Origin of the sequence: Streptomyces sp. 147326, from assembly GCF_045000215.1 — a bacterium.
In the GTDB taxonomy this organism is placed as follows: domain Bacteria; phylum Actinomycetota; class Actinomycetes; order Streptomycetales; family Streptomycetaceae; genus Streptomyces.
The window spans coordinates 6,994,816-7,107,897 of the sequence record NZ_CP134201.1 but is presented as its reverse complement, the minus strand read 5'-3'; the positions used below and the strand labels follow the sequence as shown (position 1 = coordinate 7,107,897).

109 protein-coding genes (2 of these 109 cut by a window edge) are annotated in these 113,082 nt (G+C 71.2%); 16 read left to right on the top strand and 93 right to left on the bottom strand.

Going from position 1 to position 113,082, the window contains the following annotated elements; translation table 11 throughout:
- On the top strand, window positions 1-1,291 hold the end of the coding sequence (locus RIU97_RS32690; protein ID WP_404961130.1) for a LuxR C-terminal-related transcriptional regulator. 1,520 nt of this gene lie to the left of the window's left edge; the window shows 1,291 of its 2,811 coding nt (coding positions 1,521-2,811); its start codon lies off the left edge, out of view; its stop codon occupies window positions 1,289-1,291.
- Here RIU97_RS32690 and RIU97_RS32685 read toward each other — a convergent pair.
- From RIU97_RS32685 to RIU97_RS32545, 29 genes are all read right to left on the bottom strand, one after another.
- Entirely contained in the window at window positions 1,240-1,788 is a 549-nt protein-coding gene (locus tag RIU97_RS32685) for a sigma-70 family RNA polymerase sigma factor (protein ID WP_404961129.1), read from the bottom strand. The genes RIU97_RS32690 and RIU97_RS32685 overlap by 52 nt on opposite strands.
- A gap of 230 nt (window positions 1,789-2,018) precedes the next feature.
- On the bottom strand, window positions 2,019-3,482 hold the full coding sequence (locus RIU97_RS32680) for a GuaB1 family IMP dehydrogenase-related protein (RefSeq protein ID WP_404963028.1): 1,464 nt from the start codon (window positions 3,480-3,482) through the stop codon (window positions 2,019-2,021).
- Window positions 3,483-3,597: 115 nt separating this feature from the next.
- Window positions 3,598-4,758, bottom strand: a complete 1,161-nt coding sequence (locus RIU97_RS32675; RefSeq protein ID WP_404961128.1) for an XdhC family protein — start codon at window positions 4,756-4,758, stop codon at window positions 3,598-3,600.
- Window positions 4,758-6,074, bottom strand: coding sequence for an IS701 family transposase (locus tag RIU97_RS32670; protein ID WP_404961127.1), 1,317 nt, complete (start codon window positions 6,072-6,074; stop codon window positions 4,758-4,760). The genes RIU97_RS32675 and RIU97_RS32670 overlap by 1 nt, the downstream gene beginning before the upstream one ends.
- 72 nt (window positions 6,075-6,146) lie before the next feature.
- The gene (locus RIU97_RS32665) at window positions 6,147-6,794 is read right to left on the bottom strand and encodes a TMEM175 family protein (RefSeq protein ID WP_404961126.1); all 648 of its coding nucleotides are present in this window, start codon (window positions 6,792-6,794) and stop codon (window positions 6,147-6,149) included.
- Between the two features lie 116 nt (window positions 6,795-6,910).
- Window positions 6,911-7,252 (bottom strand): nuclear transport factor 2 family protein, encoded by a 342-nt coding sequence (locus RIU97_RS32660; RefSeq protein WP_404961125.1) that lies wholly within the window; start codon window positions 7,250-7,252, stop codon window positions 6,911-6,913.
- Window positions 7,253-7,263: 11 nt separating this feature from the next.
- Window positions 7,264-8,775 (bottom strand): ATP-binding protein, encoded by a 1,512-nt coding sequence (locus RIU97_RS32655; RefSeq protein WP_404961124.1) that lies wholly within the window; start codon window positions 8,773-8,775, stop codon window positions 7,264-7,266.
- On the bottom strand, window positions 8,772-10,028 hold the full coding sequence (locus RIU97_RS32650) for an MFS transporter (protein ID WP_404961123.1): 1,257 nt from the start codon (window positions 10,026-10,028) through the stop codon (window positions 8,772-8,774). The genes RIU97_RS32655 and RIU97_RS32650 overlap by 4 nt, the downstream gene beginning before the upstream one ends.
- A 54-nt stretch (window positions 10,029-10,082) precedes the next feature.
- The gene (locus RIU97_RS32645; protein WP_404961122.1) at window positions 10,083-10,913 is read right to left on the bottom strand and encodes an FAD binding domain-containing protein; all 831 of its coding nucleotides are present in this window, start codon (window positions 10,911-10,913) and stop codon (window positions 10,083-10,085) included.
- The gene (locus RIU97_RS32640) at window positions 10,910-13,315 is read right to left on the bottom strand and encodes a xanthine dehydrogenase family protein molybdopterin-binding subunit (RefSeq protein WP_404961121.1); all 2,406 of its coding nucleotides are present in this window, start codon (window positions 13,313-13,315) and stop codon (window positions 10,910-10,912) included. The genes RIU97_RS32645 and RIU97_RS32640 overlap by 4 nt, the downstream gene beginning before the upstream one ends.
- Before the next feature lie 5 nt (window positions 13,316-13,320).
- Window positions 13,321-13,863 (bottom strand): (2Fe-2S)-binding protein, encoded by a 543-nt coding sequence (locus tag RIU97_RS32635; protein ID WP_404961120.1) that lies wholly within the window; start codon window positions 13,861-13,863, stop codon window positions 13,321-13,323.
- Complete coding sequence (locus tag RIU97_RS32630; RefSeq protein ID WP_404961119.1) at window positions 13,848-14,465, bottom strand: NADPH-dependent F420 reductase; 618 nt, start codon at window positions 14,463-14,465, stop codon at window positions 13,848-13,850. The genes RIU97_RS32635 and RIU97_RS32630 overlap by 16 nt, the downstream gene beginning before the upstream one ends.
- 23 nt (window positions 14,466-14,488) lie before the next feature.
- Complete coding sequence (locus tag RIU97_RS32625) at window positions 14,489-15,973, bottom strand: aldehyde dehydrogenase family protein (RefSeq protein WP_404961118.1); 1,485 nt, start codon at window positions 15,971-15,973, stop codon at window positions 14,489-14,491.
- 32 nt (window positions 15,974-16,005) lie between these two features.
- The gene (locus tag RIU97_RS32620; RefSeq protein WP_404961117.1) at window positions 16,006-16,746 is read right to left on the bottom strand and encodes a type 1 glutamine amidotransferase domain-containing protein; all 741 of its coding nucleotides are present in this window, start codon (window positions 16,744-16,746) and stop codon (window positions 16,006-16,008) included.
- 69 nt (window positions 16,747-16,815) lie between these two features.
- Complete coding sequence (locus tag RIU97_RS32615) at window positions 16,816-17,577, bottom strand: P-loop NTPase (RefSeq protein WP_404961116.1); 762 nt, start codon at window positions 17,575-17,577, stop codon at window positions 16,816-16,818.
- Window positions 17,578-18,837, bottom strand: a complete 1,260-nt coding sequence (locus tag RIU97_RS32610) for a PP2C family protein-serine/threonine phosphatase (RefSeq protein WP_404961115.1) — start codon at window positions 18,835-18,837, stop codon at window positions 17,578-17,580.
- Entirely contained in the window at window positions 18,819-19,292 is a 474-nt protein-coding gene (locus tag RIU97_RS32605) for an ATP-binding protein (RefSeq protein WP_404961114.1), read from the bottom strand. The genes RIU97_RS32610 and RIU97_RS32605 overlap by 19 nt, the downstream gene beginning before the upstream one ends.
- Window positions 19,289-19,600 carry an STAS domain-containing protein gene (locus RIU97_RS32600; protein WP_215147958.1) on the bottom strand — a complete coding sequence of 104 codons (312 nt, stop codon included), beginning with the start codon at window positions 19,598-19,600 and terminating at the stop codon, window positions 19,289-19,291. The genes RIU97_RS32605 and RIU97_RS32600 overlap by 4 nt, the downstream gene beginning before the upstream one ends.
- Before the next feature lie 16 nt (window positions 19,601-19,616).
- The gene (gene glgX / locus RIU97_RS32595) at window positions 19,617-21,755 is read right to left on the bottom strand and encodes a glycogen debranching protein GlgX (RefSeq protein WP_404961113.1); all 2,139 of its coding nucleotides are present in this window, start codon (window positions 21,753-21,755) and stop codon (window positions 19,617-19,619) included.
- Window positions 21,752-22,102, bottom strand: a complete 351-nt coding sequence (locus RIU97_RS32590) for an STAS domain-containing protein (protein ID WP_030008823.1) — start codon at window positions 22,100-22,102, stop codon at window positions 21,752-21,754. The genes glgX and RIU97_RS32590 overlap by 4 nt, the downstream gene beginning before the upstream one ends.
- Window positions 22,103-22,139: 37 nt before the next feature.
- On the bottom strand, window positions 22,140-23,963 hold the full coding sequence (locus tag RIU97_RS32585; protein WP_404961112.1) for an AGE family epimerase/isomerase: 1,824 nt from the start codon (window positions 23,961-23,963) through the stop codon (window positions 22,140-22,142).
- Window position 23,964: 1 nt separating this feature from the next.
- Window positions 23,965-24,408 carry a VOC family protein gene (locus RIU97_RS32580; RefSeq protein ID WP_404961111.1) on the bottom strand — a complete coding sequence of 148 codons (444 nt, stop codon included), beginning with the start codon at window positions 24,406-24,408 and terminating at the stop codon, window positions 23,965-23,967.
- Window positions 24,408-25,019 (bottom strand): DJ-1/PfpI family protein, encoded by a 612-nt coding sequence (locus RIU97_RS32575; RefSeq protein WP_404961110.1) that lies wholly within the window; start codon window positions 25,017-25,019, stop codon window positions 24,408-24,410. Before RIU97_RS32575 ends, RIU97_RS32580 begins: the two co-directional genes overlap by 1 nt.
- Window positions 25,012-26,616 carry a GMC family oxidoreductase gene (locus RIU97_RS32570; protein WP_404961109.1) on the bottom strand — a complete coding sequence of 535 codons (1,605 nt, stop codon included), beginning with the start codon at window positions 26,614-26,616 and terminating at the stop codon, window positions 25,012-25,014. The genes RIU97_RS32575 and RIU97_RS32570 overlap by 8 nt, the downstream gene beginning before the upstream one ends.
- A gap of 9 nt (window positions 26,617-26,625) precedes the next feature.
- Window positions 26,626-26,997, bottom strand: coding sequence for a nuclear transport factor 2 family protein (locus RIU97_RS32565; protein WP_351297093.1), 372 nt, complete (start codon window positions 26,995-26,997; stop codon window positions 26,626-26,628).
- A 13-nt stretch (window positions 26,998-27,010) separates the two neighbouring features.
- Window positions 27,011-27,466, bottom strand: coding sequence for a nuclear transport factor 2 family protein (locus RIU97_RS32560; protein WP_404961108.1), 456 nt, complete (start codon window positions 27,464-27,466; stop codon window positions 27,011-27,013).
- Between the two features lie 23 nt (window positions 27,467-27,489).
- The gene (locus RIU97_RS32555) at window positions 27,490-27,924 is read right to left on the bottom strand and encodes a nuclear transport factor 2 family protein (protein ID WP_404961107.1); all 435 of its coding nucleotides are present in this window, start codon (window positions 27,922-27,924) and stop codon (window positions 27,490-27,492) included.
- Between the two features lie 42 nt (window positions 27,925-27,966).
- Window positions 27,967-29,604 (bottom strand): thiamine pyrophosphate-binding protein, encoded by a 1,638-nt coding sequence (locus RIU97_RS32550; RefSeq protein ID WP_404961106.1) that lies wholly within the window; start codon window positions 29,602-29,604, stop codon window positions 27,967-27,969.
- A gap of 42 nt (window positions 29,605-29,646) precedes the next feature.
- Window positions 29,647-30,471, bottom strand: coding sequence for a type 1 glutamine amidotransferase domain-containing protein (locus tag RIU97_RS32545; RefSeq protein ID WP_404961105.1), 825 nt, complete (start codon window positions 30,469-30,471; stop codon window positions 29,647-29,649).
- 282 nt (window positions 30,472-30,753) lie between these two features.
- Here RIU97_RS32545 and RIU97_RS32540 point away from each other — a divergent pair, with 282 nt between their 5' ends.
- The 5 genes from RIU97_RS32540 (at window position 30,754) to RIU97_RS32520 (ending at window position 34,220) form a co-directional block, all read left to right on the top strand.
- Complete coding sequence (locus tag RIU97_RS32540; protein WP_404961104.1) at window positions 30,754-31,026, top strand: UBP-type zinc finger domain-containing protein; 273 nt, start codon at window positions 30,754-30,756, stop codon at window positions 31,024-31,026.
- The gene (locus RIU97_RS32535; RefSeq protein WP_404961103.1) at window positions 31,023-32,771 is read left to right on the top strand and encodes an FAD-dependent oxidoreductase; all 1,749 of its coding nucleotides are present in this window, start codon (window positions 31,023-31,025) and stop codon (window positions 32,769-32,771) included. The genes RIU97_RS32540 and RIU97_RS32535 overlap by 4 nt, the downstream gene beginning before the upstream one ends.
- Before the next feature lie 69 nt (window positions 32,772-32,840).
- Window positions 32,841-33,350, top strand: coding sequence for a hypothetical protein (locus tag RIU97_RS32530; RefSeq protein WP_404961102.1), 510 nt, complete (start codon window positions 32,841-32,843; stop codon window positions 33,348-33,350).
- Between the two features lie 73 nt (window positions 33,351-33,423).
- Window positions 33,424-33,744, top strand: a complete 321-nt coding sequence (locus RIU97_RS32525) for a putative quinol monooxygenase (RefSeq protein ID WP_404961101.1) — start codon at window positions 33,424-33,426, stop codon at window positions 33,742-33,744.
- A 5-nt stretch (window positions 33,745-33,749) separates the two neighbouring features.
- Window positions 33,750-34,220, top strand: a complete 471-nt coding sequence (locus RIU97_RS32520; RefSeq protein WP_404961100.1) for a group II truncated hemoglobin — start codon at window positions 33,750-33,752, stop codon at window positions 34,218-34,220.
- Between the two features lie 170 nt (window positions 34,221-34,390).
- Here the strand turns inward: RIU97_RS32520 and RIU97_RS32515 are convergent, their stop codons facing one another.
- From RIU97_RS32515 to fmt, 9 genes are all read right to left on the bottom strand, one after another.
- Window positions 34,391-34,819 carry a barstar family protein gene (locus RIU97_RS32515; RefSeq protein WP_404961099.1) on the bottom strand — a complete coding sequence of 143 codons (429 nt, stop codon included), beginning with the start codon at window positions 34,817-34,819 and terminating at the stop codon, window positions 34,391-34,393.
- Window positions 34,816-35,286, bottom strand: coding sequence for a ribonuclease domain-containing protein (locus tag RIU97_RS32510; protein WP_404961098.1), 471 nt, complete (start codon window positions 35,284-35,286; stop codon window positions 34,816-34,818). Before RIU97_RS32510 ends, RIU97_RS32515 begins: the two co-directional genes overlap by 4 nt.
- Before the next feature lie 49 nt (window positions 35,287-35,335).
- Window positions 35,336-35,557 (bottom strand): CarD family transcriptional regulator, encoded by a 222-nt coding sequence (locus tag RIU97_RS32505; protein WP_189740325.1) that lies wholly within the window; start codon window positions 35,555-35,557, stop codon window positions 35,336-35,338.
- 102 nt (window positions 35,558-35,659) lie between these two features.
- Entirely contained in the window at window positions 35,660-36,709 is a 1,050-nt protein-coding gene (locus tag RIU97_RS32500; protein ID WP_404961097.1) for a sugar-binding transcriptional regulator, read from the bottom strand.
- Between the two features lie 105 nt (window positions 36,710-36,814).
- Window positions 36,815-37,501, bottom strand: a complete 687-nt coding sequence (rpe, locus tag RIU97_RS32495; protein WP_404961096.1) for a ribulose-phosphate 3-epimerase — start codon at window positions 37,499-37,501, stop codon at window positions 36,815-36,817.
- 96 nt (window positions 37,502-37,597) lie between these two features.
- A complete protein-coding gene (locus RIU97_RS32490; RefSeq protein ID WP_404961095.1) occupies window positions 37,598-38,593 on the bottom strand; it encodes a transcriptional regulator TrmB in 996 nt (331 codons plus the stop codon).
- A gap of 137 nt (window positions 38,594-38,730) precedes the next feature.
- Complete coding sequence (locus RIU97_RS32485) at window positions 38,731-42,462, bottom strand: S8 family peptidase (protein ID WP_404961094.1); 3,732 nt, start codon at window positions 42,460-42,462, stop codon at window positions 38,731-38,733.
- A 196-nt stretch (window positions 42,463-42,658) separates the two neighbouring features.
- A complete protein-coding gene (locus RIU97_RS32480; RefSeq protein WP_404961093.1) occupies window positions 42,659-44,119 on the bottom strand; it encodes an RsmB/NOP family class I SAM-dependent RNA methyltransferase in 1,461 nt (486 codons plus the stop codon).
- 140 nt (window positions 44,120-44,259) lie between these two features.
- Complete coding sequence (gene fmt, locus RIU97_RS32475; protein WP_404961092.1) at window positions 44,260-45,204, bottom strand: methionyl-tRNA formyltransferase; 945 nt, start codon at window positions 45,202-45,204, stop codon at window positions 44,260-44,262.
- A gap of 308 nt (window positions 45,205-45,512) precedes the next feature.
- Here fmt and RIU97_RS32470 point away from each other — a divergent pair, with 308 nt between their 5' ends.
- Complete coding sequence (locus RIU97_RS32470) at window positions 45,513-46,061, top strand: hypothetical protein (protein WP_404961091.1); 549 nt, start codon at window positions 45,513-45,515, stop codon at window positions 46,059-46,061.
- A gap of 171 nt (window positions 46,062-46,232) precedes the next feature.
- Here the strand turns inward: RIU97_RS32470 and RIU97_RS32465 are convergent, their stop codons facing one another.
- The 14 genes from RIU97_RS32465 to pyrR all read right to left on the bottom strand — a co-directional run bounded on the left by RIU97_RS32465 (window position 46,233) and on the right by pyrR (window position 62,822).
- A complete protein-coding gene (locus tag RIU97_RS32465) occupies window positions 46,233-48,365 on the bottom strand; it encodes a primosomal protein N' (protein WP_404961090.1) in 2,133 nt (710 codons plus the stop codon).
- Between the two features lie 95 nt (window positions 48,366-48,460).
- Window positions 48,461-49,669 carry a methionine adenosyltransferase gene (gene metK, locus RIU97_RS32460; RefSeq protein WP_079404387.1) on the bottom strand — a complete coding sequence of 403 codons (1,209 nt, stop codon included), beginning with the start codon at window positions 49,667-49,669 and terminating at the stop codon, window positions 48,461-48,463.
- 196 nt (window positions 49,670-49,865) lie between these two features.
- On the bottom strand, window positions 49,866-51,080 hold the full coding sequence (gene coaBC, locus RIU97_RS32455) for a bifunctional phosphopantothenoylcysteine decarboxylase/phosphopantothenate--cysteine ligase CoaBC (RefSeq protein WP_404961089.1): 1,215 nt from the start codon (window positions 51,078-51,080) through the stop codon (window positions 49,866-49,868).
- Between the two features lie 107 nt (window positions 51,081-51,187).
- The gene (gene rpoZ / locus RIU97_RS32450; RefSeq protein WP_030879741.1) at window positions 51,188-51,460 is read right to left on the bottom strand and encodes a DNA-directed RNA polymerase subunit omega; all 273 of its coding nucleotides are present in this window, start codon (window positions 51,458-51,460) and stop codon (window positions 51,188-51,190) included.
- A gap of 75 nt (window positions 51,461-51,535) precedes the next feature.
- Complete coding sequence (gmk, locus tag RIU97_RS32445; protein WP_404961088.1) at window positions 51,536-52,099, bottom strand: guanylate kinase; 564 nt, start codon at window positions 52,097-52,099, stop codon at window positions 51,536-51,538.
- A gap of 61 nt (window positions 52,100-52,160) precedes the next feature.
- Window positions 52,161-52,484: an integration host factor gene (locus RIU97_RS32440; RefSeq protein ID WP_030008746.1), complete on the bottom strand. Its 324-nt coding sequence runs from the start codon at window positions 52,482-52,484 to the stop codon at window positions 52,161-52,163.
- 304 nt (window positions 52,485-52,788) lie between these two features.
- Window positions 52,789-53,631, bottom strand: coding sequence for an orotidine-5'-phosphate decarboxylase (pyrF, locus tag RIU97_RS32435; protein WP_319721161.1), 843 nt, complete (start codon window positions 53,629-53,631; stop codon window positions 52,789-52,791).
- Window positions 53,628-54,737, bottom strand: coding sequence for a quinone-dependent dihydroorotate dehydrogenase (locus RIU97_RS32430; protein ID WP_404961087.1), 1,110 nt, complete (start codon window positions 54,735-54,737; stop codon window positions 53,628-53,630). Before RIU97_RS32430 ends, pyrF begins: the two co-directional genes overlap by 4 nt.
- A gap of 99 nt (window positions 54,738-54,836) precedes the next feature.
- The gene (gene carB, locus RIU97_RS32425; RefSeq protein ID WP_404961086.1) at window positions 54,837-58,145 is read right to left on the bottom strand and encodes a carbamoyl-phosphate synthase large subunit; all 3,309 of its coding nucleotides are present in this window, start codon (window positions 58,143-58,145) and stop codon (window positions 54,837-54,839) included.
- Window positions 58,138-59,286: a glutamine-hydrolyzing carbamoyl-phosphate synthase small subunit gene (carA, locus tag RIU97_RS32420; RefSeq protein WP_404961085.1), complete on the bottom strand. Its 1,149-nt coding sequence runs from the start codon at window positions 59,284-59,286 to the stop codon at window positions 58,138-58,140. The genes carB and carA overlap by 8 nt, the downstream gene beginning before the upstream one ends.
- The gene (locus RIU97_RS32415; protein WP_404961084.1) at window positions 59,283-59,864 is read right to left on the bottom strand and encodes a hypothetical protein; all 582 of its coding nucleotides are present in this window, start codon (window positions 59,862-59,864) and stop codon (window positions 59,283-59,285) included. Before RIU97_RS32415 ends, carA begins: the two co-directional genes overlap by 4 nt.
- Window positions 59,861-61,147, bottom strand: a complete 1,287-nt coding sequence (locus RIU97_RS32410; RefSeq protein ID WP_404961083.1) for a dihydroorotase — start codon at window positions 61,145-61,147, stop codon at window positions 59,861-59,863. The genes RIU97_RS32415 and RIU97_RS32410 overlap by 4 nt, the downstream gene beginning before the upstream one ends.
- Window positions 61,148-61,149: 2 nt before the next feature.
- The gene (locus RIU97_RS32405; RefSeq protein WP_404961082.1) at window positions 61,150-62,139 is read right to left on the bottom strand and encodes an aspartate carbamoyltransferase catalytic subunit; all 990 of its coding nucleotides are present in this window, start codon (window positions 62,137-62,139) and stop codon (window positions 61,150-61,152) included.
- 107 nt (window positions 62,140-62,246) lie between these two features.
- Window positions 62,247-62,822 (bottom strand): bifunctional pyr operon transcriptional regulator/uracil phosphoribosyltransferase PyrR, encoded by a 576-nt coding sequence (pyrR, locus tag RIU97_RS32400; protein ID WP_404961081.1) that lies wholly within the window; start codon window positions 62,820-62,822, stop codon window positions 62,247-62,249.
- 288 nt (window positions 62,823-63,110) lie between these two features.
- Here pyrR and bldD point away from each other — a divergent pair, with 288 nt between their 5' ends.
- Window positions 63,111-63,611, top strand: coding sequence for a transcriptional regulator BldD (gene bldD / locus RIU97_RS32395; protein WP_007263032.1), 501 nt, complete (start codon window positions 63,111-63,113; stop codon window positions 63,609-63,611).
- A gap of 150 nt (window positions 63,612-63,761) precedes the next feature.
- Here the strand turns inward: bldD and nusB are convergent, their stop codons facing one another.
- The 15 genes from nusB to RIU97_RS32320 form a co-directional block, all read right to left on the bottom strand.
- Window positions 63,762-64,190, bottom strand: coding sequence for a transcription antitermination factor NusB (gene nusB, locus RIU97_RS32390; RefSeq protein ID WP_319721152.1), 429 nt, complete (start codon window positions 64,188-64,190; stop codon window positions 63,762-63,764).
- Window positions 64,191-64,193: 3 nt separating this feature from the next.
- A complete protein-coding gene (gene efp / locus RIU97_RS32385; RefSeq protein WP_327412890.1) occupies window positions 64,194-64,760 on the bottom strand; it encodes an elongation factor P in 567 nt (188 codons plus the stop codon).
- Window positions 64,761-64,819: 59 nt separating this feature from the next.
- Window positions 64,820-65,926 carry an aminopeptidase P family protein gene (locus RIU97_RS32380; RefSeq protein ID WP_404961080.1) on the bottom strand — a complete coding sequence of 369 codons (1,107 nt, stop codon included), beginning with the start codon at window positions 65,924-65,926 and terminating at the stop codon, window positions 64,820-64,822.
- Between the two features lie 71 nt (window positions 65,927-65,997).
- Window positions 65,998-66,762 carry an AAA family ATPase gene (locus tag RIU97_RS32375; RefSeq protein ID WP_404961079.1) on the bottom strand — a complete coding sequence of 255 codons (765 nt, stop codon included), beginning with the start codon at window positions 66,760-66,762 and terminating at the stop codon, window positions 65,998-66,000.
- Window positions 66,763-66,854: 92 nt separating this feature from the next.
- Window positions 66,855-67,295, bottom strand: coding sequence for a type II 3-dehydroquinate dehydratase (gene aroQ, locus RIU97_RS32370; protein ID WP_404961078.1), 441 nt, complete (start codon window positions 67,293-67,295; stop codon window positions 66,855-66,857).
- Window positions 67,292-68,383 (bottom strand): 3-dehydroquinate synthase, encoded by a 1,092-nt coding sequence (gene aroB / locus RIU97_RS32365; RefSeq protein WP_404961077.1) that lies wholly within the window; start codon window positions 68,381-68,383, stop codon window positions 67,292-67,294. The genes aroQ and aroB overlap by 4 nt, the downstream gene beginning before the upstream one ends.
- A complete protein-coding gene (locus tag RIU97_RS32360; protein WP_404961076.1) occupies window positions 68,380-68,898 on the bottom strand; it encodes a shikimate kinase in 519 nt (172 codons plus the stop codon). The genes aroB and RIU97_RS32360 overlap by 4 nt, the downstream gene beginning before the upstream one ends.
- The gene (gene aroC / locus RIU97_RS32355) at window positions 68,895-70,079 is read right to left on the bottom strand and encodes a chorismate synthase (RefSeq protein ID WP_404961075.1); all 1,185 of its coding nucleotides are present in this window, start codon (window positions 70,077-70,079) and stop codon (window positions 68,895-68,897) included. The genes RIU97_RS32360 and aroC overlap by 4 nt, the downstream gene beginning before the upstream one ends.
- A 134-nt stretch (window positions 70,080-70,213) precedes the next feature.
- Window positions 70,214-70,405: a hypothetical protein gene (locus RIU97_RS32350; protein ID WP_404961074.1), complete on the bottom strand. Its 192-nt coding sequence runs from the start codon at window positions 70,403-70,405 to the stop codon at window positions 70,214-70,216.
- Between the two features lie 115 nt (window positions 70,406-70,520).
- A complete protein-coding gene (locus RIU97_RS32345; RefSeq protein WP_404961073.1) occupies window positions 70,521-71,348 on the bottom strand; it encodes a shikimate dehydrogenase in 828 nt (275 codons plus the stop codon).
- A 6-nt stretch (window positions 71,349-71,354) separates the two neighbouring features.
- On the bottom strand, window positions 71,355-73,109 hold the full coding sequence (mltG, locus tag RIU97_RS32340) for an endolytic transglycosylase MltG (RefSeq protein ID WP_404961072.1): 1,755 nt from the start codon (window positions 73,107-73,109) through the stop codon (window positions 71,355-71,357).
- A gap of 128 nt (window positions 73,110-73,237) precedes the next feature.
- The gene (ruvX, locus tag RIU97_RS32335) at window positions 73,238-73,708 is read right to left on the bottom strand and encodes a Holliday junction resolvase RuvX (protein ID WP_351821045.1); all 471 of its coding nucleotides are present in this window, start codon (window positions 73,706-73,708) and stop codon (window positions 73,238-73,240) included.
- 2 nt (window positions 73,709-73,710) lie between these two features.
- Window positions 73,711-76,380 carry an alanine--tRNA ligase gene (gene alaS / locus RIU97_RS32330; RefSeq protein ID WP_404961071.1) on the bottom strand — a complete coding sequence of 890 codons (2,670 nt, stop codon included), beginning with the start codon at window positions 76,378-76,380 and terminating at the stop codon, window positions 73,711-73,713.
- Complete coding sequence (locus tag RIU97_RS32325) at window positions 76,380-76,724, bottom strand: DUF6167 family protein (RefSeq protein WP_404961070.1); 345 nt, start codon at window positions 76,722-76,724, stop codon at window positions 76,380-76,382. Before RIU97_RS32325 ends, alaS begins: the two co-directional genes overlap by 1 nt.
- A gap of 8 nt (window positions 76,725-76,732) precedes the next feature.
- Window positions 76,733-77,176 carry a DUF948 domain-containing protein gene (locus RIU97_RS32320; RefSeq protein ID WP_404961069.1) on the bottom strand — a complete coding sequence of 148 codons (444 nt, stop codon included), beginning with the start codon at window positions 77,174-77,176 and terminating at the stop codon, window positions 76,733-76,735.
- 159 nt (window positions 77,177-77,335) lie between these two features.
- Between RIU97_RS32320 and RIU97_RS32315 the strand changes: the two genes are divergently transcribed.
- Window positions 77,336-79,582 (top strand): ATP-binding protein, encoded by a 2,247-nt coding sequence (locus tag RIU97_RS32315; RefSeq protein ID WP_404961068.1) that lies wholly within the window; start codon window positions 77,336-77,338, stop codon window positions 79,580-79,582.
- A gap of 91 nt (window positions 79,583-79,673) precedes the next feature.
- Here the strand turns inward: RIU97_RS32315 and rpsD are convergent, their stop codons facing one another.
- Window positions 79,674-80,285: a 30S ribosomal protein S4 gene (rpsD, locus tag RIU97_RS32310; RefSeq protein ID WP_008740451.1), complete on the bottom strand. Its 612-nt coding sequence runs from the start codon at window positions 80,283-80,285 to the stop codon at window positions 79,674-79,676.
- A 55-nt stretch (window positions 80,286-80,340) separates the two neighbouring features.
- Between rpsD and RIU97_RS32305 the strand changes: the two genes are divergently transcribed.
- The gene (locus RIU97_RS32305; protein ID WP_404961067.1) at window positions 80,341-81,249 is read left to right on the top strand and encodes a DUF2470 domain-containing protein; all 909 of its coding nucleotides are present in this window, start codon (window positions 80,341-80,343) and stop codon (window positions 81,247-81,249) included.
- Here the strand turns inward: RIU97_RS32305 and RIU97_RS32300 are convergent.
- The 5 genes from RIU97_RS32300 to RIU97_RS32280 form a co-directional block, all read right to left on the bottom strand.
- Window positions 81,243-81,638 (bottom strand): hypothetical protein, encoded by a 396-nt coding sequence (locus RIU97_RS32300; RefSeq protein WP_404961066.1) that lies wholly within the window; start codon window positions 81,636-81,638, stop codon window positions 81,243-81,245. The two genes, RIU97_RS32305 and RIU97_RS32300, sit on opposite strands and share 7 nt — an antisense overlap.
- 115 nt (window positions 81,639-81,753) lie before the next feature.
- The gene (locus RIU97_RS32295; protein WP_404961065.1) at window positions 81,754-83,103 is read right to left on the bottom strand and encodes a replication-associated recombination protein A; all 1,350 of its coding nucleotides are present in this window, start codon (window positions 83,101-83,103) and stop codon (window positions 81,754-81,756) included.
- 68 nt (window positions 83,104-83,171) lie between these two features.
- Window positions 83,172-83,789 carry a vitamin K epoxide reductase family protein gene (locus tag RIU97_RS32290; RefSeq protein ID WP_404961064.1) on the bottom strand — a complete coding sequence of 206 codons (618 nt, stop codon included), beginning with the start codon at window positions 83,787-83,789 and terminating at the stop codon, window positions 83,172-83,174.
- A gap of 127 nt (window positions 83,790-83,916) precedes the next feature.
- Complete coding sequence (gene hisS, locus RIU97_RS32285; protein ID WP_404961063.1) at window positions 83,917-85,176, bottom strand: histidine--tRNA ligase; 1,260 nt, start codon at window positions 85,174-85,176, stop codon at window positions 83,917-83,919.
- 10 nt (window positions 85,177-85,186) lie between these two features.
- A complete protein-coding gene (locus RIU97_RS32280) occupies window positions 85,187-85,900 on the bottom strand; it encodes an MBL fold metallo-hydrolase (protein WP_404961062.1) in 714 nt (237 codons plus the stop codon).
- A gap of 153 nt (window positions 85,901-86,053) precedes the next feature.
- On the opposite strand from RIU97_RS32280, the gene RIU97_RS32275 reads away from it, so the two are divergent.
- Window positions 86,054-86,845: a peptidylprolyl isomerase gene (locus RIU97_RS32275; RefSeq protein WP_404961061.1), complete on the top strand. Its 792-nt coding sequence runs from the start codon at window positions 86,054-86,056 to the stop codon at window positions 86,843-86,845.
- Between the two features lie 190 nt (window positions 86,846-87,035).
- Window positions 87,036-88,265 carry a DUF349 domain-containing protein gene (locus RIU97_RS32270; RefSeq protein WP_404961060.1) on the top strand — a complete coding sequence of 410 codons (1,230 nt, stop codon included), beginning with the start codon at window positions 87,036-87,038 and terminating at the stop codon, window positions 88,263-88,265.
- 66 nt (window positions 88,266-88,331) lie between these two features.
- On the opposite strand, the gene RIU97_RS32265 is transcribed toward RIU97_RS32270, so the two are convergent.
- From RIU97_RS32265 to RIU97_RS32195, 15 genes are all read right to left on the bottom strand, one after another.
- Entirely contained in the window at window positions 88,332-89,474 is a 1,143-nt protein-coding gene (locus tag RIU97_RS32265; protein WP_404961059.1) for a caspase family protein, read from the bottom strand.
- A complete protein-coding gene (locus RIU97_RS32260; protein ID WP_404961058.1) occupies window positions 89,458-89,889 on the bottom strand; it encodes a hypothetical protein in 432 nt (143 codons plus the stop codon). Before RIU97_RS32260 ends, RIU97_RS32265 begins: the two co-directional genes overlap by 17 nt.
- Window positions 89,882-91,228, bottom strand: a complete 1,347-nt coding sequence (locus tag RIU97_RS32255) for a protein kinase domain-containing protein (RefSeq protein ID WP_404961057.1) — start codon at window positions 91,226-91,228, stop codon at window positions 89,882-89,884. The genes RIU97_RS32260 and RIU97_RS32255 overlap by 8 nt, the downstream gene beginning before the upstream one ends.
- 43 nt (window positions 91,229-91,271) lie before the next feature.
- Complete coding sequence (locus RIU97_RS32250; RefSeq protein ID WP_404963027.1) at window positions 91,272-93,584, bottom strand: RelA/SpoT family protein; 2,313 nt, start codon at window positions 93,582-93,584, stop codon at window positions 91,272-91,274.
- 356 nt (window positions 93,585-93,940) lie between these two features.
- Window positions 93,941-94,495: an adenine phosphoribosyltransferase gene (locus RIU97_RS32245; protein ID WP_404961056.1), complete on the bottom strand. Its 555-nt coding sequence runs from the start codon at window positions 94,493-94,495 to the stop codon at window positions 93,941-93,943.
- Window positions 94,492-95,547 carry a protein translocase subunit SecF gene (gene secF / locus RIU97_RS32240; protein ID WP_404961055.1) on the bottom strand — a complete coding sequence of 352 codons (1,056 nt, stop codon included), beginning with the start codon at window positions 95,545-95,547 and terminating at the stop codon, window positions 94,492-94,494. Before secF ends, RIU97_RS32245 begins: the two co-directional genes overlap by 4 nt.
- A 3-nt stretch (window positions 95,548-95,550) precedes the next feature.
- Window positions 95,551-97,344, bottom strand: coding sequence for a protein translocase subunit SecD (gene secD, locus RIU97_RS32235; protein ID WP_404961054.1), 1,794 nt, complete (start codon window positions 97,342-97,344; stop codon window positions 95,551-95,553).
- 153 nt (window positions 97,345-97,497) lie between these two features.
- The gene (yajC, locus tag RIU97_RS32230; RefSeq protein WP_404961053.1) at window positions 97,498-97,974 is read right to left on the bottom strand and encodes a preprotein translocase subunit YajC; all 477 of its coding nucleotides are present in this window, start codon (window positions 97,972-97,974) and stop codon (window positions 97,498-97,500) included.
- Between the two features lie 166 nt (window positions 97,975-98,140).
- A complete protein-coding gene (gene ruvB / locus RIU97_RS32225; protein ID WP_404961052.1) occupies window positions 98,141-99,214 on the bottom strand; it encodes a Holliday junction branch migration DNA helicase RuvB in 1,074 nt (357 codons plus the stop codon).
- 101 nt (window positions 99,215-99,315) lie between these two features.
- Window positions 99,316-99,948, bottom strand: a complete 633-nt coding sequence (gene ruvA / locus RIU97_RS32220; RefSeq protein ID WP_404961051.1) for a Holliday junction branch migration protein RuvA — start codon at window positions 99,946-99,948, stop codon at window positions 99,316-99,318.
- Window positions 99,945-100,481, bottom strand: a complete 537-nt coding sequence (gene ruvC, locus RIU97_RS32215; protein WP_361767727.1) for a crossover junction endodeoxyribonuclease RuvC — start codon at window positions 100,479-100,481, stop codon at window positions 99,945-99,947. The genes ruvA and ruvC overlap by 4 nt, the downstream gene beginning before the upstream one ends.
- Before the next feature lie 118 nt (window positions 100,482-100,599).
- Window positions 100,600-101,352 (bottom strand): YebC/PmpR family DNA-binding transcriptional regulator, encoded by a 753-nt coding sequence (locus tag RIU97_RS32210; protein ID WP_008740481.1) that lies wholly within the window; start codon window positions 101,350-101,352, stop codon window positions 100,600-100,602.
- A 57-nt stretch (window positions 101,353-101,409) separates the two neighbouring features.
- Window positions 101,410-102,003, bottom strand: a complete 594-nt coding sequence (pdxT, locus tag RIU97_RS32205; RefSeq protein ID WP_404961050.1) for a pyridoxal 5'-phosphate synthase glutaminase subunit PdxT — start codon at window positions 102,001-102,003, stop codon at window positions 101,410-101,412.
- Window positions 102,004-102,010: 7 nt separating this feature from the next.
- Window positions 102,011-102,928: a pyridoxal 5'-phosphate synthase lyase subunit PdxS gene (gene pdxS, locus RIU97_RS32200; RefSeq protein ID WP_030706266.1), complete on the bottom strand. Its 918-nt coding sequence runs from the start codon at window positions 102,926-102,928 to the stop codon at window positions 102,011-102,013.
- 126 nt (window positions 102,929-103,054) lie between these two features.
- The gene (locus tag RIU97_RS32195; RefSeq protein ID WP_404961049.1) at window positions 103,055-103,597 is read right to left on the bottom strand and encodes a hypothetical protein; all 543 of its coding nucleotides are present in this window, start codon (window positions 103,595-103,597) and stop codon (window positions 103,055-103,057) included.
- A 103-nt stretch (window positions 103,598-103,700) separates the two neighbouring features.
- Between RIU97_RS32195 and RIU97_RS32190 the strand changes: the two genes are divergently transcribed.
- Entirely contained in the window at window positions 103,701-104,372 is a 672-nt protein-coding gene (locus RIU97_RS32190) for a hypothetical protein (RefSeq protein WP_404961048.1), read from the top strand.
- On the opposite strand, the gene RIU97_RS32185 is transcribed toward RIU97_RS32190, so the two are convergent.
- The 3 genes from RIU97_RS32185 to pgsA are packed head-to-tail and all read right to left on the bottom strand — an operon-like array spanning window position 104,273 to window position 107,012.
- Window positions 104,273-105,445 carry a glycosyltransferase family 4 protein gene (locus RIU97_RS32185; protein ID WP_404961047.1) on the bottom strand — a complete coding sequence of 391 codons (1,173 nt, stop codon included), beginning with the start codon at window positions 105,443-105,445 and terminating at the stop codon, window positions 104,273-104,275. The two genes, RIU97_RS32190 and RIU97_RS32185, sit on opposite strands and share 100 nt — an antisense overlap.
- Complete coding sequence (locus RIU97_RS32180; RefSeq protein ID WP_404961046.1) at window positions 105,445-106,347, bottom strand: phosphatidylinositol mannoside acyltransferase; 903 nt, start codon at window positions 106,345-106,347, stop codon at window positions 105,445-105,447. Before RIU97_RS32180 ends, RIU97_RS32185 begins: the two co-directional genes overlap by 1 nt.
- Window positions 106,347-107,012, bottom strand: a complete 666-nt coding sequence (gene pgsA, locus RIU97_RS32175) for a phosphatidylinositol phosphate synthase (protein WP_401609331.1) — start codon at window positions 107,010-107,012, stop codon at window positions 106,347-106,349. Before pgsA ends, RIU97_RS32180 begins: the two co-directional genes overlap by 1 nt.
- Window positions 107,013-107,309: 297 nt before the next feature.
- Between pgsA and RIU97_RS32170 the strand changes: the two genes are divergently transcribed.
- The 3 genes from RIU97_RS32170 (at window position 107,310) to RIU97_RS32160 (ending at window position 111,795) form a co-directional block, all read left to right on the top strand.
- Window positions 107,310-109,505, top strand: coding sequence for an elongation factor G-like protein EF-G2 (locus tag RIU97_RS32170; protein WP_404961045.1), 2,196 nt, complete (start codon window positions 107,310-107,312; stop codon window positions 109,503-109,505).
- Between the two features lie 142 nt (window positions 109,506-109,647).
- Window positions 109,648-111,315 carry a hypothetical protein gene (locus RIU97_RS32165; protein ID WP_404961044.1) on the top strand — a complete coding sequence of 556 codons (1,668 nt, stop codon included), beginning with the start codon at window positions 109,648-109,650 and terminating at the stop codon, window positions 111,313-111,315.
- A 66-nt stretch (window positions 111,316-111,381) separates the two neighbouring features.
- Window positions 111,382-111,795, top strand: a complete 414-nt coding sequence (locus tag RIU97_RS32160; RefSeq protein ID WP_404961043.1) for a DUF1992 domain-containing protein — start codon at window positions 111,382-111,384, stop codon at window positions 111,793-111,795.
- On the opposite strand, the gene RIU97_RS32155 is transcribed toward RIU97_RS32160, so the two are convergent.
- Both RIU97_RS32155 and thrS read right to left on the bottom strand, forming a co-directional pair.
- The gene (locus RIU97_RS32155; protein WP_404961042.1) at window positions 111,796-112,356 is read right to left on the bottom strand and encodes an HIT family protein; all 561 of its coding nucleotides are present in this window, start codon (window positions 112,354-112,356) and stop codon (window positions 111,796-111,798) included.
- A gap of 94 nt (window positions 112,357-112,450) precedes the next feature.
- Window positions 112,451-113,082: the final stretch of a threonine--tRNA ligase gene (thrS, locus tag RIU97_RS32150; protein ID WP_404961041.1), read on the bottom strand. 1,345 nt of this gene lie beyond the right edge of the window; only the last 632 of its 1,977 coding nucleotides appear in the window; its start codon lies off the right edge, out of view — the gene reads right to left on this strand; it ends in the stop codon at window positions 112,451-112,453.

Below are 113,082 nucleotides of genomic sequence, written 5' to 3'. Positions count from 1 at the left end.
GGCCGGGCCGGTGGTGGAGCGGGCGCGCCGGCTGCGCGATCCGCTGTGCGGGGCGGAGGCCCACCACGCCGCCTCCTACGCGCTGTTCCACCTGGGCCGCGGCCGGGACTCGCTGCGCCATGTCGCGGAGGGGATCGCGTGCGCGCGGCGCAGCCCCGAGGCCAATGACATGCGGTTGCTGCTGCTGGCGAACCAGGCGGAGGGCCACATGCGGTTCGACGAGCCGGGGACGGTGGCGGCGGCGCTGCGGGAGGCGCGGGAGCTGGCGGCGGCGACCCGTTCGACGGGACGGCTGGTGGTGACCGAGGCGCGGCTCGCCGAGTTCCACTACCGGCTCGGCGACTGGGACGAAGCCCTCGGCGGGGTGGCCCGGGCGTGCGCACTGCCCGTCTCGGACGGCTGGCTGCCGGTGGTGGTGCACGGGCTGCGGGCGCTGGTCCTGGGCCACCGCGACGAGCGGGAGGCCGCGGGGGCCGAGCTCGAAGGCCTGCCGGCCGATGCCTTCGCCACGCCCGCGGCCCGCCGCTACGCCTCCCACGTGCTGCTGGCCCGGGCGCTGCTGGCGGAGCGGGACGGCAGGCCGGCCGACGCCCTGGAGGCGCTGGCGCCCGCGCTGGAGGAGGGGGTCGAGGAGTCGGTGGCGTACGACCGTCCCTGGGTGCTGTCGGAGATCGTCCGGCTGGCCCTGGAGTGCGGGGAGACGGCCACGGCCCGGACGGCGGTGGAGTGCTGCGGGCGCGCGGCGCGGACGCTGGCCGAGTACCCGGGGCCGGCGCTGGCCCTGCTGCGCTGCCAGGGCCTGTTCGCGCAGGATCCCGAACTGCTGGCGCAGGCGGTGGCTCGGGGCGAGCGCGGCGGGTGGCCGCTGGTGCTGGGCCACACCCTGGAGGACCTGGCGGTGGCGCGGGCCTGGCACGGCGATCTCGCCGGGGCGCGGTCGGCGCTGACCCGCGCGGCGGCCGCGTACGAGGACCTGGGCGCCCGGTGGGACATCGCCCGGGCCGATGCCCGGCTGCGCAGCCTGGGTGTGCGCCGGGGCAGCAGATCGGCGCGGCGGCGGCCGGCGAACGGCTGGGAGGCGCTGACCCCGGCCGAGCTGAAGGTGGCGCTTCTGGTGGCGCAGGGCCGCTCGAACCCGGAGATCGCGAGCGTGCTCTTCCTCTCGCCGAGGACCGTGCAGACGCACGTGTCGCACATCCTGGCCAAGCTGCAGGTCCGCTCGCGGGCGGCGGTGGCGGCTCAGGCGGCGGCGCGGCCGGGCCGGCCGGAGGCGGGGGCGCCGGGTCCGTAGCCGGGCATGGCGGCGCGCAGTGCCCGCAGGGCGTAGTGGGTACGGGACTTCACGGTCCCCGCGGGCACCCCGAGCGCTTCGGCGGCCTCGCAGACGGAGGCCCCGCGGTAGTAGATCTGCACGAGCACGGCGCGGTGCTCGGGGCTCAGTGATCGCAGGGCCCGGCGGACGTCGAGGGCGGCGACGGCCTGCTCGGTGCGGTCGTCGGCGGCCGGGGAGTGCGCGAGGGCCTCCGGGCCGACCTCGGTGGGCCGCACCAGGCGGGCGCGGCGGGCGTCGATGGCGAGGCGCCGGGCGACGGTGTAGAGCCAGGGCCGCATGGAGGCGTGGCCGCTCTCCAGCGCCTCCGGGTGCTTCCAGGCCCGGAAGAGGGTCTCCTGCAGGAGGTCCTCGGCGCGGTGCCGGTCGCCGAGGGTCAGGCCGAGGAGGAAGCCGTAGAGGGCCTTGCCGTGCTCGCCGTGCAGCCGGGCGAGGGCGTGCGGGTCGGTTCTGGCCACGGGGTGCCCCTTCCTGGTCGGGTCACCTCAGCGTGACGGACCGACGCCCGGGAGTTATCCGCCGCTTGGCGTATCCGGCCCCCGCCTGCGCCGAACGGTCACCCGCCACGCCGAACGGTCCCGGGGCTCCGCCCCGGACCGCGCATAAACGCCGGCGAGGCTGGATTGCCCGGGAACGGCCGTGGCCCCGGCCGTCCCTCGAAGGGACGGCCGGGGCCACGGGGAAAGAGCTAGCTCCAGCTGGCGTGCAGCGGCTTGCCCTCGGCGTAGCCGGCCGCGGACTGGATGCCGACGACCGCCTTCTCCTCGAACTCCGCCAAGGAGCCCGCACCGGCGTACGTGCACGAGGACCGCACACCCGCGATGATCGAGTCGATCAGGTCCTCGACGCCCGGACGCGCCGGGTCGAGGAACATGCGCGAGGTGGAGATGCCCTCCTCGAACAGGCCCTTGCGGGCGCGGTCGTAGGCCGACTCCTCGCTCGTGCGGTTCTGCACCGCGCGCGCCGAGGCCATGCCGAAGGACTCCTTGTAGAGGCGGCCGTCGGCCGACTGCTGGAGGTCGCCCGGGGACTCGTACGTACCGGCGAACCAGGAGCCGATCATCACGTTGGACGCGCCGGCGGCCAGCGCCATCGCCACGTCGCGCGGGTGACGGACGCCGCCGTCGGCCCACACGTGCTTGCCGTGCTTCTTCGCCTCGGCCGCGCACTCCAGCACCGCGGAGAACTGCGGGCGGCCCACGCCGGTCATCATGCGGGTGGTGCACATGGCGCCGGGACCCACACCGACCTTGATGATGTCCGCGCCGGCGTCGATGAGGTCCTTGACGCCCTCGGCGGCGACGATGTTGCCGGCCACGATCGGGACCTGCGGGTCCAGCGCGCGGACGGCCTTGATCGCGTTGATCATCGATTCCTGGTGGCCGTGCGCCGTGTCGATGACGAGCGTGTCCACGCCCGCGTCGAGCAGCTGCTTGGCCTTGGCCACGAAGTCGCCGTTGATGCCGACGGCGGCCGCGATGCGCAGCTTGCCGTTGGCGTCGGTCGCCGGGGTGTAGAGGGTCGCGCGCAGGGCGCCCTTCCGGGTGAGGATGCCGACGAGCTTGCCGTCCTTGTCGACGGCCGGGGCCAGCTTGCGGTGGCCGGCGTCGAGCTTGTTGAAGGCCTCGCGGGGGTCGATGTCGGCGTCGAGGAGCAGGAGCTCCTTCGACATGACCTCGGAGAGCTGGGTGAAGCGGTCGACACCGCTCAGGTCGTGCTCGGTGACGACGCCGACCGGGCGCCCCTCGCCGTCGACGACGACTCCGGCGCCGTGGGCGCGCTTGGGCAGCAGGGACAGCGCGTCGGCGACCGTCTGGGTGGGCGCCAGCGTGATCGGGGTGTCGAGCACGTGGTGGCGGGTCTTCACCCAGGAGATGACGTCGGTGACGATCTCGATCGGGATGTCCTGCGGGATGACGACGATGCCGCCGCGGCGGGCGACGGTCTCGGCCATCCGGCGGCCCGCGATGGCGGTCATGTTCGCCACGACCAGCGGAATGGTGGTGCCGGTGCCGTCGGGCGCGGAGAGGTCGACGCCCTGGCGGGAACCGACCGCGGAGCGGCTCGGAACCATGAACACATCGTCGTACGTCAGGTCGTACGGCGGCTTCGAGTCATTGAGGAAACGCACGTGCTGAACATCCCAGTCGATCGGAGGTACCCCGACGGGTCAGCCGAGGAAACGCACGTACTTCATTCTCCCACGACCTGGCGTTTGCACAGTCCGGGCCGATCGTCCAGGACATACCGGGCCCCGTGGTTCTTTCCTACGGGACCTTGGTCACGAACGGCCGGGCCGACCCTTCCCTCCGGTGCACCGGGCCGCGGCGCCGCGCCAGCGGGAGCACCGTTCCTCCGTGCCGGAGCGCCGTGAACTCGGCGGCGATGGCCAGGGCCGTCTCCTCCGGGGTGGCGCCGCCGAGGTCCAGCCCGATGGGAGAGCGCAACCGGGCGAGCGCGGAGTCCGTCACCCCTTCCTCCCGCAGCCGTCCCTCGCGTTCGGCGTGGGTGCGCCGCGATCCCATGGCTCCCACGTAGCCCACGGGCAGCCGCAGGGCCAGTTCCAGCAGCGGTACGTCGAATTTGGCGTCGTGGGTGAGGACGCACACGGCGGTACGGGAGTCCAGGCGGCCCGCCTCCCATTCCGCGGCCAGGTGCCGGTGCGGCCAGTCGACGACGACCTCGTCGGCGTCGGGGAAGCGCTCCGGGGTCGCGAAGACGGGCCGGGCGTCGCACACGATGACCCGGTGGCCGAGGAAGGCGCCGATCCGGGCGAGGGCCGCGGCGAAGTCGATGGCTCCGTAGACGAGGAGCCGGGGCGGCTCGGCGGCCGATTCGACGAGCAGGGTGAGGGGCTCCCCGCAGAGTCCGCCGGCGGTGCCGAGCTCGGCGGTGCCGGTGCGCCCGGCCAGCAGCAGGGCCCGTACCTGCCGGGCGGCGGCCCGGTCCAGGGCGGGGCCGCCTGCGAGCCCGCCCTCGTAGGAGCCGTCGGCGTGGACGGCGAGCGCCCGGCCGAGTTGGCGGGGCGGGCCGGAGACCACCCGGGCGAGCGCGGCGCGGGTCCCGCCGGCGGCGGCGTCGAGCACGGAGCCGAGCACGGGCCGTACCGGATCGGGTCCGCGCACCGGGGTGACCAGTACGTCCAGGACTCCCCCGCAGGTCAGACCCACGGCGAAGGCGTCGTCGTCGCTGTAGCCGAAGCGGTGCAGGCCGCCTTGGCCGGAGGCGATCGCCTCGAGGCACAGCTCGTGCACGGCGGATTCCACGCAGCCCCCGGAGATGGAGCCGAGCGCGGTGCCCCGGGCGTCGACGGCGAGGGAGGCGCCGGGCCCGCGCGGGGCGCTCCCGCTGACGGCCACCACGGTGGCCAGCGCGAACTCCCGCTGCGCGGCGCACCACGCGCGTAGCTCGCCGGCTATGTCGAGCATCAGCGGATGTACTCGCGGCGCGGGGTCTGGCCGGGGAGGTACGGGCGCGGCGGCAGCGCGGCCGGGGTCGCCGGCCGGGCTGCGGCGGGCCGGGCCGCCGTGGCGGCCGGCCGGGTGACGGCGGCGCGGGCGGGCCCGGGGTATCCGTCGGGCAGGTGCGGCCGGGTGCCGAGCAGTTTGGCGGCGTGGGCCACGCTCGCGAGGGTGGCGTGGTGGTGCCAGCCGCGGAAGGAACGGCCCTCGAAGTCGCGGATGCCCACCGGCTCGCAGGTCTCGGCGAAGTCCAGGGAGACCCTGTCGGTGAGTTTGGCGAGCAGGAAGAGCTGGGCGAGGGGCCGGTCACCGATGTTGGTGATCCAGAACTCGGAGGGCAGCAGGGCGGCTTCGGTCCAGGCTCCGACCAGCAGCAGCGGGGTGGGCGGCGCGGGTACGGGCCGGTCCTCGCAGGGGGTGGCGAGGACCGGGGCCGAGGTCAGCAGGGTCACCGCGCCTTCGGCGCGGCCGTGCCGGGTCCATTCGACGACGCGGCGCTGGGACCGAAGGGAGTCGATGAGTTCGCGGGCGGGAGCGGTGTGCGGTCCGGGTTTGTGGCGGCCGGCGCCGCCGAAGGAGACGGGCAGGGAGCCGTCGACCTTGAAGACGAAGGGGATGTCCTGCAGCGTGAAGGACTCGATGCTCTGCGGCAGATCGCCGTTGGCGACCTCCATCACCACGGGCCGGCGCTGGAGTTGCCAGGTCGCGGCCATCCGCTGGACGGCGTGTACGGCGTCCTGGGCGGGGGTGAGGGAGCGGGCGGTGTCGGGGATGCCGGCCCGTCGGCGGCGCAGGAGTTCACTGGTCCAGGGCCCGGGGAGGGTGAGGGTCCATTCGACCGGGAAGCTGGCCTCGCTGGAGGCCAGCCAGATCCCGCTGGCCTGCTGGCAGTTGGCGGTGCGGCCGAGCTGGGGGACGAACTGCCGGCCGACGCCGACCGAGCGGTCGCCGGCCTTCTCTATGACCATGGGCTGGAGCACCCAGGCCAGGGGCCGCTGGGCGGTGCGTTCGAGGTGCTGGGCGAGGGAGCGCCGGACCGGGGTCCAGTCCCAGGGGGACTTGCTGATGAACTGCTGGAGGCTCTGCTCGACGGAACTGGCCCCTGTTCCGGCGATGTTACGGATTGTTTTCTTCCCGGTGGTCCGCACCAACCCGTTCAGATAAACGCGGGCCCAGTTTCGCTGGTCCCGCCGGGGTAACGACTCGAAGAGCAGAGAGATCAGGACGTCGATCAATTCGGAGATTTCCTTCGTGGAATCCTCCGGCAGGACTACGCGAGCCATCTGGGCCTCCCCCGCGACCAGCTAGATCCAATACCCTACTTGACCGCGGAGAACGGCCGTAGGCCCCGGCGGCTACTTCCTGAGGTCGCTGGCAGTTTCGAGCCGCTCTTCCTCTACCACGAGGGGGATGGGGATCTGGTTCGCCGCATAGTAGATCGCGATCAGGAAATGTGCGACAAGTGTGAGTGTCGCGGAGTAGAAGGCCAGCGCGACGGTGAGGGGGTAGGCGATGGCACCGAGGCCGAAGCGCACCCGTGTGGCTCGTGCGCCCTCCCGGTCCACCTCTTCGTGGAAGAGGTGGCCGACCCGGGTGACGTACCACCAGAAAGCCAGGAACGCCGTGGCGTAGGCCACGGTGACGGCGCTGTAGAGGACCGCGGCCGCGTTGGCGGAGCCGCCTTCCTCCATGAGGTGTTCGGCGAGGACGTTGGTCGTGTACGGAACGACCGATACCACCATCAGCACCAGGAGATTCAGGAACAACAATGGACGGTCGACCTTCTTCAGGTGACTGAAGATGGTGTGGTGGTTCACCCACATCACGCCGATGATGAGGAAACTCACGACGTAGGCGGCGTAATGGGGCCACTGTTCCCGGACTCCGTGCCAGAACTCCGAGCCCGTTTCTTCCGGAACCTTCAATTCCAGAACAAGGATGGTGATGATGACGGCGAATACTCCGTCACTGAATGCCTCGATCCGCCCGGTTTCGTTTTCCATTGCCTCCCCTTTGCCACTGCTCGCATATATGCGCAGTCTGCAAACGCACGGTATGCCACACATACGGGGAGGGCGTTCTCCCGCCCTCCCCGCACACGCTACCCAGATTTCGGCCGTCAGCCGCCGAACCCGGCAGTCTGCCGCCAGATTCGGCCATCGCGGACGACAAGTGTCCCGAACGCGTGCTCCGGTTCGCCGTTCAGGTTCATGATCGCCCGGTAGAAGATGGTGTCTTCGGTCTCGATGTACTCCTGGAGTTCGACGAGGATGGGCTTCACCGTGAGATAGCCGGTGAACGTCTCGCGAACGGCTTCGATGCCCACCGAGACCCCCTCGAAGCGCAGCAGCACGGCGTCGTCGGTGTAGTTCTTCATCACCGCCTCGATGTCCAGGGCGGCCAGCGCCTCCATCTGGCGGACGAACACCGGGTGCAGCTTGGAGATGTCGTACTTGGCCATGTCGACTCCGTTCAACTGGGTGGGGCGCCCTCGACGGGTGTCGTATCGGGCGTTGTGGCAGGTGAGGCGCAGGACTGGGCGCTGCCGGCGAAGGGCAGCCGGACCACCATCCGGGTCTCGCCGGGACGCGAGCGCGCGGTGATCGAGCCGTGGTGGCGCTGGGTCACGATGCGGTAGCTGAGGTGCAGGCCCAGGCCCGTGCCCTTGCCCACGTCCTTGGTGGTGTAAAAGGGTTCGAAGATCCGCGGCAGGGATTCCGCGGGGATGCCGCGGCCGGTGTCGCAGATCTCGACGACCATGCAGACGCCCTCGGCCCGGGCGCGCAGGGTCAGTACGCCCGCGCCCTCCATGGCCTCGGCGGCGTTGTCGACCAGGTTGGTCCACACCTGGTTCAACTCGCTCGGATAGCCCGTCAGTTCGGGCAGGACCGCTTCGTACTCACGCACGATGCTGATGCCGGTGAGCTTGGCACGCAGCACGACCAGCGTGTTCTCCAGTCCCTCGGTCACCGAGAAGCGCTGTTCGGGCGCCCGGTCGAGATTGGCGTAATCGCGGGTGGCGGAGACGAGTTGGGAGATCCTGGGACCCGCCGCCCGCAGCTCCGCGGCGAGCGAGCGGATCTCCAGGAGCGCCGCCAGGTGGTCCAGGGCGCAGGCGAGGGCCGGCTCGCCGACCCCCTCCAGCCGTTCCAGCAGCCAGCCCAGTTCCAGTCCGAGGTCCGAGATCCCGGAACCGAGCAGGCCGGGCCGTTCGGTGCCCGCCTCCTCGGCCCAGTCGGCGATCTCCTCCTCGGCGTCGGCCTGGGCGAACGGGTCGGTGGTCGCCGGCGGCGGCAGCTTGTCCAGTTCCTCGGCGAGCCGGTCGAAGACGGCCCGCTCCGCGCCGGAGGCGGCCGCGCCCCAGGCCTGGGCGGTCCGGGTGAGCCGGTCCAGGGCCGGGGCCAGCTCCTGCGCGGCCCGGGCCACGGCGGCGGCCGGATTGTTCAGCTCGTGCGCGAGCCCGGCCGCGAGGGTGCCGAGGGCCTCCACGGTGGCCCGTTTGCGGGCCTGCACCTCGGAGGACTTGATCCGCCAGGCCAGTACGGGGATCAGTACGGCGGCCACTCCGTGGCAGCGGGTCAGCATTTCGAAGAACACCGGCTTGGGGTACGCCACGACGGTGGTCGACGGTCCGCTCGCGGCCGCCGTGGCCACGTACGAGCCCTCGGTCAGCAGGGGCAGTTCGCCGGTGAACCGGTGGGCGGCGGACGGTTTGCCGTCGTGCTCCTCGGCGGAAGCGCTCTCTTCCTCCGTGGAGTGGCGGGTGAGCACCTCCTCCCGGCCGTCGACGACCTTGGTGACGACCAGCCCGCCCGAGAGCAGGACGTGGAAGCCGGCGGCCTCCTCACCGTCCCGGAAGAGCACCTCCCCGTCGGCGAGGACCCTGGGTTCGGACACCGAGACCAGCCAGTCCAGCTGGTCCTCGGTCAGCCCCTCGAAGATCTCCAGCGAGCGCAGGGCGGACCGCAGATCTGCCGGGTTCATACCGTGCCCTCCTCTGCCCTGGTGCGGGCGGCCAGTCGCAGGGTGGCCAGCAGGGCCAGCGCGCACACCCCGGCGACGGCGGCCATGAAGCCGACGGAGGTGCGGTGCAGCCCGTGGATGTTGGTGAGCATCCCGGCGAGGACCGCCGGCACGCTCATCGCGAGGTACGCGAAGACGTATACGGCGGCGGTCAGTTCACCGCGGTGCGCCGGTTCGGCGAGCGCGCTCAGCGCCCGGAAGGAGCCGAGGAAGGCGGCGCCCCAGCCGCTGCCGAGGACCGCGGTGGCCGCCAGGAACACCGCGGCCGAGCCGAGGCCCAGCGCGAGCAGGACCAGGCCGAGCCCGGCGAGCAGGCCGAACAGCCCGAGCACGGCGGTGCGCAGCGCCGGGGTGCCGCCGAGCATCAGCTGGGCGACGGTGGCGGCGCCCGCGAGCAGTGCCACCGTGGCGCCGCCGACGAGGTAGTTGGTGGACTCCAGCAGCGAGAGCGCCAGGTGCGGGCCGAGCGAGAGGTAGAAGCCGCCCACCGACCAGACGGCGACGATGGTCAGCACGAGGACGGCGAACCGGCCGCGGGCGCCCTCCGGTACGCGGATCCGGTGCGGGACCACCCGGAAGCGGCCCCCGGCGCCGGGCGCGCTCTCCCGCATCCTGACCACGCCCACCAGGGTCACGGCGAAGGCTCCGACCAGCAGCAGGTAGCTCAGGACGGTCGGTGCGGGTGCGTACTGGACGAGCAGTCCGGCCCCGATCCCGCCGAGCCCGATGCCCACGGTCGGGCCCGCGCTGTTGACCTGGGCACCGAGCGCGGGCTTCGAGGCGGGGCTGAGTTCCAGCAGGGCCGCGCCCATCGCCCCGGTGGCCAGGCCCACGGCCAGGCCCTGTACGGCGCGGGCGGCGAGGAGCAGACCGAGCCCGTCGGCCCCGGCGAACAGGGCCATCGAGACGATCGCCAGCACCAGTCCGGCGCCCAGGACCGGGCGCCGGCCCAGGGTGTCGGAGAGGGATCCGAACAGCAGGAGCCCGGCGAGCACGGTGACGGCGTACAGGGCGAAGACCACCGTGATCATGCCGGAGGACAGGCCCCATTCCTGCTGGTAGAGCACGTAGAGGGCGGAGGGCACGGAGGAGGAGAGCATCAGCAGGACGAGGACCGCTCCCACCAACCAGAAGCCGGAGCCTCTGGGCGCACCGGCCGCGGATGCGGCCGGGTGCACGGTGATCCCCGTGGTCGTCTTCGGTGATTCGGCCACTGCTTCACTCAACTCCCCCGTGACGGGGCCCTTTCCGGGCCCCTTGATGGGCGATCAGGCGAGTGCCTGCTCGGCCCTCTGCAAGGCTCGGGCCGTCAGTACCCCCGCGAGGTGGCCGAGGTACTCGGCCGAGGTGCCGCGCCCGGGGACGAAGAGCTCCCGGGGTTCGGCGCGGAAGGCCGCGAGCACGGCGTCGGTGCCGTACGGGCCGCCGCGCAGGCGGTCTTCGACCCCGCGCAGGCGCAGCGCGCGGGAGGTGGCCCCGGTGACGGCGATGCGCGGCCCGTCGGGAGTGATCCGTACGGCGGCGGCGCACACCGGGTAGCGGGTGGCCCGGTCGGCGGTCTTCTCGAAGGCGGCGGCCCGGCCGGCGGCGGGCACCAGCAGGGCGGTGAGCACCGCGCCGGCGGGTGCGCTGCCGGCCGCGAACTCCTCGGCCGGCAGGGCCGACCGTCCGTCGGGGCCGGCCAGTTCGACGACGGCGTCCGCGGCGATCGCGGCGACCGGCAGGTCGGTGGCACGCCCGGCTGCGGCGAGGTTGCCGCCGGCGGTGCCGAGGTTGCGGACCTGCGGGTCGCCGTTGGAGCGGGCCGCCGCGGCCAGTTCGGGGGCCTCGGCGAGCACCAGCGGATCCGTGGCGAGCTCGGCGAGCGTGGTGAGGGCCCCGATCCGCAGCCGCCCCCCGCCCGGGTCGCGCCGGACGCCCCGCAGTTCCTCCAGCCGCCGGATGTCGACCAGCAGGCGGGCCCGGTCGGCTCCCGTGCGCAGGTCGGGCAGCAGGCTCTGCCCGCCGGCCAGGATCCGGGCGCCGCGCACCCCGGTGAGCAGGGCCAGCGCCTCGTCGAGGCCGGCCGGCCGGACGTAGTCGAATTCGGTGAGGATCACTGGGATTCCCCTCTCAGACGGCGCCAGACCTTCTCGGGGGTGAGCGGCATGTCGATGTGCTGGACGCCCAGGTCGGAGAGGGCGTCGACGACGGCGTTGACGACGGCCGCCGCGGGCGGGACGGTGGCGATCTCGCCGGCGCCCTTGGCGCCGAGCGGGTTGTGCGGGCTGGGCGTGACGGTCTTGTCGAGCGCGAAGAACGGCACGTCGGCGGCGCGCGGCAGGGCGTAGTGGTTGAGGTCGCAGCTGACGAGCAGCCCGTTCTCGTCGTACTCGGCGGCTTCCATGAGGGCCTGGCCGAGGCCGTGCACGATGCTGCCCTCGATCTGCCCGTGGACGATCTTCGGGTTGCCGATGTTCCCGGCGTCGTCGACGGCCGTGTAGGCCACGACCTCGGTCTCGCCGGTCAGTTCGTCGATCTCGACGACCGCGACGTGCGTCCCGAAGGGGTAGTTGAAGTCCGGCGGGTCGAAGTGGGTGGTCTCGTCGAGGGCCGGCTCGATCTCCGGGGGCAGCCCCCAGCCGTACCACATGGCCATGGCCAGTTCGGCGAAGGTCTTGGTGTTCTCCGGGTTGCCCTCTTCGTATGCCTTGCCGCCCTCGTAGACGACCTTGTCCTCGGGGACGCCCAGGAACACCGCGCCGGCCTTCACCAGCTTGGCCTTGATCTTCCGTGCGGTGAGCGCGACTGCGGGCGCGGCCATGCTGTAGGAGCGCGAGCCGTAGGTGCCCTGCCCGTACGGGGCCTTCTGGGTGTCGCCTTCGAGGACCTGGATCGTGTCCGGGTCGATGCCGAGCTCGTCGGCGGCGACCATCGCGAAGACGGTGCCGTGGCTCTGGCCGGTGGAGGCGGAGCCCACCGTGACGGTGACCTCTCCGGTCGGGTGGACGCGGATGTTCGCGCTCTCCCAGGTGCCGCCGAGCATGCCCTCCTGGGACATCCGGGTGGAGGGGCCGACCCCGCAGATCGCGACGTAGGTGGCGAGGCCGACGCCCAGGCGCTTGCCGCGGGTGCGGGCCTCGGCCTTGCGGGCGGGCATGTCGGCGTAGCCCGACAGCTCGATCGCCCGGTCGAAGTTCAGCTCGTAGTTCCCGGAGTCGTAGGTCCAGCCCAGACCGTTGTCGTACGGGAACTTCTCCTTCGGCACCAGGTTCTTGCGCCGTACGGCCGCCGGGTCCATGCCGATCTCGGAGGCGTACCGGTCGACCAGGCGCTCCATGAGGAAGGCGGCCTCGGCGCGCCCGCTGCCGCGCTGGGCGCCGAGCGAGACGGTGTTGGTGAAGGCGGCGTAGACCTCGCAGAAGGCCGCGCCGATGTCGTACATGCCGCTGATGGAGCGGCCCATCAGGGCGGTGGCGACACCGGGGCCGATGGTGGAGGGGTAGGCGCCGAGGTTGGCGTAGCTGGTCGCGCGCACGGCGGTGATGCGGCCGTCGCGGGTGCCGGCGAGGGTGACGTGCTGGCGGTGGTCGCGGCCCTGGACGGTGGAGTTCATCAGCCCGGTGCGGGTGTCCACCCACTTCACGGGCCGGCCGAGCGCCTTGGAGAGCAGCAGGACCAGCGCCATGTCGGGGTACAGGTACCCCTTGGTGCCGAAGCTGCCGCCGACCGTCGGGGCGATCACCCGGAGTTTGTTGAAGGGGATGCCGAGGACCAGCGCTGCGAGCAGGAAGCGGTGGTTGTGCGGGCCCTGGGTGGAGGCGTAGAGCGTGTACTCGCCGGTGGCGGCGTTGAAGTCGCCGACCGCGCCGCGGGGCTCGATGGGGCTGTTGATGGTGCGCTGGTTGACCAGGTCGAGCTCGACGGTGACCTCGGCCTCGGCGATGGCCGCGTCGGTGCGGTCCTTGTCGCCACAGGTCCAGTACGCGTTCAGGTTGCCCGGGACCGCCTCGTGCAGCTGGGGCGCGCCCTCGGCGAGCGCCTCGTCGGCCCGGGTGACCACGGGCAGCGGCTCGTACTCGACGGCGATGGCGGCGAGCGCCGCGGTGGCCTGGCGCGGGGTCTCGGCGACGACCACGGCGATCGGGTCGCCGACGTGCCGGACGGTGTCGCCGGTGAGGACCGGGCGGGCGCCGGGGAGTCCGTAGGGGTGGGGCGGGAAGTGGCTCTCGACCCCGCCGGGTATCCAGATGCAGGGCAGCGGCATCACGTCGGTGAAGTCGGCGGCGGTGGCCACCTTCAGCACGCCGGGCAGCTGCTCCGCGGCCTTGGTCTCGATGGAGAGGATCTTCGCGTGGGCGACCGGGCTGCCCAGGATGGCCATGTGGGCGGTGCCCGGCAGGTCGATGTCCGCCACGTACGTCGCCTCGCCGCGCAGCAGCTGCGGGTCCTCGCGGCTGTCCAGCGGCTGCCCGAGTACTCCGCCTCCCACGGCAGGGGCGTCCCCCGTCACTGCGGTCATGTCCCTCACACCTCCTGTCGGGCAGCGGTGGACGCGGCGACGGCGCCGGATTCGGCGAGGGCCGCGGGCTCCTCGGCCCGGGCGGCGGCGCAGGCGCGCTGCACGCCCCGTACGACGCTGTGGTAGCCGGTGCAGCGGCACAGGTTCCCGGTGAGCCATTCGCGGATCTCGGGCTCGGTGGGAGCCTCGCCGCCGGCGGTGGTGTCGACGAGTTCGCCGAGCGCCATGACCATGCCGGGGGTGCAGAAGCCGCACTGGGTGCCGTGCTCCTGGCGCAGTGCCTCCTGGAGTCCGGTCAGTTCGCCGCCCGGGGTGGTGACGCCCTCGATGGTGGCCACCTCGCTGCCGGCGGCCGAGGCGGTGAGGACCAGGCAGCTCTTGACGGACCTGCCGTCGAGCCGGACGACGCAGGAGCCGCACTGGCCGGTGTCGCAGCCGACCTTGGTGCCGGTCAGTCCGAGGCCGTCGCGGAGCCGTTCCACGAGCAGTTCGTTCGGCGGTGCCGAGAACTGCTCCGGTCTTCCGTTCACCTTCAGTGTGATATCCATGCCAGCGCCTGCGCTTCCGTGAGCGGCCGGTTGAAGAGGGGCCCGCCGGGCTGCTGGAGAATTCCTCCGGAGTGCAACGGGCCGGTGTCTACGGGGGCGAATCCCAGATCCGTGATGATTCCCGCGACGATTTCCTTCGCTTTCGCGTCGTCGCCCGCCGTGTAATGCGCCAGGCGTTCTCCGGATGCGGTGCCGGCGACGGCGAGGGTTTCGAAATGCATGGTGTTCAGGGATTTCACGACCTGGGCGCCCGGGTACCACTCGGCGACCAAGTCGCTGGAGCCGCGCCCGCCTCCCGCGGCGGGGGTGCCGGGGCCGCCGAACGCGTTGGTGGCGTCCACCAGCACCTTGTCCTGCACGACGCGCGGCGGGAGCAGCCCCCGGACGCCGTCGAAGGGCACCATCAGCACCAGGAGTTCGGCCTGGGCGGCGGCCTCGGCGGGGTGCGCCGCCGAGGCCGCCGCCCGTCCCAGCTCGGCCACGAGCGGGCCGAGGGTCTGCGGGCCCCGGGCGTTGGCGAGGACGACCTGGTGGCCCGCCGCCACCAGGATCCTGGCCAGGGTCGAGCCGATCCGCCCGGTGCCGATGATGCCTGTGCGCATTGCCGCTCCTTCGGGAGGGGACCTCAGTCCATGCCGATCCAGACCGACTTGGTCTGGGTGTAGCTCTCCAGCGACTCGGGTCCGCATTCGCGGCCGTAGCCGGAGGCCTTGTAGCCGCCGTAGGGCACGGAGGGGTCGTACTGGTTGTAGCAGTTGACCCAGACCGTGCCGGCCTTGATCTGCGAGGCGACCCGGTGGGCGCGCCGCAGGTCCTTGGTGTGGACGCCGGCGGCGAGGCCGTACGCGCTGTCGTTGGCGATGCGTACGGCGTCCTCCTCGGTGTCGAAGGGGATGATCGACAGGACCGGCCCGAAGATCTCCTCCTGGGCGATCCGCATCCCGTTGTCGACGCCGGTGAAGACGGTCGGCAGGAAGTACAGGCCCTGGCTGGAGGCCCCGTCGGGGGTCCAGCCGGTGCCGCCGGTGCGCAGCACCGCGCCTTCCTTCTCGCCGACCTCGATGTAGGAGCTGACCTTGTCGAACTGGCCGCGGTGGGCCAGCGGCCCGAAGAGGGTGGCCGGGTCGCGCGGGTCGCCGGGCTTGAGGGCGGCGGCCCGGCGGACGAGGCGTTCGACCATCTCGTCGTGGATGGGCCGGTGCAGGAGCAGCCGGGAGCCGGCCGTGCAGATCTCGCCCTTGTTGTAGTAGATGCCGAAGAAGGCGAGTTCCTCGGCGGCGTCGAGGTCGGCGTCGGCGAAGACGATGTTGGCGGACTTGCCGCCGAGCTCCATCGTCACCTTCTTCAGGGTGCCGGCCGCCTTGCGGATGATGGACTGGCCGACCGAGGTGGAGCCGGTGAAGGCGATCTTGTCGATGTCCGGGTGGTCGGTGAGGGTCTCCCCCAGTTCCACGCCGGGACCGGTGATCACGTTCAGTACGCCGTCCGGGATCTCCGCCTCCTGGAAGAGCTCGGCGATCTTCAGGGCAGTGAGCGGGGTGGCCGGGGAGGGCTTGTGGACCACCGTGTTGCCCGCCGCGAGGGCCGGCGCGATCTTCGTCATCGACAGCAGCAGCGGGAAGTTGAACGGGGTGATGGCGCAGACCACGCCCAGCGGTTCGCGCAGGGTGTAGGCGAGCTGTCCGCCGGCCGGGGCCCGCGAGGAGCCGTCGACGCGGGTCACGGCGCCGGCGTAGTAGTGCATGAGCTGAGCGGCCATGGGGGCGTCGACCGTGCTGGAGAAGGCGAACGGCTTGCCCATGTCCACGGTCTCCAGCAGGGCGATCTCCTCCAGGTCGCGCTCGATGAGCTCACCGACCCGGTTCAGCCGCAGCGCGCGTTCCTGGGCGGACAGTCTGCTCCACGGGCCTTCCTCGTACGCCTTGCGGGCGGCGGCGACGGCCGCGTCCGCGTCGGCGGCGGCGGCCTGGGCCACCGGCACGATCTCCTGCCCGTCCACGGGGCTGACGTCCGGTTCGGTACGGCCGTCCCGGGCGGGGACCCATCTGCCGCCGATGAACAGTTTCCCGGGGTTCGCGAGGGGCTGGCCGCTCAGCTCACGCTTGGTCATGGCTGCCTTCCGGTGTCGGGTGCGGGGCGGTACTAGCCCTTCGCGAGCTGCCGTAAGAAGGTCTCGGCGAGGGCCTTGGAGGAGTAGGGGTTCTGGCCGGTCGTCAGCTTGCGGTCCACGACCACGTGCGAGTCCCAGATCGCTTCGGCCTTCTCGTAGCGGGCGCCGAGCCGGGTGAGCTCCGCCTCCAGGATCAGCGGGAGCCGGCCCGCCATGTTGGTGACCAGTTCCTCGCTGTGCGAGAAGGCCGTCATCCGGTAGCCCTCGAACGGCCAGCGGCCTTCGCCGTCGCGCAGTGCGAGCAGCGAGGTGTGGCCGTGGCAGACGGTGGCGAGCGGCTTGTCCTGGGCGATGACCCAGCGCAGGATCTGCGTGAGCTCGTCGGACTTGGGCAGGTCGCCGATGGCGCCGTGGCCGCCGCTGACGTACACGCCGTCGTAGTCGGCGATGTCCTTCTCGGTGAGGTCCTCCAGCGCGAGGGGAGCTCTCAGCTGGGGGGTGTCCCCGATGACCCGGACGTACTCGGCGGCGTTGGCTGCGTCCTCGTCCGGCGAACCCTGGGGGCGGACCCACTGGAGGAACTGCGGGTCGATGCTCGTCTGGTCGACGGTGGGTGCCTGGCCACCGATCGTCGCCACGTCCACGGCGTGGCCGGCGGCCTTGAAGAGCTGATAGGGGACGACGAATTCCTCGGCCCAGAATCCCGAGGGATGCTGTTCGCCGTCCAGCAGGTGCAGTGTGGCCTTGGCCGTCATGACGACGAGAATCTTCATGATTCTCTCCTTGTTCTGGATTCGCTGCCGATTCAACACGCCCCCCGCAAGGGGCGTAAGGGGGAGGCGTCAGGCCCGCGATACTTCGTCACGTGCGTCCAACGCCGAGATGATGGTGCGGAATTCACCGACCAGGGGGTGGCCGGGGTGGGCGTCCGCGAAAATGCGTTCCCCGTACAGAGCCGCCATTTCCGGCGAGTACGGAAGGATTCCGGCCAGCGGTGCTCCGTAGACCTCCTCGGCGCGCCGCCGGGCCTTCTCCCGGTCGATGCCCTCGGGGGCCATGCTCAGCACCAGGATCCGCCGGCAGGTGAGGCGGCCGGCGAGGGCGATGGTCTCCTCGACCCCGGAGAGGTCGATGCGGTCCGCCCGGGCCATGATCATCAGTACGTCGGCGCTCGCCATGGCGGTCACCGACTCGTTGTTGAGTCCGGCGTGGGTGTCGAGCAGCAGCACGTCGAGCGCGTAGTGCTCGGCCAGCCGGTCGAAGCCCTCCGGCAGCAGCCCCACGTCGTAGCCGCTGGTCATGATCTCGCGCAGGGCGGCCGTCCCGGTCCGGGCCGGTACGACGTACAGCCCCCCCGGCCCCGATCCGAAACCGCCGCCCGCCTGCTGGGCGGTGGCCTCGATCTCGCAGCGGCCGAGGAGGTAGTCGGCGAGGGAGGCACCGGGTCCGAGCCGGAAGAGCAGGTCCAGGGTGGGTGACTGGATGTCGGTGTCCACCAGCCCCACCCGGCGTCCCCCGGCCGCGATCAGCAGCGCGAGGTTCGCCAGGACCGAGGACTTCCCGGTGCCACCGCGGTGCGAGTGCACCACGATGGTGCGGGCCACCTAGGCCACCACCTGGTGCCCGGCGCCGTCCGCGTGCGGCCCCCGCGCCGCGCGTGGCCGGTGCAGGGCCAGCATGGTGACGTCGTCGTGCTGTTCGGCGGTGCCGGTGTGCTCGCGCACCGCCAGGTCCATCCGGTCGACCACGTCCTTGCCGCTCACCAGAGGGCCGGCGAGCAGTTCCAGCATCCGTTCGTCGCCGAGGAAGCTGCCGTTCGGGCAGCGGGCCTCGGGCACTCCGTCGGTGAAGGCGAAGAGGGTGTCGCCCGGGTTCAGCTGGGCGTATCCGAGGGTGTAGACGCAGTCGGGCAGGACCCCGACGGCCGGGCCGGTGACGTCCAGGGTCCGGGGCGGGCTGCCGTCGGCGGGCAGCAGCAGGGGCGGGTTGTGGCCGCCGTTGATGTAGACGAGGCTGCCGGTGAGCGGGTCCAGCACCCCGAAGAACAGGGTGGCGAAGTAGCCCTGCCGCAGGTGGTTGCGGGTGAGGTAGCCGTTGGTGGCGGTGACCGCGTTGAGCAGCGGCGTGGCGCCGACGACCGGGATGCGCCGGCTGCCGCCGGCGCGTCCGGCGGCGACCAGGTGCTGCAGGCCGCTGTTCTGTGCGGTGTGCCGGAGCAGGGAGCGGATGAGCGCCATGAAGAGCGCGGCGCCGACCCCCTTGTCGCAGACGTCGGCGACGACGAACGCCAGCCGGCGGCCGCGGGATATCTCGAAGACGTCGTAGAAGTCCCCGGCGACCTGCCGGGCGGGCCGGAAGCGCACGTCGATCTCCCAGCCCGCCGGGACGGGCAGCGATTCGGGCAGGAAGCCCGCCTGGATCTCCCGGCCGATCTCCAGTTCCTTCTCGTAGCCCATGAGTTCGGCGCGGGCGTCGGCCTCCCGCAGGGTGCGGCCGAGTCCGGCGCGCTCCGAGCAGCTGTGCAGCCGGGCCCCGACGAGGGCGGGCAGGAAGGGCGGTACGAGGTAGTCGTGCCCGATCCGGACGTGTGCCTCCAGGGCGGCGAACTCCGTAACGGTCCAGACGACGACGATGGGGGCCCCGGCCCAGCGGCGCAGCCGGCGTACGGCCGTGCGGACGGACTCCCCGTCGGACTCGGCCGGGGCCAGCAGCACGTCGGCGACGGGCAGCAGTTCCAACGGGCCCGCGAGCAGCTCCGTCAGCGTACGGGTGACGAGTTCCGCGTCCATGATCCGCAGCGCCTGCAGGAGCTCGGGCGGCGGTGGCGGGTACGCGTCGAGGATGATCACGGTCGTGGAGGGCATCGGTCCGTCTCCTCAGCCTTCACAGTCAGCGTGCTGATGTTGCGGCCGGCCCGGTGCGCGTAGCTGAACTCGTCCACGCTGGTCAGCGCCAGGTGGATGCCGAGGCCACCGATCCGCCGGTCCTCCGGGGGGACCCCGGGGGCGGGCGGAAGGCGGCCTTCGACGGGGTCGAAGGCGGGTGCGGCGTCTTCGATGGTGATCTGCACCCCGCCCGGGCCGGAGCGGCCGCGGACGGTGATCCGTCCGTCGCCGCCCCGGTACCCGTGCATCACGATGTTCGTGGCCAGTTCGTCCACGGCCAGCCGGATGCGGTACGTGGCGCCCTTGCCCAGGCCCGCCCGGCCGGCCAGCCGCAGGACGAACGCGGCGATGTCGCCCAGTGCCCCCACCGTCGCGGGCACCTCCAGCAGGGAGGACGTCCTCGCCAGTTCGGCCATGTCAGTCACGGTGGTCACTCATCGGAGAGCACGATGCTGCGGTCGAGTCCGGCCGTCCGGATGGTCCGGGACACGGGCTCGATGGCACCGACCACCTTGATGGTGACGTTGTTCGCAACCTTCTGCTGGGCGAAGACCAGGGAGCGCAGTCCGGCGCTGGCCATGTAGCCGACGCCGGCCATCCTGATCTCGACGGTGCTGGTGCCGTGCCCGGCGGCCTTCTCGATGGTCTGGTGGAAGTCCGGCGCGGTCTTGGCGTCCAGCTCGCCCGTCAGCTCGATGACGGTGGTGTCGCCCTCGATGCTCAGGGACACGGAAAGCGGCATGTCAGGTCTCCTTCGGTCACAGCATCTCGGGATCATTGGTACGGCCCACCAGGATCACGACCGAGCGCGGGCCGATCAGGTACTTCCCGGCGTTGTCCAGTTCCTGCTCGCCGCCGGGGGTGCGGATGTCGTGCGGTGCCTCGGCCCCGGTGTCGGCGAACAGGTGCCAGCTCCGGCCTCCCGGCAGGGCGGGCAGTTCCAGGTCGTGCGACTCCCAGTGCGAGTTCATGGCCACGTACACCACGTCGTCGTCCCCGGTGCCGCAGCGGGCCACGGCGATCAGCCGGCTCTCGTCGGACCAGTCGGGCTGCCAGGCCCGCTCCCCGTGCCAGCTGATGTCCGGCAGGCCCAGGTTCTCGCGGACCTGGCCGGTGGGGTGGGCGGTGGAGCGCAGCTCGCGGTGGTGCTTGCGGAAGGCGATCATCTCCCGCGTGAACCGGAGCAGTTCGGCGTTCTGGTCGACCTGGTCCCAGTCGAACCAGGAGAGTTCGTTGTCCTGGCAGTACGTGTTGTTGTTGCCCTGCTGGCTGCGCGCGACCTCGTCCCCGGACAGCAGCATCGGGATGCCCTGGCTGGTGAAGAGGATGGCGATCGCGTTCTTCATCTGGCGCGTGCGCAGCGCGTTGATGCCGGGGTCGTCGGTGGGCCCCTCGGCGCCGCAGTTCCAGCTGTTGTTGTCGTTGGCGCCGTCGTTGTTGTTCTCGCCGTTGGCGTCGTTGTGCTTGTCGTTGTAGGAGACCAGGTCGGCGAGGGTGAAGCCGTCGTGCGCGGTCAGGAAGTTGACCGAGGCCGCGGTGCCGCGGCTGGAGTACAGGTCGGGCGAGCCGGCGATCCGGGTGGCCAGTTCTCCGGTGACCCCGGCGTCGCCCTTGAGGAAGCGGCGCACGGTGTCGCGGTACTTGCCGTTCCACTCCGCCCAGCGGCCGTACGCCGGGAAGTTGCCGACCTCGTAGAGGCCGCCGGCGTCCCAGGCCTCGGCGATGAGCTTGGTGTGCCGCAGGACCGGGTCGTAGGCGAGCAGTTCCAGCAGCGGCGGGTTGGGCAGCGGGGTGCCGTCCAGAGCCCGGCCGAGGATGGCCGCGAGGTCGAATCGGAAGCCGTCGATGTGGTAGTCGGCGACCCAGTGGCGCAGGCAGTCGAGCACGTAGTTGCGCACGACGGGGTGGTTGCAGTTGACGGTGTTGCCGGTGCCGCTGAAGTTGAAGTAGTACCCCTCGGGCGTGAGCATGTAGTACGTGGCGTTGTCGAGCCCCTTGAAGGAGATCGTCGGGCCCTGCTCGTTGCCCTCGGCGGTGTGGTTGAAAACGACGTCGAGGATGACCTCGATGCCGGCCGCGTGCAGGTCCTTGATCAGGGTGCGGAACTCGTCCCCCTGCATCCCGTACCGCCCGGTGGCCGCGTAGCCGGCCTTGGGCGCGAAGAAGGAGACGGTGTTGTAGCCCCAGTAGTCGAAGAGCCGCTCGCCCGTCTCCGGGTTGGAGCGCGGGTTGTCGCTCTCGTCGAACTCGAACACCGGCAGGAGCTCGATGCAGTTGATCCCGAGTTCCTTGAGGTACGGGATCTTCTCGCGCAGTCCGGCGAAGGTGCCGGGCGCGGTGACCTGCGCGTTGGGGTGCCGGGTGAAGCCGCGCACGTGGGCCTCGTAGACGACGAGGTCCTCGGCGGGGATGCCCAGCGGTGTGTCGTCGCCCCAGTCGAAGTCCTGGAGGCAGACGCGGGAGCGGTACTGGTAGCCGCGGCTGCGGTCCGGCTCCACGCCCCACACGTCACGGCCGGCGATCAGCCGGGCGTAGGGGTCGGAGAGGACCTGCCGGGCGTCGAAGCGGTGTCCGGTGACCGGGTCGTAGGGGCCGTCGGCCCGGTACCCGTACTCGATGTTCTCGTGGTCGAGGCCGAAGACGGTCATGGCGAACACGCTGCCGGTGCGGAATTCCTCGGGGAACTCCAGTTCGGCCATCGGTTCGGGCTCTCCGCGCTTGTAGATGACCAGGGTCATGGAGGTGGCCTGGTCGGAGAAGACGGAGAAGCTGACCCCGCCGGGGACCACGTTGGCCCCGAAGGGGAACGGTTTGCCCGCGCGGACGCGGTACCCGCCCACCTCGTGGGTCGGGTACGCGTCGACGCGCAGGACCTGCTCGGACCGGGTGTCGCTCATCGCGCGGCCTTGGCCTTGGCCTTGGCGGCCGCAGCGACGGCCTCGCCGGTCTCGAAGAAGTCGAGGAAGCCGGTGGCCGACATGACGAACCGGACTTCCTCGCTCACCCCGTAGAGGGTGACGGCGACGCCGGCGTGCTGCGCCTCGCGGTAGACGACGAGCAGGGTGCGCAGGCCCGCGCTGGAGACGTAGGTGACGGCCGTGAGGTCGATCTTCAGCGGCTTGCCCTCGCGGACGAGCGGCAGCAGGGCCTGGAGCAGCGAACCGGATGTCTCGCTGTTGATCTCGCCGGTGGCGACGAGCACGGTGCCCGTCTTGTTCCGGCGTTCCTTGACGTTGAGAGTCATTGCATTCCCCTCTGGTTGGGGCGCCCCCCGTTGAGCGCTACTTCTTGGCCACTGGACGCAGCCGCACCTTGACCTTCACCCGCCCCTGGACGTCGGGCAGCCGCACGGTGAGGGCGTCCGCGTCGAAGTCCGTGTAGGGCTTCTCGTCGATCTCCACGGACGCGATCCGCACCGAGCCGGCCGGGAGCAGGTCGGGCGAGACGCGCAGGACGCGGTCGGGCAGGTTGGTCGGGTCGGGCTGGAAGTGGAAGTCCATCTCCCGGCCGTTGATGAGCAGGTTGTTGTAGACGGCGGAGAGGTAGCAGAGCTCCGCCGAGTGGTACATGGACATCGAGTGGCTGCCCTTGAGGCGCTCGGTGCCGAGCAGGTACGGCGTACCGCTGGCGAGCACGTTGAAGTAGACGGCGCCCTCGTCGTGGTCGAGGAAGAAGGTGTTGTAGAAGGACTGCGCCTGCCGGGCCTCGCGCAGGTTCGCCTCGCCGCCGACCGTGCCGTTCAGGATGAGGTAGGCGAGGATCGCCTGCTCCTGCTGCCACCAGGCCTTGCGGTCGTGCCAGGCGAAACGATACGTCTCCTCGTCCCCGGACTTGATCCGCTCGACGACGTCGTACCAGCCGCCGCGCTGCACGTCGCTGCCGACCGCCGGCATGATCTCGCCGATCTTCTTGGCGAGGTCCTCGTACGCCGGCTTGGCCTTCAGCGAGTTCATCCGCATCAGGTTCCAGGCGATCTTCAGGTTGTGGCCGACGACCGCGCGGTTCTGCTGCCAGCTGTGGGCGGTGTCGTGCGACCAGTCGCGGAAGAAGCGCTCCTGGACGAAGGGGCTGTTCTTGTAGTCCGGGAACTTGTCCGCGATGGTGTCGAAGGTGTACTCGAGGAAGTCGGCGTACTTCTGCTCGCCCGTCGCCAGGTAGAGGTTGATCAGGTACGCGGGCGCGTGGTCACCGACCGAGTTCCAGTTCTTGCGCTCGGCGTTCTCGCCGAGGGACTCGTGGTCCGCGCTGAAGAGGATCGGGTCGATGTGCGAGTAGTAGCCGCCCTGCTCCGGGTCGAAGAAGAACTTGTCGAACAGCCGGATGGTGGCGTCCGCGTCGTTCTTGATCCGGACGTCGCCGGTGACCCGGTAGGTCTGGATGGGACCGGCCAGCGCGTAGATCTGCTCGTACATCGGGATCGCGTCGTAGTCGTCGGAGAACTCCGAGGTGAAGAGCTTGCGCTCGCTGTCCCCGTCGACGCTGATGCCGTGGTACCAGAAGACCACGTCCTCCTCGCTGTCCACGACCCGCATGTGCTTGCGCAGGTACTCGGTGCCGCGCTCGGCGACCTCCAGGTACTCGTCCTTGCCGGTCAGCAGGTAGGCCGAGGCCATGCCGTAGACCAGGCGGGAGATCGTGTCGGTCTCCTGGACGTGGCTGGCGGTCTTGTCACCGCCGAGCCGGATCTCGGTGCGGTACTCGGTGAAGTCCACCGGCCCGTCGCCGAACTGCGCCCGCTTGTAGAAGTCGGCCAGCGACTCGATCTGCTTGATCCACCAGCTGGGCTCCTCGAAGCGGTAGTCCTCGGCGCCGCGGCCCAGGAAGACCAGGCGCTTGGCGTCGAACCGCCCGCCGTGCTCCGGGTAGTGGACTCCGTAGACGAAGAGGAACCGGCCCGGCGAGAGCATCTCGTCGATGTGCCCGGAGGCGTCGATGTAGGGCTCGTCCAGGTTGCGGACCAGCTCGGCGCTGGGGTCGCCGGCGAGCGAGACGTCGAACCCGCGCCCGTCGGAGGTCTTCAGACGCAGCACGCGCGACCCGGAGTCGAAGCGTTCGACGTAGCCGGCGATGGTGTCGGAGAAGGAGAAGCTCACGGCATCCGCCATGTCAAGCACCGTCCTTGTCGTGAGAGCCCTCGTGAGAGCGGTCGTCCTCATATCCCTGGCTGACCTCGACGATCACCCCGTCGGGATCGCGGACCCACACGGTCCGCCACCCGCAGATGAAGTCGTCGAAGTCCAGCGGCCCCAGGGTCACTTCGGCCGTGTCGCCGAGCGATGCCAGGAACGCGTCCACGCTGTCGGTCTGGAAGGCCAGGTGGCGCATCCTGCCCGGGGCCTGCGGCCCGTCGTCGTGCGCCGGCCGGGCCGGCTCGGTGCCCGCAGCGAAGAGCTCCAGGTACGCGTCCCCCTTGCGCAGGAAGACGATCTTCGACTCCCCGAGGTCGACCACCCGGGCCCGGGAGAAGCCGAAGTAGCGGGTGTAGAACTCCTCGGTGGTCTTCTGGTCCACGCAGTTGAGGCCCACGTGCGACCAGACCAGGCCGGCCATCAGGCCGCCCCCCGGCCCCGTCCGGCCACGATCAGGTCGATGATCCGGCGGGCGAACAGGTGGTGGTGGGCGCCGGTGCGGCCGGTGACCAGGTCCCCGTCCACCACCACGTCCTCGTCGACGTACTGGCCGCCCATGTTCCGGACGTCCCCGATGAGGTTGTTGTGGCAGACCACCTTGCGGCCCCGCACCTTGTCCGGGATCGAGGCGGCCAGCCACATGCCGTGGCAGATGATCCCCTTGAGGACCGTCGGCTCCTCGAAGGCCCGGCGCAGCAGCTCCGTCGCCGGGGCCAGCTGGTCCACGTCCTCGGTGTAGCGCAGCCGGTCGGCCACCATGCCGGAGGGCACGATGACCGCCGCGTACCGGCGCAGCTCCTCGTCGCTCAGCCCCTCCAGGGACCGGTTCGCCGTGAAGGGCGCCCGGTACTCGTGCCCGGTGAAGGTGATGGAGTCGTTGCCCCACAGCCGGGTCAGGAAGTCGACCTCGGCGCCCTCCTCCGCGAACCGGTGCTGGTAGTAGAAGATCTCCGGCTCGTAGTAGTCGCTCTCGACCAGGACCGCGATCCGGGTCCCGGACAGCGCACCCTCGCGCAGCACGGCGTCAGGCACGGGACACCCCCCTCAGGAAGTCCGCCGCGCGCTCGGCGATCATCGCGATGGCGGTGTGGCAGTTGCCCGACGGGACCGCGGGCATCACGCTGGCGTCGACGACGCGCAGGTTCCGTACGCCGTGCACCCGCAGCTCCGGGTCGACGACGGAGAGGTCGTCGATGCCCATGCGGCAGGAGCCGGCCTGGTGGTGGTAGCTCTCCGACTTCTGCTTCACGAAGGTGCGCAGGTCGTCGTCGCTCACGTAGCCGGGTCCGGGCTGGAGCTCCTGCTTGTACCAGGGGGAGAAGGCGGAGGTCGCGAAGATCTCCCGGGCGGTCTTGACGCCCTGCACCATCCGTTCCAGGTCCCAGCGGTCGCCCAGGTAGTTCGGGTTGATCAGCGGGTGGGCCAGCGGGTCGGCGCTCGCGAGCCTGATCCAGCCGCGGGAGACCGGCCGTACGACACCGGGCAGGATGGACACCGTGTTGGGGTGGTCCTGGCCGACGATCACGTCGAAGGGCACGTGGACGAAGGCGATCTGGAGGTCGGGCGCGGGCAGTCCGGGCTGCGAGGACAGGAACAGAGCGCTCTCCGACAGGTTCTGCGCCGGCGGCGGGAGCTCCTGGGTGACCTCGGCCATCAGTCCGGTCAGGACGTGGTTGTGGAAGTTCTCGCCGACCCCGGGCAGGGCCGCGGTGACGTCGATGCCGTGCTCGCGCAGCTGCTCGGGGTGGCCGATGCCGGAGAGCAGCAGAAGCTTCGGGGACTCGATGGCCCCGGCGGCCACGATCACCTCCCGGCGGGCCCGTACGGTGTGCAGACCGGGCGCCCCGGCACTGCTGTGCGCGTCCCGGACGGTCCGGCCGGCGAACTCGGCGGGGGCCTGGAGCTGGGCGTACTCGACGCCCGTGCAGGTGTCCCCGTCGAAGAGCAGCCGGGTGCTCTGCGCGCTGGTGCGCAGGGTCAGGTTCGGCCGGCCGAGCGCGGGCTCCAGATAGGCGGCGAGGACGCCCTGGCGGCGCCCGTCGGCCACGTCGATGTGGTGCCAGCCGGTGCCGAAGAGGCCGCGCCGGGGCCCGTCGGTGTTGAAGTCGGCGATCTCCTCGTGGCCCAGCTCGACCGCTGCGTCGATGAAGGCGCGCGAGACCGGGTTGGGGCCGTGCCGCCCGGCGTTGGTGATCCGCTGCGGACCCCGGGTGCCGGTGGTGGCGGTGGTGACGTCCTCCTGGCCCTCCAGCAGGGCGAAGTACGGCAGCACGTCCTCGTGTGCCCAGCCCGCCGCGCCCTGGTAGGCCCAGTTGTCGAAGTCCGAGGCGTGGCCGCGGATGTGCATCATGATGTAGAGGTTGCTGCTGCCGCCGGGGGCCTTGCCGCGCGGTTCGTACGTGCGGCGGCCGTCCAGGCCGGGCTGCGGAGTGCTGGTGTAGCCCCAGTCCACGGGGCCGCCGAGGAGCTTGTACCAGGAGGACGGGTCGTCCACCTCGGGCGGGATCCGGGAGCCGCCCGCCTCCAGGACGAGGACGGAGACGTCCGGGTCCTCGGAGAGCCGGTTCGCGAGGACGCTGCCCGCGGTGCCGGATCCCACGACGACGTAGTCGTACTCTTCCACGCTCACGGGTCCCCCTCAGCCCTGGCTCAGCACCTGGAAGGGAACCGTGTCGTGGTAGTTCGCCATGTAGGCGATCTTTCCGTCCACGATCCGGAAGAAGTTCATGACCTCGGCCTCGATGGGCTCGCCCGAGGCGCTGACCGCGGTCAGGTGCGAGACGGCCGCGGCCTTCTCACCGTCGACGAGGAAGTGCACGGGCTCGTTCCGGAAGACCCGGTACATCGTGCCCATGCCCTTCATCATCGAGCGCAGGACTTCGAGTCCCTCGATGTGGCCGGCCAGCTGCTCGTCCATGACCTGGTCGTCGGCGAACAGGTCGCACCAGCGGTCCCAGTCCCCGGCGTTGGCGTACTCGTAGTACTTCTGAAGGATCTGTCGTGCGTCCATCGCGCTCATCCCCCTATCGGTCCCTGCGGGTTCCGTCCGGCGCGAACGGCGCCCAGAACTGGCTGAAGGCGGACGCCGAGTCCCCGAAGAGCCCGTCGCGGCCCTCGACGATCCGGCCGTCCTGCCAGCGCATGTAGTGGAAGACCGGGTAGTCCATCCGCTCGTACGGGGACCCGCTCGTCCCGTCCGCGCCCGCCCGAAGGGCGACGTTGCGGCACACGTCCGCGGAACAGTCCTCGCCGACGAGGACCGCCTCCAGGTCCATCCGGAAGGTGCCGCCCGTGAGCTTGTGGGTCTGCCCCATCAGCTCCAGGAAGGCGTCCAGGCTCTCGTACCAGCCGGCCAGCGGGTGGTTGCCCGGCACGAGCCAGCGCAGGTCCTCGGAGTAGTACTCCGCGATGCGCGCCCGGTCGCCGGAGCCGAGGGCGGCGTAGGCCGCCCGCACCCGCTCCTGCGTCACTTCGGTCATGGTCGCTTCTCCTTCGCCGGCGGTCAGAGGGAGCCGGAACCGGGCATCGGCGCCAGGTCGTTGACGGTGTACTGCTTGATCAGCGGTCCGTTCGGACCGGCGACCACCGTCCACGTCTGATCGGCGTCGAAGCCGAGCCACTCGCTCCGGGCGGCCGGCGGGTTCCAGATCTTGGCCTGCCAGTTGACGAGGACCCGGACGACCGCCCGGTCGCCCTCGATGACGGGCTCCACCTTCGTGACCGTGTGCACCTCGTCGAAGAAGCGGTGGGTGACGGCCTCGTACCAGCGTCCGAAGCCCTCGTGTCCGAGGAAGGTGTCCTCGGGGACCTTGAACTCCAGGTCCTCGGTGATCAGGGCGAGCACGTCGGCCGCCCCCGCGTGCTGGTCCAGCGCCACGTACCACTTCTCGGCGAAACTGCGGATCGCGTCCTCGGTCAGCTGCCGCTCGGCGGGCATGCGGTCTCCTCCTGTCCGTACGGGACTTGCGTCGGATGGCTGTCAGATCTGGATGTCGACGAGGAAGGGGCCGGGGTGGGACAGCATCCGGCCCACGGCGGAGACCGCCTCGTCCGGCTTCTCCACGCGCATCCCGCCGGCGCCGAGGGACCGGGCCAGCCCGGCGAAGTCGATCTCGGGGTGCGAGAGGTCGAAGGAGCCCGGGAAGCCGTGCGCCGGGATGTCCCGCTCCCGCCAGTACTCGGCGATGTTGTCGTCCAGCAGCCGGTACTTGCGGTTGTTGCAGACCACGAACTTGGCGTCGATGCCGTGCCGCGCGGCGGTCCACAGCGCCTGGTACGTGTACATCGACCCGCCGTCGCCCGCGAAGCCGACGACGAGCCGGTCCGGCCGGGCCAGCTTGGCGCCGACCGCGCCCGGGAAGCCGACGCCGAGCGAACCGCCCCGGGTGAGGTGGTAGTCGCCGGGCCGCTCCGCCGGCAGGTACCGCGTGACCAGCGGCGAGGTGGTCAGCGCCTCGTCGAAGACGATCAGGTCCCCGCCGGTGCGCTCGGCCAGCGTCTTCAGGAAGACGGCCATCGGCGAGCCGTCGTCCGTGGCCGCCTGCGCCTCGCGGGCCCGCTCCCGGGTCCGTACGTCGAGCCGGGCGGAGGCCGCGGCCCGCTGCTGCGGGCTCAGCAGCCGGTCCAGTACGCCGGCCAGCGCGCGCAGTGCCTGCTTGGGGTCGGCGGCCAGGCCCAGGTCCACGGGGTGGTTCTTGGCGATCTCGTAGGCGTTGAGGTCGATGTGGATGACCTTCGCGCCCGCCCGGAAGGGGTTCTCCAGCTCGGGGAACACCTCCGGGAAGACATAGGTGCCGACGATCAGCACTCCGTCGGCGTCCCCGACCAGATCCTTGCTGTGCGGGCCGAACATGTGGCCCGTCTGGCCGCGCCGCAGCGGGTGCGAGGCCGCGATGTTCACCTCGGACGAGTCGACCTCGTACACGTCGGCGCCCAGCAGCCCGGCGACGGCGGCGAGCTCGTTCTGCGCCCCGGAGAGCGAGACCCCGTCCCCGACGAGGACCACCGGCCGCTGCGCGGAGGCGAGCAGCTCGGCCGCCCGCCCCACCGAGGCCGGCGAGGGCGCCACGTCCGTGAGCGGCACCGTGGCCGGCAGGACGGGCTCGGAGTTGAGCTCGTCCAGCACGTCCATCGGCAGCGCCACGAACACGGGCCCCCGGGGCGGGGTGAGCGCGATCTTCACGGCGCGCCGGACGGTGCGGAGCACGGAGTGCCGGTCGGTGACCCGGGTCGCGTACTTCGTCACCGGCTTGGCCATCGCCACCAGGTCGGACGCCATCTGGGCGTCCATGGCGTCGTAGCGCACCCCGGCGTCACCGGCGACCACGACGAGCGGGGTGTGGCCGCGCAGCGACTGGTAGAGCATGCCGATGCCGTTGCCGAGCCCCACCCCGGAGTGCAGCTGGAGCAGCGCCGCGCCGCCGGTCGCCCGGGCGTACCCGTCGGCGATGCCGGCGGCGACGGTCTCCTGGAGGGCGAGGATGTAGGTGAAGTCCTCCGCCGCGTCCACCGCGTCGAGGAATCCCTGTTCCACCGTCCCCGGATTTCCGAACATCACATTCAGGCCGTCGGCCTTGAACTGCTCGATCAGCCTTTCCCGTCCGGGAGTGGCTTCCATGAATTCCCCCTCAACTCTCCGATTTCTCTGCGGCCGCCGGGATTACCAGCCGTATCGGGTGAGACCGTCCTCCAGGACTTCCACGATCTTCTGCCCCGTGAGATACGAGTCGGGGGTGGAACGTCCGGTGACGAAGGGGAAGTCGACGATCACCGAGACCGGCTTGCCGAAGTTCCCGTGGTACGCGCCGCGCGGGCCCGTCGCATCGCGCAGGATGTACTCCAGCGGATACGGCGGCGGCCCCATGTTGAAGTCGGTACCGAGGAATCCGGTGCCGTCCTTGTAGTCGTACTCCTTGCAGTGGCCGGTCACGTGCTTGCCCCAGATGATGCTCCTGCGGTCGCTCCAGTCCCGGGCGAAGGCCAGGCAGGCGACCCCGTAGCACTCCGCGGCCACGACCTTGCCGGCCTTCTTGAAGGCCAGGATCAGGGCGTGCACGCGCTCGTTGTTGGCGAGGTCCGCGATCGGGCCGCTGCCGCCGACGATGAGGATCGCATCGTAGTCCGCGATGTCGGCGTCGAGCTTGTCCAGATCCCGGTGGTACTGCTCCAGCTTGCGCAGGTAGCCCTCGTCGCTCGTGTACGGACGCTCGGGGACCCACGCCTCGATGTCGAGCGGCGAGTCCAGCCGGCTCGACTGCTCGAACTCCCGCCCCCGCCGGGCGTTCTCCTCGCTGGTGACCGAGCGTCCCAGTGGAGGATCGATGTAGTTCGCGTCGAGGCTCGGCGGAAGAGCGTGTGCACGCTTTCCGGTCGGCGTGGCGAATATGACTTCGTAGCCCCGCTCGTCGAACTTCGATACGGGTCCGATCAGTTCCTCGGCCCAGTAACCGTGTTCGGAGACAATGACCAGAATCTTTCTGCTCACGTATTCCTCCAGGCGCCGCCTGTTGTCGTTGGCGTCCCCCACACTGGCCGCGCCCGGGGGCGTGCGTCAAAGCGCTGGTATGCGACTTCGTGAGGTAGCCGCCCAGGTCGTGGCAGCACCTCAGGAAGTCATCGGCGGACGTCAGGAAGTAGCTTCAGGACTACCTGACTTCGGCCGATTCGATGAACCATTACCGCGTCCCCGCCCTATCGTCTGGACGCGCCGTGAATCACGGGCGCGCGGGCCGTGTTGGTGAACGAGCACGAGAGAGGGACGGGGACGATGACGATGGACCTGTTGTGCACACACATCGATCAGATACGTCCGGTGAAACCCACGGCCGCGGGCTGCGAGGAGTGCCTCGCCGCCGGCGACACCTGGGTGCACCTGCGGATGTGCCTCAGCTGCGGGCACGTCGGATGCTGCGACTCGTCGAAGAACCGTCACGCCACCCGGCACTACCGGACCACCGAGCACGCCATAGCCGCCTCCCACGAGCCCGGCGAGGACTGGGCCTGGTGCTACGCCGACAAGCTGATGCTGGACCCGGCATGAGCGCGGCCCCGGAGAACTCCGCGGCCCCCGCCGCCCCCGCCGCCCCGGCCGTGTCCGCGGCGGCCGCCGCCGAGCGCGCCGAGAACAAGAAGCCGGTCATACTCGCCGTGGACGACGACCCGCAGGTGCTGCGCGCCGTCCGCCGCGACCTGCGCAGTGCCTACGGCGACCGCTACCGGGTGCTCGGCGCCTCCTCGGCGGCCGACGCCCTGAAGATCCTGGACTCCCTCGACGAACGCGGCCACGACCCGGCGCTGTTCCTCGTGGACCAGCGGATGCCCGACGTCACCGGGGTCGAGTTCCTGCTGGAGGCGGTCAGCCGCTTCCCGGACGCCCGCCGGGTGCTGCTGACGGCGTACGCGGAGACCGACGCGGCGATCACTGCCATCAACCGGGTCCGGCTGGACTACTACCTGCTCAAGCCGTGGGACCCGCCGCACGAGCGGCTCTTCCCGGTCCTGGACGACCTGCTGTCGGACTGGCTGGCCACCTACCGCCCGGCGTACGACGGGATCATCGTCGCCGGCCACCTGGTCTCCCCCGGCACCCACGCCGTCCGGGACTTCTTCACCCGCAACGGCCAGCCGTTCCGCTTCCTCAACGTCGAACGGGACCCCGAGGCGCTGACCGTGATAGCCGCCGCCCAGGCCGACGCGGCGCTCCCCCTCGTCCGCTTCCCGGACGGCACGGTGCTCTCCGTCCCCACCGACACCCAGCTCGCCCAGCGCCTGGGCCTGGCCACCACCGCCTCGCGCCCGCACTACGAGTGCGTCATCGTCGGCGCGGGCCCGGCCGGCCTGGCGGCCGGGGTCTACTCGGCCTCCGAGGGCCTCTCCACGCTGATGCTGGACTCCCGCGCCCCGGGCGGCCAGGCCGGCACCTCCAGCCTGATCGAGAACTACCTCGGCTTCCCCTCGGGCCTCTCGGGCGGCGACCTGACCCGCCGGGCCACGATCCAGGCCTCCCGGTTCGGCGCCGAGATCCTGCACCCGGTGGAGGTGGTCTCGCTGACCCGGGACGACCCGGCGAAGATCATCACCCTGGCGGACGGCACGGAGATCAGCGCGGAGACGGTCCTGCTGGCCACCGGCGTCTCGTACAACCGTCTGGAGGCCCCGGGCGCGGACCGCTTCGAGGGCGCGGGGCTCTACTACGGCGCGGCCACCACCGAGAGCTCCGCCTGCATCTCGCAGCACGTGTTCATCGTGGGCGGTGCCAACTCGGCCGGCCAGGCGGCGGTGCACTTCGCCAAGTACGCGGCCCGGGTGACGATCCTGGTCCGCGCGGCCTCCCTGGACGCGAGCATGTCCCGCTACCTGATCGACGAGATCGACCGCACCCCGAACATCGAGGTGAAGGTCCGCACCACGGTGGTCCGCCTCGACGGCGACGAACACCTGGAGCGGCTGACCCTCCACGACGCGGACACGGGCGGGAACACGGAGGTCCCGGCCCGGTTCATGTTCACCTTCATCGGCGCCCGCCCGCACACCGACTGGCTCGCCGGCGTCGTCGAGCGGGACGAGTACGGCTTCGTCCTCACCGGCTCGGACCTGATCGCGAACGGCGGCGAGCTCCCGGCCGAGTGGAGCCTTGAGCGGGCCCCCTACCCGCTGGAGACGAGCGTCCCCGGCGTCTTCGCGGCGGGCGACGTCCGCGCCCACTCGGTCAAGCGGGTCGCCTCGGGCGTGGGCGAGGGCGCGATGGCCGTCTCCCTGATCCACCGCTACCGCTCGATGGGCTGAGAGCGCTGCGACATTCCCCGGGGCCGTAATCCTTGCGATCAAGAAGGTATCGGATGCAACGTTGATTACATGATTACAGCCGAACAGAGCGAACAGCTCCGCGCGTGGTTCGCCGAGCGCCTGCCGGTGGACGTCTACGAGTCCCTCGTCTCGGTCACGGCCGACCGCGAGGAGATCACGGTCGTCGGAGTCATACCGGCGAACGAGTCGGTCAAGGAGTTCCGCGAACGCACCCGCGAACAGCGCATCGAGGTGGCCCGCGAGGCCGAGTCCCTCTACCGGCGCAAGGTCGCCTGGGGCGTGCGGGCGGGTGAGGAGACGACGCTCTTCACCCACCTCGCCGTCCCGGTGATGACCCGCCTGCGCCAGTCCGAACGCCAGGTCCTCGACACCCTGGTCGCCGGCGGGGTCGCCCGCAGCCGGGCCGACGCCCTGGCCTGGTGCGTCCGCCTCGTCGGGCGCAACACCGACACCTGGCTGACCGAACTGCGCGACTCCCTGGACAAGGTCCGCCAGGTCCGCGAGCAGGGCCCGGACGTCTCCGGCGAGACCGACTCCAGGAAGTCCGGGTCCGAATGACCGATCGGCCCCACTCCGGCGCATGATCGCGTGAGGCTGGCCGAGACCACCAACCAGGGAGAGGCACGCACCCATGACCACCACCGTCGAATACATCCGCTACCGGATCGCATTGGACGACCAGCCGGCCTTCGAGGACGCTTACGCCCGGGCCGCCGAGGCCCTGGCCGCGTCACCCGAGTGCATCGACTACGAACTGGCCCGGTGCGAGGAGGAGAAGGAGCGCTACATCCTGCGCATCCGCTGGACCTCGATCGAGGCCCACCTGGGCGGATTCCGCAAGGGCGAGCACTTCCCGGCGTTCTTCAGCGCGATCCGACCGTACGTGACGGCCATCGAGGAGATGCAGCACTACCTCGTGACGGGCGTCGTGGGCACGGGAAAGGCCATCTGACGACGATGAGCACCACACCCACCATCTACGAGTGGATGGGCGGCGCGGAGGCGATGGACCGCCTCACCGACGCCTTCTACGCCCACGCCCTGCAGGACGAGATCCTGGCCCCGGTCTTCGCCGGCATGGACTCGGAGCACCCGCAGCACGTAGCGGTCTGGCTGTCGGAGGTCTTCGGCGGCCCCTCGGACTACTCCGCCCACCACGGCGGCCACCAGCACATGGCCACCAAGCACCTGGGCCGCGGGATCACCGAGAAGCAGCGCCGCCGCTGGGTGGACCTGCTCATGGACACGGCCGACGAGGTCGGCCTCCCGACGGACCCGGAGTTCCGCGGAGTCTTCGCCTACTACATCGAGTGGGGCACGCGCATGGCCCTGATCTACTCGGGCCCCAACCCGCCCCCGGTCGACGCGGCCAAGATCCCGGTCTGGTCCTGGGGCCAGACCCCACCGTGGATCCCGAAGACGGACTGAGCGACGAAGACCCGGAGCCCTGCTCCGGGTCTTCGGCTTCCAGACGTTCGAGGAGCGGAGTCCCGGGCGAAGCCCCGATCTTTCACCCCGCCGCCACCACTCACCCCCGCCGGCACCACTCAGCCCCGCCGGCGTTTGAGGCGCGGGGCCGGGGGCGGAGCCCCGATCTTTCAGCCCCGCCGGCGTTTGAGGCGCGGGGTCCGGGACGGAGCCCCGGCAGCCGGCCCGGGCCCGGCCTCGGCCAGCAGCACCGTCAGCCCCGGCTCCCCGCCGTCCAGCCCCCGCCAGAAGTCCACGGCCTCCTCCAGCACCTCCACGAAGGTCTCCCACTCCGCAGGCCGCGCGGCAGCGTACCCGCGCCACGAGGTCACCGCGACCAGCCGCCCCGCGGCACGCGGCAGCCACGACAGGTCCCGCATCGCGTCCGCGAGCGCGTCCCAGTTCCCGCCGACCCACTCCGGCAGCCGCAAGGCGACCCCGCAGCGCCGCATCAGCTCCGCCTTGCCCCGTACGCCGTCCAGGTCCAGCCGTACGGTCGTCCAGCCGGCGGCATCGGCCGCCGCGAGCGCGGGGGCGAGCGGCTGCGGGTCCAGGGTCATCGGAGAACCGCCTTGAAGGTGTCGTAGTGGTCGTCCGTGTAGAAGAACTCCCCACCCTCACCCGTCACGATCCGCCGGGCCCCGCGGTCCCGCTCCCCCGGGGTCCGCACCGTGAACTCGTGGTAGTAGCCGCGCTTCTGCTTGGGCAGGACCTTCTCGAAGTTCCCGAAGACGGTGCCGTCCTGCCGGTACGGATACGGCCCGCCCTTGTCGATGAGCGCGAGCACGTCACGTGCCTGCTGCGGCAGCGCGTCGGCCCGTACGACGGCCATGCCCTTCGCCCACGCGGGAGCGGTACTACTGCCGGGACTGGCCCCGCGCGCACTGGCACTGGCACTGGCGCTGGCGCTGGCGGCGGCGGGCGCGGGCTGCTGCCCGCCACAGCCCACCGCGCCGACCAGCGCGGCACAGAGGAACACGGCCCCCAGCAAACGCAGCAGCGATCGGGGCACGTTCCGAAAGATCATGCACCGATCGTGCCAAATATCCGATTCGCTCGCGAATCGCCCGGTCGCCTCAGAGTGCGGCCATCTTGGTGTAGGGACTCAGGATTCGCTTCTGGACCGAACCGAAGTCGACGAGAACGGCGATCCCCTCCTCGATTCCGACGACACGGCCGAGACCGTGCTCATCGTGAGTGACCCGGTCGCCGACGCTGAACTGCCGGATGGGCTGTTCCACGGGGGCCTTGAACGGGCTGGACGGCAAATGGCGGCGAGGTACTGCTGACTTTGTCATTGGAACCAGTATGCGCCCAGCAGGCCGCCGCGCGGTCCGCCGTTCGGATCTCAATTCCGGCACCATCCGCATCGGCCGTGGCGGCGGACCGCCGATCCGCCGCTACAGGTCGTCGGGATCGGCCCGCTCCAGCGCCGGCCGCAGCCCGGGGGCCGACTCCGTCAGCAGGTAGTCGGCGACGGCCGTGTCGGTGACGAGGCTGGTCACCAGACCGGACCGGAGCACCGCCCCGATCGCGGAGGCCTTGCGCAGTCCGCCCGCGATCGCCACGACCTCCGGGATCCGCCGCAGCCGGTCCGCCTCGACGGTGATGCACCGCTCGCCGAGGTCCCGGCCGACCCGCCGGCCCTCGGAGTCGAACAGATGGGCGGACATCTCGGCCGCGACGCCCAGCGAGGCGTAGTGGGCCCGCTCCTCGTCCGTCAGCATGTCGTGGACGGTGGAGATGCCCGTCTCCCACGAGCCGATGGAGACGGCCGCGACCGTCACCTTGTCGAAGTACTCGAAGGCGCGCGCGATCCCGGTCTGGTTGCGCAGCGCGGTCGCGGTCGCCGGGTCGGGCAGCAGCATCGGCGCGTAGATCGGGTGCGCGTCGCCCCCCGAGACCTGGGCGGCCCTGCGCACGGCCTCGACCGAACCGCGCTCGGCGGTCCCCGCGTCGTACACGCCGGTCAGCTGGACCACGGTGCACTGCGGCAGCCGGTGCAGGGAGGCGGCCATGTGAATGGTCGACCGTCCCCACGCCAGGCCCAGTACGTCGCCCTCGTTGACCAGTTCGCCCAGCAGGTCGGCGGCGACCGCGCCCAGGTTCTCCGGGTCGGGCGCGTCCTCGGTGGCGTCGGCCGGCGATTCCACCACGACCGCGTGCCGGAGCCCGTACCGGGCCCTGAGCGCGTCCGAACGCTCCGCGTCGAGTTCGGCCGGTACCCGGATCTCGATCCGTACGAGGTCCCGCTCCAGGGCGGTCTCCAGGACCCGGGCCACCTTGAAGCGGCTCACGCCGAACTCCTCGGCGATCTGGATCTTGGATTTGCCCTCGAGGTAGAAACGGCGCGCCATGGCCGCCGCCTGCACCAGCTCCGCGGGTCCCATCCGCAGGGCTGACCGTCCCGCCGACATTGCAGACACCGCGTTCTCCTCACTGCTGTTCACACTCTCGTGTTCACACTCTCGACTCGCCGTTCATCCTGTCAGATCCGACGGCCGTTGATCAGCCTGGACAGCTCCCGTTCACCGAGCTGTTCATCAACCCTTGGCTCAGTGGTCGCAAGCCCACGGCGCGGCGGCGATCGCCGCACCCGCCTGGTCACGCAGCGTGCGCACGGCGGCGGCCGGATCGACCGCGCCGTAGACCGCGCTGCCCGCGACGAAGACGTCGGCGCCGGCCTCGGCACAGCGTTCGATGGTCGAGGCCGAGACCCCGCCGTCGACCTGCAGCCACAGCTCCAGGCCGTGCTTGGAGATCAGCTCCCGGGTCCGGCGGATCTTGGGGAGCATGATGTCGAGAAAGGGCTGGCCGCCGAAGCCGGGCTCGACCGTCATGATCAGCAGCATGTCGAGCTCGGGGAGGATGTCCTCGTACTGTTCGATGGGCGTCGCGGGCTTGAGCGCCATCGACGCCCGCGCCCCCTTGGCCCGGATCTCCCGCGCGAGGCGCACGGGCGCCGCCGCGGCCTCGGCGTGGAAGGTGACCGAACCCGCACCGGCCTCCACGTACTGCGGGGCCCAGCGGTCCGGGTTCTCGATCATCAGGTGGAGGTCCAGCGGGATGTCCGTGGCCCGGCTCAGGGACTCCACGATGGGCATGCCGAGGGTGAGGTTCGGGACGAAGTGGTTGTCCATGACGTCGACATGCAGCCAGTCGGCCCCCTCGACGGCCTTCGCCTCTTCGGCGAGTCGGGCGAAGTCGGCGGACAGGATGCTGGGATAAATCTGCGCGGCCATGCCCCAAGCCTGCCATGCCTGCGGCCGCTTCCGGCCACTACCCCGCAACTCGTCGCGGACGCAACGACGCTTAAATGATCATGGCGAACATTTAACTTATGCTTGTGGATCTACCCAGCCGTGCCGGACGGCGTGGCCGCCGAGCTGCATCCGGGTCCGGACTCCGGCTATGTCCATGAGATGGCGCAGGCGTCGGTGCAGCGTGCGCGGTGACAGACCGAGCTGTGTCGCGGCCGTCGGGTCGGTGAGACCGGCAAGAAGGAGCGCGAGGATCCTCCGGTCGAGGTCGGTCGGGCCTTCCGGACCGAGCTCGACGGTGGTTTCGGCCTCTCCGCCGACGCCCGACAGCTCCAGCGGGTGGGCGGTTCGCCATACCGTCTCGAACAGCGCGTCCAACGCGTCCAGCAGGCCGCTGCGGTGCAGCAGCACGGCGCCGGGCTCTCCGTCCGGTGTGACCGCGAGCGGGACGAGGCCGAGGTCGGCGTCGGCCAGCACGAGTTTCATCGGCAGCTGATCGGCGACCCGCAGTTGCACGCCGTTGTGGAGCGATTCGATCGCATCCTTGACGATGCCCGGCTCTGCCAGCACGGCCCGGTCCAGTACGGCCCTGAAGTGCACGCCGCGGCCGATGGCCATGGCTTCGGCCGTGTTCTCGTCGGGAGGCACGGCGACGAACGGTGCCGTGATGAAGCTGCGGACCTGGGTGCGGGCTGCCTGCTGCACCTGCAGGAAGCGGTGGCGGATGGCGTCGACGCCCGTGACGACCTCGATCAGATCGCTGATGCTGCTCCCGGTCATCGCCGCCCGGTGTTCCTCGGCGAAGGTCACCAGTGCCTGCTCGGCCCTGCGCAGCCCGTCTCGGCGCTGGCTGATGAGAGCGCCGAGCGCCATGGCCGGCGGCGCGGTGGTGAACCGCTCGTCCGCCGACCTGATCACCAGCCCCCACCCGACCAGACGGCACAGTGCCCCGTCCACGTCGGCCCGCGATGCGTCGAGCAGGTCCGACAGCAGCATCACGGTGGAGTCCGGCCGTCCGAGCAGCGCCCGGTAGACGCGCTCGTCGTCGGCTTCGAGGCCCAGAGCATCCAGCATCGGCGACCGACTCTCTTCCGCTTGCCGCAGCGGGGTGAGTATGCGCCATGGCGGCAGACCCTGAACAGTCCCGGCTGAGAGCGGGCGCGGGGGGAAGGGCCCCGGGAAGTCGCCTCCCCGGGGCCCGACAGTACGGCTCATCGCAGGCCGTACGCCCGGATGATCTCGTTCTTGACGCTGAAGCCCCGGTCCGTCCCGGCGCTCGCGCGGACCGAGACGAAGCCGCCGGGCTTCTTCGCCGTCCTGAACGAACCCGTCCAGGAGCCGTGGGCGTCCTTGGTCAGGGCCACCTTCTGCCAGGTGGCGCCGTCGTCGTACGAGACGTCCAGCTTCACCGTGGTGACTTTGCCCGGCACGGCGCCGCCGTCCATCGACACCGGCTTGAGCGCGATCTTCTGGGTCGCGTTGGCCTGGACGTCACCGTGCAGGTCCGACTCCAGCTTGTAGTCCAGGTTCAGCACCGAGAACTCGAAGAAGTCCGAGTCGACGGTGTCGGACATGAACGTCCATTCGGTGTGGGTGCGCGTCGACAGCCGGAAGACGTCACCCGGCCGCTCCACGCCGAGGACGGCGCGGTAGGGCAGGTTGCCCGCCGGTACCTCCTTCCACTGCATGTCCCCGCTGACCGGGTTGTCGTGGATCAGCGTGTCGCCCTGGAAGATCTGCAGGTGGGACGGCGTCTCACCCCACGGCAGGAAGCCGCCCAGCCGCATGTTGTCGCTGGCGGAGGCCCACGCCTGCACGTTCCAGGTCATGTGGTTCTGCCAACGGGAGTTGTACACACCGAAGGACTCGCCCTGGCCTGGCCGGGTCGCCGGGGCGAACCAGTCCAGCCGGGTGGTGGTGCCCTTGGCGTACGTGTTGTCGCCCGAGACCATCGACCACGGCAGGGCTCCGTCGACGCCCTGCGTGTGGAACTCCCTCCAGACCTGACCCGGGGTCACCCATTCGGTGCGGGTGCCCGGGTGCCATTCGCGCTCGGGGAGGTTGAACGACGGGCTGAGGGTGAAGTCGGACCGGTAGCCTTCCGCCGGCCCGCCGTCCGCGGCCGAGTAGTAGCGGGCGTCGATCCGGGCGAGGTCACCGTTGGCCGGCTTGTAGACCAGGGCCCGGTCCGGAACCTGGCCGGGGTAGTCCCGGGTCAGGTCGTAGACGAACGGCGTGTACTCGGTCTGCTTCGCGGTCAGCTGGAACTTCCCGGCCTTGACCATCGAGACGAGGGTCTTCCCCGCGTCGCGGTGCACGGTGGCGACCGGGATGGCCGACTCCCCGACGTACTCGATCAGGGCGCCGGTACCGTCGTTGACCACGATCAGCGCCTTCGCACCGGCCGCGACCGCCGCCTCGGTGCGCTCCTGCGGCGAGACCTCGTCGCTGCGCTCGATGACGACGACCTTGCCCTTGGCGCCGGCCTTCTTGTACGCGTCCGCCGCGCCGTTGCCCGCGTAGACGGCGTCCAGTTTGTCCGTGGCGGTGCCCAGGGCGCTGCCCGCTTGTACGAGTGCCTCGAACTGGATCCGACCGCCCAGCGCGCTGAGGCCGAGCTGCGGCTCGCCCTTGCGCCAGCGGGTGGTCAGCATGAACTCGCCCTGCTTCATGGGCTCCGTCGGCGCGATGTAGACATCGTCGTACGTCAGCGGCAGCACGTACGCGCTGCGGTAGTCCGTGAACGGGTCGAGCCCTTTGTAGTGGACGTTGAAGTCGACCTTGCGCTGGCGGTCCTCGGTGCGCTGCGGCGCCTCCGTCTGCAGCAGACGTGCCTTGCCCGCGTCCAGCACCACATCCGCGGAGCCGTCCTTGAGCACGGTCTCCGGGTCGACCAGCACGGCCAGACCCGAGCGGTCCGCCTCCTCGCCGGCCACGTCGACGTACGCCGCGACGGTGTACAGGCCGGGTGCCATGCGCATGGTGGTCGAGCCGTCGACGTAGACGTTCCACGGCCAGAAGTCGCCGGCCAGGTTGACCGTGGCCCAGCCCGCGGCGGGCTTGCCGTCCCGGCCGACCAGCTTGATGTTCAGGTCGTAGCGCTCCTCCTCCTTGAGCAGCGCCACCGAGGTGCGGGTCACCGCCTTCCCGGTGGTCGCATCGGTGCCCGTCACGTAGCCGACGTGCCGGCCGGCCGAGGCGGTTCGCGGGTCACTGGTCACCGGGACGGCGGCGGTGCCGCCCGCGGGGACGGTCACCGTGGTGGCTCCCAGCCTGAACGGGCCGCCGTCGTTGGTCAGCGCCAGGTTCAGCCTGACGTCGGCGGAACCGGCGTTGGTGAAGGTCAGGTGCTTGGAGACGGCGACGTCGCTCGGCTCGTGCGGCCAGGTGTAGTTGCCGAAGAAGAGCGATCCGGTGCTGCGGACCGTGGTGCGCACGGCGGCGGCCACGTCGAGACGGCCGGCGCCGACCTCGTACGGCGAGTACCAGTCGTGCAGGTCCTTCGCGGTGCTCATCAGGTGTTCCTTGAGCTGCGCTCCGGTCCAGTCCTGGTGCTGCTGGGCCAGGATCGCCGCGGCGCCCACCACGTGCGGAGTGGCCATCGAGGTGCCGCTGATAGTGCGGTAAAGGCCCCCGCCACCGTCGGTCATCTCCTGCGAGCGGGCCGCGGTGATGTCCACGCCGGGCGCCGCGATGTCCGGCTTCATGGCGCCGGAGTAGGCCAGCGGGCCGGTGCTCGAGAAGGATGCGAGCTGGTCCTGCTTGTCCGTGGCGGCCACGGTCAGCGCCGAGGCGGCCGCACCCGGGGAGGATATGGTCTCCGGGCCCGCGTTGCCGGCGGCGATGACGAACAGCGTGCCGTACTGCGCGGACAGCGCGTCGACCGTCTGCGACATCGGGTCGCTGCCGTCCGTCGGGTAGGAGTCGCCGAGACTCATGTTGACGACGTCCGCACCGGACTCGGCGGCCCACTGCATGCCGGCCATGACCCACGAGTCCTGGCCGTAGCCCTCCGCGCCGCCGAGCACCTTGCCGACGACCAGGTCAGCGCCGGGGGCGACGCCCTTGTTGGCCCCGCCGGACGCGGCGCCCGAGCCGACGATCGTGCCGGCCACGTGTGTCCCGTGTCCGTTGACGTCGGTGACGGCCTCGTTCGGCACGAAGCTGGCCGTGCCGTCGATCAGGCCGGCGAAGTCGGGGTGGTTGACGTCGATGCCGGTGTCGAGCACCGCGACCTTGGCGCCTTTACCGGTGTACCCGGCCGCCCAGGCGTCGGGCGCGCCGATCAGCGGCACGCTCTCCTTGAGGCTGGCCTTCACGCGACCGTCGAGCCACAGCTTCGCCACGTCCTCGCCCAACGTCGCGCTGCCCTGCGGGGCGACGTTGGTCCAGAAGGTGCGGGCCTCCCGTTTCTCGGTGCTGAGCGCGGCACCGCGGATGCTCTTGAGGTCGTGGGTCAGCTTGCTGCCCCGGGGGGCCGTCGGCGGGGCGGCCGAGCGGGACTTCGGCTGGGCGTACGTCGCGATCAGCGGCAGCGCGGCCGTCTTCGCGTCGTCGTAGCCCATCTCGATCAGGTCGGTGACGTTGAACAGCCTCCGGTCCAGCTTGTCCGTGCCCAGCAGGGGCACCGCTTCGTCCGGGATGACGAACAGGTCACCCTTGATCTGCTGGACCTTCACGCCGCCGACGGCGCTGTCCGGCCGGTCGACGTCGGCGATCTGCTTGCCGTCGGCCATCGTGGAGACCGTGACGACGTCGCCGGTGACCAGAGTGACCTTGTGGGTCGCCGAGGGCTTGGCGGGAACGGGGGGCTTGTTCGGAGCGGCTTGAGCGGGCGCTTGCAGAACTGCGAGCCCTGACGCCAGCAGGGGCACCACGGTGGCGGCCGAGATCAGCTGCCAGCGCCTGCGCCGGAAGGCGGAAGCCTGAGAGGGGGAGAACATGCCATGGGTCTATCGGCCGGTCAGGCCCAGGTGAAGGCTTGCCGGCGGCAAGTCCTCGCCATGGCAAGGACTTGTCAGCCGTGAACCACGCGAACCCGGGCAAGCCCATACTTTCGCCCGTGGGCACTCCGCCCCTGCGGTCGCAGGGCCCGCTCCGCGTCTGCCTCGGGCTGCCCCCGTCCCCTTACGCCGTCCCCTACGCCGTGCGCCTCAGCAGCGCCAGGTACATCGCGTCCGTCCCGTGCAGATGGGGCCACAGCTGGACGTCGGGGCCGTCGCCCAGCCCCGGTACGCCCGCCATGAACGGCCTCGCGTCGATCAGTTCCGCGGACACCGGCGACGCGCCCGCGCCGCGCCCCTTCAGGACGTCGTCCACGACGACCCGGGTCTCCGCCAGGTGCGGCGAGCACGTCGCGTAGCCCACGATGCCGCCCACCCGGACCGCCGACAGCGCCTCCCGCAGCAGCCCGCGCTGGAGCGGCGCGAAGCCCTCCAGGTCCTGCGGGCGACGCCGCCAGCGCGCCTCCGGGCGACGGCGGAGCGCGCCCAGACCGGTGCACGGGACGTCCATCAGGACGCGGTCGAAGGAGCCCGGCCGCCACGGCGGCCGGGTGCCGTCCGCCGTGATCACCTGGTACGGGCCGGGGTTGCCCGCGAGGGCGCGCTCCACGAGCCGCGCCCGGTGCGGCTGCTTCTCCGAGGCGAGCAGGAACGCGCCGCGCTGCGCCGCGAGCGCGGCGAGCAGCGCCGCCTTGCCGCCGGGGCCCGCGCAGCCGTCGAGCCAGCGCTCGTCGCTGCCCTCGACCGGCACGGCCGCCAGGGCCATCGCCACCAGCTGGCTGCCCTCGTCCTGCACGCCGGCGCGGCCCTCGCGCACCGCCTCCAGCGCGCCGGGCTCGCCGCCCTCGGCCATCCGGACGGCGTACGGCGACCAGCGGCCGGGCAGCGCCGACTCCTCGCCGACCGCGTCCAGCAGCTCCTGCGGGGTGGAGCGGCCGGGGCGCGCGACCAGGGTCACCTCGGGCCGCTCGTTGTCGGCTTCCAGCAGGTCCTCGATCCCGGCGCGGCCGCCACCGAGCGCGTCCCACAGGGCGCTGACGATCCACCTGGGGTGCGAGTGGTACACCGCGAGGTGTTCTTCGGCGTCGTCCTCGTACGGCGGCGCGACCCGTTCCAGCCAGGCGTCGAGATCGTGCGCGGCGATCTTCCGCAGTACGGCGTTCACGAACTTGGCGCGCCCGTCCCCGAGCACCACCCGGGCCAGCTCCACGCTCGCGGAGACCGCCGCGTGGGTGGGGATCCGGGTGCCGAGCAGCTGGTGCGCGCCGAGCGAGAGCACGTCGAGCACCGGCGGGTCCACCTCCCGCAGCGGCCGGTCGATGCACGCCTTGATGACGGCGTCGTAGGTGCCCTGGCGGCGCAGCGTCCCGTAGACCAGCTCGGTGGCCAGTGCCGCGTCGCGCGCCTGGAAGCTCTCGTCCTGACGGGCCTTCTTCAGCAGCGGCGGCAGCACGAGGTTCGCGTAGGCGTCGCGTTCGCCCACCGCCCGCAGCACCTCGAAGGCCAGCATCCGGACGGGGTCCTTCTGTGGCCGCCGGTACGGCTTGGCCTGCCGCTGGCCTGCGGGGTTGCGACGGGGACGGGGCTGTTCGCTCACGTGAAAGGTGCTCCGGGTTTACGAGGTGCTGCGGTCATGACGTGAAAAGGTGGCGGGCGCCGCCCCGGCGGGGCGACGGTCCGTACGGTGCCGGGCCGGGCGCCGACGCGGCGGCTCGGCTGGATGCGGCTCGGCTGGATTCAGCCTACGTCGGCCCCGCCGAGCCGCTCGCCGGGCGCGATCCGCACCCCGCGGGCCCAGTCGGCGCCGCGCATCGGCTTCTTGCCCTGGGGCTGCACCCACAGCAGCTCCACGGCGTGCGAGCCGGTTCCGACGTGGACGTTGTTCTTGGCCGGGGCCAGTTCGCCCGGCGCCAGGTCGGTGCGGTCGGCCACCAGACCCACCGAGATCAGCTTGAGCCGCTCCCCGCGGAAGACGGTCCAGGCGCCCGGGGCCGGCGTGCAGCCGCGCACCACGCGGTCGGCGCGCATGGCCGGCGCCGTCCAGTCGATCCGGGCGTCCTCCACGGTGATCTTGGGCGCGAGGGAGATCCCGTCGTGGGGCTGCGCGACGGCGCGCAGGGTTCCGTCCTCGATGCCGTCCATGGTGGCGGCCAGCAGCCCCGAGCCGGCGAAGGCCAGCCGGGTGAGCAGGTCGCCGCTGGTGTCGGTGGGGCGGATCTCCTCGGTGAGGATGCCGTAGACCGGGCCGGAGTCCAGGCCCTCCTCGATGAGGAAGGTGGAGGCGCCCGTGACCTGGTCGCCCGCCATGATCGAGTGCTGGACGGGCGCGGCACCGCGCCAGGCGGGCAGCAGCGAGAAGTGCAGGTTGACCCATCCGTGCTCGGGGATGTCGAGGGCGCTCTTGGGGAGGAGGGCCCCGTAGGCGACGACGGGACAGCAGTCCGGGGCGATCTCGCGCAGCCGGGCCTGGAAGTCGGGGTCGCGCGGCCGGGCGGGCTTGAGGACCTCGATGCCGGCCTCCTCGGCGCGCTCGGCGACCGGGCTGGCGACGAGCCGGCGGCCGCGGCCGGCCGGTGCGTCGGGCCGGGTGACGACGGCGGCGACCTCGTGCCGCCCGGAGGCGATCAGGGCGTCCAGGGCGGGTACGGCGACCTCGGGGGTGCCTGCGAAGACGAGCTTCACTGGGGTCCTACCTCGCTATCTCGGCTGTCAGCAGCGCACCAGTCTATGGGGCATGCGCCAACGGGCGATCCGGCGGCCGTACGCGGGCCGCACGCCCCGGTTCCGCCGGAGACCCCACCAGGGCCCACCTGTGGTGCCCGGGGGGCGTACGCACACGGACGCGCCCCTCGCATATGCCGACACGCCCCCACAGCGTGACCTGGGCGCCGGGTGGCGCGTTGGTCAAGAGAGATTGACCAAAACGGGCCGCGTGTGAACGGTGTCTGCGGCCCGATCCGCCCTTCAGCACCGGTTCGAGAGGCTTCTTCATGGCCGACCACGCCACCCACGACGCCCAAGCCCGGGCCAGCCTGCACCTCCTGGTGCGGGACATCGAGCGGGTTCGCCGGCAGGTGGATGCCCTGCGTACGCTCACCGCCCAGCTCGGCAACGTGTACCGCCCGCGCCGCTCCGGTCCCTCCACGGGGTTCGTCGTCTACGGCCGGGCGCCCGCGCCCACCGTCCGCCTCGCGCAGGAGCTGCGGGACAGCGTCGAGACGCTGGTCACCGCCGCCGTGGACTTCGACCGCTCGCTCGGTTTCTCATGGGACGCGGTCGGCTCGGCGCTCGGCGTCACCAAGCAGGCCGTGCACCGCCGTTACGGTGCCCGGCGGGCGCAGTCCGCCGAGTCCGCGGAGCCGCTGGCCGAGGGGACGGCCGCCCGGCCCCTGGGACCGCTGCCCACCGTGCCGGCCGCACGCTCGGTGCCGCCGCAGCCGGTGCGCGAGGAGGCCCCGGCCGCGGCCGGCGGGACCCCGGGCCGCACGCTCGCGGAGGCTCCCCGCTCCCCCGCCTTCCCCGGTCCGCGCAACGGCTGACCTGTGTCCCGCCGCCGGGACGCCGACCCCCGACGGCCGGCCGCCGCCGCGCTCCGCCCCTGAATCCGCCCCCGGCGGGACGACCCACGCGTCTCCCGCCGGGGGCTTCGGCGTTCCCCCTTCGGCGTGCGTGGTGCGGCGTTCCCGCTCCGGCCTTCGCCGCCGGTCCGGTCAGCCGATGTCCGGCGGGTCGATGCGGACCCGCACGGCGTCGGCCGCCGCCACCTTGCGGGCCGTCCTGGCCGCCTGCGCGGACTTGAGGGAGGCCGCCAGCGCGCCCCCGCTGCCGGGCGGCACCCGGACCAGGGCCCGCTCCCCGGGCGAGGGCTCCCCGCGCCGGCCCGGCAGCGGGACCGGACCCAGGATCTCGGCGTCCGGGGGCAGCTCGGCGGCGGCCAGGAAGTCCTCCACCGCGGCGGCCCGCCCGATGACCGACGCCATCCGGGACACGGGCGGAAACCGCAGCTCGGCCCGCTCGGCCAGCTCGCGCAACGCATGCCCGACGGGGTCCCACCGCACCAGCGCCTGGACCGGCCGCAGCGTCGGCTCGGCGACGATGACCACCTGGCCGTCGCCCCGGACCAGGCAGGCGGCGGCGATCCACCGGCGCAGCGCCTCCTCCCCGGCCCGCAGATCGGGGAAGCCGAGCATGGCCCAGCCGTCCAGCAGCAGGGCCGCCGCGTACCCGGCGCCTTCCGCCACCGGCTCCGCTCCCGGCGTCGACACGACCAGCGCGGGCGCGTCCGGGACCCGTTCCAGGACGTGGTCGCGGCCCGAGGTGCGCACCGGCACGGCGGGGAAGGCCCGCCCGAGCTCCTCGGCCGTGCGCCGGGCGCCGACCACCTGTGCCCTCAGCCGGAAGGAGCCGCACTCCTCGCAGTGCCAGGCCGTCTCCTGCAGCCCGCACCATCCGCAGTGCAGGTCCTGCTGGTCCGGCGCCTCCAGCGGTCCGGCGCAGGTCTTGCACCGGGCCGGTGTCCGGCACCGCTCGCAGGCCAGCCGGGGCACGTATCCGCGCCGCGGCACCTGCACGAGCACGGGCCCGGTCTTCAGCCCCTCCCGTACGGTTTCCCAGGCCAGGCTGGGCAGCCTGGCGGCCCGTGCCGCCTCGTCCCGGGCGAGCAGCTCGTCGCCGACGGTCCGGATCCGGGGTGCGCAGGACCGTACCGTCTCGCGGTCGGCGACCAGGGGACGGGCCCAGCCGGACTCGACGAGCTGCGCTGCTTCGACCGTGCAGCTGGTACTGCCGAGCAGGAAGCCGCACCCCTCGGTCAGGGAGCGCAGCTGCAGCACCTCGCGCACATGGGGAAACGGCGCGCTGGTGTCGCTGTGGCTGGAGTCTCCGTCGTCCCAGATCGCCACGAGGCCGAGCCGGTGCACCGGCGCGAACATCGCGGCCCGGGTGCCGATCACGGCCCGCACCGATCCGCGGTGCACCGCGAGCCATTGCGAGTAGCGCTTCTGCGGACCGGACTCGGCGGTGAGCACGGCGTGCAGCCCCTTGCCCACCAGGGCGGTCAGCGCCTCGTCGACGCGCGCGGCGGCGCGGCCATCGGGCACCACGGCGAGCGCTCCGCGCCCCGAGGCGAGTGTGGCCGCCATCGCCCGTGCCAGTTCGTCCGGCCACGTCGGTCCGGGCAGCGCGGTCCACACTGTGCGCGGGCTCGCCCCGGACGCCAGCTCCCGCAGGAACTCGGGCCCCGCCGGGTAACGGTCCCACCCGCCCGGGCCGGGGGCCCCTGGCGGCGGCAGCGGGTCGGGGGAGGGCCGGCTCTCGGCCTGTCCGTGGCGGGGCGGGATCGCCAGTTGCAGGACGTCCGCCAGGCTGCCGCCGTAGCGGCGCGCGACGGCCCGCGCCAACCGCTCGATCTGGGGGCTGAGCACCCGCTCGGGGGAGACCACCTGGGCGAGCGCCGCGAGCGGTCTGTCGTAGTCCGTCTCGGCCACGCGCTCGATCAGGTACCCGTCGATCAGGCCGCCGCCCTCGCGGCGCCCGTCGCGGACCCGGCCCTCGCCCGCACCGAAGCGGACCCGGACGCGGACACCCGGCTGTGCGTCCGCGGCGAGGTGCTCGGGGACGGCGTAGTCCCAGGTCTGGTCCAGGTGCAGAACGCCCTTGTTGACCAGGACCCTGGCGATCGGCAATTCCTCGGCGAGCGCGGCCCCCCGCCAGGTGCGCGGCTTCGCCTTGGGCGCCTTGGCCTTCGCCTCGGCGACCACCTCGCGTATGAGCGCGAGCTGCTCCGGCGGACCACCGGGACCCTGGTCCACACCCCGCTGCTCGGACTCGTTCGCGCTGCTCACACTCGCATTCTTACCAAACCCCACTGACAGCCGCGGCATGCGAACGGCCCCGGACCAGCAGGTCCGGGGCCGAACGCCTACGAGCGTGGTGGTGCTTACAGACCGGCGGCCGCACGCAGGGCGTCGACGCGGTCGGTGCGCTCCCAGGTGAAGTCCGGCAGCTCACGGCCGAAGTGGCCGTAGGCGGCGGTCTGGGCGTAGATCGGGCGCAGCAGGTCCAGGTCGCGGATGATCGCGGCCGGGCGCAGGTCGAAGACCTCGCCGATCGCGTCCTCGATCTTCTGGACCTCGACCTTGGCGGTGCCGAAGGTCTCGACGAAGAGACCGACGGGCTCGGCCTTGCCGATGGCGTACGCGACCTGGACCTCGCAGCGCGAGGCGAGACCGGCGGCGACGACGTTCTTGGCGACCCAGCGCATCGCGTACGCGGCGGAGCGGTCGACCTTGGACGGGTCCTTGCCGGAGAACGCGCCGCCACCGTGGCGGGCCATGCCGCCGTAGGTGTCGATGATGATCTTGCGGCCGGTCAGACCGGCGTCGCCCATCGGGCCGCCGATCTCGAAACGGCCGGTCGGGTTCACCAGCAGGCGGTAGCCCTCGGTGTCCAGCTTGATGCCGTCCTCGACGAGCTGGGCCAGCACGTGCTCGACGACGAACTCGCGGATGTCCGGGGCGAGCAGCGAGTCCAGGTCGATGTCGGAGGCGTGCTGCGAGGAGACCACGACGGTGTCCAGGCGCACGGCCTTGTCACCGTCGTACTCGATGGTGACCTGGGTCTTGCCGTCGGGGCGCAGGTACGGGATGGTCCCGTTCTTGCGGACCTCGGACAGCCGGCGCGAGAGCCGGTGCGCGATGTGGATCGGGAGCGGCATGAGCTCGGGGGTCTCGTCGCAGGCGTAGCCGAACATCAGACCCTGGTCGCCGGCGCCCTGCTTGTCGAGCTCGTCCTCGTCGCCCTCGACCCGCTTCTCGTAGGCGGTGTCGACACCCTGCGCGATGTCCGGGGACTGGGCGCCGATGGACACCGACACGCCACAGGAGGCGCCGTCGAAGCCCTTCTTCGAGGAGTCGTAGCCGATCTCGAGGATCTTCTCGCGGACGAGCTGCGCGATCGGCGCGTAGGCCTTCGTCGTCACCTCGCCCGCGATGTGCACGAGACCGGTGGTGATGAGGGTCTCCACGGCCACGCGCGAGGTCGGGTCCTCGGAGAGGAGCGCGTCGAGGATCGTGTCGCTGATCTGGTCAGCGATCTTGTCGGGGTGGCCCTCGGTCACGGACTCCGAGGTAAACAGACGACGGGACACAACGCTCCCTGGGGTTGCAGCGGCTGCTGGCTGATCATTTGGCGGAACCACATCGGGGGCTGCGCCCGATCACGTTCCTCGTGCAGTTTATCGGTCGCCACCGTTTCCGGGACCACCCGTCTCGCCTTGTGGGAGCCGTGTGACCTGCGGCACCTCATTCTGACGCACGGAGGTGATCAGGAGAAGGGCAATCGGCTCAGGCGCGTCGCGACTGCAGCCGGACGGCCACCTGGTCCCAAATGGCTTCGGCCAGCGCTTCCTTCGGTCCATAGGGCACCTGAACCTCCGACCCTTCGGAGGCCAGGATGACAGCCTCATTCTCCTCGGAACCAAAGGTTCGTGACTCGCCGACCTCATTCACGACGAGAAGATCACATCCCTTGCGCAGGAGCTTGGCCCGGCCGTTGGCGAGGACGTCGTCGGTCTCGGCGGCGAATCCCACCACCACCTGCCCGGGCCCCGCCCGGTCGGCCGAGATCTCGGCGAGAACGTCCGGATTTCGTACGAGCGCGACCGGCGCGGGATCCTGCCCGTCCTTCTTCTTGATCTTCCCGCCCGCGTACTCGGCGGGCCGGAAGTCGGCCACGGCGGCGGCCATCACCACGACGTCGGCGTCCGCGGCGGCCTTGAGCACGGCCTCCCGCAGCTGCACGGCCGTCCCCACCCGTACGACGTCCGCCCCGGCCGGGTCGGCCAGCGCGGTGTTGGCCGCCACCAGGGTGACGCGGGCCCCGCGGGCGACGGCCGTACGGGCGAGCGCGTAGCCCTGCTTGCCGGAGGAGCGGTTGCCGAGGAAGCGGACCGGGTCCAGCGGTTCCCGCGTGCCGCCCGCGCTGATCACCACGTGCCGCCCGGCGAGGTCCGGCTCGCTCACCCCGCGCGCCAGCACCCTGCGACACACCTCGTAGATCTCCGCCGGGTCGGGCAGCCGACCCTTGCCGGTGTCCTTGCCCGTGAGCCGGCCGACGGCGGGCTCGATGACGAGGGCGCCGCGCCGGCGCAGCGTGGCCACGTTCTCCTGGGTGGCGGGGTGCTCCCACATCTCGGTGTGCATGGCGGGGGCGAAGACCACCGGACATCGGGCGGTGAGCAGCGTGTTCGTCAGCAGGTCGTCGGCGAGCCCGTGGGCGGCCTTCGCCAGCATGTCGGCGGTGGCCGGGGCGACGACGACGAGGTCGGCGGACTGCCCGATGCGCACGTGCGGCACCTCGTGCACGGTCTCCCACACCTCGGTGGAGGCCGGGTTCCCGGACAGGGCGGCCCAGGTCGCCTCGCCGACGAAGTTCAGCGAGGCCGCCGTGGGCACGACCCGCACCTCGTGGCCCGACTCGGTCAGCAGGCGGAGCAGCTCGCACGCCTTGTAGGCGGCGATCCCGCCGCTGACCCCCAGCACGACCTTCGGCTTACCCACCACGCACTCCCCTTCGAGTCCTGACGACGTCCGTCGTTCCTCCCCATGACACACCACAGGCCCGGCAGATGTTCTGCCGGGCCTGTGGTGAAAGGATTTCTCGCGCCTTACTGGGCCGGGGCCTCGATGGCCTCGGAGGTCAGCAGACCCGCGTTGATCTCGCGCAGCGCGATCGAAAGCGGCTTCTCGTGGACGTGGGTGTCCACCAGCGGGCCTACGTACTCCAGCAGGCCCTCACCGAGCTGCGAGTAGTACGCGTTGATCTGACGCGCGCGCTTGGCCGCGTAGATCACGAGGCTGTACTTCGAGTCCGTGGCCTCGAGCAGCTCGTCGATCGGCGGGTTGATGATGCCCTCGGGCGCAGTCATGGAAGAGGACACGCTCTACCTTCCGAAGAATGTGGGAAAGATCGAATCGATCAAGATCTGCTCGATCATGAAAAATCGACCAATGATTCAGCCAACTTCCATCAAGGCTAGCAGCTCACGAGCCACGTCCTCGACGGAGGTGTTGACCAGGGTGGTGTCGAACTCCGATTCGGCAGCGAGCTCGATCTTGGCGGAGGCGAGCCGGCGCTCGATGACCTCGGCCGATTCGGTGCCCCGGCCGGTGAGCCGGCGGACGAGTTCGTCCCAGCTCGGCGGCGCCAGGAAGACGAGCTGGGCGTCGGACATCGACTCGCGGACGAGCCGTGCGCCCTGGAGGTCGATCTCCAGCAGTACCGGCTCGCCGCTGTCCAGGCGTTCCAGCACCGCGCCGCGCGGTGTGCCGTAGCGGTTGCCCGCGAACTCGGCCCACTCCAGCAGCTCGCCGTTGGCGATCAGCTTGTCGAACTCGTCGTCATTGACGAAGAAGTAGTGGACTCCGTGTCGCTCACCGGGCCGCGGCTTGCGGGTGGTGGCCGACACCGAGAGCCATACCTCGGGGTGAACCTTGCGCATATGCGCGACGACCGTGCTCTTGCCGACCCCTGAGGGGCCGGAGAGCACGGTCAGCCGCGGACGAACCTCTGCTGCCATAGAGCGATTATCCAGGTTCTCGGGACTGCCTGAGAACGCCGGGAGAACTTCAGTCGACGCCTCAGGCGCCGGTGCTGCCGAACTCGCGCTCCAGAGAGGCGATCTGGTTGGAACCGAGACCTCGGACACGCCGGGACTCGGAGATGCCGAGACGCTCCATGATCTGCTTGGCGCGCACCTTGCCCACGCCAGGCAGAGACTCCAGCAGGGCGGAGACCTTCATCTTGCCGATGACGTCGTTCTCCTGGCCCGTCTTGATGACCTCTTGGAGCGAGGCGCCGGAGTGCTTGAGTCGATTCTTGACCTCGGCCCGCTCCCGGCGAGCCGCGGCGGCCTTTTCGAGCGCGGCTGCGCGCTGTTCAGGGGTAAGGGGCGGAAGAGCCACGCCTACGTCACCTCGGATGTCGAACTGTCGGATACGGACCGGTGGGCAGCCCGAAGGCACCACACCTGGCGAGCTCCCGAACAGCGATGGAAACGCGTTCGCTGCACGTTCACTCTGCTCGGAGACTAGCGGCCAACACCGCTCCAGTCAGCGAGAACGGACGAAAAGTCCTGGTCAGCCTCCACTGAACCGTACATCACGGACAAAATACCTCTGTTTTGTCCGATGAAGAGCGTTCGGGTTTCGCCAAGAAGTGCGAGAGGCCGCGCCGCGGGAGATGCGGGCGGCCTCCACGGGCGGGTGATTACGCGGAGACGGCCTCGCCGATCTCGTCGGCGAACCGACGCGCCGAGTCGCGCAGCGCCGTGACGTCCGGGCCGTGCTTCAGGACGCCCCGCGACACGTTCGGGACGACGTTGCGCACGGCCTTGCCGAACACCGCCGGCAGGTCCGCCGCCGTCGCGCCCTGCGCGCCGATGCCGGGGGCCAGCAGCGGCCCGTTGATGTCCAGGTCGAAGGAGGACAGGTCGCCCAGCGTGGCTCCGACCACCGCGCCGAAGGACCCCATCGGGGCGGCGTCCGCGTTCTCCGCCGCCAGGTGCGCCAGCATCGTCGCGCCGATGGTCCGGCCGTCCTCCCGGACCGCCCGCTGGACCTCCGCGCCCTCCGGGTTCGAGGTCAGGGCGAGCACGAACAGGCCGGCGCCCGAGGCGCGGGCCAGGTCCACCGCGGGCTTCAGCGAGCCGTAGCCCAGGTACGGGGAGACCGTCAGCGCGTCCGAGAACAGCGGCGAGGCCGGGTCCAGGAAGGCCGAGGCGTACGCGGCCATGGTCGAGCCGATGTCGCCCCGCTTGGCGTCCATGACGACCAGGGTCCCGGCCGCCCGGGCGTCCGCCACGGTCTGCTCCAGGACGGCCACGCCCTTGGAGCCGAACCGCTCGAAGAAGGCCGCTTGCGGCTTGAAGACCGCCACCGACTCCGCGAGCGCCTCCACGACGGTGCGGGAGAACCGCTCCAGGCCCGCGATGTCGTCGGACAGGCCCCACCGGGCCAGCAGCTCGGCGTGCGGGTCGATGCCCACGCACAGCGGGCCGCGGGTGTCCATCGCCTGGCGCAGGCGGGTGCCGAACGGGGTCACAGGGCTCACTTCGCGGCCTTTCGGGTCTCGGCGCCCACCGCTTCGGCGAGCGTCGCGTACGGGCTGACGGCCAGGCGCGCGGCCAGGCCCTTGTGGATGGCGCGGGCGTAGCAGGGGCCCTCGTAGATGAAGGCGCTGTAGCCCTGGATCAGCGTGGCACCGGCCAGGATCCGCTGCCAGGCGTCCTCGGCGTTCTCGATGCCGCCGACCCCGACCAGGACCAGCCGGTCCCCCACACGGGCGTACAGGCGGCGCAGGACCTCCAGCGAGCGCTCCTTGACCGGGGCGCCGGACAGCCCGCCGGTCTCCTTCACGAGGTCCGGGGAGGACTTCAGGCCGAGCCCCTCCCGCGCGATGGTGGTGTTCGTCGCGATGATGCCGTCGAGGCCCAGCTCCAGGGCCAGGTCGGCGACCGCGTCGACGTCCTCGTCGGCCAGGTCGGGGGCGATCTTGACCAGCAGCGGGACCCGGCGGTCGGTCACGGTGCGGTCCGCGGCCTCCCGTACGGCCGTGAGGAGCGGGCGCAGCGACTCGGTGGCCTGGAGGTTGCGCAGGCCCGGGGTGTTCGGCGAGGAGACGTTCACGACGAGGTAGTCGGCGTGGCGGGCGAGCCGCTCGGTGGAGGCGACGTAGTCCGCCACCGCCTCCTCCTCCGGCACGACCTTCGTCTTGCCGATGTTGACGCCGACGACCGTCTTGAAGACGGGCCGGCGGGCCGCGAGGCGGTCCGCCACGGCCGCGGAGCCCTCGTTGTTGAAGCCCATGCGGTTGATCAGCGCGCGGTCCGGCACGAGGCGGAACAGCCGCTTCTTGGGGTTGCCGGGCTGCGGCTCGGCCGTGACCGTGCCGATCTCGACGTGGTCGAAGCCGAGCATCGACATGCCGTCGATGGCCACGGCGTTCTTGTCGAAGCCGGCCGCGAGGCCGAAGGGGCCGTGCATGCGCAGGCCGAGGGCCTCGGTGCGGAGCTCCTTGTGGCGGGGGGCGAGGCAGGCCGCCACGAAGGTGCGCAGCACGGGGGTGCGGGCCGCGAGGCGGATCCAGCGGAAGGCCGTGTAGTGGGCCTTCTCCGGGTCCATCCGCTTGAAGACCAGGTTGAAGAAGAGTTCGTACATCGTCGAGAGGATCCCTCTGCGCTCATGGAAAGGGGGACACCCGTCGTGAAACCGGTGTCCCCCCTGCCGTTTCCGGGCTGTACGGGCTGTGCGGACTGATCAGTCGCGGGCCGCGGTCAGGCGCTCCGCGTGCTCCTGGAGGGAGCGCACGCCCACGTCGCCGCGGTTGAGCGCGTCGATGCCCTGGACGGCCGCGGCGAGTGCCTGGACCGTGGTCAGGCAGGGGACGCTGCGAGCCACGGCCGCCGTGCGGATCTCGTAGCCGTCGAGGCGGCCGCCGGTGCCGTACGGGGTGTTGACGATCAGGTCGACCTGGCCGTCGTGGATCAGCTGGACGATGGTCTTCTCGCCGTTCGGGCCCTCGCCCTCGCTGAGCTTGCGCACCACGGTGGCGTTGATGCCGTTGCGGCGCAGCACCTCGGCGGTGCCGGAGGTGGCCATCAGCTCGAAGCCGTGGGCGACGAGCTCGCGCGCCGGGAAGATCATCGAACGCTTGTCGCGGTTGGCGACGGAGATGAACGCCCGGCCCTTGGTGGGCAGCGGGCCGTAGGCGCCGGCCTGCGACTTGGCGTAGGCGGTGCCGAAGACGGCGTCGATGCCCATGACCTCGCCGGTGGAGCGCATCTCCGGGCCGAGGACGGTGTCCACGCCGCGGCCGTGGATGTCGCGGAAGCGCGACCACGGCATGACGGCCTCCTTGACGGAGATCGGCGCGTCGATCGGCAGGGTGCCGCCGTCGCCGGTCTTCGGCAGCAGGCCCTCGGCGCGCAGCTCGGCGATGGTGGTGCCGAGCGAGATGCGGGCGGCGGCCTTCGCGAGCGGGACGGCGGTCGCCTTCGAGGTGAAGGGGACGGTCCGGGAGGCGCGCGGGTTGGCCTCCAGGACGTAGAGGATGTCACCCGCCATCGCGAACTGGATGTTGATCAGGCCGCGGACGCCGACGCCCTTGGCGATGGCCTCGGTGGAGGCGCGCAGGCGCTTGATGTCGTAGCCGCCGAGGGTGATCGGGGGCAGCGCGCAGGCCGAGTCGCCGGAGTGGATGCCGGCTTCCTCGATGTGCTCCATGACGCCGCCGAGGTAGAGCTCGTGGCCGTCGTAGAGGGCGTCGACGTCGATCTCGATGGCGTCGTCGAGGAAGCGGTCGACCAGCACGGGGCGGGTCGGGGAGATCTCGGTGGACTCGGCGATGTACGACTCCAGGCGGGCCTCGTCGTAGACGATCTCCATGCCGCGGCCGCCGAGCACGTAGGACGGGCGGACGAGGACCGGGTAGCCGATCTCGTCGGCGATGGCCTTCGCACCCGTGAAGGTGGTGGCGGTGCCGTGCTTGGGGGCCGGCAGGCCGGCCTCGGCGAGGACCTGGCCGAAGGCGCCGCGGTCCTCGGCGGCGTGGATGGCCTCGGGCGAGGTGCCGACGACGGGCACGCCGTTGTCCTTGAGCGCCTGGGCGAGACCCAGGGGGGTCTGGCCGCCGAGCTGGACGATGACACCGGCGATGGGGCCGGCCAGCGACTCGGCGTGGACGATCTCCAGCACGTCCTCGAGCGTCAGCGGCTCGAAGTACAGGCGGTCGGAGGTGTCGTAGTCCGTGGAGACGGTCTCCGGGTTGCAGTTGACCATCACGGTCTCGAAGCCGGCGTCGCTGAGCGCGAAGGAGGCGTGGACGCAGGAGTAGTCGAACTCGATGCCCTGGCCGATGCGGTTCGGGCCGGAGCCCAGGATGATGACCGCGGGCCTGGTGCGCGGGGCGACCTCCGACTCCTCGTCGTACGAGGAGTAGAAGTACGGGGTCTTCGCGGCGAACTCGGCGGCGCAGGTGTCGACCGTCTTGTAGACCGGGCGGACGCCGAGGGCGTGGCGGACCTCGCGGACGACGTCCTCGCGCAGGCCGCGGATCTCGGCGATCTGGGCGTCGGAGAAGCCGTGGCGCTTGGCCTCGGCGAGCAGCTCGGGGTAGAGCTTGTCGGCCGCCGTCAGCTCGTCCGCGATCTCCTTGATGAGGAAGAGCTGGTCGACGAACCAGGGGTCGATCTTCGTGAACTCGAAGACCTCCTCCTGGGTGGCGCCGGCGCGGATGGCCTGCATGACGGTGTTGATGCGGCCGTCGGTCGGGCGGACCGCGGTGCGCAGCAGCTCGTCCTTGTCGCCCGGGTCTCCGACGAAGGTGAACTGGGAGCCCTTCTTCTCCAGGGAGCGCAGGGCCTTCTGGAGCGCCTCGGTGAAGTTGCGGCCGATGGCCATGGCCTCGCCGACCGACTTCATCGTGGTGGTGAGGGTGGCGTCGGCGAGCGGGAACTTCTCGAAGGCGAAGCGCGGGGCCTTGACGACGACGTAGTCGAGGGACGGCTCGAAGGAGGCCGGCGTCTTCTCGGTGATGTCGTTGGGGACCTCGTCGAGCGTGTAGCCGATGGCCAGCTTGGCGGCGATCTTGGCGATCGGGAAGCCGGTGGCCTTGGAGGCGAGCGCCGAGGAGCGCGAGACGCGCGGGTTCATCTCGATGACGATGACGCGGCCGTCGGCCGGGTCGATCGCGAACTGGATGTTGCAGCCGCCGGTGTCGACGCCGACCTCGCGGATGATCGCGATGCCGATGTCGCGCAGCCGCTGGTACTCGCGGTCGGTGAGCGTCATCGCCGGGGCGACGGTGATCGAGTCACCGGTGTGGACGCCCATCGGGTCGAAGTTCTCGATGGAGCAGACGACGACCACGTTGTCCTTGGTGTCGCGCATCAGCTCCAGCTCGTACTCCTTCCAGCCGAGGATGGACTCCTCCAGGAGCACCTCGGTGGTCGGGGAGAGCGTGAGGCCCTGGCCGGCGATGCGGCGCAGCTCGTCCTCGTCGTGGGCGAAACCGGAGCCGGCGCCGCCCATGGTGAAGGAGGGGCGCACGACGACGGGGTAGCCGCCGAGGGTCTCGACGCCCTTGAGGACGTCGTCCATCGAGTGGCAGATGACCGAGCGGGCGGACTCGCCGTAACCGATCTTGGCCTTGACGGCTTCGACGACGCCCTTGAAGAGGTCGCGGTCCTCGCCCTTGTTGATGGCCTCGACGTTGGCGCCGATGAGCTCGACGCCGTACTTCTCCAGCACACCCTGCTCGTGCATGGAGATCGCGGTGTTGAGCGCGGTCTGGCCGCCGAGGGTGGGGAGCAGCGCGTCGGGGCGCTCCTTCGCGATGATCTTCTCGACGAACTCGGGGGTGATCGGCTCGACGTACGTGGCGTCGGCGATCTCCGGGTCGGTCATGATCGTCGCGGGGTTGGAGTTGACGAGGATGACCCGCAGGCCCTCGGCCTTGAGGATGCGGCAGGCCTGGGTGCCGGAGTAGTCGAACTCGGCGGCCTGTCCGATGACGATCGGGCCGGAGCCGATGACCAGGACGGACTGGATATCGGTGCGCTTAGGCACGCTCGGCCTCCATCAGGGATACGAAGCGGTCGAAGAGGTACGCGGCGTCGTGCGGGCCGGCAGCCGCCTCGGGGTGGTACTGGACGGAGAAGGCCGGCTGGTCGAGCAGCTGGAGGCCTTCGACGACCTGGTCGTTCAGGCAGACGTGGGAGACCTCGGCGCGGCCGTAGGCGGTCTCCGAGACCTTGTCGAGGGGCGCGTCGACGGCGAAGCCGTGGTTGTGCGCGGTGACCTCGACCTTGCCGGTGGTGCGGTCCTGCACCGGCTGGTTGATGCCGCGGTGGCCGTACTTCAGCTTGTAGGTGCCGAAGCCGAGCGCGCGGCCCAGGATCTGGTTGCCGAAGCAGATGCCGAAGAGCGGGGTCCTGCGCTCCAGCACGCCCTGCATGACGGCGACGGGGCCGTCGGCGGTGGCCGGGTCGCCCGGGCCGTTGGAGAAGAACACGCCGTCCGGGTTGACCGCGTACACGTCTTCGACGGTGGCGGTGGCGGGCAGCACGTGCACCTCGATGCCGCGCTCGGCCATCCGGTGCGGGGTCATGCCCTTGATGCCGAGGTCGACGGCCGCGACGGTGAAGCGCTTCTCGCCGATCGCGGGGACGACGTACGCCTCCTTGGTGGCGACCTCGGCGGAGAGGTTCGCGCCCTTCATCTGCGGCTGCGACTGGACCTTGGCCAGCAGGGCCTCGTCGCGGATGCCCGTCCAGGCGTCGCCGGAGAAGATGCCGACGCGCATGGCGCCGCGCTCGCGCAGGTGGCGGGTCAGGGCGCGGGTGTCGATGCCGGAGATGCCGACGACGCCCTGCTTGACCAGCTCCTCGTCCAGCGAGCGCTGCGAGCGCCAGTTGGAGGGGACGCGGGCGGGGTCGCGGACGACGTAGCCGGCCACCCAGATGCGGGAGGACTCGGGGTCCTCGTCGTTGACGCCGGTGTTGCCCACGTGCGGGGCGGTCATCACGACGACCTGCCGGTGGTACGACGGGTCGGTGAGGGTCTCCTGGTATCCGGTCATGCCGGTGGAGAACACGGCCTCGCCGAAGGTCTCCCCCACAGCGCCGTAGGCACGGCCGCGGAAGATCCGACCGTCCTCCAGGACGAGTACGGCGGGAGCTTTGGCTGCTCCCCTGGTGGAGGTCGTCATCGTTCGGCGCCTTCCGTCGTGATGGATGAGTTCATGAGGTTGATCGCTTCGACCCAGGCGGCGTGTTCGGCCGCGCGGTCGGAGCGGAATCCGGAGTCGATCAGCTTGTCGCCGTGCGCCCAGGTGACGACGAGCAGACCGCCCTCGGTGAGTACCTTGCCCGCGATTCCCTTGTCGAGGCGGGCGCCGCGCAGCTGCGCGGCCGGTACGAAGAAGTCGTTGGCCCCCGGTCGGACCACGTCGAGGCCCGCGTCGGTGAGCGTGAGCTCGACCCGGCTGCGCAGGCCCAGACCGTGGGCGACGATCCGGTCGAGCCACTGCCCGGCGGTGGTGGACCCGTGGTACCGGCCGGTCAGGGCCAGCCGGTGCTCGGGAAGACCTTGGGGGGCGGCGGGCAGCTCCGGCAGATCGTTCTGCAGAGCGCCGCGCCATTTCCAGCCCTGCCGCATCAGCCAGTACACGAACGCGATGAAGACGATCAGGCCGATCACCCACGCGATGCGGGCGCCGACGCTGGTCACCTCCGCCGACTGTCGTTCGGCGGCCTCGGCGGCCAGTTGGATTACTGCAGGTGTCACGCCAGTTTCCCGTCCACGACCGTTGCCCGGCCCCGCAGGAAGGTGTGAGTGACGCGCCCCGGCAGCTCACGGCCCTCGTAAGGCGTGTTGCGGCTGCGGGAGGCGAAGTGTGCGGGGTCCACGACACCACGGTACGAGGTATCGACCAAGGTCAGGTTCGCGGGTTCACCTGCCGAGACGGGACGGCCGTGGTTCTCCAGGCTGCCGATGCGCGCAGGGGCGAAGGACATCCGCTCGGCGACGCCCGCCCAGTCGAGCAGTCCGGTCTCCACCATCGTCTGCTGCACGACGGAGAGCGCGGTCTCCAGGCCGACCATGCCCATGGCGGCGGCGGCCCACTCGCAGTCCTTGTCCTCGTGCGGGTGCGGGGCGTGGTCGGTGGCGACGATGTCGATCGTGCCGTCGGCGAGCGCCTCGCGCAGGGCCAGCACGTCGCGCTCGGTGCGCAGCGGCGGGTTGACCTTGTAGACCGCGTTGTACGAGCGCACGAGCTCCTCGGTGAGGAGGAGGTGGTGCGGGGTGACCTCGGCGGTGACGTCGATGCCGCGGGCCTTGGCCCAGCGGACGATCTCGACGGAGCCGGCGGTGGAGAGGTGGCAGATGTGGACGCGGGAGCCGACGTGCTCGGCGAGCAGGACGTCGCGGGCGATGATCGACTCCTCGGCGACGGCCGGCCAGCCGCCCAGACCGAGCTCCGCGGAGACGATGCCCTCGTTCATCTGGGCGCCCTCGGTGAGGCGGGGCTCCTGGGCGTGCTGGGCGACGACACCGCCGAAGGCCTTCACGTACTCCAGGGCGCGGCGCATGATCACGGCGTCGTCCACGCACTTGCCGTCGTCGGAGAAGACGGTGACGCGGGCGGCGGAGTCGTGCATGGCGCCCAGCTCGGAGAGCTGCTTGCCCTCCAGGCCGACGGTGACGGCGCCGATGGGCTGCACGTCGCAGTAGCCGGACTCCTTGCCCAGGCGCCAGACCTGCTCGACGACGCCGGCGGTGTCGGCGACCGGGAAGGTGTTCGCCATCGCGAACACGGCGGTGTAGCCGCCGGAGGCGGCGGCGCGGGTGCCGGTCAGGACGGTCTCGGAGTCCTCGCGGCCGGGCTCGCGCAGGTGGGTGTGCAGGTCGACGAGGCCCGGGAGGAGGACCTGGCCCTCGGCCTCGATGACGGTCGCACCCTCGGCGGACAGGTTGTTGCCGACCTCGGCGATGGTCTCGCCGTCGATCAGGACGTCCTGCGCCTCGCCGCCGAGTACCTTCGCGCCACGGATAAGGATCTTGCTCATGGTTACTTGCTCTCCTCGGTACGGGCGGCGGGGGCGGTGGTGACGGCGGGCTCGGAGCCTCCGAGCAGCAGGTACAGGACGGCCATCCGGGTGGAGACGCCGTTGGCGACCTGCTCCACGGCCGTGCAGCGGTCGGAGTCGGCGACCTGGGCGGTGATCTCCATGCCGCGGTTCATCGGGCCGGGGTGCATCACGATGGCGTGCTCGGGCATCTTCGCCATGCGGTCGCCGTCGAGCCCGTACCGGCGGGAGTACTCGCGCTCGGTCGGGAAGAAGGCGGCGTTCATGCGTTCGCGCTGCACACGCAGCATCATCACCGCATCGGACTTCGGCAGCACGTCGTCGAGGCTGTACGAGACCTCGCACGGCCAGGCCTCGACGCCGATCGGGACGAGCGTGGGCGGGGCCACCAGGGTGACCTCGGCGCCGAGGGTGTGCAGCAGGTGGACGTTGGAGCGGGCCACGCGGCTGTGCAGGACGTCGCCGACGATGGTGATCCGGCGGCCGTTCAGGTCCTTGCCGAGGCCGGCGTCGCGGCCGACCAGGCGGCGGCGCATGGTGAAGGCGTCCAGCAGGGCCTGGGTGGGGTGCTCGTGCGTGCCGTCGCCGGCGTTGACCACGGCCGAGTCGATCCAGCCGGAGGTCGCGAGCCGGTAGGGCGCGCCGGAGGCGTGGTGGCGGATGACGACCGCGTCGGCGCCCATGGCCTCCAGGGTCAGCGCGGTGTCCTTCAGGGATTCGCCCTTGGAAACGGAGGAACCCTTGGCGGAGAAGTTGATGACGTCGGCGGAGAGCCGCTTGGCGGCCGCCTCGAAGGAGATCCGGGTGCGGGTCGAGTCCTCGAAGAAGAGGTTGACGACCGTGAGACCGCGCAGGGTGGGCAGCTTCTTGATCGGCCGGTCCGCGACGCGGGCCATCTCCTCGGCGGTGTCGAGGATCAGGACGGCGTCGTCGCGCGTGAGATCGGCGGCCGAGATGAGGTGGCGCTTCATCTGGATGGCTCCGTAGGTCGGGAGGGCGGGCGGACTGACGGGCGGAGGTGCGAGCGGGCAGGGCAGGGCAGGGCGCGGGCCCGGTCGGGGCCCGTCACCCGGAAGGTCTACTGACCTGCTGCCTGGGTGGTCCGCTGGCCGAGCAGCACGGCGTCACGGCCGTCCTCCTCCTGGAGCTGGACCTTGACGGTCTCCCGCAGCGACGTGGGGAGGTTCTTGCCGACGTAGTCGGCGCGGATCGGCAGTTCGCGGTGGCCGCGGTCGACGAGGACGGCGAGCTGCACGGCGCGCGGGCGGCCGAGGTCGCCGAGGGCGTCGAGCGCGGCGCGGATGGTGCGGCCGGAGAAGAGCACGTCGTCGACGAGGACGACGAGGCGGCCGTCGAGGTCGTCGCCGGGGATCTCGGTGCGGCCGATCGCGCGGGCGGGCTTCATCCGCAGGTCGTCGCGGTACATGGTGATGTCGAGGGAGCCGACCGGGATCTTCGTGCCGGTGATCTCTTCGAGCTTGGCGGCCAGCCGGCGGGCGAGGTACACACCGCGGGTGGGAATGCCGAGGAGCACCACGTCGTCGGCGCCCTTGGCGCGTTCGACGATCTCGTGGGCGATGCGGGTCAGGACCCGCGCGATGTCCTGCGCTTCGAGTACGGGGCGCATGGAATCGGCGTGCTGCTGGGTGTCCATGAAAAGGACCTCCTTCTCCGCCTCACGGGACGGACCTTAAAGGACGTCTGATGTACGTGTCCCACGGTACCAGGGCGCGGCCGGTCGTCGGCACCGGCCTGGTGCGGAGGGGCTCTCACGGGGCTGCTGGGGCCCCTCTTGAGGGGGCGGCGAAGACCATTCGGCTTGACGCATCCAAGTAACGCTGCGTAACCTCACAGTGAGTTACCAGCCGCGCGGCGGAGCCGCACGTGGTCAATGTCGTCACAGCGTCCATGTCGTCACAGCGTCACAGCGTCCGGGAGCGTTATGTCCAGCGAATACGCCAAACAGCTCGGGGCCAAGCTCCGCGCCATCCGCACCCAGCAGGGCCTTTCCCTCCATGGTGTCGAGGAGAAGTCCCAGGGCCGGTGGAAGGCCGTGGTGGTCGGGTCCTACGAGCGCGGGGACCGCGCCGTGACCGTCCAGCGCCTTGCCGAGCTGGCGGACTTCTACGGGGTTCCGGTGCAGGAACTGCTGCCCGGCACGACTCCCGGCGGGGCTGCCGAGCCGCCGCCGAAGCTGCGCCTCGACCTGGAGCGCCTCGCGGGCGTTCCCGCCGAGAAGGCCGGCCCGCTGCAGCGTTACGCGGCGACGATCCAGAGCCAGCGCGGCGACTACAACGGCAAGGTGCTGTCGATCCGCCAGGACGACCTGCGCACCCTGGCCGTCATCTACGACCAGTCCCCCTCGGTCCTGACCGAACAGCTGATCAGCTGGGGCGTTCTGGACGCGGACGCGCGCCGCGCCGTGGCGCACGAGGACATCTAGTCCCCGCTTCCAGGACCAGCAGAAACGTTACCGGCGGGTGCCGGGAGCCCGAGAGGGTTCCCGGCACCCGCCGGTTTTCGTGGTTCGCGAAAAGCGGAGGGGCCGCAGCGCACGCGCTGCGGCCCCTCCGCTGTGCCGAACCGCCGGAGGCTACTCGCGGCGCAGGCTCGGCTTCAGGTCCTTGAACCGGGCCAGCAGCCCGTTCACGAACGAGGGCGACTCGTCCGTCGAGAACTCCTTGGCCAGCTGGACGGCCTCGTCGATGGCCACGGCGTCCGGGGTGTCGTCCACCCAGATCAGCTCGTAGGCACCGAGCCGCAGGATGTTCCGGTCCGCGACCGGCATGCGGTCGAGCTCCCAGTCCACGGCGTAGGTGACGATCAGGTCGTCGATGCGGTTCACCTTGTCGGCGTACCCCTCGACGAGATCCATCGTGAAGGCGCTGACCGGCGGCTGCCGGTCGTCCGACCGCGAGTGGCGGATCCAGTCCGCGAGGACCTCGCGCACGGGCACGTCGCGCTGGTCCGCCTCGAAAAGGATCTGGAAGGCGCGCTTGCGCGCATTGCTCCGAGCAGCCACGGGTTAGTTGCTCTTCCGGCCGAGGTAGTCGCTGGTGCGGGTGTCGACCTTGACCGTCTCGCCGGTGGTGACGAAGAGCGGGACCTGGATCTCGTAACCGGTCTCCAGCGTGGCGGGCTTGGTGCCGCCGGTGGAGCGGTCGCCCTGGACGCCCGGGTCGGTGTGCTCGATCTTGAGCTCGACCGCGGCCGGGAGCTCGACGTAGAGCACCTCGCCCTCGTGCTGGGCGACGGAGGCGGTAAAGCCCTCGATCAGGAAGTTCGCGGCGTCGCCGACGGCCTTCTTGTCGACCATCAGCTGGTCGAAGGTGGTCATGTCCATGAAGACGAAGTACTCGCCGTCCATGTACGAGAACTGCATGTCGCGGCGGTCGATGGTGGCCGTGTCGACCTTGGTGCCGGCGTTGAACGTCTTGTCGACGACCTTGCCGGAGAGCACGTGCTTGAGCTTGGTGCGCACGAAGGCCGGGCCCTTGCCGGGCTTGACGTGCTGGAACTCGACGACGGACCAGAGCTGGCCCCCGTCGAGCTTCAGCACCATGCCGTTCTTGAGGTCGTTCGTGGAAGCCACGGTTGCGGAATCTCCTGCACTGGAAGACCACGGGTGCGCGCACAGCCCGGCAGAGCGGGCTAGAGCGCGAGCAGCTCCTTGGTCGTAATGGTGAGTAGCTCGGGACCGCCGTCCGCCTCGGGGCGTACGACGAGCGTGTCATCGATCCGGACACCTCCCCGGCCCGGGAGGTGAACCCCCGGTTCGACGGTGACCGGCACGCAAGCGTCCAGTTTACCCATTGCCGTAGGTGCAAGCTGCGGGTCCTCGTCGATTTCGAGGCCCACGCCGTGTCCGGTCCACGGAGCGAGGGCTTCCGAGTGGCCCGCGGAGTCCAGGACGGAGCGTGCGGCATGGTCCACGTCCCGGTACGCCGCACCGGGCAGCAGCGCCTCGCGGCCCGCCCGCTGGGCGGTGAAGACGAGGTCGTACAGCGCGATCTGCCAGTCCGCGGGGCTGGTGCCGATCACGAAGGTCCGGCCGATCTCGCACCGGTAGCCGCGGTAGTTGGCGCCGAGGCAGACCGAGAGGAAGTCGCCCTCCTCCACCCGGCGGTCGGAGGGCCGGTGCCGGGAGCGGCCCGAGTGCGGGCCGGTGCCGACGGAGGTCGGGAAGGCGGGACCGTCCGCCCCGTGGTCGACGAGCCGCCGCTCCAGCTCCAGGGCGAGGTGCCGTTCGGTGCGCCCCACGAGGATGGATTCCAGCAGCTCGCCGAGGGCCTGGTCGGCGATCTCGGCGGCGATCCGCAGGCAGGCGATCTCCTCCTCGTCCTTGACGAGGCGCTGCTGCTCCACCGCGGTCCCGAGGTCGGCGAGGCGCAGCTTGGGCGCCACGGAGCGCAGGGCCCGGTGCCGGCCGACGGTGAGGTGGTGTTCCTCCACCGCGAGCGAGTCGGCCCGTACGCCGGCGGTCATGTCGGCGGCCGCGACGGCCGGGTCGGCGCCCGGGTTCCCCAGCACGGAGACCCTCAGGTGCTCGTCGAGGCGCCCCTCGTCCGCCTCGCCGGTGGGCGTGCCGGCGCAGAACATCACGTCTTCGGTGGGCCCGACCAGCAGTACGGCGCCGAGCGGGGACGCCCCGGAGAGGTAGCGGACGTTCGCCGGACGCGTGATCAGCGCGGCGGCGTTCCCCGCGGCGGCACATCGGTCGCGAAGCAGGCCCCGGCGGGCGGCGTACACGTCTGACATGTCTTCGAGCGTACGAGCGCCCCGCGGATCCGGCCTGGTGAGCGCGTCCGGACGGGCGCCGGCCGCCCCGCCTACTGCCCCGCCAGGGCCCGGGCCAGCACCTCGTCCAGGGCGCGCGCCGTGCCCTCGACGTCGAGGTGGGAGTTGTCGATGATGGGCAGGCCGGAGCCGTACCAGCCGGCCATCCGGCCGTGGATCCGCGCAACCTCCTCGTCGGAGAGGCGGCGGTTGCCGGAGCGGTGCGCGTTCCGCTCCAGGACGATCTCCAGGCCGGGCAGCAGCACCACCGGCAGCAGCGTGGGGCCCACGTGCCTCTTCCAGCCGCCCAGCCCGACCACGGGCCGGTCGGGGAAGACGGCGTCGTCCAGGATGCAGGAGATCCCGTTCGCCAGGTAGTTGCGGGCGGCGAAGCCGCAGGTGCGGCGGGCGAGCCGGTACTGGGCCTCGGAGTGCTCGTTCCAGCCCGCCTGCGGGTCCGCGAAGCCCGAGCACACCCACTCCCGGACGTCGTCCAGGCTGACGTGGGCCGTCGGCACGGGCCGGGTGCCGGCCCAGTGCCGCGCGACGGTGGTCTTCCCCGCGCCGGCCGGGCCGATCAGCAGCACGGCCAGTACGGCCCCTCCGGTACCCGCCACCGCGGGCGGCAGCGGGATGTGTCCGGTGGCCTCCGGTACGGGCGACACCGGGTGCGGGGGCGGCGGGGACTGGTGCCCGGGCTGCGGCTGGGGCGTGCCCGGCCAGCCCTGCGCCGGGGGTATGGGCGGCTGCGGGGGCGCCGCCGCGTGCGGTCCCGGCCGGCCCCAGCCCGCTCCCCCGCCCCCCACTCCTTGGTGCATCCGCTGCCACTCCGTCTCGTTCCGGCGACTGATGCGAGAACGTTATATGACCGCAGAGGTCAGAGCGTCCACCAGCACCGCCAGGCAGAGTGTCAGGTGGAGATCTCGTCCGCCAGTGCCCGCAGCGCGAGCCGGTACGAACCGATACCGAAGCCCGCCACCGTGCCGGTCGCCACGGCCGCGATGACCGAGGTGTGCCGGAACTCCTCGCGGGCGTACGGGTTCGAGATGTGCACCTCGATCAGCGGCGCCGTGCGCTGCGCGGCCGCGTCCCGCATGGCGTACGAGTAGTGGGTGAAGGCCCCCGGGTTGATGACCACGGGGATCTTCCCGTCCGCCGCCTCGTGCAGCCAGCGCACGAGCTCGCCCTCGTCGTTGGTCTCCCGGACCTCGACGTCGAAGCCGAGCTCCTCGCCCAGCGTGCGGCAGCTCTCGACCAGTCCGGCGTACGAGGTGGCCCCGTACACGTCGGGCTCGCGCGAGCCGAGCCGCCCCAGGTTCGGACCGTTCAGCACGAACACCCGGCGGCTCACGCGGACACCTCCCCGTAGGCGGCGATCAGGTGCGCCGGGTCGGGGCCCTCCAGGACGGTCGGCTTGGCCAGTCCGTCGAGGACGATGAAGCGCAGCAGGTTGCCGCGGGACTTCTTGTCGACCTGCATGGTCTGGAGCAGCTTGGGCCACTGGTCGCCGCGGTAGGTGAGCGGCAGCCCGACGGCGGCGAGGATCTCCTTGTGCCGGTCGGCGGTCGCGTCGTCGAGCCGGCCCGCGAGCCGGCCGAGTTCGGCGGCGAAGACCATGCCGACCGAGACGGCCGCGCCGTGCCGCCACTTGTAGCGCTCGTTCTTCTCGATGGCGTGCGCGAGGGTGTGGCCGTAGTTGAGGATCTCGCGCAGCCCCGACTCCTTGAGGTCGCTGGAGACCACGTCGGCCTTGACCTGGATGGAGCGCACGATGAGCTCGGCGGCGTGCGGGCCCTCGGGCGTGCGGGCCGCCTGCGGGTCCTCCTCGATCAGGTCGAGGATCTTCGGGTCGGAGATGAATCCGGCCTTGATGATCTCGGCGAGGCCGCTGACGTAGTCGTTGACCGGCAGCGAGTCCAGGGCCGCGAGGTCGCACAGCACGCCGGCCGGCGGGTGGAAGGCACCCACCAGGTTCTTGCCCTCGGCGGTGTTGATGCCGGTCTTGCCGCCGACGGCCGCGTCCACCATCGCGAGGACGGTGGTCGGTACGGCGACCCAGCGCACCCCGCGCAGCCAGCTGGCCGCCACGAAACCCGCGAGGTCGGTGGTGGCTCCGCCACCGACGCCGACGATGACGTCGGTACGGGTGAAGCCGGACTGGCCGAGGGCCTTCCAGCAGTAGGCGGCGACCTCGATGGTCTTGGCCTCTTCGGCGTTCGGCACCTGGATGGCGACCGCCTCGTAGCCCTGCTCGGCGAGGTCGTCGCGCAGCGCCTCACCGGTCGAGGCGAGCGCCTCGGGGTGGATCACGGCGACCCGCTGGGCCTTCGTACCGATCAGGGAGCCGAGCTCGCCGAGCAGCTGCCGCCCGACGAGCACGTCGTACGCGTCGTGTCCGGCGCTCGCGCCGACCTGGATCCGCGTCACCTGGTCTGTCATACGTCCTTCAACTCCAGAGCGTCGAGGACCGCCTGGGCGACCTCTTCGGGGGTGCGGTCGTCGGTGGGCACCACGACGCGCGCGACTTCGGTGTAGAGGGGGCGCCGCGCCTCCATCAGCTCGCGCCACTGGCGGCGCGGGTTGACGGCGAGCAGCGGGCGCGCGGCGCCGAGGCCCACGCGCCGTACGGCTTCCTCGACGTCCATCGACAGGTAGGCGACGGGCAGGCCGGTGAGCAGCTTGCGGGTGCCCTCGTCGAGGACGGCGCCGCCGCCGAGGGCGAGGACTCCGGTGTGCTCGGCGACGGCGGCGGCGACCGCCTCCCGCTCCAGCTCACGGAAGTACGGCTCGCCCTCGTCGACGAAGAGGTCGGAGATCTCCCGGCCCTGGGCGGCGACGATGTCCGCGTCGGTGTCCCGGTAGTGGACGCCGAGCCGCTCGGCGAGCAGCGCCCCCACCGTGGACTTGCCGGACCCCATGGGGCCGACGAGGACGACCAGCGGTCCGCGCGTCACCGGATCTGCAGGTTGTCGAGGTACGACCGGACGTTGCGGCGGGTCTCCGGGACGGAGTCGCCGCCGAACTTCTCGACGACGGCGTCGGCCAGCACGAGGGCGACCATGGCCTCGGCCACGATGCCCGCGGCCGGGACGGCGCACACGTCGGAGCGCTGGTGGTGGGCCACCGTCGCCTCTCCGGTCGCCACGTCGACGGTCGCCAGGGCGCGCGGAACGGTCGCGATGGGCTTCATCGCGGCCCGTACGCGCAGCAGCTCACCGGTGGTCAGACCGCCCTCGGTGCCGCCGGCGCGGCCGGAGGTGCGCTTGAGGCCCTCGGGGGTGGAGACGATCTCGTCGTGCGCCTTCGAGCCGGGCACGCGGGCGAGCTCGAAGCCGTCACCGACCTCGACGCCCTTGATGGCCTGGATGCCCATGAGGGCGGCGGCCAGCCGCGCGTCGAGGCGGCGGTCCCAGTGGACGTGCGAGCCGAGGCCGACGGGGACCCCGTACGCCAGCACCTCGACGACGCCGCCGAGGGTGTCGCCGTCCTTGTGGGCCTGGTCGATCTCCGCGACCATCGCCTTGCTCGCGTCGGCGTCGAGGCAGCGCACCGGGTCGGCGTCGAGCTTCTCGACGTCGGCCGGGGTCGGGTAGACGCCGTACGGGGCCTTGGCCGCGGCCAGTTCCACCACGTGCGAGACGATCTCGATGCCGGCGACCTCCTTGAGGAAGGAGCGGGCGATCGCGCCGAGGGCGACGCGGGCGGCGGTCTCGCGGGCGCTGGCGCGCTCCAGGATCGGCCGGGCCTCGTCGAAGCCGTACTTCTGCATGCCCGCGAGGTCGGCGTGGCCGGGCCGCGGGCGGGTGAGCGGCGCGTTACGGCCGGTGTCCTTGAGCAGCGAGGGGTCCACGGGGTCGGCCGACATGACGGTCTCCCACTTGGGCCATTCGCTGTTGCCGACCATGACGGCCACGGGCGAACCCAGCGACAGACCGTGCCGGACGCCGCCCAGGAAGGTGATCTCGTCCTGTTCGAACTTCATCCGGGCACCGCGGCCATAGCCGAGCCGGCGCCGGGCCAGGTGGTCGGCCACCAGCTCGGTGGTGACCGGGACGCCGGCGGGAAGGCCCTCCAGCGTCGCTACCAGCGCCGGTCCGTGAGACTCCCCGGCGGTCAGCCAACGCAACCTGCTCAACGATGCTCCTCATGCTCGCGCCTGGTACAGCGACGGCGCGATCGGGGTGCGCGGCCCGGACCCGCCTCACCCGAATCCTCCCATGTCCGGAGCGGTTTCCCGGGCCCCGGTCCAGCTATCGGACGCCCGGCTGGTCAGCGGACCCGGCTGCGGCGCCCGCGGAGCCAGCCGATCCCCGCCCACACCGCGGCGGAACCCAGGAGTCCGAAAACGGTGGCCTTGGCCCAGCCGGGCAGGTCTCCGAAGGCCACCCTGACGAGGGTGAACAGCGCGAAGGGGATGTCCCACTTCGACGCGAGTACCTGCTCCGTGTCCGCCCCGTCCATCCCGTCCCCCTGTGAATATGCAGGTGAACAGCCTAACGGGTGACATTACCGGCGAGTACACTATATCCCGCCAAGATCGTCGGACTTGGCGGGATCGCCCTGCGGCGCCGGAACCTCAGTGGGATCCCGAGAGGGCCGCGAGGCCCGCACGCCGCATTACCTCGAGCGGCGCCGGGGAGCGGCCGGTCATCTGCTCGACCTGGAAGACCGCCTGGTGCACCAGGAGGTCCAGGCCGCCGAGGAGCTTGCCCCCGCGCCCCGACCAGGCCGCGGCGAGAGCCGTGGGCCAGGGGTCGTAGAGGACGTCGAAGAGGGTGCCCGGGGCATCGGGCACGGCGGCCGCCAGTTCGTCGGTGACCCCCGCCGGGGTGGTGGCGATGACCAGCGGCGCGGCCAGCGCTCCGGCCGCCTCGGACCAGTCGGCCGTGCGGACGGGAACTCCGAGCCGCTCGCCCCACTGCCGCATCTCGTCGGCGCGCGCCCGCGAGCGGACGTACACGGTGACCTCGCCGGAGCAGATGCGCGAGAGCGCGGCGAGCGCCGAGGAGGCGGTGGCGCCGGCACCGAGGACGGCCGCCGAGGACACCTTCTCGACGCCGCGCTCGTGGAGCGCGGCGACGATGCCGGGGATGTCGGTGTTGTCACCGAGGCGCCGGCCGTCCTTCGTGAGGACGACCGTGTTGACCGCCTCGACGGAGGCGGCCGTCTCGCTGATGCCGTCCAGGAGCGGGATGATCGCCCGCTTGAGCGGCATCGTCAGCGACAGCCCGGCCCACTCGGGGCCGAGTCCGGCGACGAACTCCGGGAGCGCGGCCTCGTCGACTTCGAAGCGGTCGTACGACCAGTCGTCGAGGCCGAGCTCCCGGTAGGCGGCGCGGTGCAGCACTGGTGAGAGGGAGTGCTCGATGGGCGAACCCAGCACCGCGGCCCTTATGCGTGACATGTCCTGCTATCCGCCGTTCTTCTGCTTCTGCCGTTCCTGGAACTCGGCGACGAGCTTGAGGTGCTCGTCGTAGGTCTTGGTGAAGGTCGTCGTGTCGCCGTCGACCGACACGAAGAACATCCAGCCGCCGTGATCCGGGTTGAGCGTAGCGGTCAGCGCGTCCAGCCCCGGGTTCCCGATCGGGCCGACCGGCAGCCCCTTGATGAAGTGCGTGTTGTAGGGGTTGTTGAACGCCTGGGCTTCCTTGAGGTTGAAGTTGATCTCGCTCTGGTTCTTGACGTAGTTGTACGTCGAGTCGAACTCGATCTTCTGGTTCGTGACGTCGTTGGTCTTCTTCATGCGGTTGTAGACGACCTCGGACATCTTGCGGAAGTCGTCGTGGTTCTTGCCCTCGGCGTTGACGAGGCTGGCGACCGTGACCACCTGGAGCGGGTTGTCCAGGCCCAGTTCCTTGGCCTTGCCCTCGACGCCCAGCTCCGTGTACTTGGCGGTCGCGTTCTTGACCATCTCCTTGAGCAGGGACTCGGGAGTGCTGTCCTTGCCCAGGTCGTACCGCGTCGGGTAGAGGAAGCCTTCGAGCGGGTCGATCAGCTTCGGGTCGTTGCCCGCCCAGGCCGGCAGGCCGAGGTTCTTGGCCTCGCGCACCGCGATGTCCTTGGTGGTGCCTGCGGGCTTGCCCAGCTTCTTGTCGATCGCTTCGTACACCTTGGCGTTGCGCATGCCCTCGGTGACGGTGATGACGTTGAGCTTGCTGGGGTCGATCATCAGCGCGACGGCGGCCGCAGCCGACATCTTCTTGTTCATCGGGTAGGTGCCGGGCTGGATCGACTTGCCCTTGGGGTTGTTGTTCGCGGCGTCGACGAAGGCCTGGGCGCTGGCGACCACGCCGGCGTCCTTGAGGATGCGGCCCATCTGCCCCAGGAGCGCGCCCTTGGGGATCTCCACGTCGACCAGCTCGTCCGTGCCCTCGCCCGCGAAGTCCTCCGCGGCGCCGAACCTGGCCTTGAGGTAGCTGTAGCCGTAGTAGCCGCCACCGCCGACCACGCCGATGATGACGACGGCGGCGATCAGGCAGGCCATGCCGCTGCGCTTTTTCGGCTTGCCGCCCTTCGAGCGGCCGCCGCGGCGACCGTCGCCGGGCTCGTCACCGTCGTCGTCGCCGTCGCGACCGCCGGCGAGGAAGCCGCCCTCGGGCTCCTCCGCCTCCTCCTCGACCGGTTCCGGCTCCAGGTGGCGCCGGCCCGGGGGCTGCGGCGGCGGGTAGGCCTCGGGCGTGGTGTAGAGGTCGGGGGCCTCGCCGGGGTAGCCGGATACGGACTGCTGCGCGTACGGGTCCGCGCCCACGTAGGGGTCGGCCTGCACGGCGGCCGCGTACTGGCCCTGGCCGGTGTCCCAGCCCTGGTTGTCGTACACCGGCTGCTGGGGGTGGGGCTGCGCCTGCTGCGGGGCGTAGGCCTGCTGCTGGGCGTACGCCTGCTGCTGCGGGGCATAGGCCTCCTGCTGCGCGGCGTACTGCTGCTGGTCGGGGTACTGCTGCTGGTACTGCTGTTGCTGGTACTGCTGCTGCTCGTACTCCGGGTACTGCTGGTACTGCTGGGGGTACTGCTCCTGGTACTGGGGCTCCTGCGGGTACTCCTGCTGGGGGGCACCGCCGTAGGGCACCTGGCCCTGCTGGGTCTGGTGCCCGTACCCCTGGTCCCCGTACAGGGGATCCTCGGGGTGCCAGGGTTCGGGGCCACGGCCCCGGCCATACTCAGTCATCGGTCCCCTAGAGCCGCGAGACGGAGGCCACGGAGTCCGTCGTCCGTGGCACCCGGTTCCGCCTCTTTGACGGTGGGCGACGGCTGTTCGAATGCCGTCTCATCGCGCGGAACGTTACCGTATCGCGATCAGACAACCACTTCGACGCACTCACCGGGCGGATTACCTGATACCCGTTCGGTCTCAAGAGCGTTCTGAAGGATCACCACAGCGGCCGCCTGGTCGATGACCGCCCGGCCCTTCTTGGCGTTCCTTCCGGAGGCCCGCAGCCCCTGAGCGGCGGTGACCGTGGTCATCCGCTCGTCCACCAGACGGACCGTCACCGGCTTGATGCCCTTGGCGAGCTCGTTCGCGAAGACGCGCACCTTGGCCGCGGCCGGACCCTCCCGCCCGCTGAGCGAGCGGGGGAGGCCGACCACGACCTCGAGGGGCTCGTACTCCTCGACGAGCTGCCGCAGCCGCCGGTGGGCGAAGGGGATGTCCCGGCCCGGGACGGTTTCCACCGGTGTGGCGAGCACCCCGTCGGGGTCGCACGAGGCGACCCCGATCCGGGCGTCCCCGACGTCGATGGCGAGCCGGCGGCCGCGGCGCAGCGTCATCGTCAGGCCGTCTCGACGACGAGGCGCTCGACGGCGCTGATGGCCTCCGGGACGGCGGCCGGGTTCTGGCCGCCGCCCTGGGCGACGTCCGGCTTGCCGCCACCGCCGCCGCCGAGGGTCTTGGCGGCCGTACGGACCAGGTCGCCGGCCTTGAGGCCGCGCTCGCGGGCCGCCTCGTTGGTGGCGATGACGGTCAGCGGGCGGCCGCCCGCCACGGTGAACAGGGCCACGACCGCCGGACGGTCGCCGGGGATCCGGACGCGGACGTCGAGGACCAGCTTGCGCAGGTCGTCGGCGCCGATGCCGTCCGCCACCTGGCCGACGACCAGGGCGACGCCGTGGATGTCCTGGGCGTTCGCGGCGAGACCGGCGGCGGCCTGCAGGACCTTCTCCGCGCGGAACTTCTCGATCTCCTTCTCGGCGTCCTTCAGCTTGCCGAGCATGGAGGCGATCTTCTCCGGCAGCTCCTCCGGACGGCCCTTGACCAGCTCCTGGAGCTGGGCGACGACCGTGTGCTCCTTGGCGAGGAAGTTGTACGCGTCCACGCCGACGAGGGCCTCGACGCGGCGCACGCCGGAGCCGATGGAGGACTCGCCGAGCAGCTTCACCAGGCCCAGCTGGGAGGTGTTGCCGACGTGCGTGCCGCCGCACAGCTCCTTGGAGAAGTCGCCGATGGTGACGACGCGCACGCGCTCGCCGTACTTCTCGCCGAACTCGGCGATGGCGCCCTGCTTCTTGGCCTCGTCGATGCTCATGATCTCGGCGGTGACGTCCAGCTCGCGCGAGAGCACGTCGTTGATCTTCTGCTCGACGTCGGTGAGGACCGAGCCGGGAACGGCGTTCGGCGAACCGAAGTCGAAGCGGAAGCGGCCCGGGGAGTTCTCCGAACCGGCCTGGGCGGCGGTCGGGCCGAGGGCGTCGCGCAGCGCCTGGTGGGTCAGGTGGGTGGCCGAGTGGGCGCGGGCGATGGCCCGGCGGCGCTTGATGTCGATGGCGGCGTACGCGGAGGCGCCCACCGTCACCTCGCCGACCTGGACGGAGCCCTTGTGCACGGAGACACCGGGGACGGGCTGCTGGACGTCGCGGACCTCGATGACGGCGCCCGTGTCGAGCTTGATGCGGCCCTGGTCGGCGAGCTGGCCGCCGCCCTCGGCGTAGAAGGGGGTGCGGTCGAGGACGACCTCGACCTCGTCGCCCTCGGAGGCGGCGGGCGCGGAGACGCCGTTGACCAGGAGGCCGACGATGGTGGACTCGCCCTGGGTGGTGGCGTAGCCGGTGAACTCGGTGGCGCCGGAGCCGTCGGCGATCTCCCGGTAGGCGGACATGTCCGCGTGGCCGGTCTTCTTGGCCTTGGCGTCGGCCTTGGCACGGTCGCGCTGCTCCTGCATCAGGCGGCGGAAGCCGGTCTCGTCCACGGAGAGGCCCTGCTCGGAGGCCATCTCCAGGGTGAGGTCGATCGGGAAGCCCCAGGTGTCGTGGAGCAGGAACGCCTTGTCGCCGGAGAGGACGGTGCCGCCGGCGGCCTTGGTCTCGGTCACGGCGGTGTCGAGGATGTTCGTTCCGCCCTTGAGGGCCTTCAGGAAGGCGGCCTCTTCGGCGAGCGCGACGGTCTCGATGCGCTTGCGGTCGGTGACCAGCTCCGGGTACTGCTCCCCCATCGTGTTGATCACGACGTCGACGAGGTCCTGGACGACCGGGCCCGTGGCGCCCATGAGGCGCATGTTGCGGATGGCACGGCGCATGATGCGGCGCAGCACGTAGCCGCGGCCCTCGTTGCCGGGGGTGACGCCGTCGCCGATGAGCATCACGGAGGTGCGGATGTGGTCGGCGACCACGCGCATCGACACGTCGGTGCCCGGGGCGGCGCCGTACTGCACGCCGGTCAGGGCGGTGGCCTTGTCCATGACCACGCGCAGGGTGTCGGTCTCGTACATGTTCTGCACGCCCTGCAGGATCATCGCGAGGCGTTCGAGGCCGAGACCCGTGTCGATGTTCTTCGACGGCAGGTCGCCGAGGATCGGGAAGTCTTCCTTCCCGTCGCCGGCGCCGCGCTCGTACTGCATGAAGACCAGGTTCCAGATCTCCACGTAGCGCTCGTCGTTGACGGCCGGGCCGCCCTCGACGCCGAACTCCGGGCCGCGGTCGTAGTTGATCTCCGAGCACGGGCCGCAGGGACCCGGGACGCCCATGGACCAGAAGTTGTCCTTCTTGCCCAGGCGCTGGATGCGCTCGGCGGGAACGCCGATCTTCTCGCGCCAGATCTGCTCGGCCTCGTCGTCGTCGAGGTAGACGGTGATCCAGAGCTTCTCCGGCTCGAGGCCGTAGCCGCCGTCCGCCACGGAGCTGGTGAGCAGCTCCCAGGCGTACTTGATGGCGCCTTCCTTGAAGTAGTCCCCGAAGGAGAAGTTGCCGCACATCTGGAAGAACGTGCCGTGGCGGGTGGTCTTGCCGACCTCTTCGATGTCCGGCGTACGGACGCACTTCTGCACGCTGGTGGCGCGGGGGGCCGGGGGCTTGGTCTCGCCGAGGAAGTACGGCTTGAAGGGGACCATGCCCGCGTTGACCAGCAGCAGAGTCGGGTCGTCCGCGATGAGCGACGCCGAAGGGACAACGGCGTGACCGCGCTCCTCGAAGAAGCTCAGCCAGCGGCGGCGAATTTCAGCCGACTCCATCAGTGGTCCTCATTCCGGTCGTGCGAAAACGTTGGTCGGTGGGTGGTGTGGTCGTTCTCGATGGCCCGCAGCCGCCGCGGCCCGGGAAGGGCGGTGACGTTGTCGGGCCGGTCGGGGTCCTGGTGGAGCCCCAGTGCGTCGTTCAGCTCGTCCTCGCGCTGCGTCATTCCCGCTTTGACGTCGAGGGCGAAGTCCTTGAGGCGGTGACCCGCCTCCACGGCCTTGTCGGCCGCCTGGGCTGCGAGACTCTCCGGAGTCAGCTTCTTGAGCTGACGGTTGACCTTGGTGGTGGCCCACACGCCGGCGGCTGCGCCTGCGGTGAACCAGAAGGCTCGGCGGAACATCGGCGGTCTCAGCCCTTCTGCTTCCGGCGCCGGGCGGGCGGCACCGTACGGCCAACGATCACGTTACGTCGGGATGCTTTCGGCGGCATGCCGCCCGGCGTCGCGGCATCCCCCTTGCCCAGCGCCTTGCGGACGCCGTAGCCGAAGGCCGCGACCTTCACCAGCGGCCCGCCGAAGGCGGTGGCCACGGTGGAGGACAGTGCGGAGGCGTTGGAGGTGACCTCCTGGACGTCGCTCGCGATGGCGTCGACCCGGTCCAGCTGGGTGCGCGCGGAGCGGACGGTCGTGGAGGCGTCGGCCAGCAGCGGAACGGCCTGATCGGTCACGTCGGCCACCAGCTTGGTGGTCGCCCTGAGCACCTGGGCCAGCCTCGCCAGCGCCACGGCGAGGAAGGAGATCAGGATGGCCCAGAAGACGGCCACGATGATCCCGGCCACCTCTACACCGGACACGTCACACCGCTCTCTGTCTGCGCCTGAACTGCCGGCTGCACCGATTCCTCAACGATCCTCCGACCCTATCGCGCCGGGGATCCCCGGCCGTACCGGAATAGGGGGTCGGAAGGCACCGCCTTGAACGCAATGCATCCGGACCAGTACCCTCCGTGTCCCATGCGACACAGACCCCTGCGCGACGGGCCCTGGGGCAATCTTCCCTCGGAGCTGGGCCGGTTCATCGGGCGGGGTGCCGAACTCGCCGAGCTGGGACGGCTCCTGGACTCCTCCCGGCTGGTGACGGTGACCGGCGTGGGCGGGGTGGGCAAGTCCCGGCTCGTGCTCGCGGCCGCCCGGTCGGCCGCCGAGGCGGCGCAGGGGGCCCGGGGAACGCAGGGAGCGCAAGGGGCGGAGGGGACGCTCGCGGCGCGGGCGGCGCAGGACCGGCACGGCGACGGGGTGTGGCTGGCCGAGCTGGCCTCCGTACGGGATCCCGCGCTGCTGGAGCTGACCGTCTCCGAGGCGCTCGGGCTGACCGACCACACCACGCGGCCGCCCCGGACCGTCCTGGCCGAGCACCTGGCCGGACGGCGGCTGCTGCTGGTCCTGGACGGCTTCGAGCAACTGGTCGACGAGACCGCGGACCTGGTGGGGGATCTGCTGCGCCGCTCCCCCGGCCTGCGGGTGCTGGCGGCGGGCCGGCGCCCGCTCGCCCTGGCCGGGGAGCTGGCCTTCCCGCTGGCCCCGCCGGTCCCGGAGGAGGCGCTGGCCCTGCTGGCGGCGCGGGCCGGCGCGGCCGATCCGGCCTTCGCGGTGACCGCGGCGAACCGGGACGCGCTGGTCGAGGTGTGCGAGCGCCTCGACGGGATCCCGCTCGCCCTGGAGCTGGCGGCGGCCCGGCTGCGGACCTTGTCGCCCGAGCAGGTGCTGGCCCGGCTGGAGAACCGCTTCGCGCTGCTGACGGGCGGTGCGCGCGGGGCGCTGCCCCGGCACCGGGCGCTGCGTACGGCGATCGGCTGGAGCCACGAGCTGTGCACGCCCGCGCAGCGGCTGCTGTGGGCACGGCTGTCGGTGTTCGCCGGGCAGTTCGACCTGGACGCCGCCGAATACGTGTGCTCGGGCCCGGACCTGCCGGTGGAGGACGTACTGGACCTCGTCGGGGAGCTCCAGGACCAGTCCCTGCTGGTCCGCGAGGAGACGGCCGCCGGGGTCCGCTTCCGGATGCTGGAGACCGTACGGGTGTACGGGGCGGGCTGGCTGGGGTCGCTGGGCGACGCCCGGCGGCTGCGCAGGCGGCACCGGGACTGGTACACGGGGCTGGCGACCTGGTGCGAGCTGGACTGGTTCAGCCCGCGCCAGCCGGAGGTCGCCGCGCTGGTGGAGGCGGAGCTGCCGAATCTGCGGCTCGCCCTGGAGTGCTGCCTGGACGAGCCGGACGAGGTGCACCTGGCCCAGTACCTGGCGGGCACCCTGTGGTTCTACTGGGCGGGCTGCGGGCGCCTGACCGAGGGGCGGCACTGGCTGGACCGGACCCTGGAGCCCACGGGCGGGGTACCGACGGAGTACGAGAACTCGCGGCTCAAGGCCCTGTGGGTACTGGGCTACGTCGCGGCCCTGCAGGGGGACGCGGCGGCCTCGATGAGCGCCCTGCACGAGTGCCGGGACGCGGCGGCGCAGAGCGGGAACGCCCTCGCCTCGGCCTACGCGGTGCACCGGCTGGGCTGTCTGGCGCTGGTCTCGGACGACATGGCCCGGGCCCGGGAGCTGCTGGGCACGGCGCTGGAGCGGTACCGGGCGGTCGGGGAGCTCAACAGCAACGTGCTGATGTGCCAGGTGGAACTGGGGATGGCGCTGGCCTTCCAGGGCGAGCTGCCGGGCGCGCTCGCGCTGTGCCGCGAGGTCCGGGAGATCTGTGAGGAGCGCGGGGAGCGCTGGACGAAGGCGTACGCCCTGTACGTGCTCGCGTACGCGGCCCTGGACGCGGGGGACGCGCCGGAGGCCCGGCGGCTGCTCAACGAGTGCGTGGCGATCAACCACGCCTTCCACGATCTGGTCGGGCTGGTGCTCGCGCTGGAGCTGCTGGCCCTGGTCACGGTCGCGGAGGGCGATCCGGCCGAGGCGGCGCTGCTGCAGGGGGCGGCGGAGCCGATGTGGGGCGGGGTGGGGCTGCAGTTGTTCGGCTCGGGGTACTTCAACGCCCCGCGGCTGATGTGCCTGGAGCGTGCGGGCGAGCTGCTGGGTGCCGAGCGGTACGCGGCGTACGCGGCCGAGGGGCGGGAGCTGAGCCGCGAGGCCCTGGTGGGGCGGGCGCAGCGCGGCCCCGGTGAGCGCGGGGTCAGGGCTTGGGTGTCCCGGCAGGCAGGACGGGGCGGGGCGGGCGGCCCGCGGACGTCGCGCCGCGCGGCGGCGGCGGACCAGCCGTAGTCCGCCGGGCCGGGGCGGGCCCGTGAACGGGAAAACCCGCCGCCCCCCGGAGGGGACGGCGGGCTGACCAGCCAGTGAGACTAGGCCTGCATCAGCGGGCGTAGTACTCGACGACGAGCTGCTCGTCGCAGATGACCGGGATTTCCTTGCGGTTCGGGTCGCGGTCCAGGCGGAAGGCCAGGGCCTTCAGGTTGACCTGCAGGTAGCGCGGGGTCTCGCCCTCGCCTGCGTAGCCACCCTCACGGGCAACCTGGAACGGAACCTTCTCGCGGCTGCGCTCGCGCACGGTGATGACGTCGTCCGGGCGGACACGGAACGACGGCTTGTCGACCTTGTCACCGTTGACCTCGATGTGGCCGTGAACGACCATCTGGCGGGCCTGGTAGATGGTGCGGGCGATGCCCGAACGCAGAACCAGGGCGTCGAGACGACGCTCGAGCTCGACGACAAGCGCCTCGCCCGTCTTGCCTTCGGCCTTCTTGGCGCGGTCGTACGCGCGGGCCATCTGACGCTCAGAGATGTCGTACTGAGCGCGCAGACGCTGCTTCTCCAGCAGACGAACCTTGTAGTCCGAGTTCTGCTTGCGGCCACGGCCGTGCTCGCCCGGCGGGTAGGGGCGGGCCTCGAAGTACTTGACGGCCTTCGGGGTCAGCGCAATGCCGAGGGCACGCGACTTCTTGACCTTGGGTCGCTTCTGGTTCACGTGGAACCTACCTCCATGTAAGTTAGGTGAGGCTTACCTTAGCGAGGAGGACGTAATGTCTCGACCACATGGGATCCCCCTGCCCAGTGCGCATCGAAGTTCAGATTCCAACGAAACAGAATCTGCTTTCGACGACGATAAGCAAGGTCAGCCGCGTCCCAGGGAAGGCGTTCGGCAGCTCACCGGAGCCGAACGCGTACGAACCCTCGTAGAGTCCAACGCCTCAGTATCCCTCACGCTCATCGGTGCTCGTGACGGTCACGAGCACGAGGAGTTCGGGACAGGGATGCCGGCCGCACGGACCGTCACCCCGGACGGGGACGTGATTCTCCTTGTTTACGGGGAATCCACGGCTGCCAGAGCAGCCGCTCACGCCCAGGACGACGACCTCACCGCCGTGATCGAGATCACGGACGTGGCGCCGGTGTCCGTCCCACATCGTATCCGAGGTCGCGCCTGGCTGGCCGGGTGGCTGACGCCGGTGCGCGGTGACGACCGCGCGGCCTGCGCGGCGCTGCTCGCGGAGCGCCACCCGGTGGGCGAGCTGCTGGGGCTGTCGGAGGCCTCGGACCTCCCGTACTCGGCCCGCCCGGCGTGGATGATGCTGCGGCTGGAGGTCGGCGAGATCTCGGTGGACGACCTGTGGGGAGCCGAGCACGTGGACCCGGAGGACCTGGCCGCGGCGGAGCCGGACCCGATGGTCGCCCACGAGACGGAGCTGCTGCAGCACCTGCACGCGGCCCACGGGGACCGGATCGGCGAGCTGTGCGGCCTGCTCGGCCCGCGCGGGGCCCGCGGCATGAGCGCCGTCCCCCTCTCCCTGGACCGCCTGGGCCTGCGCGTCCGCTTCACGGGCGGCGCCGCCGGCTCCTTCGACGCGCGCTTCGACTTCCCGGAGCCGGTGACGGACATCTGCGGCCTGCGGCGGGCGATGCACACGCTCTTGACGGCGGCCTCTCACTGAGGACAGGCGGCCGGCATCCGCTGGAGCGCGAGCTTCTCGGGCGGGGTGACGGAGAGCCGGTACCTGGCCTTGATGCCGGTGTACCGGCGCGCGTACTCGCACCGGTACTCCTGCCGCGGCGGCTGCCACTTGTCGGCCGTCCTGCTGCCTACGTCGTCACGGGTGTCGCAGCCGTTGCGCCCGCCGACGGCATCGGTCTCGTCGGACCAGTACCGGCCGAAGTTCTCCCGCTTGTACGTCTCCCAGTTCCGCCCCCACGCGACCGCCGGCCCGCCCAGCTGCGCCTCGGCCGTCCGGGCGTCGGGCGGAAACCCGGCCCCTGCCAGCGGCACCACCGCGCGCGGGGCGGTGTCGTGGTGACATCCGCCGAGCAGGAGCACTGCCGCCACGGCGATGAGCAGAGCAGGCGTCGCATGCCGTGAGCCTAGGCGGCGCCCTCCCCGCGTCACTGCACGGCGCTCCGCGCCCGCGCCTCGAACGCCGGCGGGGCTGAAGCCGCAGAGGTCAGGCTCCGCGCAGCCGTTCGCGGACCTTTTCCACCACGTCCGCGTAGCGGGCTTCGGCTCCGTAGCGCGTCGGCTCGTAGTACCGCTTGCCGTGCAGCTCGTCCGGCGCGTACTGCTGCGCCGCGATCGCGCCCGGGACGTCGTGCGGGTACACGTACCCCTGCGCGTGCCCCAGCTTCGCCGCGCCCTTGTAGTGCCCGTCGCGCAGGTGCGCCGGGACCGTCCCCGCCAGCCCGGCCCGTACGTCGGCCAGCGCCGCGCCGATGGCGGTCGTGGCGGTGTTCGACTTCGGGGCCAGCGCCAGCGCGATCGTCGCGTGCGAGAGGGTCAGCGCGGCCTCCGGGAAGCCGATCATCGCCACCGCCTGGGCCGCGGCCACCGCGAGCGGCAGGGCCGTCGGATCCGCGAGGCCGATGTCCTCGCTCGCCGAGATCATCAGGCGGCGCGCGATGAACCGCGGGTCCTCCCCCGCGTCGATCATCCGGGCGAGGTAGTGCAGTGCGGCGTCCACGTCCGAGCCCCGGATCGACTTGATCAGCGCGCTCGCCACGTCGTAGTGCTGGTCGCCGTCACGGTCGTAGCGGACGGCGGCGCGGTCGACCGCCTCCTCGACCGTCTCCAGGGTGATCTCCGCCTCACCCTTGGCGATGGCCGATCCGGCCCCCGCCTCCAGCGCCGTCAGGGCCCGCCGGGCGTCGCCGCCGGCGATCCGCAGCAGGTGCGCCTCCGCGTCCTCGGGCAGGGTGACCGCCCCGCCCAGGCCCCGCTCCTCGGCGAGCGCCCGCCGCATCAGCGCGCTCAGGTCCTCGTCCGTCAGCGGTTCCAGCGTCAGCAGCAGCGAACGCGACAGCAGCGGGGAGATGATCGAGAAGTACGGGTTCTCCGTGGTCGCCGCGATCAGCGTCACCCAGCGGTTCTCGACGGCCGGGAGCAGCGAGTCCTGCTGGGCCTTGCTGAAGCGGTGGATCTCGTCGAGGAAGAGGACGGTCTCCTTGCCGTAGCCGCCGGCCGCGCGCCGGGCGCCCTCGATGACCGCCCGTACCTCCTTGACGCCCGCGGTGATGGCGGAGAGTTCCACGAAACGCTTCTGCGTGGCCTGGCTGACCACGTACGCGAGGGTGGTCTTCCCGATGCCGGGCGGGCCCCAGAGGATCACCGACGAGGCACCGGCCGGGCCGCCCGCCCCTTCCCCGACCAGCCGCCGCAGCGGCGAACCGGGCTTCAGCAGGTGCTGCTGGCCGACGACCTCGTCCAGGGTGCGCGGGCGCATCCGGACGGCGAGCGGGGAACTCGCGGGGTCCTTCTCCTGGCGTTCTTCGGCAGCGGCGGTGAACAGGTCTGGTTCCACACAGGAAGCCTATGCGAGCCCACCGACAGGGCCGCCCGCCGTCAGGTCGAGGCCAAGAAGTCAGGAGGTCAGGAGGTCCAGAAGTCCCACCAGCGGGTCAGGATCAGCATTCCGATGATCCCGACGTGCAGCACCGGCAGCACCCAGGTGAACTCGTCGAGGAAGCCCTTGAGCCAGCCCGGAGCCGGCAGCATGCCCGCGCGGACGTTGTGCGAGGTGACGTACCAGAACATGAAGATCGTGGCGACCCAGGCCAGGGAGCACCAGAGGCAGAGCGAGTTGATGTTGTAGAGCGACTGGTAGGTGAGCCAGGCGCAGAAGACGACGCCGAAGAGGGTGCCCGCGTTCAGCGTCAGCCAGTACCAGGGGCGGAACCGGGCCCCGGCCAGCAGGCTCATGCCGACGCAGATCACGATGCCGTAGGCGACCAGCCCGAGCATGGGGTTCGGGAAGCCGAAGACTGCGGCCTGGTCGCTCTTCATGATGTTGCCGCAGGAGACGACCGGGTTCAGGCTGCAGCCCGGCGTGAAGTTCGGGTCCTCCAGCAGCTTGAACTTGTCGATCGTGATCACCCAGGCGGCCAGCAGGCCGGCGGCCCCCGTGATCACCAGCAGCAGGGCCAGCGCCCGGCTGCCGCCGACGGTCCCCCGGGCGGTGTCCGCGTCCGTACCTCGTGTCGTCGTCATACCGCCCGCTCCACATCTACAAGGTCAACAAGCACCGGCCATTGTGCCGTACCGGGCTGTGAGTGCAGCGAAAAGAGGTGGGGTCCGCACAGCGGCCCCCACCTCTTCGCACCGGACGACCGCCGGATCAGGCCAGCTTCGCCCGCAGTACCCCGACCACCTCGGCCAGCGCCACCGGAGCCTGCTCGCCGGACTCCATGTCCTTGACCTGGACCACGCCTTCCGCCAGGTCCCGGTCGCCCGCGACGATCGCGAAGCGCGCACCGCTGCGGTTGGCGTCCTTCATGGCGCCCTTGAGGCCCTTGCCGCCGTACGACATGTCCGCGGCCACGCCCGCCTTGCGCAGCTCCGTCACCAGCCCGAACAGCGTCGGCTTGGACGCGCCCAGGGCCACCGCGAAGACCGCCGTGGCCGCCGGGATGTCCAGCTCGATGCCCTCGGCCTCCAGGGCCAGCACCGTACGGTCCACGCCGAGCGCCCAGCCCACGGACGGCAGCGCCGGTCCGCCGATCATCTCGGACAGGCCGTCGTAGCGGCCGCCGCCGCCGACCGCGGACTGCGCGCCGAGACCGTCGTGGACGAACTCGAAGGTGGTGCGGGTGTAGTAGTCCAGCCCGCGCACCAGCTTCTCGTCGTCCTCGAAGGCCACTCCGGCCGCCGTGATCAGCTCGCGGACCTCCTCGTGGTACGCCTTGCACGCGTCGCACAGGTAGTCGCGCAGCACCGGGGCACCGACCAGCTGCTTCTGTACGTCGGTGCGCTTGTCGTCGAGGACGCGCAGCGGGTTGATCTCGGCCCGGCGGACGGTCTCCTCGTCGAGGTCCAGCCCGCGCAGGAAGGACTGCAGCGCCTCCCGGTACACCGGGCGGCACTCCTTGTCGCCCAGCGAGTTCAGCAGGATGCGGAAGTTCGACAGGCCGAGCGTGCGGTAGGCCTGGTCGGCCAGGATGATCAGCTCGGCGTCAAGCGCCGGGTCCTCGGCACCGATCGCCTCGGCACCCACCTGCGAGAAGTGACGGTAGCGGCCCTTCTGCGGGCGCTCGTAGCGGTAGTACGAGCCGGAGTACCAGAGCTTGGCCGGAAGGTTGCCCTGCTTGTGCAGGCTGGCCTCCAGCGCCGCGCGCAGAACGGAGGCGGTGCCCTCCGGGCGCAGGGCGAGGTTGGTGCCGCCCTTCGTGGTGAGGGTGAACATCTCCTTGGTCACGATGTCGGTGGACTCGCCGACACCGCGCGCGAAGAGGTTCACGTCCTCGAAGCCGGGCGTCTCGATGTAGCCGTACCCGGCCTTGCGCAGCGGGAGGGAGATCGCGTCGCGCACCGCGAGGTACTTCGCCGAGAACGGCGGGATCAGGTCGTACGTGCCCTTGGGGGCCTTGAAGGTGCTCACGGAAGTCTCGTCACATTCCTCGTCGTGGAGCGGCTGTCGGGTCCGCTGCCAGGCCGGCGGCGACTTCCCGCAAGTACGGGTTGGTCGCGCGCTCGCGGCCGATGGTGGTCTGGGGACCGTGGCCGGACAGCACCACGGTCGAGTCGTCGAGCGGCAGGCACACGCGGCCCAGCGATTCGAGCATCTCGGCGTGGGAGCCGCCGGGCAGGTCGGTGCGTCCGATGGAGCCGGCGAAGAGCAGGTCGCCCGAGAAGAAGACCGGCGGGACGTCGGCCAGCTCGGGCATCCGGAAGGTCACCGACCCCTTGGTATGCCCCGGTGCGTGCGCCACGGAGAAGTCCATTCCGGCCAATTTCAGCGCGGCGCCGTCGGCCAGTTCGCGGACGTCGTCGGGCTCCCCCACGGTCAGCTCGCCCATGAGCGGCATCCCGATGGAGCGGCCGAGGGCCTTCTCCGGGTCGCTCATCATGTAGCGGTCCTCGGGGTGGATCCAGGCCGGTACGCCGTGTGCTCCGCACACCGGGACCACCGAGGCCACATGATCGATGTGGCCATGGGTCAGCACGACCGCGACGGGCTTGAGCCGATGCTTCTTCAGCGTCTCCTCGACACCCTGAGCGGCTTGGTGGCCCGGGTCGATGATGACGCACTCCTCACCGGCGGCGGGGGCGACCACGTAACAGTTGGTCCCCCAGGCTCCTGCGGGGAACCCGGCAATCAGCACGTTCGTCCTCAATCGTCGTCCGGCGGGAGGCTGCAGGTCGGAATCCTGCTGCTCAGAGCCTACCGGCGCCGCTCATTACACAGCGAACCCATATACGGTACGGCCTATCCCAGCCCGGACAGCAGTACCAGACACGCACAAGGAGACGACCCCGTGGTCACGAGCGATCAGCGGCGGCGACAGCTCGCCAGGGAGAAGTACGAGCGCCAGCAGGCACGCCGGGCCGAGGCCCGCAAGAAGTCGCGCCAGCGTGCGGCGGTGATCGGCGCGGCGGTGGCCGTGGTGGTCGCGACGCTGGTCGGCCTGATCGTGGGCGGTGTCTTCGACAAGGACAAGAAGGACCAGGCCGCGGACCCGGCGGCGAACCCGTCGGCCTCGCCGTCGACGCCCGAGCCCAAGCAGTCCCCCTCGCCGGAGATGGCGATCGACCAGAAGGCGAAGTACACCTTCGCCCTGAAGACGAGCGCGGGCGACATCAACTTCACGATGGACGCGGCGAAGACCCCGCAGACCGTCAACTCGTTCAAGTCGCTCGCCGACAAGAAGTACTTCGACAACACGAAGTGCCACCGGCTGACGGCCGGCGGGATCTTCGTGCTCCAGTGCGGCGACCCCGAGGGCACCGGCATGGGCGGCCCGGGCTACAACATCCCGGACGAGAACCTGGACTCGCTCGGCAAGGCCAACGACCAGGGCAAGGTCGTCTACCCGGCGGGCACGGTGGCGATGGCCAACACGGGTCAGCCCGGCTCGGGCGGCAGCCAGTTCTTCCTGGTCTACAAGGACAGCCCGCTGCCGCCGTCGTACACCCCGTTCGGCAAGATCGACGCGGCCGGCCTGAAGGTCCTGGAGGACATCGCCAAGGCCGGTACGGCCGACGGCGGCCAGGACGGCGCGCCGAAGACCGAGGTCAAGATCGAGAAGGGCACCGTCACCCAGAACTGACGGGATGCGGCAGCCCCGGGCCTTGCCGGCCCGCCGCCCGTACGTCGATATTCCGTCGTGCGGGATGCGGACAGCCGGCCCGGCGGTCGCCTATGTTGGCGTTGTGCAGGGCGGGCGCTGCCCGCCCCAGGAAACTGTGGACGATGCCCAGGGGGTGAACCCCTCGCAGGCATCAGGTGGAGGAGGCGCTGTGAGCAGCGACCCGTGGGGCCGAGTCGACGAGACGGGCACCGTGTACGTGCGTACTTCCGAGGGCGAGCAGGTCGTCGGTTCGTGGCAGGCGGGCACCCCTGAGGAGGCCCTGGCCTATTTCGAGCGCAAGTACGAAGGCCTGGTGGTCGAGATCGGCCTCCTCGAAAAGCGGGTGCGGACCACTGATCTGTCCGCCAAGGACGCGCAGACGGCGATCGACCACCTGCGCACTCAGGTCGACGAGCACCACGCCGTGGGCGACCTCGACGCCCTGCGCGTGCGGCTGGACAAGCTGGTCGAGACGGTGGAGTCGCGGCGCGAGGAGCGCAAGGCCCAGAAGGCGAAGCAGACGGACGAGGCCCGTGCGGCCAAGGACGCGCTGGTCGTCGAGGCCGAGCAGCTCGCGCAGAGCGACCAGTGGCGCAGCGCCGGCGAGCGGCTGCGCGCCCTGGTGGACATCTGGAAGGGGCTGCCGCGCCTGGACCGCAAGTCGGACGACGAGCTGTGGCACCGGTTCTCGCACGCCCGTTCCGCCTTCTCCAAGCGCCGCAAGGCTCACTTCGCCTCGCTGGACGCGCAGCGCGAGGATGCCCGCAAGGTCAAGGAGAGGCTGGTCGCGGAGGCCGAGTCGCTGTCGAAGTCGACCGACTGGGGTCCGACGGCCGCCCGCTACCGCGAGCTGATGGCGGACTGGAAGGCGGCGGGCCGTGCGCAGCGCGAGTCCGAGGACGACCTGTGGAACCGTTTCCGCGGTGCGCAGGACGTGTTCTTCGCGGCGCGCAGCGAGGTGTTCGCGGAGCGCGACGCCGAGCAGACCGAGAACCTGAAGCTGAAGGAGGAGCTGGCCGACGAGGCCGAGAAGCTCGTCCCGATCACGGACCTGAAGGCGGCCCGCGCCGCGTTCCGTTCCCTCAACGAGCGCTGGGAGGCCATCGGCCACGTGCCGCGGGACGCCCGGCCGAAGGTCGAGGGCCGGATGCACACGGTGGAGCGGGCGATCCAGGAGGCCGAGGAGGGCGAGTGGCGTCGTACGAACCCGGAGGCCCGGGCGCGTGCGGCCGGTCTGACGGGTCAGCTCCAGGCGGCGGTCGACAAGCTGCGTGAGCAGATCGACGCGGCGCGCGCCGCCGGCAACAACGCGAAGGCCGACAAGCTGGCCCGCGAGCTGGAGGGCCGCCAGGCCCTGCTGGACCAGGCGCTGAAGGGCCTGGAGGAGTTCGGGGGCTGACGGCCGCCGCAGGACCGCGTGCGGGCGGGCACCACCGGGATTCCGGGGGTGCCCGCCCGTCGCGTTTCACGGGAGTGCCCGGCTGCCGTCCTGGAGCAGGTCCAGCGCGTGTTCGAGGACCTCGCACGCCTCGATGTGGTTGCCGGACTCCTGGAGGAGCGCGGCCAGCCGGCGGCACACCTGGACGGCCTCGGGCCCGTAGAACCGGTGCACCTGGTGGAAGGCCTGCTCCAGCACCTCGATGGCCTCGCGGGTCTGTCCGGTCTCCTCCAGCACGTCGGAGAGTTCGAGCTGGACGGCGAGCAGGTCGCTCTCCCCGTCGGAGGCCCGTTCCTGCAGCGCGAGGCGCAGCACGGGCAGCGCGTCGCCGGTGCGGCCCGCGCCGCGCAGCGTACGGGCGAGGCCGAGCCCCGCGACGACCATGGCGGAGCGGATGTCCGCGGCCAGGACGGGTCCGGCCGGGGTGCCGCGCACGGCGCGCGCCCGGTTGCGTACCAGCCGCAGCCGGCCCATGCCCATCTCCTGGGCGTGCTGCGGGAGCGGGCGGTTCTTGGCGCGCAGCCGGGCCTCCATGGTGCGGCACAGGGTGTCGAGGTCGATCAGTTCGGGTCCGTCGTGGATCCCGTCGCGCAGGACGGTCAGCAGTTCCCCGGTGAAGGCGGTGTGCCGTTCGCCGTAGGGGGCCAGGGCCACGGCGTCGCGCGCGGAGGCGGCGAGGACGTACGCGCCCTCCACGGCGGCGTGGGAGGCCAGGGCGTCCTCGTCCCCCGCCAGGGTGCTGGCGGCCCGCCCGCTGAAGCAGCAGTCGAGGACCACCACCTTGCGCCGGGCCCGGGACTCGCGCAGGGCGGCCCGCAGGTGCTGGAAGGCGACGGCGGTGTAGCCGACGTGCTCGCGGGAGCCCTGGAGCGCCAGGTAGAGGTCGGCGGTCGACGCGTCCCGCATGCCGTGCCCCGCGTAGTAGACGAGGAGCGTGTCGGTGGCCTCCTCCCCCGCCCGGTGGACCGGGTCGAGCAGCTCGGCGGGGTGCTGCGGGTCGAGTACGAGCGTGCAGTGCTGCTCGGGCAGTCCCCAGACCGTCGCGTCGCACAGTTCGGCCGCCAGGTCCTTCACGTTGGCCTCGACGGACGGGAGCACGGCCAGGTGCCGGTAGCCGGCGCTGCCGACGAGGACGGCGCGCGAGGCCGCCGGGTCAGGCAGTCCCGTCATCGTCCCCGTCCCGGTCCGGTTCCCCGCTTCCGTTCTCCAGCGCCGCGACGATGCGGTGCAGGGCCTCGGGGTCGCCGGCCTCGTCCCCCGTGAGCGTGACCTCGTAGGGGCCGCGGCGCACGGTGAGGGCGGGCGGCCGGCGGCGCGACGCCTGCCACTGGAGCACGGCGAACACCAGCGACCCGGTGGACAGGCCGGATCCGACGGCCAGTTGGAGGAGGTCGAAGCCCGGGGACCCCATGGGCGTGCCGAGCGCGGGCACCGGCACCCGGGCCGGTTCGGCGCTCCGGATCCGTCCGCGCACGTCGCGGCGGAGCGCCTCGTCCTCGCTCAGCCAGAGCAGCAGCGACCGCAGTTCGGTCTCCGGGCCCTGCCCCGCCCTGTGCGGGTCCACCCGTAACGCGTACTCACTCATCCTCGGTGTCCCTCCCCTGTCCGTGGTGTGCGCCGACCCGGGCGAACAGCTCCAGCGCCTGCGGTGCGTGACCCTGGCGGGCCAGGCACACGGCCTGCCAGTACTGGCAGGCGAGGGTGGTCGGATGGCCCGGGCCGAGCGTCTCCGCACAGAAGGCGCTGATCCCGCTGAGCAGGTCCACGGCCTCCCGCAAGCGCCCGCGCTGGATCAGTCCGACCGCCTCGCGCTGCCGGGACAGCGCGGTCTTCTCGGTCATGTTGCTGCGCACCAGGCGGCGGGTGCTCTCGCTGAGGGCGACGTGGTCGTCCTCGGGGACCTGGTGCGGACCTGGCCGTACGTCGACCAGGCCCCAGTCGTACTCGGGAACCTCACCAGGAGCGTGATCGTCGAGCGACCATTCGGCCGCCTCGGACGCGTGGTTGTCCAGGGGCACCAGTGGTTCCCCGGAAGCGTGGTCGTCCAGAGGCGCAAGTGGTTCCCCGGAGGCGTGGTCGTCCAGCGGTACGATCCCGCCCAGCGCCCAGGGCCGGATCAGGGCCTCCGCGGCGGCGGCGCTGGAGGTGCGGGCCGTCAGGTCTCGCGCGCTGAGGGCGTCCACCGCGTCCGCGAGCCCGGCGGGAGCCGACGGCCGGCTGTCGCGCAGCGAGGGCATCCCGTCGTGGACGGCCCGGAAGAGCAGCACGTCCAGGTTCTGCACGTCACCGAACGGGGAGGCCCCGGTCAGCATGAAGTGCAGGCAGGCGCCGACCCCGTAGACGTCGGAGGCGGCCTGCGGCGACTGGCCCGTGATGCATTCCGGGGCCATGTACTGGGGGGTGCCGAGCAGGTCGCCGGGGTTGGTGAGGGCGACCTCGTCGGTCAGCCGGGCCAGGCCGAAGTCGTAGAGGACCACCCGGCCGCTCGCGGTGACCCGGATGTTGGCGGGTTTCACGTCGCGGTGGAGCACGCCGCGGGCGTGCGCGGCGCCCAGCCCGGCCAGGGTGTCGGCGGCGATCCGGCAGGCCTCCCCCGCGGGGAGTGCGCCGCCCGCGCGGACCAGGTCGGAGACGTCCGATCCGTCGAGGAACTCCATCACGAGGTAGGGCGTACCCTCGTCGATCCCCACGTCGTGCACGCCGACCACATTGGGATGGGTGATCCGGGCGAGCGCGAGCGCCTCGGCCTCGAAGCGCTCGGCAGCCGTCTCGCTCACCGTTCCGTACGCCGTCAGGACCTTGACCGCGACGCGCCGCCGCAGCCGCGTGTCCTCGGCCTCGAAGACGGTACCCATGCCACCCCGGCCGACCGGGCGGACCGGCTCGAACCGCCGGGCGAGTCCGCGCGGGAAGACAGCGGCCACGTGGTCCCCCCGGGGTGGCATCGGTGCGGCGGTAAGGCCTTGGTCAGGGCCTCCTTGCAGAGGTAACACGGTAGACGTCGTAGACGCCCTCCACACCCCGAACGGCCTTCAGGACGTGGCCGAGGTGCTTGGGGTCGCCCATCTCGAAGGTGAACCGTGAGGTGGCCACCCGGTCACGGGAGGTCTGGACGGCCGCCGAGAGGATGTTGACGTGCTGGTCGGAGAGGACCCGGGTGACGTCCGACAGCAGACGGGACCGGTCCAGCGCCTCGACCTGGATGGCGACGAGGAAGACCGAGGACTGGGTGGGCGCCCACTCGACCTCCAGCATCCGCTCGGGCTGTTGGGAGAGCGAGTCGACGTTGACGCAGTCCGCGCGGTGAACCGATACGCCACTGCCGCGGGTGACGAACCCGATGATCGGGTCGCCCGGCACCGGGGTGCAGCAGCGGGCCAGCTTGACCCACACGTCGTCGACGCCCTTGACGACGACACCCGGGTCGGCGTTGCTGCGCCGCTTGCTGCGGGCGCGGGCGGGCGGGATCGACTCCTCGATGTCCTCGTTGGCGGCTTCCTCCCCGCCGAGGGCCGCCACCAGCTTCTGTACGACGCCTTGCGCGGCCACGTGGCCCTCGCCGATCGCCGCGTACAGGGAGGAGATGTCGGGGTAGCGCATCTCGTGCGCGAGGGTGACGAGCGAGTCGCCGGTGAGGATGCGCTGGATCGGCAGGTTCTGCTTGCGCATGGCCCGCGCGAGGGCGTCCTTGCCGTGCTCGATGGCCTCGTCGCGGCGCTCCTTGGAGAACCAGCCGCGGATCTTGTTGCGGGCCCGCGGGGACTTGACGAAGCCCAGCCAGTCGCGGGACGGGCCCGCGCCCTCGGCCTTGGAGGTGAAGACCTCGACGAGGTCGCCGTTGTCGAGCGTGGATTCCAGCGGCACCAGGCGGCCGTTGACCCTGGCCCCTATCGTCCGGTGGCCGACCTCGGTGTGGACGGCGTACGCGAAGTCCACGGGAGTGGCGCCGGCGGGCAGCGCGATGACGTCGCCCTTGGGGGTGAAGACGAAGACCTCGTTGCGGGAGAGGTCGAAGCGCAGCGAGTCGAGGAACTCGCCCGGGTCCTCGGTCTCCTTCTGCCAGTCCAGCAGCTGGCGCAGCCAGGCCATGTCGTTGACCGTGTCCTGGCCGGCGCTGCCCTTGGCGGCCTGCGGGACGTCGGTGCGGACCTTGGAGGTGCCGGCGACGGTCTGCTGCTTGTACTTCCAGTGCGCGGCGATGCCGTACTCGGCGCGGCGGTGCATGTCGAAGGTGCGGATCTGCAGCTCGACGGGCTTGCCGCTGGGCCCGATGACCGTCGTGTGGAGCGACTGGTACATGTTGAACTTGGGCATCGCGATGTAGTCCTTGAACCGGCCGGGGACCGGGTTCCAGCGCGCGTGCACGGTGCCGAGGGCCGCGTAGCAGTCCCGGACGGTGTCGACGAGGACGCGGATGCCCACCAGGTCGTAGATCTCCGCGAAGTCGCGGCCGCGGACGATCATCTTCTGGTAGACGCTGTAGTAGTGCTTCGGGCGGCCCGTGACGGTGGCCTTGATCCGGGCGGCCCTGAGGTCGACCATCACCTCGTCGGTGACGACGGCGAGGTACTCGTCGCGCTTGGGCGCCCGCTCGGCGACCAGGCGGACGATCTCGTCGTACATCTTCGGGTAGAGGATCGCGAAGGAGAGGTCCTCGAGCTCCCACTTGATCGTGTTCATGCCCAGCCGGTGCGCCAGCGGGGCGTAGATCTCGATCGTCTCCCGGGCCTTCTTCTCCTGCTTCTCCCGCTTGAGGTAGCGCATGGTGCGCATGTTGTGCAGCCGGTCGGCGAGCTTGATGACGAGGACGCGCGGGTCCTTGGCCATCGCCACGACCATCTTGCGGACCGTCTCGGCCTGGGCGGCCTCGCCGAACTTCACCCGGTCCAGCTTGGTGACGCCGTCGACGAGGAGGGCCACGGCGTCGCCGAAGTCGCGGCGCAGGTCCTCCAGGCCGTACTCGGTGTCCTCGACGGTGTCGTGCAGCAGACCGGCCATCAGGGTGGCCGGGTCCATGCCGAGCTCGGCGAGGATGGTGGTCACCGCGAGGGGGTGCGTGATGTACGGGTCGCCGCTCTTGCGCTTCTGGCCGCGGTGCCAGCGCTCGGCGACCTGGTAGGCCTGTTCGAGCTGGCGCAGCGTCGACGTCTCGATCTTCGGGTCGTTGCTGCGGACTATGCGGAGCAGGGGCTCCAGCACCGGGTTGTACGGGTTCGAGCGCTGCACGCCGAGCCGGGCGAGACGGGCGCGCACCCGGTTCGAGGACCCGGCCGACTTCACCGGCGCGGGCTTGACCGGCGGCGCCGGCGGGGCCGGCGGGGGCGTGGCGGCGGCCGCCGCGGCCTGCTCGGCCTGCGGGTCGGGCTGCGGGGCGGAGACTGGCTGGACCTCGTCTGGCAAGAGCGCTCCTCCTGGGGGTCCCCCCGGACGGAGTCTGGGGGCGGATCCGGTGCCCGTGTCCGGTCCGGATAACCCATCGTAGCGAGGGTTGCGCCACCCCGTTCCCCGAGGCTCCGCCCCGACCGGTCAGGGCGCTCCGCGCGGGGTCCGGGGCGGAGCCCCGGCCTACGGCCCGCACGCGAAAGCGGCGGGCACCCGGGATGTCCCGGATACCCGCCGCTCGACGAGCGAAGAGGTCAGACCACGATCAGCGCGTCCAGCGGAGCCCCGTCCAGAGCCGGGCCCAGCTTGGCCCGCCCCGGGAGGAACGACAGTTCCATCAGGACCGCCACGCCGGCGACCTCCGCCCCGGCCCGCCGGATCAGCGAGAGCGAGGCTTCGGCCGTACCACCGGTGGCCAGCACGTCGTCGATGACCATGACCCGGTCACCCGCCGCCAGATCCTCCGCGTGGACCTCGATCTCCGCGGTGCCGTACTCCAGCGCGTACGACTGCGCGAGCGTCGCACCGGGCAGCTTCCCGGCCTTGCGCACCGGCACGAAGCCGATCCCGGCCTGCACGGCCACCGGAGCCGCCAGGATGAACCCCCGCGCCTCCAGTCCGACGATCTTCGTCGCCCCGTACCGCCCGGCCAGCTCCACCAGCGCGTCCGTCAGCGCCGCGAAGGCCTTCGGGTCGGCCAGCAGCGGGGTGATGTCCTTGAACATCACGCCCGGCTTCGGGTAGTCCGGGACGTCCTTGATCCGGCCGAGCAGCAGGGCCCGTACGTCGTCGGACAGCGGCGCGGTCAACGTCGCCGCCCCGGCCGGCCCTGCGCCACGACCTGCGGCTCGTCCTCGGACGCGTAGCCGTCGTCCGGGGACTCGCCCCTGGCCGCCGCGGCCGCCCGCTTCGCGAGCACCCGCTTCTTCAGCGCCTTCATCGCCGGCTCGCGCTCCTTGAGGTCCACGACCAGCGGGGTCGCGATGAAGATCGAGGAGTACGCACCGGCCGCGAGGCCGACGAACAGCGACAGCGAGATGTCGTTCAGCATGCCGGCGCCCAGGAAGCCGCCGCCGATGAAGAGCAGCGCGGCGACCGGGAGGAGCGCGACGACCGTGGTGTTGATCGAGCGGACCAGGGTGCCGTTGATGCTGCGGTTGGCGACCTCGCTGTACGTCCAGCGGGTCTGCTTGGTGATGTCCTTCGAGCCCTCCTTGAGACCGTCGAAGACGACGACGGTGTCGTAGAGGGAGTAACCGAGGATCGTCAGCAGACCGATGACCGTACCGGGCGTGACCTCGAAGCCGACGAGCGCGTACACGCCGACGGTGATGGTGAGGTCGTGGATCAGGGCGATCAGCGCGGCGACCGCCATCCGCCACTCGAAGGCGATGGCCAGGTAGATCACCACGAGGACCATGAAGACCCCGAGGCCGGTCCAGGCCTTGTTCGCGATCTGCTCGCCCCAGCTGGGACCGACCAGGTCGGCGTTGATGTCGGCCTCGGTGACCTTGAGGTCGGTGGCGAGGACCTTCTTGACGTCGGTCGCCGCGTCGGTGTCCAGACCGGAGATCTGGATCCGCAGGCCGCCGGTGCCGAGTTCCTGGACGATCGCGTCGTGGCCCGAGGCCTTCTCCGCGGCCTCCGTCGCCTTGGCGACGGAGACGGCCGTCTTCGGGGTGGTGAAGACGGCACCGCCCTTGAACTCGATGCCCATGTTGAGGCCCTGAACGGCCAGGGCGACGATCGCCGTGATGGTGATCAGGATGGAAACGCCGTACCAGAGAAAGCGCTTGCCGACGAAGTCGTAGCCGACCTCACCGCGGTACAGCTTGGCGCCGAGATCTCCCAGCTTCGACATCTCTCACGCCTCCTTTGCTTCGACGGGGGCGGGGGCGGAACCGGTACGGCGGGACCGGCGCAGCGGGGGCTTGGCACCCAGCCGCTTCGGGTCCAGCCCGGACCACGGGTGACCGCTGGCGAAGAACTTCGTACGCGCCAGCAGCGTCATGACGGGCTTGGTGAAGAGGAACACCACGACCACGTCGAGCAGGGTCGTCAGACCCAGCGTGAAGGCGAAGCCCTGCACCTTGCCGACGGTCACGATGAACAGCACCGCCGCGGCGAGGAACGACACGAAGTCGGAGACCAGGATCGTGCGCCGGGCGCGCGGCCAGGCCCGCTCCACGGCCGGACGCAGGGTGCGGCCCTCGCGGATCTCGTCCCGGATGCGTTCGAAGTACACGATGAACGAGTCCGCCGTGATGCCGATCGCCACGATCGCGCCGCAGACCGCGGGCAGGTTCAGCGCGAAGCCGATGCCCTTCCCGAGGAGCGACATGATCGTGTAGGTCAGGACCGCGGAGACCAGGAGGCTCAGGATGGCGACGAACGCCAGGCCCCGGTAGTACACCAGCAGGTAGATCACCACGAGCAGCAGACCGATGGCTCCGGCGATCAGGCCGGCCCGCAGCTGCTCGCCGCCGAGCGCGGCGGTGACGGTGGTGACGCTGTCCTCCTGGAAGGACAGCGGCAGGGCGCCGTACGAGAGCATGTTGCCCAGGTCCTGGGCGGACTGCTGGTTGAAGCCGCCGGAGATCTGGGCGTTGCCGCCCGTGATCGCGGTGCTGACCGACGGGTCCGAGACGACGGAGCCGTCGAGCACGATCGCGAACTGGTTCTGCGGCATCTGCTTGGCCGCAAGCTCGCCGGTGACCTTGGCGAAGGCGTCGGAGCCGCGGTCGTTGAAGTCCATCGTGACGATCCACTGACCCGTCTGCGGGTCGATGACGCCCTTGGCGCTCTTCACGTCCTTGCCCTCGACCGCTGCCGGGCCGAGCACCCACTTGCCCCACGCGGTGCCGCGCTGGCCGCAGGCGAGCGTCGGGTCGGTGGGCTTGACGCCCTTGCCGACGGCGGCGCGCTGCGCCTCGTCGGTGCAGTCGAGCGCGGCGAACTTGGCCTGCAGGTCGGCGGCGGCCGCCTCGTCACCCGTGGGGGGAGCGGACGCGGACGGCGACGGAGCCTTGGTGTCGTCTGCCTTCTTCGACTCGCTCGCCGAGGGCGAGGGAGTGGGGGCCGTCGGGGCCTTGAGGGCCTCGCTGAGCGCACGGCCCTGGGAAGTGGCGCTGGACGACGGGGTGGCGGAGGGGCTGGCCTTCTTGCCGTCCTCGGCCTTGGGGGCACCGGAACCGCTCGCGGAGGGGTTCGGGCTCGGGCTCTGGGTGCCCTCGGGGGCGGCGGGGGCGCCGTCCGCGAACGCGATGACCGGGCGGAAGTAGAGCTGGGCGGTGGTGCCGACCTGCTCGCGCGCCTGCTGCTCGTTCGTCCCCTTGGGGATGTTCACGATGATGTGGTCGCGGCCCTGGGTCTGGACCTCCGCCTCGGACACGCCGAGACCGTTGACGCGCCGGTCGATGATGCCGACCGCCGTGTTCATGTTGGTCTCGTTGACGGCGTTCTCTTTGCCGGGCTCGCTCTTGGCCTTGAGCGTGATGCTCGTGCCGCCGGCGAGGTCGATGCCCAGCCGGGGAGTCGTCTGCTTCGAGAGGAACATCCCCGCAGTGAGCGCCACCATCGCGATCAGGATGATCGCCAGGGCGCGCCCCGGCCTCCCCTGAGCCCCCGTGGGCCGCCGGCCCTTCTTCGGTGCTGCCACCTTGTCGTTTCTCCCTGTCCAACCGCCCCGCGCCGGGTCAGCGCGCGGACGGCCACGAAATGTGTGGTGGGGACCCCTGCCCCCCGCAGAAGTGTCACTGACGGGGACCGCGACGGCCGCCGGTCCGGCGCCTCCACGGTCCCCCGCCGCGCGCTACTTCGCGCCGGCCTCGCCGTCGGCCTTGCCGTCCTTGGGCTCGTCGTCGCCCTCGGCCGCGTCCTTCTTGCCCAGGTCGGGCTTGGGAGCCTCGTCCTCGCCCTTGTCCTTGGTGAGGTCCGTCTTCGGCTCCTCGGTGAGGGAGGAGGCGTCGTCCGGGACGACCGGCGTGTCGGTCGTCACGTCATCGGTGATGCCGTGGACGATGCGGTTGTACTCCGCGTCCTCGAGAACGGCGCCGATGGCGTTCTTCGCGAAGATCGCGTGGACACCCGGAGCCACCTCGAGGGTGACGGTGTCGTCACCGACCTCCTTCACCGTGGCGTACATGCCGCCGATGGTGCGGACCCCGGTGCCGGGCGTCATGTGGTCGCGCATCTGCGCGGCTGCCTGCTGCTTCTTCTTCGCGGAGCGGGTCATCAGGAACATCGCCCCGATGAGCACGATGAACGGGAGGAGTGTCACGAGATTCACGGGACGGAGATCCTTCGCACGACCGCACGCGGACGGCGGCCTTTTCTACGGGGGGTGGGCATACCGACCCGAAGGGTCGGCATCGGCGGAGTCTAGGCGAGTCCGCACCGATGGAACAACGCCCAGCATGGCACCGCAGTTCCTGAGGGGGCGAACCTCCGCGCCGTCAGGCCCCGAACAAGCCCTGTTGTCCGCCTGATCCACTTCCCCCGTGCTGCGGCGGCACAAGCCCCAGGTGAGCCCATGCGGCGGGCGTCGCGACCCGTCCCCTGGGCGTGCGCGCGAGCAGGCCCTCGCGGACCAGGAACGGCTCCGCGACCTCTTCCACGGTCTCCCGCTCCTCGCCGACCGCCACGGCCAGGGTGGACAGCCCGACGGGGCCACCCCCGAAGAGTTTGAGCAGCGCCTCAAGAACGGCCCGGTCCAGCCGGTCGAGCCCGCGCGCGTCCACCTCGTAGACCTGGAGGGCGGTGCCGGCGACCTCGCGGTTGATCACGCCGTCCGCCCGTACCTGGGCGTAGTCGCGTACGCGGCGCAGCAGGCGGTTGGCGATGCGCGGGGTGCCGCGGGAGCGCCCGGCGATCTCGGCGGCCCCGTCGGTGTCGATCTCGACGTCGAGGAGGCGGGCGGAGCGGTGGATGACGCGCTCCAGCTCCTCGGGGGCGTAGAACTCCATGTGCCCGGTGAAGCCGAAACGGTCCCGCAGCGGAGGCGGCAGCAGTCCGGCCCGGGTGGTGGCGCCGACCAGGGTGAAGGGCGGCAGCTCGAGCGGGATCGCGGTGGCCCCGGGCCCCTTGCCGACGATCACGTCGACGCGGAAGTCCTCCATGGCCATGTAGAGCATCTCCTCGGCGGGCCGGGACATGCGGTGGATCTCGTCGAGGAAGAGGACCTCGCCCTCCTGGAGGGAGGAGAGGATGGCGGCGAGGTCGCCGGCGTGCTGGATGGCGGGGCCGGAGGTGATGCGGATGGGCGCGCCCATCTCGGCCGCGATGATCATCGAGAGGGTGGTCTTGCCGAGGCCGGGCGCGCCGGAGAGCAGGACGTGGTCGGCGGTGGCTCCGCGCTGCCTGGCCGCCTTCAGGACGAGGTCCAGCTGCTGGCGGACCTTCTCCTGGCCGACGAACTCCCCGAGGTCCTTGGGCCGCAGGGCCGCCTCGACGGCGGTGTCCTCCCCGTCGGCCGAGGCCGCGACGAGTCGCTCGCTCTCGTCTGCGTTGGTCTCGTCGTCCCAGTTCACGGTGTCAGTCTGCCTTCTCGGTTCGTACGGTGGTCGGTCGCGTGCGGCGCCGCTGCGGGGGCTCTGCACCCGAACCCCCGCGGGCAGAGCCCGGCGGCACGCTAGCGGGCGCGGTTCAGGGACTGCAGGGCCGCTCGCAGGAGCTGTGGGACCGGCGCCGAACCGCCGGCGGCGATCGCGGCTTCGGCCTGCGGCGTCACCGCCGAGACGGCCTCCTCCGCGTCCCGCGAGGCGTAGCCCAGCCCGATCAGCGCGGCGGACAGCTGCTCCGTCCACGGCGCCGGGCCCGCCGCGACGGCGCGCTGCGCGCCCACCAGCCCGCTCGCGCCCAGCGGTGCGCCCAGCTTGTCCTTGAGCTCCAGCAGCAGCTTCTGCGCGCCCTTCTTGCCGATGCCCGGCACCGCCGTCAGCGCCTTCTCGTCCCCCGTGGAAACGGCCAGCCGGAGCGCGTCCGGGCTGTGCACGCCGAGCATCGCCTGCGCCAGCCTCGGCCCGACCCCGCTCGCGGTCTGCAGGAGCTCGAAGACCTGGCGCTCGTCGTCGTCGGCGAATCCGTACAGGGTGAGCGAGTCCTCCCGTACGACCAGGGAGGTGGCCAGCCGGGCCTGTTCCCCCGTCCGCAGGCCGGCGATGGTGTTCGGCGTGCACTGCACGGCCATGCCCACTCCCCCGACCTCGATCACGGCGAGGGTGGGGGCGAGTGCGGCGACGGGGCCGCTGACGAAGGCGATCATCGGGTACGGCCTTTCGAGCCAGAGGCGTGCAGGGCGACCGCCTGCTGGAGGCGGTTCTGGGCGGGGGCCCGCCAGATGTGGCAGATGGCGAGGGCGAGGGCGTCGGCGGCGTCCGCCGGTTTGGGCGGTGCGGCCAGTCGCAGGAGCCGGGTGACCATCGCGCCGACCTGGGCCTTGTCGGCGCGGCCGCTGCCGGTGACGGCGGCCTTGACCTCGCTGGGGGTGTGCAGGGCGACCGGTATCCCGCGGCGGGCGGCGCACAGCATGGCGACGGCGCTCGCCTGGGCGGTGCCCATCACGGTGCTGACGTTGTGCTGGCTGAACACCCGCTCCACGGCGACGACTTCGGGCTGGTGCGTATCGAGCCATTCCTCGATGCCCTGCTCGATGGCGACGAGCCGGTGGCCCAACTCCGCGTCCGCGGGGGTGCGTACGACCCCCACCCCGAGCATGGTGAGGGGGCGGCCGGCGACGCCCTCGACGACGCCGACACCGCATCGCGTCAGCCCCGGGTCCACACCGAGTACGCGCACCTTCGCCCCCCTCGTCCACTCGTCCGTCCGTGTCGGTGCAGGTTATCGGGCACCACTGACAACGCAGCGGGCCGACGGGGGTGTGTCCCCGTCGGCCCGCTGCTGCACGGTCTGCCGGTCAGGCGTCGACCTTCTCCATGACCTCGTCCGAGACGTCGAAGTTGGCGAAGACGTTCTGCACGTCGTCGCTGTCCTCCAGCGCGTCGATCAGCTTGAAGATCTTGCGCGCGCCCTCTTCGTCCAGCTCGACCTGCATGGTCGGCAGGAAGTTGGAGTCGGCGGAGTCGTAGTCGATGCCCGCCTCCTGGAGGGCGGTGCGGACGGCGACCATGTCGGTGGCCTCGCTGATGATCTCGAAGCTCTCGCCGAGGTCGTTGACCTCTTCGGCGCCGGCCTCGAGCACCGTCTCCAGGACGTCGTCCTCGGAGAGCTCACCCTTGGGCAGGAGGACGACACCCTTGCGGTTGAACAGGTACGAGACCGAGCCCGGGTCGGCCATCGAGCCGCCGTTGCGGGTCATGGCGACGCGGACGTCGGAGGCGGCGCGGTTGCGGTTGTCGGTGAGGCACTCGATGAGCACCGCGACACCGTTCGGACCGTAGCCCTCGTACATGATCGTCTCGTAGTCGGCGCCACCGGCCTCAAGACCACCGCCGCGCTTGACCGCGGAGTCGATGTTCTTGTTCGGGACCGAGCTCTTCTTGGCCTTCTGGATGGCGTCGAAGAGCGTCGGGTTGCCGTCGATGTCCGCGCCGCCCATGCGGGCCGCGACCTCGATGTTCTTGATCAGCTTCGCGAAGAGCTTGCCGCGCTTGGCGTCAACCACGGCCTTCTTGTGCTTCGTCGTAGCCCATTTAGAGTGGCCGGACATCTGCCTGTCTCCTTCGCGTCACCAACAGTGTTCGTCTCCGATCCTACCGGGACCTGATTACAGCCCCGCGCGCACCATGTCGACGAAGTAGGCGTGAACCCGATCGTCTCCGGTCAGCTCGGGGTGGAACGAGGTCGCGAGGACGTTGCCCTGGCGCACGGCGACGGTGTGACCGTCGTACGTGGCGAGCACCTCGGCGGAGGCGCCGACGGACTCGACCCACGGGGCGCGGATGAAGACTCCCTCGACCGGGCCGCTGTCGATGCCCGCGAAGTCGATCTTCGCCTCGAAGGACTCGTTCTGGCGGCCGAAGGCGTTGCGACGGACGATCATGTCGATGCCGCCCAGGGTCTCCTGGTCCTCGCGGCCGTCCAGGAGCTTGTCGGCCAGCATGATCATGCCGGCGCAGGTGCCGTACACGGGCATGCCGGCGGCCACGCGCTCGCGCAGCGGCTCCAGCATGCCGAACAGCACGGCGAGCTTCGACATGGTCGTGGACTCGCCGCCGGGGATCACCAGGGCGTCGACCTCGGCGAGCTCCTCGGGACGCCGGACCGGCCTGGCCACGGCGTCCGCCGCGGCCAGGGCGATCAGGTGCTCCCGTACGTCGCCCTGGAGAGCCAGGACACCGATCACGGGGGTGTTCGTCATGTCGGTACTACCAGCCGCGGTTGGCGTAGCGCTCGGCCTCGGGGAGGGTGTCGCAGTTGATGCCGACCATGGCCTCGCCCAGGTTGCGGGAGGCGTCCGCGATGATCTTCGGGTCGTCGTAGAAGGTGGTGGCCTTCACGATGGCGGCGGCGCGCTTGGCCGGGTCGCCCGACTTGAAGATGCCGGAGCCGACGAAGACGCCCTCGGCGCCGAGCTGGCGCATCAGCGCGGCGTCGGCGGGGGTGGCGACGCCACCGGCGGAGAACAGCACGACCGGGAGCTTGCCGAGCTCGGCGACTTCCTTGACCAGCTCGTACGGCGCGCGCAGCTCCTTGGCGGCGGCGAACAGCTCGTTGTTGTCGTAGCCGCGCAGGCGGGCGATCTCGTTCTTGATCTGGCGCAGGTGGCGGACGGCCTCGACGACGTTGCCGGTGCCGGCCTCGCCCTTCGAGCGGATCATGGCCGCGCCCTCGGCGATGCGGCGCAGGGCCTCGCCCAGGTTGGTGGCACCGCAGACGAAGGGGGTGGTGAACGCCCACTTGTCGGAGTGGTTGACCTCGTCGGCCGGGGTCAGGACCTCGGACTCGTCGATGTAGTCGACGCCGAGGGACTGCAGGACCTGGGCCTCGACGAAGTGGCCGATGCGGGACTTGGCCATGACCGGGATGGAGACGGCCTCGATGATCTCTTCGATCATGTTGGGGTCGGACATGCGGGCGACCCCGCCGTCCTTGCGGATGTCGGCCGGGACCCGCTCCAGGGCCATGACGGCCACGGCGCCCGCGTCCTCGGCGATCTTCGCCTGCTCGGCGTTGACCACGTCCATGATCACGCCGCCCTTCAGCTGCTCGGCCATGCCGCGCTTGACGCGCGAGGTGCCGATCGCCGACTCGGCGGACTGGGGGGAGGTGGGAAGCGTGCTCACGGATGACCTCACTCGAAGGGAACTCGAAAGGAAGACGGGTACTACCTGACCGAGGAAACCCCACGGGTCAGTCCACTACAAGGGCCAATGTGGAGCCTGTGGCTCCTTCATTTGTCCCTCGCGGCCCTAGGTGGGCCGATCGGCAAGATCCACCGGTGGCTCGTCGTCCATTTCGAAGGCCAGCGGGAACGGTGCGTGCCCGGCCAGTCTGAACCAGCGGACCTTGCGATGGCGACGCAGCGCGCGGGCGGCCCGTACGGCGTCGTTGTGGAACCGGCGGGCCATGGGCACCCGGCGGACGGCCGCCGCCAGCTCCTCCGTGGCCTGCACCCCGCCGGGCGCCGCCTTGAGCACCTCGACCTGGTCGGCGTCGGCGAAGACCGCCCGGAGCGCCTGGCTGAGCTCGCTCTCGGCGACCTCGCGGTGCTCCTCCTCGGCCTGCCGGGCGGCGTGCGCGGCCTCGTACAGCACGAGCGAGGAGGCGGGATCCAGCACTCCGGAGGTGGCCACCTCCAGCACCACCGAGGCCCGCCGTACGAGCTGCGCGTCGAGCGCGGCCCGCGCGGCGTCCATCCGCGAGTGCAGCCGGTCGAGCCGGCCGGCGGTCCAGCTGAGGTAGACCCCGACGACTCCGAGAGCCAGGGCGATCCAGACAAGGGTTTCGATCACGCTGCGCGACCCTACAGCTCCGTGAGGCTCCGGCCCCCATCGGCCCTCGCCCCCGTCCGGACCTCTCCCTTAGGCTGCATGATCCACATCGTTCGGGGGGATCATGAACCACACGCGCTACCGCAGACCGGCGGCCCTTCTGCTGCTGACCCTGGGGATCGTTTGCGCCGCCGCGGTGGTGGCCTGGGTCGCATCGGGCGACGAGGGCGGCCTGGTCCTGCTGACCGAGCTCTACGCCCACATCGTCCCGCTGGGGTGGCTCGCCTTGGCCGCGCTGACCGGGGCAGCCCTGCTGGGGCTCGCGAGGTCCGCGCTGCGCCTGCCCCTGGTCACCGCGCTGCTCGTCGTCGGCGTCCCGCTGATGCTTCTCGCCGGCTTCGTCTCGGTGACGTTCGGCAGGCCGAGCGCGCAGGAGAAGACCGAGCCGGCTCCCGGCCGCGGCGACCGCCGGTTGGTCGTGGAGAGGGACAGCACCCTCCTCGACCCCGTCTGGCACGTCTACGTCCAGCAGGGGAGGCGGCCCGTCGAACGCCGCTGGAGCGTCGGCTTCTTCGACGGCGACTCCGACGCCAACGCACTCCGCGAGACCGTGTGGACCTCCCCCGACCGGATTCGCATGACCACGAGGGAGGGCGCGGTCCACGAAGTGACCATCGCCCCCGGCGGCCGGGTGGGTCAGGCCGAGGTGTCGCGGGAGAAGCCCAGGCGGGTGCGGAGGCTGGTGCTGCGGTCGTCCTCGGCCACCGCCGCCGCGCCGTCCGTGACCGTCTCGTAGACCGCCAGGATGTCCGCCCCGACCGTGGACCAGTCGAAGCGGCGGACGTGCGCCGAGCCGCTGGCGCTGAGCCTCGCCCGGCGGGCCGGGTCGCGCAGGAGGGTGATCGCCGCCGTCGCCAGGGCGTCGGCGTTCTCGTTGGCGAAGAGGTCTCCCGCCCCGCCCTGGTCCAGGACCTGCGCGAAGGCGTCCAGGTCCGATGCCAGGACCGCGGCGCCCGCCGACAGGGCCTCGACCAGGATGATGCCGAAGCTCTCGCCGCCGGTGTTCGGGGCGACGTACACGTCCACGCTGCGCAGCAGCCGTGCCTTGTCCTCGTCCGAGACCATGCCGAGGAACTCGACCCGCCGGCGCAGGTCCGCGGGCAGCGAGGCCACCGCCTCCTCCTCGTCGCCGCGGCCCGCGACCAGCAGCCGTACGTCCGGGCAGGCCTCCACGATCTTCGGGAAGGCCTCCATCAGCACCGGCAGGCCCTTGCGCGGCTCGTCGATCCGGCCGATGAAGCCCAGGGTCTGCCCGGACCAGTCGGGGTTCGGATCGGCCCTGGCGAAGAAGTCCACGTCGACCCCGTTGGGGATGACGACCGCGTCGCCGCCGAGGTGCTCCACCAGCGTGCGCCGCGCGTACTCGCTCACCGCGATCCGCGCGCTGATCTTCTCCAGGGCCGGCTGGAGGATCGGGTACGCCGCGATCATGGCGCGCGAGCGCGGGTTCGAGGTGTGGAAGGTGGCCACGATCGGGCCCTGCGCGGCCCAGCAGGACAGCAGCCCCAGCGAGGGCGAGGCCGGCTCGTGGATGTGGATCACGTCGAAGGTGCCGTCGTGGAGCCAGCGCCGTACCCGCGCGGCGGAGAGGAACCCGAAGTTGAGGCGGGCCACCGACCCGTTGTAGGGCACCGGTACCGCCCGTCCCGCCGAGACCACGTAGGGCGGCAGCGGGGTCTCGTCGTCCGCCGGGGCCAGGACCGACACCTCGTGGCCGAGACGGATCAGGTGCTCGGCCAGATCCCGGATGTGGAACTGGACGCCGCCCGGCACGTCCCACGAGTAGGGGCACACGATGCCGATCTTCACTACGCGCGCTCCTCCAGGTCGTCCAGCCACAGTCGCTGCAGCATGTGCCAGTCCTCCGGGTGCTCGGCGATCCCCCAGGCGAAGGCGTCCGCCAACGCCTGCGTCATGACGGCGGTCTTCTCGGTCCGCGTGCCGTTCTTCGGCACCTCCACCTCGGGGTGGATGCGGCCGTACAGCTTCGGCGTGTCCCCGTAGTGCAGGGTGGCCGGGAGCAGGACCGCACCGGTCTGCTGGGCCAGCAGCGCCGGCCCGGCCGGCATCCGCGCCTTCGAGCCGAAGAAGTCCACCTCGACCCCGGAGGCCGACAGGTCCCGGTCCGCGACCAGGCAGACCATGCCGCCGGAGCGGAGCCGGCGGGCGAGCGTGCCGAAGGCGGCGCCGCCGCTGTGCGGCAGGACCTCCATGCCCAGGCTCTCCCGGTAGGCCACGAAGCGGTCGTAGAGCGTCTCGGGCTTGAGCCGCTCGGCGACCGTGGTGAACGGGGCCCCGATGTGGCCGATGGCCCAGGCACCGGCGAGGTCCCAGTTGGCGAGGTGCGGCAGCGCGACGACGACCCCGCGCCCGGAGGCGAGGGCGTCGCGCAGCAGGTGCTCGTCCTGGAACTCGACGTCCGTGCCGAACCGCTCCGGGTCCATGGTCGGCAGCCGGAAGGACTCCATCCAGTACCGCATGTACGAGCGCATGCCCGCCTTTGACAGCTCGCGCAGCCGCTCCGGCCCGGCGTCGGGCACCACCCGGGCCAGATTCGACTCCAGCCGCAGCACGCTCTTGCCGCGCCGCTTCCACGCGAAGTCCGCGATCCGCCGGCCCAGGGCCACCGCGGCCGGTTCGGGCAGCTTCTTGACTCCGGCCCAGCCGAGCCCGTACAGCCCGCTGACCAGCTTGTCCTGCGCGCTGCCCATCAGGCCGCGCCGCCGTCGGCGGCGGCAGCCTCGGCGTCGGCCTCGGCCGACTCGCGGCGTACGGTGACCACCCGCTGGATCAGCGTGACGAGCGAGCCCACGGCCACGATCCACAGCGCGATCGGCAGCAGCACGCCGATCCAGGACGGCACGCCGAAGGTCTGCAGCCCCGAGAGGCCGGCCGCGACGAGCGAGATGACCAGGCGCTCGGCCCGCTCGATGAGCCCGTTGACGGCCACCGGCAGCCCGATCGACTCGCCGCGCGCCTTGGTGTACGAGACGACCTGTCCGCTGGCCAGGCAGAAGATCGCCACCGCGCAGAGGGCGTTGTCGTTCCCGGATCCCGCGTACCAGAGCGCGAGACCGCCGAAGATCGCCGCGTCCGCCACCCGGTCGAGGGTGGAGTCGAGGAAGGCTCCCCAGCGGCTGGAGATGCCGGCCTGGCGGGCCATGTTCCCGTCCACCAGGTCGGAGAAGACGAAGAGGGTGATGGTGATCGTGCCCCAGAAGAACTCGCCCCGGGGGAAGAAGAACAGCGCTCCCGCCACCACTCCGGCCGTGCCGATCAGGGTGACCGCGTCCGGGCTCACCCCCCGCCGGAGCAGAAAAGCGGCGAATGGCGTGAGAACACGCGTGAAGAATGCACGCGCGTACTTGTTCAGCATGGCCTTCCCGGAGGGTCGCTGGGCCGCACGGCCACCACGGCCACCGGCTGGCCCATCGTAGCCAGCACGCCGCCGCCCGGACGCCGCGCACCCACCGGTTCGTGCCGCGTAAGACGTGCTTCACGTCACGGACCGCCTCCGGTGGGCCCTCGGGTACGTGCCCGGTACGACGTATGGACGCGGTGTGACACCAGTGCAAAGCTCGAAGAACCCCGTGTTCCTCATCCGAGGAGCCGCGCAAGGAAGCGATCAAGGAACCCATCCTCCTCACCGTCACCACCGGGAGGCACGAGCACCATGGGAGCCACATCACACCAAGCCGGAGCCGCCGGCAGGGCACTGACGGCCGACCGCCCCTCCTCCATCCGGAATGTCGTGCTGGTCGGCCACAGCGGATCCGGCAAGACCACGCTGGTCGAAGCCCTCGCCCTGACCGCCGGAGCGGTCAACCGGGCCGGCCGTGTCGAGGACGGCGCCACCGTCTCCGACTACGACGAGATCGAGCACCGCCGCCAGCGCTCCGTCCAGCTCTCCCTCGTCCCCGTCGAATGGGGCGGGATCAAGATCAACATTTTGGACACCCCCGGATACGCCGACTTCGTCGGGGAACTCAGGGCCGGTCTGCGCGCCGCGGACGCGGCCCTTTTCGTCGTCTCGGCCTCGGACGGCGTCGACGGGGCCACCCGCATGGTCTGGGACGAGTGCGAGGCCGTCGGCATGCCCCGCGCCATCGTCGTGACCCACCTGGAGGCCGCCCGCTCCGACTACGCGCAGATGGCCACCGTCTGCGGCGAGATCTTCGGCGCCGAGGACCCCGACGCGGTCATCCCCCTCTACCTCCCCCTGCACGGCCCGGCCGGCCCCGACGGGCACGCCCCGGTCACCGGCCTGCTCGGCCTGCTCTCCCAGCGCGTCTACGAGTACTCCTCCGGCGAGCGCGTGGAGCGCGACCCGGACCCCGCCGAGCTCGCGCTCATCGCCGACGCCCGCTCCCGCCTCATCGAGGGGATCATCGCCGAGAGCGAGGACGAGGGCCTCATGGACCGCTACCTCGGCGGCGAGGACATCGACGTCAAGACCCTCGTGGACGACCTGGAGCGGGCCGTCGCCCGCGGCACCTTCCACCCCGTCCTGATGGCCGCGCCCGCCACCGACGGCGCCCGCCAGGGGCTCGGCACGGTGGAACTCCTCGAACTGGTCACCGGCGGCTTCCCCACCCCCCTGGAACGCGCCGCCGTCACCGTCACCCGCCCCGACGGCTCCGCCCGCCCCGACGTCACCTGCGATCCCGCCGGCCCCCTCGTCGCCGAGGTCGTCAAGACCTCCTCCGACCCCTACGTCGGCCGCGTCTCCCTCGTCCGCGTCTTCTCCGGCACCCTGAAGGCCGAGGACACCGTCCACGTCAGCGGGCACGGGCTCGCCGACCGGGGCCACGAGGACCACGACGTCGACGAGCGGATCGGCACCCTCACCGGCCCCTTCGGCAAACAGCAGCGCGCCCTCACCCGGTGCATCGCCGGCGACCTGGCCTGCGTGGCCAAACTCACCCGCGCGGAGACCGGCGACACGCTCTCCGCCAAGGACGATCCGCTCCTCATGGAGCCCTGGACCATGCCCGACCCGCTGCTCCCCCTCGCCATCGAGGCCCACAGCAAGGCCGACGAGGACAAGCTCTCCCAGGGCCTGGCCCGGCTCGTCGCCGAGGACCCCACCATGAGGCTGGAGCAGAACCCGCACACCCACCAGGTCGTCCTGTGGTGCCTCGGCGAGGCCCACCAGAACGTGGCCCTGGAACGGCTGCGCACCCGCTACGGGGTCCAGGTCGATCCCGTTCCGCACAAGGTGAGCCTGCGCGAGACCTTCGCCGCCAAGGCCGCCGGCCGCGGCCGGCACGTCAAGCAGTCCGGCGGCCACGGTCAGTTCGCCATCTGCGAGATCGAGGTGGAGCCGCTCCCGCCGGGCAGCGGCATCGAGTTCGTCGACAAGGTCGTCGGCGGCGCCGTGCCCCGCCAGTTCATCCCGTCCGTGGAGAAGGGCGTACGCGGTCAGGCCGCCCGCGGGGTCGCGGCCGGCTACCCGCTGGTCGACGTGCGCATCACCCTCCTGGACGGCAAGGCCCACTCGGTGGACTCCTCCGACGCCGCCTTCCAGACGGCCGGCGCCCTCGCGCTGCGCGAGGCCGCCGCCGAGGCCCGCATCGACCTCCTCGAACCGGTCGCCGAGCTCGCCGTCCTCGTCCCCGACGAGTACGTGGGCCCGGTCATGAGCGATCTCGCCGGCCGCCGCGGCCGCGTCGTCGGCACCGACCAGGCCGGGCCCGGGCGCACCCGGGTCCGCGCCGAGATCCCCGAGATCGAGATCGGCCGCTACGCCGTGGAGCTGCGCTCCGTCTCGCACGGCACGGGACGCTTTGCCCGGGCCTATGCCCGGCACGAGCCCATGCCACCTCAGATTGCGGACAAGGTGCGCGAACAGACGGAGAAGGGAAGCTAGTTGACATAGCGTCGGGAAGGGCCGCCCACCCAACCAGCTTGCGGTGGGCGGCATTTCCCTGTCCCATGACCATGGGGCCAGATCCGCCGATAGGCTCATCGGCGCACCAAAAGAGCACGAACGCACAGCGATGGGGGCAGCGGTGGCGGACGACGGATTCGACTTCAGGCCCGGAGCGCAGATTCCTCTCCAGGGTGGCGGTGGGCAGACGGCGGCGACCAACGCCCTCGCCTCGGCCGCGTACCGCGACGGCGGCAAGGACACCAGGCTGGACGCCATACTCGGGGCCAACAGCGAGCTCCACCCGGCCACGGTCAAGGCCCCGAAGGTCTCCCTCTTCGAGCCCAGCCTCGGCGAGGCCTTCTGCCGGGCCGTCGAGGCCCGCACCCTCGGCTCGGGCCGAAAGCCCCTGATCCAGTCCTTCGGCGCCGATCCGCAGACGGTGGTGGAGCACTGCCTGGCGGCCTCCCGCATCCGCAAGGAGCGCGACCGCAGGCTCCGGCTGATCATGCTGGTCTGCGGTGTGCTGTTCCTGCCCGGTCTGCTGCTGTGGCTGGGCCTGTTCCAACTCCGCAAGAGCCTGTCCGGCAAGGGGGGCAAGCGGGGCTCGTGGATCGGCACCGTGCTCCTGGTCGGCGTGGGCGTCGTGGCCGCCGTCCTGATGTTCCGGCTGCCGCTCACCGGCTTCCTCGGGCTCTACGCCCGCGGCATGATCATCGCCCCGGCCCTGGGCTGGCTGCTCGCCCGCCGGACCTGCGAGGCCACCGCCAGGGACCTGCGCGCCCGCTGGGACGGACTGCTGTCCGGCGACGGGATCGGCGCCAAGATCCCCGAGGCCGTGCCGGGCAACCCGGACGAGAAGGCGCGCGAGGATCTGCGCCGCCAGCTCGCCAAGCTCACCGCGGAGGACCGCAGCAACCAGGTCTTCTACGCGGGCCCCAAGGGCATCCTCGGCATGGGCACCCGCTGGGGCAGCTGGCAGATGGCCGAGGAGCTCGCCCCCAAGAACGAGGGGATGGAGATCCACCCCTTCCGCAGCTGGGACGTCATACGCGCGATCGACGCCCAGCTCCGCAAGCTGGAGCGGGGTCCCCTGCACACCGGCGGCTTCCCGCCCGCCGCGATCCAGCACTGGATCGTCACCCCGGTCGGCGAGGGCGCGGGCGAGGTCGCCCGCCCCACCGGCGAGAACGTCGACGCCTTCCTCATCAAGCCGCACGAGATCACCCGGATCTGCAACGAGCAGCAGTTCAACGCCGGGAACCGGCACTACCTGGGCATCCAGTACCCGCTGTGGGACGGCCAGCTGGTCATCAACATGCTGGTCACGGTCACCGTGCTCTACAAGACCCTGCGCGTGGACGTCACCGCGCACGCCCTGGGCCCCGTACACGGCCTGTTCACCACCAAGGCCAAGGCCCCGGTGGTGGAGGTGCCCAAGAGCATCCGCTTCTGGGAGACCGTGGAGCGCCCGCTGCCGCTGGTGGACGTCCAGGAGGTGGTGCGCCTGGCCGTGCGGGCCCCGCTGACCTGGTACCCGCCGATCCTGGACTTCTTCGGCGGCAAGCTGGTCCTGCCCGAGCCCTTCGGCCTGCGGCACGTCTGGGCGAGTTCGATGTGGCGCCACCGGTTCATGGCCGACGACGCCCTGCGCACGGTGGCTCCGGTCCTGCGGGCGATCCACGCCGCGACGTTCAAGGTGCTGGAGGAGAACGGCGTCGACACCGACCGCTTCACCAACCGCTCCTCGATCATGAGCGGGCTCATCCAGGAGCCGTCGCCGCGCAAGGCCGACGTCTACGACGCGTAGGTAGGCTGGAGGCGCGGGCAGGGGCAGGTGGCAGGGGGTGTGTCCCTACGATCCGGAGGAGCGGCCGTGACCGAGCGCAAACCGCCTGGCGTCAGCTTCGAGTCCTTCGTGGACCGGCAGATCCGACAGGCCGCCGAGCGGGGCGAATTCGAGAAGCTGCCCGGCTACGGCAAGCCGCTGGCCTCCCTCGACGCGCCGTACGACGAGCTGTGGTGGATCAAGGGAAAGTTGCACCGCGAGGGGTTCGCCGTCCTGCCCCCGGCGCTCGCGCTGCGCAAGGAGGCGGAGGACGCCAGGGAGGCCGCACTCGCGGCCCGCTCCGAGCGGCAGGTGCGGGACATCCTCACGGGGGTCAACGACAAGATCCGCGCCGCCCTGCTCAGGCCCCCGCCGGGACCGCCCCTGGGCCTGACCGAATTCGACGTCGAGGCCGTACTGGAGACGTGGCGCGAGAGCCGTGCGGGCCGATCGGCCGGGTGATCAGCCGACCGGCCAGGCGTCCGCGAGCATCTGACGGGTGTCCGCGAGCAGCTGCGGCAGCACCTTGGTGTGGCCGACCACCGGCATGAAGTTCGTGTCCCCGCCCCAGCGGGGCACGATGTGCTGGTGCAGGTGTGCGGCGATGCCGGCTCCGGCGGCGACGCCCTGGTTCATGCCGATGTTGAAACCGTGCGCGCCCGAGGCCTTGCGCAGCGCGACCATCGCCCGCTTGGTGAGGTCCGCGAGCTCGGCCGTCTCGAGGGCGTCGAGCTCGGTGTAGTCGGCGACGTGCCGGTACGGGACGACCATCAGGTGGCCGCCGTTGTACGGGTAGAGGTTCAGCACCGCGTAGACGTGCTTGCCGCGCGCCACGACCAGGCCGTCCTGGTCGGACATCTCCGGAATCCCGCAGAAGGGACAGCCGTCGCCGGCCTCGGGACCGGTCGGCTTGTTCTCCCCCTGGATGTAGGCCATCCGGTGGGGCGTCCACAGACGCTGGAACGCGTCCTGCGTGCCCACACCGATCTGCTGCTCCGGCTCAATCGTCATGGCGGCAAGCATATGACCTTGGCTTCCCGTACGAGGAAGGCCCCCGGAAAGTGATCACTTCCGGGGGCCTTCTCGGTGCTGCGGTTACGGATGCCGCGGGTGCGGATCAGACCTGGACGCGGTCCGCGACGACCTTGGCCAGCTTGGCCAGCGCCTCGTCCTTGGCGATGCCGTTCTCCTGCGAACCGTCGCGGTAGCGGAAGGAGACCGTGCCCGCCGCCATGTCCTCGTCACCGACGATGATCATGAAGGGGACCTTGAGCTTCTGGTGGTTGCGGATCTTCTTCTGCATGCGGTCGGAGGAGGCGTCCACCTCGACCCGCAGACCCTGCTTCTTCGCCGCCGCGGCGAACTCCTGCAGGTACTCGACGTGCCCGTCGCCGATCGGGATGCCGACGGCCTGGACCGGGGCCAGCCACGGCGGCATGGCGCCCGCGTAGTGCTCCAGCAGCACGGCGAAGAACCGCTCGATCGAGCCGAACAGCGCGCGGTGGATCATGACCGGGCGCTGGCGGGAGCCGTCCGGGGCGGTGTACTCGAGGTTGAAGCGCTCCGGCAGGTTGAAGTCCAGCTGCACGGTCGACATCTGCCAGGTACGGCCGATGGCGTCGCGCGCCTGCACGGAGATCTTCGGGCCGTAGAAGGCCGCGCCGCCCGGGTCGGGGGTGAGGGGCAGACCCTGCTTCTCGGCGACCTGCTGGAGGACCGCGGTGGCCTCCTCCCAGACCTCGTCCGAGC

Excerpts from the sequence above, each read along its gene's own strand:
- RIU97_RS32675 (WP_404961128.1), bottom strand. The coding sequence starts at position 4,758 with ATGCTCGACATAGCCGGCGAGCTACGCGCGTGGTGCGCCGCGCAGCGG.
- RIU97_RS32670 (WP_404961127.1), bottom strand. The coding sequence starts at position 6,074 with ATGGCTCGCGTAGTCCTGCCGGAGGATTCCACGAAGGAAATCTCCGAA.
- RIU97_RS32665 (WP_404961126.1), bottom strand. The coding sequence starts at position 6,794 with ATGGAAAACGAAACCGGGCGGATCGAGGCATTCAGTGACGGAGTATTC.
- RIU97_RS32660 (WP_404961125.1), bottom strand. The coding sequence starts at position 7,252 with ATGGCCAAGTACGACATCTCCAAGCTGCACCCGGTGTTCGTCCGCCAG.
- RIU97_RS32655 (WP_404961124.1), bottom strand. The coding sequence starts at position 8,775 with ATGAACCCGGCAGATCTGCGGTCCGCCCTGCGCTCGCTGGAGATCTTC.
- RIU97_RS32640 (WP_404961121.1), bottom strand. The coding sequence starts at position 13,315 with ATGACCGCAGTGACGGGGGACGCCCCTGCCGTGGGAGGCGGAGTACTC.
- RIU97_RS32635 (WP_404961120.1), bottom strand. The coding sequence starts at position 13,863 with ATGGATATCACACTGAAGGTGAACGGAAGACCGGAGCAGTTCTCGGCA.
- RIU97_RS32630 (WP_404961119.1), bottom strand. The coding sequence starts at position 14,465 with ATGCGCACAGGCATCATCGGCACCGGGCGGATCGGCTCGACCCTGGCC.
- RIU97_RS32625 (WP_404961118.1), bottom strand. The coding sequence starts at position 15,973 with ATGACCAAGCGTGAGCTGAGCGGCCAGCCCCTCGCGAACCCCGGGAAA.
- RIU97_RS32620 (WP_404961117.1), bottom strand. The coding sequence starts at position 16,746 with ATGAAGATTCTCGTCGTCATGACGGCCAAGGCCACACTGCACCTGCTG.
- RIU97_RS32610 (WP_404961115.1), bottom strand. The coding sequence starts at position 18,837 with ATGCCCTCCACGACCGTGATCATCCTCGACGCGTACCCGCCACCGCCG.
- RIU97_RS32600 (WP_215147958.1), bottom strand. The coding sequence starts at position 19,600 with ATGCCGCTTTCCGTGTCCCTGAGCATCGAGGGCGACACCACCGTCATC.
- glgX (WP_404961113.1), bottom strand. The coding sequence starts at position 21,755 with ATGAGCGACACCCGGTCCGAGCAGGTCCTGCGCGTCGACGCGTACCCG.
- RIU97_RS32590 (WP_030008823.1), bottom strand. The coding sequence starts at position 22,102 with ATGACTCTCAACGTCAAGGAACGCCGGAACAAGACGGGCACCGTGCTC.
- RIU97_RS32585 (WP_404961112.1), bottom strand. The coding sequence starts at position 23,963 with ATGGCGGATGCCGTGAGCTTCTCCTTCTCCGACACCATCGCCGGCTAC.
- RIU97_RS32580 (WP_404961111.1), bottom strand. The coding sequence starts at position 24,408 with ATGGCCGGCCTGGTCTGGTCGCACGTGGGCCTCAACTGCGTGGACCAG.
- RIU97_RS32565 (WP_351297093.1), bottom strand. The coding sequence starts at position 26,997 with ATGGACGCACGACAGATCCTTCAGAAGTACTACGAGTACGCCAACGCC.
- RIU97_RS32560 (WP_404961108.1), bottom strand. The coding sequence starts at position 27,466 with ATGACCGAAGTGACGCAGGAGCGGGTGCGGGCGGCCTACGCCGCCCTC.
- RIU97_RS32555 (WP_404961107.1), bottom strand. The coding sequence starts at position 27,924 with ATGCCCGCCGAGCGGCAGCTGACCGAGGACGCGATCCGCAGTTTCGCC.
- RIU97_RS32550 (WP_404961106.1), bottom strand. The coding sequence starts at position 29,604 with ATGGAAGCCACTCCCGGACGGGAAAGGCTGATCGAGCAGTTCAAGGCC.
- RIU97_RS32540 (WP_404961104.1), top strand. The coding sequence starts at position 30,754 with ATGACGATGGACCTGTTGTGCACACACATCGATCAGATACGTCCGGTG.
- RIU97_RS32535 (WP_404961103.1), top strand. The coding sequence starts at position 31,023 with ATGAGCGCGGCCCCGGAGAACTCCGCGGCCCCCGCCGCCCCCGCCGCC.
- RIU97_RS32530 (WP_404961102.1), top strand. The coding sequence starts at position 32,841 with ATGATTACAGCCGAACAGAGCGAACAGCTCCGCGCGTGGTTCGCCGAG.
- RIU97_RS32525 (WP_404961101.1), top strand. The coding sequence starts at position 33,424 with ATGACCACCACCGTCGAATACATCCGCTACCGGATCGCATTGGACGAC.
- RIU97_RS32520 (WP_404961100.1), top strand. The coding sequence starts at position 33,750 with ATGAGCACCACACCCACCATCTACGAGTGGATGGGCGGCGCGGAGGCG.
- RIU97_RS32515 (WP_404961099.1), bottom strand. The coding sequence starts at position 34,819 with ATGACCCTGGACCCGCAGCCGCTCGCCCCCGCGCTCGCGGCGGCCGAT.
- RIU97_RS32510 (WP_404961098.1), bottom strand. The coding sequence starts at position 35,286 with ATGATCTTTCGGAACGTGCCCCGATCGCTGCTGCGTTTGCTGGGGGCC.
- RIU97_RS32505 (WP_189740325.1), bottom strand. The coding sequence starts at position 35,557 with ATGACAAAGTCAGCAGTACCTCGCCGCCATTTGCCGTCCAGCCCGTTC.
- rpe (WP_404961096.1), bottom strand. The coding sequence starts at position 37,501 with ATGGCCGCGCAGATTTATCCCAGCATCCTGTCCGCCGACTTCGCCCGA.
- RIU97_RS32490 (WP_404961095.1), bottom strand. The coding sequence starts at position 38,593 with ATGCTGGATGCTCTGGGCCTCGAAGCCGACGACGAGCGCGTCTACCGG.
- RIU97_RS32485 (WP_404961094.1), bottom strand. The coding sequence starts at position 42,462 with ATGTTCTCCCCCTCTCAGGCTTCCGCCTTCCGGCGCAGGCGCTGGCAG.
- RIU97_RS32470 (WP_404961091.1), top strand. The coding sequence starts at position 45,513 with ATGGCCGACCACGCCACCCACGACGCCCAAGCCCGGGCCAGCCTGCAC.
- gmk (WP_404961088.1), bottom strand. The coding sequence starts at position 52,099 with ATGGCAGCAGAGGTTCGTCCGCGGCTGACCGTGCTCTCCGGCCCCTCA.
- RIU97_RS32430 (WP_404961087.1), bottom strand. The coding sequence starts at position 54,737 with ATGTACGAACTCTTCTTCAACCTGGTCTTCAAGCGGATGGACCCGGAG.
- carA (WP_404961085.1), bottom strand. The coding sequence starts at position 59,286 with ATGACGACCTCCACCAGGGGAGCAGCCAAAGCTCCCGCCGTACTCGTC.
- RIU97_RS32410 (WP_404961083.1), bottom strand. The coding sequence starts at position 61,147 with ATGAGCAAGATCCTTATCCGTGGCGCGAAGGTACTCGGCGGCGAGGCG.
- RIU97_RS32405 (WP_404961082.1), bottom strand. The coding sequence starts at position 62,139 with ATGAAGCGCCACCTCATCTCGGCCGCCGATCTCACGCGCGACGACGCC.
- pyrR (WP_404961081.1), bottom strand. The coding sequence starts at position 62,822 with ATGGACACCCAGCAGCACGCCGATTCCATGCGCCCCGTACTCGAAGCG.
- bldD (WP_007263032.1), top strand. The coding sequence starts at position 63,111 with ATGTCCAGCGAATACGCCAAACAGCTCGGGGCCAAGCTCCGCGCCATC.
- RIU97_RS32380 (WP_404961080.1), bottom strand. The coding sequence starts at position 65,926 with ATGTCAGACGTGTACGCCGCCCGCCGGGGCCTGCTTCGCGACCGATGT.
- RIU97_RS32375 (WP_404961079.1), bottom strand. The coding sequence starts at position 66,762 with ATGCACCAAGGAGTGGGGGGCGGGGGAGCGGGCTGGGGCCGGCCGGGA.
- aroB (WP_404961077.1), bottom strand. The coding sequence starts at position 68,383 with ATGACAGACCAGGTGACGCGGATCCAGGTCGGCGCGAGCGCCGGACAC.
- RIU97_RS32350 (WP_404961074.1), bottom strand. The coding sequence starts at position 70,405 with ATGGACGGGGCGGACACGGAGCAGGTACTCGCGTCGAAGTGGGACATC.
- RIU97_RS32345 (WP_404961073.1), bottom strand. The coding sequence starts at position 71,348 with ATGTCACGCATAAGGGCCGCGGTGCTGGGTTCGCCCATCGAGCACTCC.
- mltG (WP_404961072.1), bottom strand. The coding sequence starts at position 73,109 with ATGACTGAGTATGGCCGGGGCCGTGGCCCCGAACCCTGGCACCCCGAG.
- ruvX (WP_351821045.1), bottom strand. The coding sequence starts at position 73,708 with ATGACGCTGCGCCGCGGCCGCCGGCTCGCCATCGACGTCGGGGACGCC.
- alaS (WP_404961071.1), bottom strand. The coding sequence starts at position 76,380 with ATGGAGTCGGCTGAAATTCGCCGCCGCTGGCTGAGCTTCTTCGAGGAG.
- RIU97_RS32325 (WP_404961070.1), bottom strand. The coding sequence starts at position 76,724 with ATGTTCCGCCGAGCCTTCTGGTTCACCGCAGGCGCAGCCGCCGGCGTG.
- RIU97_RS32315 (WP_404961068.1), top strand. The coding sequence starts at position 77,336 with ATGCGACACAGACCCCTGCGCGACGGGCCCTGGGGCAATCTTCCCTCG.
- RIU97_RS32305 (WP_404961067.1), top strand. The coding sequence starts at position 80,341 with ATGTCTCGACCACATGGGATCCCCCTGCCCAGTGCGCATCGAAGTTCA.
- RIU97_RS32290 (WP_404961064.1), bottom strand. The coding sequence starts at position 83,789 with ATGACGACGACACGAGGTACGGACGCGGACACCGCCCGGGGGACCGTC.
- RIU97_RS32265 (WP_404961059.1), bottom strand. The coding sequence starts at position 89,474 with ATGACGGGACTGCCTGACCCGGCGGCCTCGCGCGCCGTCCTCGTCGGC.
- RIU97_RS32260 (WP_404961058.1), bottom strand. The coding sequence starts at position 89,889 with ATGAGTGAGTACGCGTTACGGGTGGACCCGCACAGGGCGGGGCAGGGC.
- secF (WP_404961055.1), bottom strand. The coding sequence starts at position 95,547 with ATGTCGAAGCTGGGAGATCTCGGCGCCAAGCTGTACCGCGGTGAGGTC.
- ruvA (WP_404961051.1), bottom strand. The coding sequence starts at position 99,948 with ATGATCGCCTTCGTCAGCGGCCCCGTCGCCGCACTCGCCCCCACCCTC.
- RIU97_RS32210 (WP_008740481.1), bottom strand. The coding sequence starts at position 101,352 with ATGTCCGGCCACTCTAAATGGGCTACGACGAAGCACAAGAAGGCCGTG.
- pdxT (WP_404961050.1), bottom strand. The coding sequence starts at position 102,003 with ATGACGAACACCCCCGTGATCGGTGTCCTGGCTCTCCAGGGCGACGTA.
- RIU97_RS32190 (WP_404961048.1), top strand. The coding sequence starts at position 103,701 with ATGAACCACACGCGCTACCGCAGACCGGCGGCCCTTCTGCTGCTGACC.
- RIU97_RS32180 (WP_404961046.1), bottom strand. The coding sequence starts at position 106,347 with ATGGGCAGCGCGCAGGACAAGCTGGTCAGCGGGCTGTACGGGCTCGGC.
- pgsA (WP_401609331.1), bottom strand. The coding sequence starts at position 107,012 with ATGCTGAACAAGTACGCGCGTGCATTCTTCACGCGTGTTCTCACGCCA.
- RIU97_RS32170 (WP_404961045.1), top strand. The coding sequence starts at position 107,310 with ATGGGAGCCACATCACACCAAGCCGGAGCCGCCGGCAGGGCACTGACG.
- RIU97_RS32155 (WP_404961042.1), bottom strand. The coding sequence starts at position 112,356 with ATGCTTGCCGCCATGACGATTGAGCCGGAGCAGCAGATCGGTGTGGGC.